This is a genomic window from Methylosinus sporium, from assembly GCF_003113265.1.
Lineage (GTDB): Bacteria > Pseudomonadota > Alphaproteobacteria > Rhizobiales > Beijerinckiaceae > Methylosinus > Methylosinus sporium.
In genome coordinates this window covers 1-87424 of sequence record NZ_PUIV01000013.1, presented here as the reverse complement: position 1 = coordinate 87424, position 87424 = coordinate 1, and the positions used below count along the sequence as shown (strand labels likewise).

Sequence of the window (87424 nt, the reverse complement as noted above, 5' to 3'; positions counted from 1 at the left end):
GGGAGGGCATGGGGAGGAGTTAGCACGCCGGGGGACATGGCGCGAGGGCGGCGCGCGCAAGTCGTGGGCTGGGCGGCGTCATGCGTCCCCGCCGAAATTTCCGCTACAAAGGAGACGATCCGTCACATTGTTCGCCACAATATGGACGATCATTCTACAGTTCGCGGTTTCGCGTTCGTTTACTTTGTCTCTCGAGGATTTTGTTTCATGCTCATGAAATTCGACAATCACCTGCCGCTCGCCGCCCTCGACGTCATCGGCGCCGGCCAGACTGGCGGCTGGGGGAAAATCGCCATTTCGGTCGAGGCGCGCAGCGTCAAATATACCGATTCCGTCGCCGCGCCGGCTTCGCCCAACGCCTGGTGCTATATTCGTCAGGGCTCGCCGCAGGAGCGCGCCGCCAGCCTCGAGAATTATCTCGGCCCCATCGTCAATGTCACGCGCGGGCGCCCGCTCGAGGTGGTCTGGATCAACCGAATCGGCTCCATGCCGGCGGAAAAGCCCGGCGACGCGCGCTCGCTGGCCATGCCGCCGATCGATCCGCCGCCCATGGATCTCGCCGAGGATATAGACCAGTATAAATCGATGAATTATCCGGTCGGCGTCGTCGCGCATCTGCACGGCGCCAAGGCGCGGCCGGATTCGGACGGCTGGCCGCTCAGCCCGGCGAGCTTCGAGGGCAATCCCTATGGAATGCCGGCCTATCGCTCCTATTGCTATCCCAACGACCAGCGCGCGGCCATGCTGTGGTTCCATGATCATGGCATGGACAATACGGCGGTGCAGGTGCACGCCGGCCTCGCGGGCCTTTATTTCGTGCGCGACAATTCGGACGCGGAGCTGTTCCATCTCATCGGCGACGAGACGCAGGAATTGCCGCTCGTCATTCAGGACCGCTGCCTGAACGCCGACGGCGCCGGGGTGAGCTATCTGAAGGGCGTTCCGCTGCAGAAGGACCCGGCGACCGGCAAGCGCTCCTTCATTCGGCCGGAATTTCTCGGCGACACGATTCTCGTCAATGGCCGGCCCTGGCCGCACGCCCATGTCAATCCCAAGATCTATCGCCTGCGCATCCTCAATGGCTCCAACGCGCGCAGCTATGCGCTGACGCTCGCCGATCCCGACGGCAAGATCGGCGGCAAGATCTGGTATGGCGATCTTCTCACCGCCATCGGCAATGACGGCGGCCTGTTCAGCCGCGGCGAGAAGCTCGAGGAGCTCGATTATCTCTTGCTGGCGCCGGGCGAGCGTCTCGACGTGCTGCTCGATCTCACGCAAATCGACAATGACGTCCTCGGCTCTCTTCATCTCGTCAATCTGTCGATCGCGGGCTATGACCCGACGCAGCCGGAGCAGGAGCCGATCTTTCAGAACGACGCCAATTCCGTCTTCGCGCCGGGAACGCCGGAGGCGCTGAAGGCGATCGCCTTCACGCAAAAGAGCGACGGACCGCATGCCGATCTGCCGCTCGCCAATGTGATGGAGTTCCGTATCGTCGACGCCCCGCATACGCATGGGGCCGGGGGCGCCGCTGCGCCGGCGGCGCATCACGCCGCGGCGCAGCCGCCGCTCGATCGCGTCACGCTCGATAAGATTCTGCTGCGCTACGCCGATGACGAGAGCTTCCGCTGGGACGCCAGCACGCCGGGGTTGATCCGCGCCAACACGGATGCGCCCGTGGTGCGCAATCGCTTCGTGCTGCTGATGAACGACACCGCTGGCAAGGCCGATGTCGAGCCGGTCAATCCGATCACCGGCGCGCCGTGGCGCGACACGCAAATGTGGGAGCTGCGGCCCTCCACCGCGCCCGCCGGCGACGCCAGCGCCTTCACATTGCCCTTCGACGCCAAGCTGGCGACGCCTTGGGAGGAGGGCCAGCCCGCGGCGGGAGTCGCCTATCAGGTCTCGCGCGCCTTTTTCTTCGAGCCCGCCGATCCCAATCCGCCCCATGCGGCGCGCCACGCCGATCCGCTGTGGCCGCTCGCCACCGACAATGTCGATCCCGCCGGCTATCCGCCCATCTATCGCTACGCGCATCTCTATCGGCACAATCCGGCGGCCGGCCGCGCCATTATCCGCCCGCGCGAGGGAAGCTATGAGCGCTGGTATGTCGCCAATATCGGCAATGATCAGGCGCATCTCGCCGATGGCGTGCCCGACATGCATCCGTTCCACATGCATCTCGTGAATTTCGTCGTGCTGCGGCGTTTTCGCCTGCGCAAGGACGCCGCCGAGAACTCTGTCTTCGCGCGCATAGAGCGGCGGCTCGATTTCGACGGCGTCGTCCGTCACGATACTGTGCGGATCCAATCCAACGAGCTGGTCGAGCTGCTCGTGCATTTCCCGCGCGGCTATACGGGCGTCTATCCATATCACTGCCATCTGGTGGAGCATGAGGACATGGGCATGATGCTGCATTTCGACGTGCAGCCTCAAGGCGCGCCCTGAGCCTCGATTCGGCGCGGCGTCGATTCGGCGCCGCGCTCTCGATTCGAGACGCCCGGCCGCCTCGCTCGCGCAAACGCGTCAAAAAAGCGCGGGTTTCGGCCGTAGCGGGGAAAAGGCGTTGCGGAGCGGGGCGGTTTCGCCCACCATCGCGCCATGCCGCTCGGACCCTATCCGCCCGAACTTTTGACCACAGCGCAAATGGCGCGCGCCGACCGCCTCACCATAGAGAGCGGCGTCGCCGGCATGGCGCTGATGGAGAAGGCGGCCGCCGCCATAGCCGCGGCCGCCACGGCCTTTCTGGTGAAGACGGCGGGGCGGCGCGTGCTGGTGCTGTGCGGGCCGGGCAATAATGGCGGCGACGGCTATGTCGCCGCGCGCATATTGCGCAGCCAGCGCTTCAAAGTGCGCGTCGCAGCGCTCACGCCGCCGGACACTCTGCACGGCGATGCGCGCTTGGCCGCGACGAGCTGGGACGGCCGCGTCGAGGACGCCGCAACTTGTGATTTCAAAGGCGTCGATCTCGTCATCGACGCTTTGTTCGGCACGGGTCTCGCGCGTGATCTGGACGGGCCGACGGCGGAGCTGATCCTGCGCCTCAACGCTTGGCGCGAGGAGACCAAGCAGAAGATCATCGCCATCGACATTCCGTCCGGCGTCGACGGCACCAGCGGCGCCATTCGCGGCGTCGCCGTGCAGGCCGATTCGACGGTCACTTTCTTCCGTCTGAAATGCGGGCATCTGCTGTTGCCGGGTCGGCTGCGCTGCGGGACGATCTCCTGCGCCCATATCGGCATAAGGTCGAATGTGCTGGAGAAGATCCAGCCGCAGACCTTCGTCAACGAGCCCGCCGCCTGGCGCGACGCTCTTCGCCTTCCGAGCGTCGAGGGCCACAAATATGCGCGCGGCCATGCAGTGGTGATCTCGGGCGGCGCCTCGCATACGGGCGCGGCGCGGCTCTCGGCGCTGGCGGCGCTGCGCGGCGGCGCCGGCCTCGTCACTCTGGCGACGCCGCAGGAGGCCTTCGCCGTCAACGCGCCGGCGCTGACCGCGGTGATGCTGCGCGTCGCCGACGGGCCTGCCGGGCTTTCCGCTCTGCTCGAGGACAAGCGCAAGAATGTCGTCGCTCTGGGGCCGGGCCTCGGCGTCGGCGAGGCGAGCTGCGCTCTGGTCGAGACCGCGCTCGCGCCCTCGCCGGAGCGCCGCGCCGTGGTGCTCGACGCCGATGCCCTGACCAGCTTCGCGCTCGCGCCGGATCGTCTGCGCGAGGCGATTCGCGCTGCGCCGGGTCCGGTCGTGCTGACGCCGCACGGCGGCGAGTTCGCGCGGCTCTTTCACGGCCAGCGCTGGGAGCGCACGATCAGCGGCGCGCCCATTTCCAAGCTCGAGCGCACGCGCGACGCCGCCCGCGATATCGGCGCCATCGTGATTTTCAAAGGGCCGGACACTGTGGTCGCCGCGCCGGACGGGCGCGCCTCAATATTGGCGGAGGCTTCGCCTTGGCTCGCCACCGCCGGCTCCGGCGACGTTCTCACCGGCATTGTCGCAGGCCTGCTGGCGCAAGGGATGGAGCCTTTCGCCGCCGCCTCCTGCGCCGTGTGGATGCACGCCGCCGCGGCGGATGATTTCGGCGCCGGCCTCATCGCCGACGACATCATCGATCGTCTGCCTGCGGCATGGCGACGCCTGGTTTCGATTCAGCCCTAGCTCCCTACATAGAGAGAAGCGGAAACGATGCGCGCATTCGCGCGTTTCGCCGATCGAGGCGGAGCGCGTCGAGGTCGCCTCGCATTCGCGCGGTCGTCGCAACGACACGTTCACGCGCTTCAATGAGAATGCGCGCCTTCCGACAAGAGGAGAGCTTTCATGTCCGATCTCGTCGTCATCGTCTATCCGACCGAGGCCAAGGCCGAGGAAATCCGGCAGAAACTGTTCGATCTGCAGAAAGAATATGTGATCGAGATCAGCGATGCGGTCATCGCGGTGAAGGAGCCGAGCGGCCATGTGAAGCTCAACCAGCTCATCAACACCACCGCGGCCGGCGCCGTCAGCGGCACCTTCTGGGGCGCGTTGATCGGGCTCATCTTCCTCAATCCGCTGCTCGGCGCGGCGATCGGCGCGGGCGCGGGCGCGCTCAGCGGCGCGCTCACCGATTACGGCATCAACGACGCCTTCATGAAGCAGCTCTCGGAGACGCTTCAGCCCGGCAACGCCGCGCTCTTCGTGCTGATCCGCAAGCTGACGACCGACAAGCTGCTCGATGCGGTGAAGGGCACCGGCGGCATAGTGCTCAAGACCTCGCTCGACCACAATAAGGAACAAGCGCTGCGCGACGCGCTCGCCGCGCATGTCTCGACCGCGATTCCCGCTCCGTCGACGCCTTGATTGCGCCGAAGCATCCGAGACGCCGTCAGCGTCTCGGATGCTGCACATCGGCCAGCGTGCGTAGCCGTCGTCCGGCGCCGGGGCCGGTGAAGACGTCGGCGCTTCTCACTGCGTCGGGGAAGCGCAGTCCCGTCTCCGTTTCGATTTTCGTCACCGGAACCTGAAAATTCTGGCCGGGCTCCGAGCTGTTCGGGCCCACCGGCAGCTGCTCGAAGGGAATGTTCAGAGCATAGTCCTGCTGGCTGACCATATAGGCGCTCGAGTAGAGCGCGCCCCTGCGGTCGGCGACGACGACGACTTTCCAGAAGAATTGCGGGATCAGCACGCCGCGATGCTCTTCGTCGTCGGATCGGAACAGGGGGCCGGTGAAGACGCTGGCGCGGACATCTTCCTCGTCGGTGTTGTAGAGAATGAAATTCTCGAGACCCTGCCAGAGGTCGGCGCCTTGATTGAAGCCCCAATATTGGGGCGAACAGTTGGTCCAGTGGAAGGTGTCGTCGTTCGCCTGCTTGGCTTCGCGGATCGCGCCCCATACCGGGTCCAGCCGGCGCACCAGATGGCCGCGGTCGAAGTAGTTCTTCCCCGGCACGGGCTCGTTGCCATAGAGCTCGTCGCCGTTCTGCAATTCCTCGGGCAGGCGCGGGTCATAGTACCAGGCGTCGGCGCCGCGATCGAGATTGACCCATTTGGCGCCGTCTATGTTGACGGCGGTGAAGAAGGCCAGCTTACGCTTGGGATCGCCGTTGAAGACCACCGAAAAGTGCAGATAGCGCAGCACGTCGTCCGACGCGCCGGCGATCTTGGCCGGACTGCCGAAGCGCAGCGCATTGGGGCCGAGCGTCGGCAAGGGCGCGGCCACGGGGAGGAAATTCGGATCATAGCCTTTTCGGCCGTCGAAATAATTGGCCGGATGCGTGCGCCGCTTCGGAGCGCGCGCCGCTTCCAGCGCGGCCGATTGCGCGACGAGGATCGCCGGGGCGCCGATGATCGGCGGGCCGACGATGCTCTGCAACGGCTGCGCGCCCGGAAAGGACACGGCGCCGGAAGCGTCGGCGAGCAGATCGCCGATCAGCGCGGAGCGCGGCGTCGCGGAGGATTTGACCTGCTGCTCGAGGTCGGCGAGCAGCTTGGACACGCGCACGCCCTCATTGGCGATCCATTTGATCTTCTCGCCCTCGAGCCGCCGCGCCGTCGTCGCCGGGGCGGTCGATCCGTCGGTGAGCGTCCAATGCTCGACGCCATTGACGATCAGGCGCTCCGGCACGCCGGCGTGATGGAGGCAGACGACCTGCCAGGCGTCCGTGCACACGGGCGCGCCGGAGGAGCCGGGCGCGGTGTCCGACGAATACCAGAGGAAATCGTCCTTCGAAGAGTCTCTCTCGTCGCCATATTTGACGATCTTGTTCTCTCGCAGCGAAATGCGCTTCGTGCGCGCGTCTGGATGCTGGATGATCGTGACGTAATTGCCCGTATCGATCTTGCCGGTGCGCGCGTCGAGACGCAGATAGCCGAAGTCGGCGAGCGCCGCGCCATCCTCGCTTCGCTCGGCGACGGCGACGATGGTATAGTCGAGACGATTTCTCGGACTGGTGACGAAGCCGTCCTGCGGCGACAGGGCGAAACGGGTGCTGCGGCGCAGCCGGCCCGAGCCGTCGAGCTCATAGCCGAATTCGATCGTCGCGCGCAGCGCGTCCTCGGGCGTAGGCAATACGTGATTATTGGTCAGCAGCAGGCGCGGGCCGATCAGAAAGCCCGTTCCCCATTCGCTCCCATTGCCGACGAGGGCCGGGGCGTTGATGCGGCAGACCGCGCGCGCCGCCATGAGGCCGCGTTCGAGATAATTGATCTCGACGAGATCATTCGCGCCGATCAGCGCTTCATAGGCGTCGAAATCGACGCCTGCGCCGGCGCGCACGCGATGCACGATCTGGTCGACCACACGGGCGGGATCCGGCGTCGGATGCGGGGCGGCCTGTCCAGATCGGATCTGGTCGCGCAATTCGGCGTCGTCGAACTTCGATTCGATAATCATTTCGAGCTCCAAATAAATTTAACGATCGATATTAGCGCGAGCTCGACGATAGATTTATGACGGAAGACGGCGTCGGACGGGGCCGCTCAGGGCGCAAAGCCTTCGAAGACGATCTGATCGGCGAAGGCGAGCGCCGTCTTCGCCTGTTCCGCGCTACGCACGGTCCATGTCGTCATCGGAATGCCGAGGTCCTCGCGGCAGCGGCGCGGAATCTCATGCGGCAGATCATGGACATTCCACGATAGAAAATCCGGCCGCGTGCGTTCGACATGGGAGAATTGCGTGAGCTCCTCCCGCTGCGCGGCGGAGAGAAAGCGCCAATCCTCGCCCTCATAGGACGCTTGCGCGACGACGCCGAGCGGCGCGCCCGCTATGCCCAGCGCGCCGAAATGCGCGCGCAGCTCCGCGATCGGCGCCGGATCGAAGCTCTCGATCGCCACGACGCCGCGATAATGCGCGACGATTTCCGCGACATTGCGGGCGAGTGCGAGATCGCCGTCGAAACGGCTCTTGATCTCGATGAACAGCGGAACGTTTCCGCCGATCGTCGCGAGAAAATCACGGAGCGTCGGAACGCCTTCTCGCGTTCCGCGCAGGGTGAGGCGGGCGATCTCGAAATGATTCAGCGCGTCGAGACGGCCCGTCGCGTCGGTGAGACGCTCCAGTGTCTCGTCGTGGAAGACGACGACCTCGCCGTCGGCGCTTGCCTGCACGTCGCATTCTATGGCGTAGCCGGCGCAGACGGCGGCGCGCGCCGCCGACAGCGAGTTCTCGACTATGCCTTTGGAGCGATCGTGCAGACCTCTATGCGCGATTTTATGCTCGGTGAGCCAGTGATAGGGAACGCCGCCGCCGCGCGTCATCGCCTACTCCACGATTTCGAAGGTTCCATCCACTTCCACCGCCGCGTCGAGCGGAAGCTGCGCGACGCCGACGGCGAAGCGCGCATGGCGTCCATTCTCGCCGAGCACGGCGGCGACGAGATCGGAGGCGCCGTTCAGCACTTGCGGGATCTGGCCGTAATCGCCGGCGCTGTTGATGAAGCCGCCGAGCCGCAAGACGCGCAGCTTGGCGAGATCGCCGCCTGCCGCGACGGAGGCCTGCGCCAGCAGATTGAGGGCGCAGATCCGCGCCGCCGCCTGGCCGGCTTCGAGCGCGACGGAGGCGCCGAGCTTGCCCTTATGCGCAGGATCGATCGCGCCGCCGGGCCCGACCGGCAATTGTCCGGAGACGAAGACGAGATTGCCGGAGCGCGTCCAGGGAACATAATTGGCGACGGGCGCCGCCGGGGTGGGGAGGGCGAGCCCTAGAGCCTCGAGCTTTTCGAGCGGCGTCTTCGCTGTGTCGGACATTACGCTTTCCTTTCGTCGATCTTCGAGCGATCTCGCGTTTTCGTCCCCGACCGTAATTTGGCCAAGGTCGGGAGGCAATGCGTCGAGCGAGACTTCGCCTCGACATCTCGTTCGTCCGAGATAGACTGGTCGAGCGAGCGCAGCGCGCAGCGACGACAGCCGGAGCGAAGCGAGGCGGCTCCCCCCTGTCGAAGGTCGACGCGAAGCGCCGGGAGACGCCGGACCCGTAACCAAACCGAGCTCGACAGAGGGAGAAAGACCCCACATGGCTCCAAAAACGATCATCGGCGCGACGCTCGCCTGCGCCTCCTTTCTCGCGCTCGCGGCTCATGCGGCGCAGACCGACACGACCGCGACGATCGCGGCCGTCGCCGCTCAGCCACAGCTCGCGCCGCATCGCGCCGTCTATGATCTGACGCTGGCGCAGGCGACGGGCAGCAAGGCTCCGACCTCGGCGCGAGGCCGCATCGCCTTCGATTTCACCGGCTCCTCCTGCGAAGGCTGGGTGCAGAATTTCCGCCAGATCACCGAATTGCAGCCCGCGGAAGGTCCGCCGCGCCTCTCCGACATGCGCTCCGCCACTTTCGAGGCGGGCGACGGCAAGGATTTCCGTTTCCGCATCGAGACCAAGCTGGACAATGTCCAGGCCGAGGACATAGACGGCAAGGCCAAGAAGAAGATCGGAACGCCGCTCTCGGTCGATCTCGCCCGGCCCAAGCAGTCGACGGTCTCGCTGGACGGCGGCGCTCTCTTCCCGACCGAGCATTTGCGCCATATCCTCGCCGCGGCGGTCGCGGAGGAGCGCATTCTCGAGGCCAAGGTTTTCGACGGCTCCGGCGACGGCGAGAAAGTCTTCGACACGATGAGCGTGATCGGCAAGCCGAGCAATGGCGCCGTCACCGAAAAGGCCGCGCAGATCAAGGAGCTGGAAGGGCTCAAGCGCTGGCCGGTGTCGATCTCCTATTTCGAGCCGGGCAAACGCGACGAGCAGCCGGTCTATGTTCTGTCCTTCGACCTCTACGAGAACGGCATCTCGCGCGCGCTGAAGCTCGACTATGGCGATTTCGCGCTCACCGGCGAGATGACCGAGCTCTCGCTGCTGCCGAGCGCAGCCAACTGCAAGATGTGACGCGGCCGCTCTCCCTCTTCCCGCCGGGGAGAGGGAGAGCGAGGCGTTTTCAGCGGATAGGGGGCTTTTGCGGAGCGGCCTTGCCGCGGCGCTCCATATGACGCCGGCCGACGCGCCCCGTCCAATAAGCGACGAAGACGATGAAGACATAGATCAGCAGCATCCAGGGCCAGCGCTCGCTGGCGCTTTCGGCCTTATCGGAGAATTTGATCCAGCCTTCGAAGAGATATTCGACGCCGAAACCGAAGATAAAGGTGAGGATCAGCACGCTTTTCCACCAGGAGAGGCGAAAAAAGCCGGCGGTGAGCGCGACCATCGCGGCGGCGATGCCGACGCCATTGACGAATTGCTGCAAGAGCCCTTCGGAAAACAATGTGATCAGGCGAACGACAAAGACCATCCGGCGCCCCTCTGCGATCTGCGAAATCGGCTCATACTACACATTCGGTAGGTGCTGCGCGAGCGCCTCCAGCACCGCCATGCGCACGGCGACGCCCATTTCCACCTGATCCCTTATGAGCGAGCGGGCGCCGTCGGCCACGCTCGAGTCGATCTCGACGCCGCGATTCATCGGGCCGGGATGCATAACCAGAGCGTCGGGCGCGGCATAGGCGAGCTTCTCCTCGTCGAGGCCGAAGAAATGGAAATATTCGCGGCTGCTCGGCACAAAGGCGCCGTTCATGCGCTCGCGCTGCAGCCGCAGCATCATCACTATGTCCGCGCCGGCGAGGCCGGAGCGCATATCATGGAAGACCTCGACGCCGAGGCGCGACAGAGAATCGGGCGCGAGCGTCGAGGGGCCGACCGCGCGCAGCCGCGCGCCCAGCGCGCTCAGGAGAATAATATTGGAGCGGGCGACGCGCGAATGCAGCACATCGCCGCAGATCGCGACCGTGAGCCCTTCGATGCGGCCCTTGTGGCGGCGGATCGTCAGCGCGTCCAGCAGCGCCTGCGTCGGATGCTCATGGGCGCCGTCGCCGGCGTTCACCACCGCGCAATCCACCTTGCGCGCCAGCAGATGAACCGCGCCGGCGCGGGCGTGGCGCACGACCAGAATATCCGGCCGCATGGCGTTGAGCGTCATCGCCGTGTCGAGCAGCGTCTCGCCCTTCTTCTCCGACGAATTGGCGACCGACATGTTCATGACGTCGGCGCCGAGCCTTTTGCCGGCGATCTCGAAAGAGGCCTGCGTGCGGGTCGAGGATTCGTAGAAGAGATTGACCTGGGTGCGGCCGCGCAGCGTGGCGCGCTTCTTCTCCACCTGGCGGGAGACCTCGATCGCCTCCTCGGCCATGTCGAGCAGAGTGACGATGTCGATGCGCGACAGCCCCTCTATGCCGAGAAGATGGCGATGCGGAAAGACGGGATGCGGTTTTTGCGGCATGGCCGTCGTCTATAGCAGTTTCTCGCGCGCTGGCCAGCCTCGCGCCCTCATGGTTGAGAAATCCTGGACAGGATCGCTCGAAAGCGACGGCGGAACCAAAGAGGATGAAAAAGAGTTCAAGAATTGCCCGAGATGGAGCGTTTCTTTCCCGCAATTCTTCGCGAAACAGGAGATCGTCAATGCAACTTCGGCTCGGCTCGCCGCTCCTCACGGCGGCTTTCTCGCTCTGCGCCGCCACGGCCATGGCGGCTCCCCGCGTCGCCACGGATTTCTCCAATATGCGCTCCGGCCCCGGCGCGCGCTGGCCGGTCATCGCGCAAATCCCGGCCGGCGCCAAAATCCGGCTCGACAATTGCGGGCCGGGCTGGAAACACGACTGGTGCCAGATCCGTTACAAGGGCAAGCGCGGCTTCGTCGCCGCCAACACGCTGGAGCCGACGATGAAGAATGTCATCGTCGCCCCGCTCGTCACCCGCGACGCGACCGCCGTTCGCTCGGGCCCCGGCGAGAGCTGGAAGGTGGTCGCCAAAATTCCTGCGGGCCGAAAGGTCGTCTCCTCAGGCTGCCAGAAGGGATGGATGACCAACTGGTGCAAGGTCGCCTATGAGGGCAAGTCCGGCTATGTCGACCGCAATTATCTGAAGCGAAAGGGCGCCGTCTTCGCCCGCTAGCGCGTTTCCAGCCGAAGTGGACGCCGGTTCGGCCTTCTGTGCTTCGATGAAACGCAGAAAGATTTTCGTCCGCTCCCGCCGAGAGCCCGAGACCGCGGCCCGTCACGCCGCTGGGCGCGCGGTCTCACATTCGAGCTTTCTCGATCTCGACGACGAGACAGGCTTGCCGCCGCAGCCCCTTGGCCAGAAGATGCAAGGGCCAGGAGAGGAGCGCGATCGCCTTCTCCTTCGCGCTGCGAAGCAGGCGCCCGGCAAGATCTGGCGCTTCCGACGGAGCGCCGCCATAGGCCGGCTCCGCCGCCGTGTCGGACCCGGAGCGCCGCAGCTCGCGCAGACAGTCGCGGACGGCGACCATGAACGTCGTCAACACCTCGCTCTCATACTCGGTCGTCCGCCATCTGCAATTGGCGTCGGACGGCGCAATGAAGCGAAGGGCCGAAGGCGTGATCATGCTCACATGATCGACCGGCTTGAACATCGGCCAGAAGCGGCCGCTGATTCGGCTCGCGAGACTCGCGGCGTTGGGGGTGATCATCAGCAGAACGCCGCCCGGCCGAAGAACGCGCAGGACGTCGGAGACAAACGCCCGCTGGTCGTAAATATGCTCGATCACATGGCTGAGCATCACCAGATCGAAACCCGCGTCCTGACAATCGGCCGAATTGAATGGCGCGACGCGAATGTCGAGACCGAGTGAGCGGCCGATGCGAGAGTGCGGCTCGCTGGGGTCGACGCCGATCGCCTCCCACCCCAATTCCTTCGCGGCCAGCAGATATCCGCCCGCTCCGCAACCGATGTCGAGCATACGAATTTTTTCACAATTCGGCGGCGCATGGCGCCTGAGGACCGCGATCTTTTCCTCCACGCCGAGAGTGCGCCGAGCCGATCGCAGATCGGCGGATTCGATCCATGAGCCGAGATCATAGGAAGGAGCCAGCGCGAGATATTGCTCGGCCGTCATATCCGCCGTGACCGAATGGCACTCGTCGCATTTCCAATAGCGTCTGCCCTGCCGATGAAACGCGAATCTCGCTTTGGCGGAACCGCAAACTCTGCAATGAGCCATGGATCGACGCGCGCCTCCCGCGAAAGGGCGATGCGCGCTCCCTGGTTGAATCGCTCGTCGCATCCGCCCGGTCGGCGCTTCTCGCGGAGCAATTGGTTGACGAATGACGAAACGATAGCGGTTCGTCGCCGCAGCGACCAGTCCCGTCGCTCACCTAGGCGCCGCGATGCGCGAGAGGGCAATGGGTCTTTTTCCGCATGGGAGATTCGCGCATTGCGGCCGATAGCGTGGCGAATTAACCATGGAAAGGAGCTTTCTCCGCCATGGAGAAGCTCGAGTGCTCCTTTCGCGAACGCCGCTTCTTAGGATTGGGGGATCCGATGGTCTATGCCGAGAAGCGCATCGACGCTCTCGCCGCGCCCGACGTCCAGCAGGGAAACAAGAAATGGTGGACGTCCAACACGATGAGCTACGACTGGAAGGACCAGGTGCGGCTGGAAAAATTCAGCCGGCAATGGTTCGACGAGATCGATCGGCGATTTCTCGCCGGAGCGAGACTTTTTTCGGCGCAAGAGAATCCATTCTATGAATTGATGGAAACGTCCTCGCTCGAGGGCAAGCGCGTCCTCGAGATCGGCTGCGGCATGGGCTTTCATGCGGAATTGCTTTCGAGGGCAGGGGCGGTTTTAACGACGGTGGACATTTCGCCCACTTCGGTCGAGGCGACGCGCGCGAGATTCGCCGTGAAAGGGCTCAACGCCGACATCTTCGAGATGGACGCGGAAGCGCTCGCTTTTCCCGACGATAGTTTCGATCTCGTATGGTCGTGGGGCGTCATCCATCACTCGTCCAGAACGGGGCGCATCGTTCGAGAAATCGAGCGCGTATTGAAGCCGGGCGGCAGCGTCAAGCTGATGGTCTATAATCTCGGCGGCATGTCGGCCTATCTGACGATGATGATGCGCTACAGCTTGAAATTCTGGTCTGGATCATCCGTCGACGAAGAGCTCTGGCGGTCGAGCGACGGATTCACCGCCCGCTTCTATTCCAAGGATTTGCTCGCCGATCTGCTCTATACCTTCTTCGAGCATGTCGACATCGAGACCTTCGGACAGGAGGCCGACGCCATTCCGCTGCCGAGACAGCTGCGGCCGATAGCGCGATTGTTCATCTCGAACGCGAAGCAGCGCGAGCTGGCGCGCCAGCGCGGCGCCTTGCTGTTCGCCGCAGCGCGGAAGCGGTCGTGAGAGGCCGCGCGCCGTCGATTCTCCTCTGTTCGCAATTTCTCGACGAAGGACGCGGCGGCATTTGCGAAGTCGCGCGATTGACGATGCAGGCGCTTTGCGGAAGGCATGACGTCTCCGCGCTGGCCTGCATGGAAAAGGCGGATTTTCGCATCGGCGCGACGCCTGTCCGCGGCTTTCGTGGAAGTCGCGCGCGTTTTGTTTTCGACCTCGCGATGCAGGCGCGGCGCGCGACGCACATATTCTATGATTTCGCGGGAACGGCGCGCGCTCGGCAATTCGTGAGATTGCCCGCCCGTCCATATGCGGTATGGGCGCATGGATGGGAGGTCTGGGGCGAGCCGAGGCGCGATTACGAAGAGGCTATAGCGCGGGCCGATATCGTGCTCGTGAACAGCGTCTACACGATGGAGCGGGCGTATCGGATGCTCGACCGCTCGAAAGCGGTGCGATTGTGCCGGCTCGCGACCACGAGCGACGAAAGGCCGGATTTCGTGGGGCCGTCCGAGGGGAGGCCGACCGTCCTTCTGCTCGGGCGCATGGATAATCTGCTGGCCAAAGGACATGACATTCTGATCTCGATTTGGCCGAAGGTCGCCGCAGCCGTTCCCGGCGCCCGGCTCGTTTTCGCCGGCGGAGGAGAAGCCGCGGAGCGCGTGCGCGCGCTGGCGCGAGCGTCTCGAGCGGCGCGATCGATCGAAATCATCGATTTTGTGCCGGCCGACAAGATCGACGAGCTATGGCGTTCCGCGACGATTTTCGCGATGCCCGGATTCGCCGAGGGCTTCGGGCTCGTCTACATCGAGGCGATGCGGCGCGGGCTTCCCGTCATCGCCTCGCGTGAGGACGCTGGGCAGGAAATCAACATAGACGGCGAGACAGGTTTCAATATTTCGCGAGATTCGCCGAGCGAGATCGCCGACGCTCTCATCGAGCTGCTGCGTGATCCCGACCTCGCGCAGCAGTTCGGCATGGCTGGCTACGCCAGATGGCGCGATCATTTCCGCTTCGCGCATTTCGAACGGCGCTTCGAAGAGGCGACAGCCGATTTCCTGGCCGCGTCTTAGACGAGAGCGTCGCCAACCGCGCGGCGGATTCGGGAGTCTCGACGCGGGGGCTCTTGTTTCTGGGCGCGCATTGGGCATATACTCATTACGAGCATATATCGGCGATGGGACGGATCGGCCAAGGGTTGCCGAAACGTCACATCGCTTCTAAGCTGAAAACCATTCTCTGTCGGGGAGCCCCCGGTGGAGTTTTTGATTGGTTCTCTTATGCTCCAATTGAGCATAAGTGAGTTCGGAGGAAGCCAATGGGCATCCCGTTCCAGACAGGCGACAAAGAGCGAGCGCGCGCTCATGCTTTGGGCGCGCTCGAGGGCGCGGCGCAGCGCTTTCCCGTGCTGCCCATGCCCAATCTCGCCTGGAACAGAGAGGTCGAGGCCGCGACCGCCCATCTCTATGAGCGCGTCGCCAAGGTCATGCCGGCGATCGAATGGGCCTATCATGCGCCCTATGTGAAGGCGATCAACGAGCTGAAGCGGGAACGCAACGCCGTCATCCTCGCCCACAACTACCAGACGCCGGAAATCTATCATTGCGTCGCCGATTTCGTCGGCGACAGCCTGCAGCTCGCCAAGCTCGCGGCCACCTCCGACGCCGAGATCATCGTGCAGGGCGGCGTGCATTTCATGGCCGAGACCTCGAAGATTCTGAGCCCCGAGAAAGTCGTGCTGACGCCCGATCTCGAGGCCGGCTGCTCGCTCGCCGCCTCCATCACCGCCGCCGACGTGCGCGCGCTGCGCGCCGAATATCCGGGCGTGCCGATCGTCGCCTATGTCAACACTTCCGCCGATGTGAAGGCGGAGGTCGATATTTGCTGCACTTCTTCCAACGCGCTGAAAGTTGTGGAGAGCCTCGGCTCCGATCGCGTCATCATGCTGCCGGATCGCTATCTCGCCGAGAATGTCGCCGCGCAGACCAAGGTGAAGATCATCGCCTGGCGCGGCGCCTGCGAGGTGCATGAACGCTTCACCGTCGAAGAGCTCGAGAGCTATCGCGCCGATCATCCGGGCGTGAAGATCATCGCCCATCCCGAATGTCCGCGCGAGGTGGTGGAGATATCCGATTTCGCCGGCTCGACGGCGGCGATGATCGATTATGTGCGCGCCAAAAAGCCGGCGCGCGTGCTGCTCGTGACCGAATGCTCCATGGCCGACAATGTCGCGGCGGAGACGACCGGAACCGAGTTCATCCGCCCCTGCAATTTCTGCCCGCATATGAAGCGCATCACTCTGCCGAAGATTCTCGACGCGCTGGTGCATATTCGCGAAGAGGTGACGGTCGATCCGCTGATCGCCGCGCGCGCGCGCGTCTCCGTGCAGCGGATGATCGATCTGGGTTGACGGACTCCCTTCTCCCGCGGGCGGGAGAAGGATTTTTCAGGGAGCGCGGCCATGACGGCGCGATACGAGGCTCTGATCGCAGCGATCGACGCCGCCAATGCCGACGATCCGCGCAGAGTGACGACCGACGGCGCCGAGCGCGCTTTCGAGATCGTCTATGCCGAGCGCATGACGGCGCGCCTTGCCGCGCTCTATCCCGAGGCTTCGGAGTTGCTGCAAATCGCGACCCGCGCGCAGCATCTGCGCCGCTGGGACATTCCGCGCGAGAATTTCCCGCTCGGCCGCCATGGCTACAACGACTGGCGCAAGGAGTGCCGCGCCCATCACGCCCGCCTCGCCGGCGAGCTCATGAGCGCGCAGGGCTATGCGGAAGACGAGATCGACCACGTCGGCGCGATCATCCGCAAGGAGAAGCTGAAGAAGGATCGCGACTCCCAGGCGCTGGAGAATGTCGCGGCGATCGTCTTCCTCGAGCATTATTTCGACGACTTTCACGAGAAATACAAAGATTACGACGATGAGAAGATCGTCGACATCCTCGGCAAGACGCTCTGTAAAATGTCGCCCAAGGGCCATGGCGCCGCTCTCGCCCTGCCTTTGCCGGAGCGCACGCGCGCGCTGGTCGCTGCGGCCATCGCCAAGGAGAGCGAGGCGCTCGCCAAGCTCGCAGCCGTAGCGATCGATTAACGCCATGCCTGCGCCCATCCTCATCGTCGGCGGCGGCCTCGCGGGCTTGTTCTGCGCATTGAAGCTGGCGCCGCGCCGCGTCGTCGTGCTGACGCCGGGCTCGATCGATGAAGGGGCCGCCTCCTTCTGGGCGCAGGGCGGCGTCGCCGCGGCCGTGCTCGACACGGATTCGCCGGAGCGTCACGCCGAGGACACGCTGAAGGCCGGCGCAGGAATCGTCGACGCCCGTGTGGCGCTGGGCATGGCGCGCGAAGCCCGCGCGCGTATCGAAGATCTTCTCTCCTATGGCGTGCCCTTCGATCGCGCCGGCGGCAAATTCACGCCCTCGCGCGAGGCCGCGCATTCGGAGCGCCGCGTCGTGCGCGTGAAGGGCGACACGGCCGGTCGCGCCATAATGGAGACGCTCGTCGCCGCCGTTCGCGCGACGCCCTCGATCGAATTGTTGGAAGGCTTTTCCGCGCAAGAATTGCTGACCCGTGACGGCGGCGTCATCGGCCTGCGCGCGCGCGGCCGCGATGGGCTGCTGCGCGATTTTCTCTCGCACGCGACAGTGCTGGCCACGGGTGGAATCGGACATCTCTATCGCGTCACCACCAATCCGAAAGAGGCGCGCGGCCTCGGCCTCGCAATGGCGGCGCGCGCCGGCGCGATCATCGCCGATGCGGAGTTCGTGCAGTTTCATCCGACCGCGATCGACATAGGCGTCGATCCGGCGCCGCTGGCGACGGAATCGCTGCGCGGCGAAGGCGCGATCATCGTCGATCGCTTTGGCCATCGCTTCATGGCCGATATCGATCCGGGCGCCGAACTCGCGCCGCGCGATATCGTCGCGCGCGGCGTCTTCGCCTCCGTCGCCGCAGGGCGGGGCGCTTTTCTCGACTCGCGCGCCGCCGTCGGCGCGGAGTTCCCGACGCGCTTTCCGACCGTCTATGCGAGCTGCATGGCTGGCGGCGTCGATCCCGTGACGGAACCGATTCCGATCGCGCCCGCCGCGCATTATCACATGGGCGGCGTCGCCACCGACGCGCAGGGGCGAACCGCGCTCGCCGGCCTATGGGCGGCGGGGGAAGTGGCTTCGACCGGCGTGCATGGCGCCAATCGCCTCGCCTCCAATTCCCTGCTCGAGGCGGTGGTGTTCGCGGCGCGCATCGCCGCTCATATTCCCGCGACGCAGGAAGAAGCCGCGGTTGCGGTTCCGCCCTCCGCGCGCGATGAAGCGGCCGCCCCGCGACAAGACCTCGTCGATGAGCTGCGCCATGTGATGGCGCGCGACGTCGGCGTCATTCGCGATCGCGCAGGGCTCACGCGCGCGGCAGCGGCGATCTTGCGCATAGAGGCGGCGACGACAAACGTCGAATTGCGCAATATGGCGCTGACCGCGCTGCTGGCGACGAGCGCGGCGCTGGCGCGGCGCGAGAGCCGCGGCGCGCATTTCCGGTCGGATTTTCCGCGCGCCGAGGACGCGCTCGCGGATCGTTCCTATATGACCGAGGCGCAAGCGCGCGCCATCGCCGCGGAGGCGCTGAAATGATCGGGTCTCAGCGCCGTCGATGCGAGCCTGAAGGCGCGCGCTCTGGACCGCGAGCCTTCAGGCTCGCTTCTATGGGGACGCCGCGATGACAGCTCCCTGGACCCTTCCCGCCCCTCATGTCGAAGATGTCGTGCGCGCCGCTCTCGCCGAGGATTTCGGCCGCGCCGGCGACATCACCACTCAGGCGACGATTCCAGAGACCGCCAACGCCCGCGCCGTCATCGCCGCGCGCGGAGCGGGCGTCGTCGCGGGCCTCGCCGTGGCCTCGACGGCCTTTCGCCTCGTCGATCCTTCCGTGATGTTCACGCCCGCGACGCAAGATGGCGCGCATATCGGCGAAAGCGGGATCATCGCGCGGATCGAAGGGCCGGCGCGCGCCATTCTCTCGGCCGAGCGCGTCGCCTTGAATTTCCTCGGCCGGCTCTGCGGAATCGCCACGCTCACGGCGCGCTACGCCGAGAAAATCGTGCATACGAAAGCGAAGGTCTGCGACACGCGCAAGACGACGCCGCTGCTGCGCGCATTCGAAAAATATGCGGTGCGCTGCGGCGGCGGCGCCAATCACCGCTTCGGCCTCGACGATGCGATTCTCATCAAGGACAATCACATCGCCGTCGCCGGCGGCGTCGGCCCCGCTCTGCGCGCGGCCAAGGCCTTCGCCGGCCATATTGTGAAGATCGAGATAGAGGTGGATACGCTCGCGCAATTGCGCGAAGTCCTCGCCGAAGGCGCCGACATCGTGCTGCTCGACAATATGCCGCCGGATGTTTTGCGCGCCGCGGTGGCGCTGATCGGCGACAAAATGCGTGTAGAAGCCTCCGGCGGCGTTACGCTGGAGACGATCGCGACAATAGCCGAGACGGGCGTCGATCTCATTTCCGTCGGCGCGCTCACCCATTCGGCGCGCACGCTCGACCTCGGCCTCGATATCGAGATCGGCTGATCTTTCGGCGATAGCTTTCCGGCCGACCGCTGCGCGCGATGCGCGCGCGAAGCGGCCGATCGTCATGCGTTTCGTCTCGTCAGGCGGCGGCGCGGCCGGCCTCGGTCGCCTTGGGGACGTCGATCAGCTTCCCGCTCTTCACATCATAGATGAAGCCGTAGATGGGAATATTCTTCGGCGTCAGCGGATGCTCGCGGACGCGCTTCACATCCTGGTAGACGCTCTCCTCCTGCGACTCGATGGTGAGCCATTTCACGAAATGGCCCGCCGTGCAGCCGCCGCCATGCTGCGGATTGGACCAGGCCGTTCCATCGAAGGCCGCCGTCGCCAAGCTGTCGTCGAGCAGATCGGCCATCACCTCGTCGCAGAACAGCTCCATGCCGCAATCGGAATGGTGGATCACGAACCATTCGAGCGTGCCGAGCAGCTTGTGCGAAATGATCAGCGAGCGGATCGCATCGTCGGAAGCGCGCCCGCCGGCGTTGCGGATCACATGCGCGTCGCCTTCCGAAAGGCCGGCGTATTTGGCCGGGTCGAGGCGCGCGTCCATGCAGGTCAGTATCGCGAAACGCCGCGCCGGCGGCAGAGCGAGTTGCGCCTTGTCTCCGAAATCGGCGGCATATTTGTCGTTCGCCGCCAAGACTTCCGCGAGAATCGTCATATGTTCCTCCCATTGGGCTCTTCGCCGTCGGGATTTCTAAGGCGCGGGCTAGAAGCGTCTGAAATGCAGAATTTTCATAAGCGCATGAACGCTATGCATGAGCGATGCGATCACGCCTCCCGATAGGCGAGCAGCATCAGCCCCGCAAAAGTGAAGGCGATCGGCCAGACGATTCCGGCGATGCGCGCGCCCGGGCCGTCGAGGCGAATCTCCAGCCAGCGGGCGGAGGAGGCGAGGAGGCCGACCAGCGCCAGCGGCGTATGTGTGACCTCGATCAGAAATTCCTCGCGGATATTCGAGAGACCGTGCGAATGGGCCAGCAGCAGCGCGCCGCCGACGCCGGTGATGAGCGGGAAGGCGAGGGGCGCCCATTGCGCCTTCACTCGCTGCGTCCGCACCCGCCATTCGAAGATTCCAAAGCCGATGATGAGCGCGAGGAAAATGCGATGCTGCGCGATCTCGGGGTCGCGCAGGCTCTCGATGAGGCCGAGCTGGCCGAGCGGCCAGACGGCTTCGTCCGCGCGCAAAAAGAGGAAGCCGGCGAGGCCGAGCATCAGCATGGGCCAGTGGCGCGCGACAGGCGACAGGCGCCGCCAATGCTCCAGCAGCGCCAGCAGCCCCATGGCCGCGACGAACAGGCCGGCGATGTGGTGATTATATTCCGACCAGGCGATGTCCTCGGCGTTGCGCTGCGCCGTTATGGAGGCCGTGACGGCGTCGCTCGCCTCCGCGGGCGCGACATCGTCGGCGCGCGCGGTCTGGATCGGCGGCAGCGAAACGGAAAGGGTGGAATGGTCCGGGCTGTCGAGCCGCGGCGGCCATTGCGGCGTCAGCCGCTCGACGATCTCGGCGAGGCTCACCCGGTCGCGCGCGAGATCGACGGCCGGCGGCAGCGAGGAGAGCGATGCGGCGGCGAAAACGATCGTCCAGCCGATTCCGATCTCCACTTCCGCGAAACGGCGCAGCCGCGCGAAGGCGCGCGGATCGGTCGGCTGGCGGCGGACGGCGAAGAAATTGAGCGCGCCGAGCGACAGCAGGCCGGTGAAGAGAATGGCCTTGGCGCCGACCATGACGCCATAGGCGGCGCCATAGAAATTTTCGACCGCGCCGATATAGACGGCCGACATTGCGACGCCGCCGGCGGCGATCATCGTCACGGCGACGATGGAGAGATGCGAGAAGCGCAGGCCGATGGCGCGCTGCGCCGCGCCCTCCGGAGCGCGGGCGAGCGCCATGAGAAAATAGGGAATGCCGCCGATCCACAGAGCGACGCCGGTCAGATGCGCGAGTTCCGCGGCGACGAGGCCGGGCGGATTGTCGAGCCGGCTTACCGCATGAGTGGCGCCGAGCCGCGCGCAAACGAGCGCGGCGGCAAAGATGGCGAGGGGCAGGGGCGCAATCGCCGGCCCGCGAATGGCGAAAGCGAGCGCGAGGGCGGGCGCGGCCGCGAGGGCGTCGGACTTCACCGCATCGGCGGTCAGCGCATCGGCGAATGAGAGTTCCAGCGCGCCGACCAGCATTGTGGCGAGCGTGGCGGCGTCGAGGGCGACGAGGAGAGCGAGCGCGATCGCGCTCCAGAAGACGATGGCGCGGGTGCGCGCGGCGATCGGCTCCGCCGCCGCGCCGAGCCGCGGAGCCAGCGGGCGGCCGACGAGCAGAAGAAATGCGACGCCGCCGACGGCGAGCGACAGCGCTCCTGAAATGGAGCCGCGCAATATGACGCTCAGAAAGCCGTAGATTTCGATGAATTGCTGCATGGCTCAACGGCCGACGCGAAAGGAGACGTCGCCGCGGGTGATGTGCCCGTCGACGCTCAGCACCTGCCAATGCAGCCGATAGGCTCCCGGGCGCAAGTCGCGGAGCGCGGCGCGCATTTCGTCCGCGGCCTCCGCCTCCAGCAGCGGAAGCACGGCCCCGTGCATGTCCGGCGTGATCAAGAGCAGCCGCGAGCGGCGCGCATCGATGCGGCAGTTGAAGCGCAGCGCCACCTCTAGATCGGGGCCGGAGATGGTCTGCGCCTCCCGCGGCGTCGATTCCGAGAGGACGGCGTGCGCCTGCGCAGGCCTCGCCCCTTCGATCCAAATTGCCGTCGCCGCCCCGCCGATCGCCAAGACGATGTCTCGCCCCCTCATTCCAGCCCCTGCACTCCTTCATGTTCGCCGGCGGCGGGACAATAGCGTGGGACGTCGGGGGGCGCGCGGCTTTTTTGCGGGCGCCTCGCCGCGTTGACCGGCGCGCGCGCGGCGACTAGCCTGCCGGCCGCAGCATGAGGATCGATGCAAATGACCGCGCCAGACCGACTTTCTCCCACCCGCTCGTTCCAGGGGCTCATTCTGACCCTGCAAAATTTCTGGGCGGCGCAGGGCTGCGTCATTTTGCAGCCCTACGATATGGAGATGGGCGCGGGCACGTTTCACCCCGCCACCACGCTGCGGGCGCTCGGCCCCAAGCCTTGGAAGGCCGCCTATGTGCAGCCGAGCCGGCGTCCCAAGGACGGGCGCTATGGCGAGAACCCCAATCGGCTCCAGCACTTCTATCAATATCAGGTGATTTTGAAGCCCTCGCCGCCGGATTTGCAATCGCTCTATCTCGCCTCGCTGGAGGCGATCGGCGTCGACACCAGGCTGCACGACATTCGCTTCGTCGAGGATGATTGGGAGAGCCCCACTCTCGGCGCCTGGGGGTTGGGCTGGGAATGCTGGTGCGATGGCATGGAAATCTCGCAATTCACCTATTTTCAGCAGGTGGCGGGCTTCGATTGCGCGCCCGTCGCCGGCGAGCTGACCTATGGGCTCGAGCGGCTCGCCTGCTATCTGCAGGGCGTCGATTCGATCATGGAGCTCAATTTCAACGGCGGCGAAGAGGACAAGGTCACTTATGCCGATGTGTTCCTGCAGGCCGAGCAGGAATATTCGCGGCATAATTTCGAGGCCGCCGACACGGAGAAGCTGTTCTCCGATTTCCGCGCCGCCGAGTCCGAATGCCGCAAGCTGCTCGCCTTCGGCGACAGAGGCGAGGGCGAGCGCCATCTGATGGCGCTGCCGGCCTATGACCAATGCATAAAGGCCAGCCACGCCTTCAATCTTCTGGATGCGCGCGGCGTGATCTCCGTCACCGAGCGGCAGAGCTATATTCTGCGCGTGCGCGAATTGGCGCGCGCCTGCGGCGCCGCCTGGCTGCGCACCGAGGGAGGCTCCGCAGCGGCGTAGATCGCGCGCGCTTGGAGAGTTTGACAAAAGTTCTTTTTATGTTCTAATTTTGTTCCAGTTCTTGATTAGGTGAGGTCGTCATGTTCGTCGTCGATTTCGTCGTCGATCGGGTCGAGCGCCGAGAGGCGAAGCCGGGGAGGGCGGAGGCGTCGCCCATTCGCGGGCGGGGATTGGCCGCGCTGCATTCGACGCCGCTGCGCGAGCGCTTCTATTCCTGGCGCGCCGGCCGCGACGAAAGCTATGTGTGCACGATATTTTCGGCCGAGGAGGAGGCGCTGGTGGCGGGATTCGCGCGCGCCGTCGTCATCGGGGTCGCGCGGGAGGGGGCGGAACGCCGGCCGGTCTGCGTGCTCGTCAGCGAGGATTTCGACACGAAGAGCGGTCGGCTCGCGCGCGTCGCCGCGGGCGCGCTCGGCGTGAACGAATGGCATGTGCGCTTTTGCGCGCTGCCGGGAGAGGTCGCGCGCCACCTCGCGCGCGCCTTGCTGAACTGAGGCGTCAGGCGGTCTCGGCGAGCGGCGCCTCGCGCGCGGCGAGCCGGCGCACGATTTCGGCGAGGGACGGATCGTGAATGTCGAGCTGCTGGAGATGCGCGTGCGTGTTGCGGACGTAGGAGGGATTGTCGCCCGAGGCGCCGACGCCGCCTTCGACGAGCCGGGTCATCTCGTCGATCGACAGGCGTCCGGCATATTGCTCATGGGCGCGGTCGACGATGAAAGCGAGCGCGCGGGCCGAGCCGCCCTCGGCGAAGCGTAGCCCCACATTGCGCTCGACATAGACCGAGGTCACCAATTCGCGGGCGCGAAGATAGGCGATCGTCTCCTCGCGCGCCGCGCCGCGGACGCGAAAGGCGACGCCGAGACAGGAGCCGCCATAGTCGAGGCCGAGCACGAGGCCGGGACGCTCTCGCGTTCCGCGATGGACATGGGAGAAGACGCAGAGCGAGCGGTGATAGCCATGCACCCAGGCGAGGCCGCTCTCGAGAAATTCGAAACCCGGCCGCCACATCAGCGAACCATAGCCGAAGACCCAGAAATCGCCGTCCATCGTCGCCATCGATCGCCGACCTCTCCTTTCGTGCGTCGAGAGCGTTTCCGGCCGCAGCGGACGCTGGTTCGGCGTCGAAAACGCGTCGAAGCGAGGGGCGAGATTCCTGCGAATCCGCCGCCGGGTAAAGCCTTTTGTGGCGCTGGCCGCCGCGGCGTCGCCGGGCCTTCCGCTCAGAGCCGGTGGTCCTCGATCGTCGCGAGAAGCAGGACGAAAATGCTCCACACGACGGCGAAGGCGAGAAAGATCAGCACCGGATAGGTCACCCGGTGCGGATAGCGCGCGATCTCCGGCTCCGCGGGCGGGACGAAGACGGTGAGATAGATGCTCTGCCGGTTGGCGCGCAACAGCGCGCGGTCGTGATCGGCCTTGGAGAGCGCGTAGAAGCGTTCGGCGAGCGCCTTGCGAACTTCGAGCTCCTCGAATTTCGCCAGAATCCCGGACATTGTAGAGCTCGACGGGCTCTTCCCGTCGCTGGAGGTCAGGCGCCCCTTCAGCTCCTTGATCTGCTTTTCGGCCGATTCGAGCTGCTCGCGCAGGACGCGCACCGTCGGCGCGTCCGCCGACAATTCATGGCCGGCGACGAACAGCTCGCCTTCGAGCTTGATCTTCTGCGCGACCAGCGGCGCCAGCAGCGCGACGATCTCGCCGCCTGTCAGGCTCGGATCGATCACGCCGAACTCGTCGCGGAACTTGTGCAGATCGGCCAGCGCCGCCTGAACCGATTCGAAAGCGCGGCGCACATCCTTTTCCGCCATTGCGGTGGCGTCCCGCCGCGCGCGTTCGGAGATGCGATTGACCAGCGATTCACTCGCCGCGACGATCGCCGAAGCGAGCGCGAGCGCGTCGCCCTTGCGGAAGGCGCGGACCTTGACGGTGACGAGGCTGGAATTGGCGTCGACCGTGGTCTCGACCATGGATTGCCAATAGTCGGTCAGCGCGTCGATCGTGGCGTCGCGGCGCAGGCGCGCCCAGAAATCGGCTTCCGGCCGGCGATAGATCGCGCGCAGATCGAGCTTGGACGACACATCCGTGACGATCGCCCTGCTGCGGATATAGCTCGTCACGATATAGGCGTTCTGGCCGGAGGGGGTGAAGGTGAAGGCGGCCGATTCCCCCTTGGGCGTCGCCATCGCCTCCATTTCTATGGCGCGCACCGCAAAACGGGTCTCGACCATGAATTGTTCGGCGGCGAAAAAGGCGAAGTAGACCGCCCCCGCGAAGGAAGGGACGATCACGAAGGCGATGAAGCTCAGCCAGAGCGGCGGAATGCGCGTGCGGCTCTCCAGCGCGCGATTGGCCTCGGTCGCGATCCGCTCGACACGGCCCGCGAGCTGACGCGCGGCCTCTGGCGCATTGGCGAGCGGCCGCAGCCATGCGGCCGGAACCAGCGAGCGCGAGGATCTCTCCTCGGCGCGCAGGCGAAGGCGGTCCTCCTCGAGCGGCGGCTTGGTTTCGATCATCGGCGCTGGCCGGGAATTCGCGGCGAAGGCGGTCCGCAGAGGCGCGCCGGAGTTGCCGCAGCCTGTCGATTTTTCGTCAAATGGCCTCCTCGATCGCCGTCTTGGCGGTGTGGTAGATTTCGAGGTCCTGCTCGAGCAGCAGCTCGACTTCCGGCAGACGGCGCAGCTCCCGCGCCAAGTCGCCGACGGCGGCGAAATGGGGAAGCGTCGGCAGCGTCGCCGGTTCTATGTCCAGCAGGGCTTCCACCTCCTCGAGAAAACGGTCCTGGCTGTCGCGCAGCCCCACAACCGAAAAGCTCGCGAGCGCGGCGAGCGCCTTGGCGACGCCGTTTTTGGGCGGCGGCTCTTCCAGCGAGTCGGAGGAGAGCTGCCGCGTCAGCGGATTGGCGAAGACGCCGATGACGTCGCGCGGCATCGCGTCGAAGGCGCGGCGCAGCCCGCTGCCGTCGGGCTCGATCTGCTGCGCGAATTCGATCGCCCGCTGATAGGAGATCATGTCTCTCGCCCCGAGCAATTCGTCGCCGAACCGCGAGACATGCTTCAAGGTCAGCAGACGCTCGGCGAGCTCGAGATAGGGGTCGTGCAGCAAGACGATGGTCTTGAACTTGTCGTGAATATGATTGGAATAGCCGGCGAAAGTCAGCCGGCCGCTCACATAGAGCGAGGAGACGTTCTCGAGCATGAAGACTTGCTGCGCGGTCTCGCGTCCGTGCCGCTCCACGCCTTTGTGGAAGAACTGAAACTTGTGCTCCACCTTCTCGTCCAGCCGCCACAGCGGGAAGAGATGCGTCTCCAGCCGAAAGACCCGCCGATGCGTGACCTCCGAGCCGTTGCGCCGCCGGTAGATCAAGATGCCGGATTCGGCCTCGCGAATCTCGAGGCTCTGATTCGACACGAGATCGGGGACGATCGAGCTGTCGACGGTGAAGCCGCAAAGACCCGTCGCGTGCCGGCCGGCCGCCACCAGAGACGGGCGCGCCTCGCGGCAGAGCAGTTCCGCGATCTCGGCGCCGCCCTGAATGATGCGAAGCGTCGGCGAGATAGAATAATCATCCGGAACGACATAGCCGACGATCTGGTCGCCACGGTCGGCTTCTATGTTGAACAACATGAGCCCAATTCCGTTTTCGGCCCGTCTCGCTCTCGCCAGCGTCCGTGCGGGCGCCGCACAGGCGTCGGCCCCGCTCGGCGAATCGGCCGCCATTCGCGTCGCCCTCGCGCGCTGTTTCGCACATGGGCGGGGCCGTCTCAAGCGAGGGGCTCGAAGCCGCGCCTCGCCTCTCTTACCTTATTGCCGCGCTGCGGGAAACGGCGCGCTGCGCCGCGGCGAAAAATCGCGAATTCGCCCGGTTTCTGTCGGATTTCCGTCGTCGTCGCCGGATCCGCGCGTCATCACCAGCCGCGGCCCCAATAATAGCCCCGCGGGCCGAAGCCATAGGGATAGTCGTAGCGGGCCGCGCGCCGGTCGGCCGAACGATCGAGATCAACCTGCAGCAGGCATTTCGAAAACGGGTCCGATCCGGGTCGGAAGCCATAGCTTCGGCAGCGGGCCTCGTCGGCGGCGCGCTGCTCGGCCAGATTCGTGGTGTTGCAGGCCCCGACGAGGAGCGCCGCGGCCGCCGCCAGCAGCAGCTTCGTGATCGGCATATCGTCCTCCTGTCGCGCTCGGGCTCGCGCCGGAGCGTTCGATCCCGGGGCGCTCGATCCCGGGCGTTCGGCGAATAATGTCGCCAATATAGCCGAGGCCGCGTCGCCGAGCGAGAGGCGGTTGCCTCAAAAACGGCTCTCGGCGCGCGCAAACCGCCTTTTCGCGACGAATTTATTGCGGGATGCGGGCGGTTGCGGCTATCGTTCGGGGGAGAGCTGCGGTCGCTCTGCGCGTCGCGGGACGAAAAGCGAGGATATTTTGCTACGCACGCCGAAATATGAGAAAGGAGCCGGCGCTCAGCTCGCCGGAACCGAGAAGATCGTGGCGGCGCGCCAGGACGACGGAGGCGGCGGGCGGAACATGGCCACCGAGAAAAAGCCGACGACGATCAAGAAATACGCCAATCGCCGTCTCTACGACACCGGCACGAGCACTTATGTCACGCTCGAGGATCTTGCCGCCATGGTCAAGCGCGGCGAGGATTTCGTCGTCTGCGACGCCAAGACGGGGGAGGACATCACCCGCCCCGTGCTGACGCAGATCATCTTCGAGCAGGAGAGCAAGGACGGGCAGAGCCTGCTGCCCATCGCCTTCCTGCGCCAGCTCATCCGCTTCTATGGCGATTCGATGCAAATGCTGGTGCCGAGCTATCTCGAGTTCAGCATCGACCGACTGACCCGCGATCAGCAGAAGTTTCGCGATCAGGTCTCGCAGGCGCTGGAAGGTGCGCCTTTCGGCGAGCCGACGCGCCAGGCTTTTCAGTCGCTCGAGGAGCAGGCGCGCAAGAATATGGCGGTGTTCCGCCATGCGCTGACCATGTTCAACCCCTTCGGCCTGCCGGCCGAGCCGCCCGCCGCCTCCGCCGAGGCGGCAGTTGCCCCCGCCGAGCCGCCGCGATCCGATCTCGACGAGATGAAGCGTCAGCTCGACGAGCTGAACAAGCGCATCGACCAATTGTCGAGCAAGAGCTGACAGGGCGTCCTCGCCGCCCTGCGCGAAGGCTTCGCGCCGAAGACAATTCGGCGTGGATGCGCGCTCAGGCGCGCCGGGCGAGATCGAGCGTCTCGCCCGGCGCCGAGGCCATCATGGCGGAGCCGAACAGCGAGCCCTGGAAAAAGTCGACGCCCCAGCCGCGCAGCAGCCGCGCGGTCGCTTCGTCCTCCACCCATTCCGCGACGATCTTCAGGCCGAGATGTTTGGCGAGATCGGTGAGCGTGCGCACGAAGAAGCGATCATCTTCCGATTTGATGATGTTCTGAATGAAGACGCCGTCGATCTTGACGAAGTCGAAGTCGAGCAGACGCAGATTGCGGAAGGATGTGTGCCCGGCGCCGAAATCGTCCATGGCGAATTTGATGCCGAGGCGCTTGCAATCGCAGATCAGTTGCCGCGTCTTGTCGAAATCGTCGATCAGCGTCGTCTCGGTGATTTCGATCGTGAGGCGATCGGCGACGCCGGCGTAGACATGCGTGGCGTTGGCGAGCCAGTCCGGCCATTCCGGGTCGTGCAGCGTGGCGACGGAAGCGTTCACCGAAATGCGTAGCGACGGATCGGCGCGCAGGCGCGCCAGCGCCAGCTCCAGAACGCGCTGGTCCAGCAGCCGGACGAGGCCGGATTTCTCGGCGATCGGCAGAATGTCGCCGGGGACGACGATGGCGCCGTCGGCGAGCCGCACGCGCAGCAGCGCTTCATAAAAGGCCGTGTCGCCTGTTTGCGCGTCGACGATGGGCTGAAAGGCGAGCTCGACGCGGCGCTCGTTGAGCGCGGAGACGACGCTGTCGGAAATTTGGAGCGCGTGCAGCCGTCCATTGTCGCGCGCGAGCGAAGTGGCGTAGCAGACGAGCCGCTGAGCATTGCGCTGGCGCGCGGCGTCGAGCGCTTCTTCCGCGTGCTGGAACAGAACGGCGGGCGATCTGCCGTCGCGCGGCGCGACGACGGCGCCGATGCGCGCCGAGACGGAGACCACGCCGATCTCGGTCGCGAAAGGCGAATGCGCGATGACCTCGATGAGCCGCTGGCCGCTCGCTTTGGCCTGCTCCACGTCGCAATTCTCGAGCAGCACGGCGAATTTATTGCCGGCGTAGCGCGCCACGAGATCATTGACGCGGACATTGGCGCGCAAGCGCGTGGCGAGGCCGACGATGATCTCGTCGCCGGCGTCATATCCGTAGGTGCGGTTGAGCGCGAAAAGGTTTTCGAGCGCGACCAGCAATATTGTGAAAGGCTTGCGCGTCTTCTCGGGCTGTCCGAGCAGGCGCAGCGAATGTTCGGCGAGCAGAGCTCGGCTCATCGCGCCGGTGAGCGCGTCGAATTGCGCGCTGCGGGTGAGCCGGCGCTCCATCTCATGGCGCTCGGTGATGACGCGAACGACGCCATGGGCGCGGCTCGGACGGCCGTCGCGGCCGGCGAACCATTTGCCGCAATCCTCGATCCACACGAGAGAGCCGCCGCCGGTCTCGCGCGGCGGCGCGAGGGCGTAGATCGCATTGTACAACACGCCGTGTCCGTCGTCGCGGCCGGCGCTGGTGACGATGGCGTCGAAGCGCGACGTCGCGCTCTGCGCGCCGAGCCGCTCGCCATAGGCGCGCCCGGTCGATAGATCGACGTCCGCGAAAGTCGCGAGCACCTCGCGGAGATTTTCGCCCCAGCTCAGCCGATCGGTCGCTATGTCCCACTCATAGGCGAGCATGCCGATCGAGGCCGTGACGCTGCGGAGATCGGGGCCCGCCGGCGGCTGCTGCTCCGGCGCGGCGAGCGCTGCGGAGAGGGAGGAGGCCGGCTCCTGCAATCCCGTGGAAACCGCCTTGTCGGCGAGATGGCGCAATTGCATCGGCTGGGCCTGATCGTAGGAATGCGGATGACGCCGAGTATTGGGGCCCAAAAGTAAACGGGTCGTTTAGCGGGGGCGCGCAGGTCGCGCGCTTTGCGCCGGTCCGGACCCGGCCCGCGCGGAAAAACGCCGATTTCGGATCGGCGCGAGCGGAATCGGCGGGATGCGCCTATTCTGCGCCGGGAGGGGAAAAATCCACCGGCGCGAGCTCGAAGCGGGAGAATTCGAAGCCCGGCGCGACGGTGCAGCCGACCAGCGTCCAGGCGCCGAGGCTGCGCGCGCTCTGCCAATGGCCGGCCGGCACGATGATCTGCGGACGTTCGCCCTGTGACAGTCGCGCGCCGAGGATCTGCCGCGCGCTCGTCTCGCCGTTCGCCGAAATCTCGAGGGCGAGCGGCGCTCCGGCGTAGAAGTGCCAGATTTCCGCCGCGTCGACCCGATGCCAGGCGGAGACCTCGCCGGCGCCGAGCAGATAATAGATCGCCGTCGAGGCGGCTCGGCCGTCCTTCGTCGCGCGCGCATCGCGAAAGGTTTCGCGATAGAAGCCGCCTTCGGGATGCGGCGCGAGGGAGAGCCGCCGCGCGATCTCCGCCGCCGAGGGCGGGGCGCTCGAGTCCGTGGTCATCGGAACACATTCTTCCTTTCGCGCATTTGCGTGAAGACATGGACGGGATCGTCCGTCTCCATGCCGAGCGCCTGCCGCAGCTGTGGGTCTTCCGCGCGCAAAAATGGATTGGTGGCGAGCTCGAGCGCGATCGTCGTCGGCAGAGTGGGCAGTCCCTCGGCGCGCAGCGCGTCGACCTCGCGGGCGCGCTCGGCGAGCAGAAGATTGCGCGGGTCGACGGTCAGCGCGAAACGCGCATTGGCCTGCGTATATTCATGGCCGCAATAGACGCGCGTCTCGGGCGGCAATTCGGCGATCTTCTCCAGCGAGGCGAGCATGACGTCCATCGGCGTCTCGAACACGCGGCCGCAGCCCAGAGAAAACAGCACGTCGCCGACGAAGAGAATCTCGTCTTCGGCGAAGTGATAGAGAATATGTCCGGTCGTATGGCCCGGCGCCTCCATGACCCGCGCCGTCGCCGAGCCGACAGCGACGAGGTCGCCCTCGCCGACCTCGAGATCGAGGTGGGGAAGGCGTCCGCGATCCTTGCGCGGGCCGACGACGCGCGCCTGCGGATAGAGTTTTTTCAGCCCCGCCACGCCTTGAATATGGTCGGCGTGATGATGGGTGATCAGAATATCGGTGAGCGGCCAGCCGCGCCGCGACAATTCGCCCGCGATGGCGCGCGCGTCCGGCGCGTCGATGGAGGCGACGGCGCCGGTCGCCTCGTCCCGCAGCAGCAGGCCGAAATTATCGGCCAGGCAAATGAATTGAACGACCTCCACGCTCATTGCGCCGCTCCTGTCGCAACCCGCGGCGCGCCGCTCTCCGGTCGCGGCCGCGGCCGTTTCGCACGCTTGCGTCGCGCCGAAGATATTGCGAAAAAGTAGATATGTCTCTCGACGTCGTCGACCTGCGGAATTTTTACGGTTCGCCGCTCGGCCAGGTGGCGCGGCGCCTCGTCGGACGCATGGCGCGGAGCCGCTGGGAGGATCATTCCGGCCTGCGCGTGCTCGGGATCGGCTACGCCACGCCCTATCTCGTCGATTTTCAGGAGCGGGCGCAGCGTGTGCTCGCCTTCATGCCGGCGGCTCAGGGCGTCGTCCATTGGCCGAACGGCGGCCGCTCCGCCTCCTCGCTGGTCGAGACCACGATGATGCCGCTGCCCGACGCCAGCATCGACCGCGTCCTGGTCGTCCATGCGCTCGAGGTCGGCGAATCGCCGCGCGACATTTTGGAGGAAATTTGGCGCATCCTCGCGCCGGGCGGGCGGGTGATCGTCGTCGTTCCCAGCCGTTCCGGCCTGTGGGCGCGGGTGGACACGACGCCTTTCGGCCATGGCCACCCCTATTCGCGCGGCCAGCTGCAGAGCCTGCTGCAGGAGACGCTGCTGCTTCCCGTCTTCTGGGGCGAGGCGCTCTATGTTCCGCCCTTCGCCCGCGCCTCGCTGCTGCGCTCGGCTCCGGCCTTCGAGCGGATCGCCGGCCGTTTCTCGCTGCCGGGCGGGGGCGTTCACATCGTCGAGGCGACCAAGCAGCTCTATCGGCCGGCGGGCTTGCGCCGCGCCGTGCGCCGCGCATTGCCGCCGCTCGACGAAGTGCTCGCGCCCGTGGGGGCGGGGGCCGGCCGCGACGGCGCCCCGGCGCTCTGAGCGCGGCTCAGCGGGCTCCGCGGCCGAATTCCACCGGAACGCCGAAGCTTCTCGCCAGAAACAGCCCGCCATGCAGCAGGCCGGCATTGTCTATGCCATGGTCGAGTCCGGCGGAGAGATGCCATTGCGTCGGCACATCGGCCTTGGCCAGCGCATTGGCGGAGAGCAGCAGCGCATCGGCCGGGATCATCGAATCCTCTTCCCCATGGACGAGCAGCACCGGCGGCGGCTTGGTCCCGAATTGCGGCGGTATCTCCGCCGGCTCGCTTCCCGCGACCAGAATGCCCGAATAGCCGAGAATGGCCGCCGGAGCCCGGCGCAGACGCAGGCCCACATGGAGCGCCAGCATCGTCCCCTGGCTGAAGCCGACCAGCGCCAATTTGCTCTCGTCGAGGTCGTTCCTGGCCAATTCCTCGGCGAGGAAGCTCTCGAGCAGCGGCCGCGTCGCCACCACGCCGCGCCAGCGCTCGCCGGGATCGCGCATGGTCAGCGGAAACCATTGCCGCCCGGCGGGGGAGAGCGCGCAGCGCTCCGGCGCGTGAGGAGAGACGAAAGCCGCATCCGGCAGGAAGGAGCGCCATTGCCGGCCGATCTCGATGAGATCATTGCCGTCCGCGCCATAGCCGTGGAGGAAGACGACGAGCTGCTTGGCCTTGCCGGCTTTCGGCTGAATTCGGGGGCCGTCGATCTGGGACGCCATGTCGGATCTCGCAATTCTCGAGGATGCGGCCAGAGCGGCCGCTATCCGCCGTTCAAAACGGCCGCGACGCCGGCGATCAGCATCGCCACGCCCAGCCACTCCCGCGCTCCGGTTCTCTGCGCGAACATGCGGCGCGAGACCATTTGCGCGAACAAGACTTCGATCAGCGCCAGCGTGCGCACGCGCGGCGCGGTCTCGAGGGCGAAGGCTAGGAACCAGAACAGCGTCGCCAAGGCGCCGAGCAGCCCCGCGGACAGGGATTCTCGCCATTGGGCGAGGATGGCGGCGAGGCCCCCACGGTCGAAGACGCCCAGATAGAGCAAGATCAGCGCCGTTTGCAAGACGAGGCCGAGAAGGAGCTCGGTCGCGGCCGCGACGACGAAAGAGGCGCCGCCGAGCCTGAGCACGCCCTCGCGGTATAAAATAGTGGAGCCGCCGAACATTGCGGCCGAGGCGAGGCCGTAGAAAATCGGCCGCCAGCTCGCGTCACGCAGCGCCGCGGCGGGATCGGGCAGCGATAGGGCCATGACGCCGAATGTCGCGCAGACGACGCCGAACGCGAGCGCCGGCGTCGCGCTCTCGCCGAGAAAGACGAGTCCGAAGACGACGATCTGCACCGCCTCTGTCTTGAGCAGCGCCGTGACGATGACGAAAGAGCGCTGCTTCATGGAGACGAGCATCAGCGCCGTCGCGGCGATCTGCAATGTCGCCGCCGTCGCTATGAGCAGCGATATGCCTGCGTCAGGAACGGGCGGTGCCACATTCGTGATCGCGCAGGCGGCTGCGAGAATGAGAAAGGCGAAAGGACAGCCGAAGAGAAAGCGCACGAAGGTCGCGCCTGCGGCGCCGAGCCGATCGGTGAGATCGCGCTGCAGCGCATTGCGCAGCGTCTGTCCGCCGGCGGCGGTCAGCGTGAAAACGGCCCAGGCCCAGGCGGGAGCAAAGATCATTTGCGGCGGAGCTTTCGTTGCGTCGCGTCATTTCTAGCGCGAACGGCTCCGAAATATCCATGCCGAAAGCGGCGCCGAAAGCGAAAAGCCCGGCCATCACGGCCGGGCTGTCGCGATCTGGCGGCGCGAAGAGAAGATCAATATCTGGCGACGACCGGAACCGGCGGCGCCGAAACGAAGTGATAGTTGATGCCGACGCGCGCGATATGGCCGTCGAATTTGACGCGCGTGATGCCTTGGTTGATCGAGGTGAGCAGCGGCGAGGTGAAGCCGAGCACCGTCACCTGCGGGCCGACCGCGGCGAGCGGGCCGTTCAGGAAACGAGCCGTGCCGAGATCATAGTAGAGATATTCCGCCTTGAAGCTCAGGTTCGGAGCGAACAGCCATTCGATGCCGGCGCCGACGGTCCAGCCGATGCGCGACTCGTTGTAGCGCGCGACGCCGCCGATCGATCCGTAGGGCACGCTGAGGCCCAACACCTGCGCGCCGAGGACGGTCGCGGAAAGGTTGTTGTTGACGAAGAGCGACTGATGCGTCGTCGCCTGCGCGCCGCCATAAGCGAGACCGCCGGTGGCGTAGAGCAGGAAGGACGGTCCCCAGATATAGCCCAAGCGGCCGCGAACCGTGCCGAGCCAATCGGTGCGCGACGTGACGGTCGTCGTGCTGGCGGCGGAGCGGTCGAGAGCGAGACCGAACGGCCCGACGGCGACATTGAAGGCGTTCCAATTGGCGGCGCCGGTGAAGCTGTTCTCGCTGCGAATGCCGGTGCCCTGCAAATCGGCTTCGAGACCGACGAGGAAGTGATTGCCGAATTGATAATTGTAGCCGACCTGGCCGCCGCCGATGAAGCCGTTGCGTTGCGCGTTCACGGTTCCGCTCGCGGCCAGAGCCGCAGAGCCGGCGCCGGGATCGATGACGAAGGGAAGCAGTCCGTTGTTCCCGAAAGTGTCATAGAGATTGACCGTGCCGACGTCGATATTGTTCGACGCGCCCCAGGAATAGCCGGCGTTCAGACCGACATAGAATCCGGTCCATATGGGCGGCGGAGGCGGCGGAGGAAGAATCGGAGCCTTGAGGGCGGGGAGATCCGCGGCGAGCGCCGCTCCAGCGGAGAGAGCCAGTGCAATCGCGGTGGCTGAGAATAACTTCTTCATCGAGGAATCCTTTTTCAACAAAGTGTGTCACCGCATGGCCCGCGCGCTGTCGCTGTCCGCTTCGGCGTGGTTGATGCGGCTATTGAAATGCTAAGTCTCACGCTGAGATTCGGTCAACGACGGTGAACCGCAACGGCGCAAAATGTCGTCGAATTTCTGTGACTGTGACGCACATGCGACCTTAGCGAAAAAAGCTACGTATTCATTTGTGTGGACGACTGCCGGAACCATGCGCGCGACGTGAAATCATATTCGCGATGGAAAGCATTTCATGCGCGCCGGGTCGATGAGAGGGACAGATCATGAGCAGCGAACGCTATCACAAGACACGCATCGGCGAGCATCGTCTCCATGCCGAGACATTGATGCTCGGCTATGGCTACGATCCCGCTCTCTCCGAAGGCTCGGTGAAGCCTCCGGTGTTTCTCACCTCGACATTCGCTTTTCGCACGGCGGAAGAAGGGCGCGATTATTTCGACTATATCGCCGGGCGCAGCGCGCCGGCGCGCAACGAGCCGCCGGGACTCGTCTATTCGCGCTTCAATCATCCCAATCTCGAGATTCTCGAAGATCGTCTCGCCGTGCATGAGAACGCCGAAGCGGGGCTGGTGTTCTCATCCGGCATGTCGGCGATCGTCACCACGATCCTCGCGCACGCGCGGCCCGGCGACGTGATATTGCACAGCCGTCCGCTCTATGGCGGAACGGAAGTGCTGATCGGCCGCACGCTCGCGCCTTTCGACATGAGAAGCGTCGGCTTCGTGGACGGATTGAACGAAGACGTCGTGCGCGACGCCGCCGAGCGCGCGATGGCCATGGGCAACGTCGCCGTCGTCTTCGTCGAGACGCCGTCCAATCCGATGAACAGTCTCGTCGACATCGCCATGGTGGCGCGGATCGCGCGTGAGATCGGCGCGCGCCAGGGGCGTTGCCCGATCCTGTGCTGCGACAACACATTGCTCGGCCCGGTGTTTCAATCGCCGCTCGAGCATGGCGCCGATCTCTCGCTCTACTCGCTCACCAAATATGTCGGCGGCCACAGCGATCTCATCGGCGGCGCGGTCATCGGAGCCCATGCGGCGCTCGCGCCCATCCGCGCCATGCGCAACGCCATCGGCACGCAGCTCGATCCGCATTCCTGCTGGATGCTGGCGCGCTCGCTGGAGACATTGTCGCTGCGGATGCGCCGCGCTGCGAGCAATGCGGCGATCGTCGCCGACTATCTCTGCGCGCATCCAAAAGTCGCGCGCGTGCATTATCCGCCGCTGCTGCCGCCGGACCATCCGGCGCGGGCGCTCATGCAGCGGCAGTCGAGCTCTGCGGGCTCCACCTTCTCTTTCGACGTCGAGGGCGGCGAGACGGAAGCCTTCGCCTTCTTGAACAGACTACAGATATTCAAGCTCGCGGTCAGTCTCGGCGGCACGGAATCGCTCGTCTGCCATCCCGCCACCACTGTGCATTCGGGACTCGCCGAGACGGCGCGACGCGAGATCGGTATCACGCCTGCGCTGGTGCGCATGTCGATCGGCATAGAGCATCCGGACGATCTCGTCGCCGATATCGCTCAGGCTTTCGCCTGAGCGATACCGCCTCGTCGCATCGGCGTCGCGCGCGCCGTTTCCAGCGCTTCGCGACGCATGACGCGCGCCGCGAAATCCTCGCAGCGTCGGCGCAGGCATTCGTCCGGACATTCGGTCGCATAAAATTCGCTCGCGGCGGCGAGACAGAAGTCCGCGAGAGCGCTCTCGTCGGCGCGCGCGCTCGCCGGCGCGGCGCGCGCCGCCCGCTCCAGCAGCGCGTCGATTTTCCGTTTTTCTCCTTCGATGTCGCACATGGCCGCTCCTTTTCTCCCGTTCTGTCCATGTCGATCATCGCGGCGTTTCGGGCGAGATCATGGAGCTTTGGCTGGAAAGCTTGCAGAGAGGAGGTTTTTGGAAGTCTTTCAGCGACGCGGGCGCCGGCGGGGCTTGATCGCGACGCGACGCCGCGCCACCATGGCGACCAATCCGGGCCGCCGCGCGGCCGACGAAAAGGGGCTCGACATGTTCATCGCGATGAATCGCTTCAAGGTGGTCAAAGGAGAAGAAAAGGCTTTCGAGCAGATATGGTCGTCGCGCCGCACGCGCCTCGAGGAGATGGAGGGCTTCGTCTCCTTCCATTTGCTGCGCGGGCCGGAGCGCGAGGATCACACGCTCTACGCCTCGCATACGATGTGGGAGACCAAGGCGAGCTTTCTCGCCTGGACGACGTCGCAGCAGTTTCGCGATTCGCACAAGGACGCCGGCAAGAACAAGCCGCTCTATGTCGGCCATCCCGAGTTCGAAGGATTCGATTCCGTGCTCGAGCAGATCAATGTGGCTCGCGACGCGGCGGCGGAGGCGGCGCCATGAGCGAGCGGCGGCCTCTCGTCTCATTGAGCGTGCTGAAATCCGCCATGGCGAGCGAGGGCTTCGAGCTCGCCCCCCTCGCGCGTCGCGACGCCGGCGCGCGCCGTCGCATATGGGAGATCGTCGGCGCGTCGCACTGCTCGATCGTCGGCACATGCCTGACGATCGTGGAATTGCGCAAGATCGCGCGGCGCACCGGCTTTCTCGGCGATGAAACGCGATTCAATGATTATCAGGTGCATGGCCTCTTCGTCGAGAAGATGCATGACGAGAATATCGTCTCGCGCGCGGTGCAGAAGCATCTCGATGCGCGATACGAGGGCGCGATCCGCAAGGCCAAGGCGCTCGACGGCGAGGAAGCGTTGCTCGCCTATTGGGAGAGCGCGATCGACAATGGCTTCGTTCCGGGCGCCTATTGGGCGCTGATCGGCCATCCGCGGCTCACGCCCGGCGTGGAGACGCGCATTTTCGGCGATATTCACATGATGTCGCATTTGAGCGGCGCCGCGCATCGCGGCGACGCCCGCGAGGTGGCCGAAGCGCGACGCGAGAAGGCCGAGATCGCGCGGCGTCTCGCCAGTGTCATCGCCGAGCGCAATGACGAGCTGACCGTGCTGCGCGACGAGATCGCCCGGCTCGGCGCGGAACTTCGCGAGGCGCGCGCGCTCGCCGCCGAATGCGAGAGCCTGCGACGGGAAATCGACGCATTGCGCGCGGAGGAGAGAAGCGACGAGATGCTGCGCGAGCTCGCCGCGCTCCGCCGCGCTCACGCCGATCTGCGCGAAGATCACGAACGTCTCGAGCGTCGCTACGAGCGGCTGAAGGTGAAAGAGACGCGTTCCATTGCGCCGCCGGCGCCGCGCTCTCCGGCGCCGCCGCTCGCTTCGGAGATCGCTGTGGCGGCGGCGCCGATCGCCGACGAGGAGCGCGAGGGCGAGACGGATCTGTGCGGCCGTTGCCTGCTCTATGTCGGCGGGCGGCCGCGCACGGTCTGTCGGCTGCAGCGATTCGTGGAGCAACGCAATGGCTCGCTCATTCATCATGACGGCGGCATGGAGGATAGTCGCGCCATGCTGAGCGAGCTGGTGCGGCGCGCCGACGCCGTGTTCTTCCCCGTCGATTGCGTCAGCCATCGCGCTGTCGGCGCGGTGAAGAGCCTGTGCGAGAGCCATGGCATTCCCTATTGTCCGTTGCGCAGCGCCAGCGCATCGGCTTTCGAGAAAGCGATCGAGACGCTCGCCGCGCCGGTCGCGGAGGCGCAGCGATAGGAAGGGCGCGTGACGCATTCAGGGGCGCATTCACGAGCTCATTTATGGGCTCCCGCGGTGAGCGAAGGGCGGATCGAGATCATGCGTCTCGATTTCGATCTCTCCGCGCCCTGGTCCGAGGCGGATTGGGATGCGCTGAGCGCGGAGGAGCGCGAACGGGCGTTGCGCTTCCTGCGGCATGAAGATCGGCTGCGCATGATCGCGACGCGCGCCTCTCTGCGGCGTCTCATCGGCGAGAGGCTCCGCGTAGCGCCTGCGGCGCTGCGCTTCGACGCCGGACATTATGGCAAGCTCGAGCTCGTTGGCGCGGGCGTCTTCTTCAATGTCTCGCATTCCGGCGAATTCGCGCTCATCGCGCTTTCGAAACATTGGGACGTCGGCGTCGATATCGAGCGCATCGACGTCACCGCGGATATCCCAGGGCTCGCGGCTGTCGCCTTGACGCGTGAAGAGGGCGAGGGAATCGACGCCGCCGGATTTTTCGAGCGATGGGTGGCCAAGGAGGCGACGTTGAAGGCGGTCGGCCTCGGCATCGCAGAAAAGCTCCAGGCATTCTCTGTGCAGCCGGGGCAGGGCGATTTCTACGAGCTCCATCATGCCGAAGCGGATTGGGGCGATCTTCGCGTCGCGCGTCTCGCGGCTCCGCCGGGCTATGCGGCGGCGCTCGCCTGGAAGACGCCTTCAGCGCCGGGCGCGTAGCGTTTTCTCCAGCTCCGCAGCTTCGACGATGGGCAGCGAGCAGGTCGCGCCGCGGCAGACATAGGCCGTGGCTCCGCCATTGATCTGCGTCTTGCCGGCGGCCGGATGCGCCGGCGGCGGCTCGGCTCCCGGCGCGACAATGGCGAGCGTGCGGCCCGGCAGGCTTGCACCATGAACGACGCGCAGCAGCGCGGCCGTGTCGCTCGCCTCGCGCGCGCCGATGACGACGATCTGCAATCCGTCGCGCAAGCTCTCGGCGCCGTTCAGCAGAGTGGAATAGCCGAGCATTCCGCGCCGCACGGCGCTGGCGAAAGCCGCGAGCGTGGCGTCGGCGCGGACGCGATAGCGATCGTCGCCGGTGAGATGATAGAGCTGCGCCAGAACATGAGCCATCGTCCCATTTCCGGAAGGCAATGGCGCATCCTCGGCGATTTTCGAGCGGCGGATCAGCGCTTCGGCGTCGTCGGCGGTGAAGAAATAGCCGCCGGCGCTGGCGTCGCGATAATGCGTCTCGACGATCTCGATCCAATCGCGTCCGCGCTCGAGAAAGCGCGCTTCGCCCGTCGCCTCATGGAGCGCGAGAGCGGCGCGCGTGAGATCGGCGTAATCGTCGAGCACCGCCATATGTTTCGCGCGGCCGGCGCCATAGGAGTGCAGCAGTCTTCCATCGGCGCTCGTCATTTTCGCGGCGATGAAATCGAAGGCCGCGGTCGCCGCTTCGAGCCAGTCGCGGCGCTCGAAGACCTGCGCGGCGCTGGCTATGGCGGCGATCATCAGCCCGTTCCAATCGGCGAGCGCCTTGTCGTCGCGGCCCGGCCGCACGCGCGCCGCGCGGGCCGCCAAAAGCTTTGCGCGATCCAGAGCGAGCGCGGCTTCTTCTTCCGTGGACAGCAGCTCCATCGAATGCAGGCGATTGGGAATGGATTTTCCTTCCCAATTGCCGCTATCCTCTATGTCGTAGACGGCGCGGAAGGCCGCGGCGCGCGCGCCGAGAACGGCGTCTGCTTCCGCCGCCGTCCAGACATAGAATTTGCCTTCCTCATGCTCGCTGTCGGCGTCGAGGCTGCTGGCGAAGACGCCTTCTGCGAGACGCATCTCGCGCAGCGCCCAGTCGATTGTCTCCTCTATGCGCGCGGCGTAGAGCGGCTTCTTCTCGTCTTGCCAGACGAGCGTCAGCAGATCGACGAGCTGGGCGTTGTCATAGAGCATTTTCTCGAAATGCGGGACGAGCCAGCGCTCGTCGGTCGAATAGCGCGCGAAGCCGCCGGCGAGGTGATCATAAATGCCGCCCTGGCAAATGTGATCCAGCGTCGTCAGCACGGCCTCGCGATAAGAGGCGCGGCCCGTGCGCTTCCATGCGCGCCAGAGAAATTCGAGGCTCGCCGCCTGCGGGAATTTCGGCGCGCCGCCGACGCCGCCATTGGCGCGATCGATGTAGCCGTCGAGCTTTTCGGCGATCGTCTCCACGAGATCGGGCGAGATCGGCTCCGCCGGCGCGGCCTCGGCGAGGCGGTTCAGGCCGTCGCCGATCGCCGTCACATTGCGCGTCACCACCTCGGGCTTCTCGCGCCAGAGCTCGGAGATCGCTTTCAGAATATCGGCGAAGCCGGGCATTCCATAGCGCGGCTCCGGCGGAAAATAGGTGCCGCCCCAAAAGGGCTCTCCGTCCGGCGTCAGGAACATTGTGAGCGGCCAGCCGCCGCGCCGTCCGGTGAGCTGCAGCGCCTGCTGATAGAGATGGTCTATGTCCGGCCGCTCCTCGCGATCGACCTTCACATTGACGAAATTCTCGTTCATCAGCGCGGCGATCGCCTCGCTCTCGAAGCTCTCGGCGGCCATCACATGGCACCAATGGCAGGCGGCGTAGCCGCTGGAGAGCAGGATCGGCTTGCCCTGCGCCTTGGCGAGCGCCAGCGTCTCGGCGGACCAGGCCCGCCAATGGACGGGATTGTCCTTGTGCTGGAGGAGATAGGGGCTCGTCTCCTCGCCGAGGCGGTTGCGGTCTTGCGTCACTGCGGTCTCTCCATCGGAGGCCATGCCGCTATTGCACGCGAGGCGCCAGCCCGGATAGGGCGCAAAAGCGACAAAAGCCGCGGCACGCCCTTTGCGTCGCTTTGCCGCAAAAGGCCAGACGGCTCAGGAGCTGAAATATGCTGGACGTTGTGATTGTCGGGGGCGGGGCCTGCGGCTTGGCGCTGGCGCGCGGCCTCGCCGGGGCAGGGGTGAGCTTTGCGCTCTATGAAGCGCGTCCGCGGCTCGGCGGTCGCGTCTTGTCGGTCGAGGACCAATCCTCGGGGATGCGTGTCGATTTGGGTCCGACCTGGTTCTGGCCGGACACGCAGCCGACCATTACCTCGTTGGTGAAGGAGCTCGGCCTCACGGATTTTCCGCAATATGATCCGGGCACGGCGCTGCTGCTCGCCTTCGGCGACAAAAAGCCCGAGACGCGCATGACGCCCAATCTCCATTCCGGCGCGCGTCGGCTGGAGGGCGGCATGGCCTCGCTGATCGAGGCGCTGACGGCGGCGGTTCCGGCGGAGGCGATCCATCTTTCTTCCGTGCTGCGCGCCATCGCCGATCGCGGCGATCATGTGGAGCTGACCTTCGAGACCGAGGGCGAGACCGAGACCGTGACCGCCGAGCGGGCCGTGCTCGCGCTTCCGCCGCGCCTGCTCGCCGAGCATCTCGCCTTTCAGCCGGAGCTCGACGCGCTGAGCCGCAACGCCATGCGCAGCGCGCCGACCTGGATGGCGGCGCAGGCCAAGGCGGTGGTAGGCTTTTCCGGCGCGCCCGCCTGGCGTGCGGAGGGCCATTCCGGCAACGCTTTCGCCACCCATGAGCAGGCTGTTCTCGGCGAGATTTTCGACGCCTGCGACGCCGCCGGCGAGCGTGCGGCGATCGGCGGCTTCTTCGCCTTCTCGCCGGAGCTGCGGGAAGCCTTCGGCGGCGGCATGGCGATGCTGATCGATAGCCAGTTCGTCCAATTGTTCGGCAAGCCGCTCGAGGCGGGCGGCGAGCAGCATATTCAGGATTGGGCGCGCGAGCCCTTCACCTGCGCGACGATCGATCTCACCCCGCCGTCCGAACATCCCGACTATGGCGATCCGCTGCTGCGGCAGGCCTTTTGGGACGGCAAGCTCTATCTCGGCGGCGCGGAGACCGCGCGCGAGGGCGGCGGCTATCTCGAAGGCGCGCTGGTCGCGGCCGAGCGCATAAGGCTGCGCCTTCTCGATCAGAAGGAGACGTCGACGATGATTTCCGGCGAAGGCGCCACGGGCGAGGCGCTCAACGAAGCCAGCATGGCGCGTTTCCGCGAATGGGTGAACGCCAAGCGCGCGCCGACTTTCGCCAGCTATCGCCAGCGGCTGAATTTCGGCCTCTCCAACGGCCAGAAAGAGCAGATCACCCAGCGCGCCATGCTCGGCGCCATGGAGGCGGTGCTGAAGGAGGCGCTCGCCGTGCTCGAGGGCCTGCCCTTCGATCACTCCGTCGTCTCCGTCGACAAGGGCCGCTCCGATCTGACGCCGCTGGCGCAAAAGGCCTTCGACGGCTTCATTCAGGAACTGCTCGACGGCGTCATCGACTATAACCGCACCTCTTGCGCGCTCTCCAATTTCCCGGAGGAGCACAAGCCGTCCAAGGATTATCTCCAGGTCACGCTGCTCGACATTGCGGCGGCGTGGAAGGAGTTTTCGCTGGACGCCAATCAGGTCCTGCTCGACAAGCGCGTCGCCGATCAGCAGGCGACGCGCAGTCTCTGATAGCCGAGAAAGGCGCCCCAATTGTCGTAGACGCCCGCATTCACCAGACAGCCGTTGCGGGCGTAGACATAAGGATAGGGCGCCGGATAGCGGTAATAGTACGAATAGGGCGCAGCGGTGAGGACGCCCGGCGTCAGCGCCGGAACCGCTCCCGGCACAGGCCCGGTGAGATCGGGAACGAAGAAGCCGTCGGCTTGCGCGAAAGCGGAGGCCGATGGCGCGATGAGAAGCGCGGCGACGAGGCCGCGCGCCGCGAAGCGTCGAAGAGTCACGAGAAAATCTCCATTCGAAAAAACGAGTCGAGAAAAAGCGCAGCGCGAATCGACGATCTGAAATTTCTAGCGCATAGCGGCGAAGCCTGTCGATCCTCGCGCGAGCCGAAGCGCGGAGCCTCAGCCGCGCGGGCGCGGTTGCTGCTCGTCCGTCCATTGCGACGGCTGCGGCTCGTCCCAATAGGGACGCGCATGATAATGCTCGTGCACGCGTTTCTCCCAATCGCGATCGCTCCAGCTGTCGTCGCTGAATTCCGGCGCGTCCTGAAGCTGCTGCTCGATGATGTCTGCGATATAGCCTTCGCGCTCATTGTCGTAGGAGAGCGAATTCCACGGCAGCGGATAATGGCTGTGGCCGAGGCCCAAGAAACCGCCGAAGCTCATCACGGCGTAACGAACGCGGCCCGAGACCTTGTCGATCATCAGATGATCGATTTCGCCCAGCTCATTGCCGAGCCGATCGAAAACGGTCGTGCCTTCGACGTCTTCGCTGGAGACGAGATTGAAGTCGGGGTTGGCGCTCGCCATTGTCTGTTCCTCCTGTTTCGTTTCGAAGCAACGCGGCGTCCGACGAATGGTTCCGCACTGCCGCGAGCGCTGCGGCTGCTCTCACACTTTCGCCGTGAGCGGATGCTCGCGCACATCCGGGTCGAAGACGAGCGACACTTGAACGTCGCCGATCGTGCGCAGCACATGCAGCGAAATGGCCGAGCGTGCGTCCTGCCGCAGCGCGACGTCGACACGCGCCTCGCCGAGCGAGAGATCGCGGATGACGATCTCGCCCGCCGAGAGCGGCACGGTCGGATTGACGAAACGGATCTGTCTCGCCTTGTGGTCGAATTCGAGGCCGAGCATCGTCTGAATGAAGAGAAAGGGCGCGCTCGCCGCCCAGGCCTGCGGCGAGCAGGCGGCGGGATAGAGCGTCGGGCCGCGGCCGCGTCGGCGCCGAAAGCCGCAATAGAGCTCTGGAATGCGCCGCGCCTCCATATAGCTCGCGGCGCGGATCAGCGAATCGAATATCGCCGCGACTCCCTCCTTGAAGCCATAGCGGCCGAAGCCATGCGCGATGAGCGCATTGTCATGCGGCCATATGGAGCCATTGTGATAGGACATGGGATTATAGCGGCTCTCGCCGCGCGCCACCGTGCGCACGCCCCATCCCGAGAAGAATGCGGAATCGAGCAGGCCGTCGGCGACGCTCTGCGCACGATCGGGCCGCGCTATGCCCGCATAGAGCGCATGTCCCGCATTGCTCGTGCGCACTTTGCATTGCCTTTTCTCGCCGTCCAGCGCCAGCGCATAAGTCCCGATCTCCTCGCACCAGAAGGCCTCCTCGAAACGCGCGCGCAGAGTCTCCGCGGCGCCCGCCAATTCGTCGGCGCGCGCGTCGAGGCCGAGCTCGCGCGCGCAATGGGCGGCGAGGCGCCGCGCGGCGTAGACATAGGCCTGCGCCTCGACCAGCGCGATCGGCCCTTCGGCGAGGCGTCCGTCGGCGTGGAAGACGGAATCATGTGAATCCTTCCAGCCCTGATTGCGCAGGCCTTGATCCGTATGGCGCGCATATTCGATGAAGCCGTCGCCGTCCGGATCGCCCGGCCCGTCGATCCAGGCGAGTGCGCGCTCGATCGCCGGCCATAATTCGCGGACGAGCGCATAGTCTCCGGTGCGGCGCGCATAATAGCCGGCGAGAACGACGAACAGCGGCGTCGAATCCACCGATCCGTAATAGAGGCCGAAAGGCACTTCGCCGAGCGCCGCCATTTCGCCGTCGCGCATCTCGTGCAAAATCTTGCCCGGCTCGGCGTCCGAGCGCGCGTCGAAACTCGTCGCCTGATGCGCGGCGAGCCGCCTCAGCACGCCGACCGCGATCGACGGATCGAACCACAGCATCTGCAGCGCCGTGATGACGCCGTCGCGTCCGAATGTGGTCGAATACCAGGGAATGCCGGCGTAAGGATAGCAGCCCTCCGGCGTCTTGGTGAGCAGCATTCGCACATCGGCTGTCGAGCGCCACAGAATCTGATTCAGCGTCGGATCGGCGGTCTCGACGCGCGCGCTCTGGCCGGTGGCGGTCTTCAGTTCGCGATGCAGTCCGGTCAAGCCGTTGAAGAAGGATTGCGTCGATTTCGGCAGGCGCCCGCGGCTTGCGGCGGTGAGGAAGATCGTCTGCGCCTGGCGCGGCGCGAGCCGCAGCGAATAGGTGGCGATGCTGTCGACGAGCAGCGAAGGATCGGGCTCGAAGGAGAGCGCCGTCTCGCGCAGCGCGCCGTCGAGGCCGCGGTAATAGAGCGCTACGGCGCCGGGCGCCAGAAGCTGCGCCCAGGCGCGCCCTCGCTGCGCGCGGCGGACGCCGCGCACCTCGAAAATATCGGCGAAATCATTGCCGAAGCCGATCGACAGATTGAGGCGAACCTCCTCGGCGCTCTGATTGGAGACCTCGAGCCGCTCGCGCAGCGAGCCGTCTTTGAGGTAAAGGGTGCGCGAGACATAGACGGAGTCTTTCAGCAGCGCGATCTTGTCGTCGCGGAAGATGTCGGGATTGGTGAGATCGACATAGAAGCTCAGATTGTCGTCGCGTATGGCGGAGTCGAGCAGCAAGGGCTGCGCCCCTTCGATCAAGAGCTCGAGATGCGAGAGATAGCGCGTGTCGTGATCGAACAGGCCGTCCGGCCCGCCCGCTGTCGCGCCGATGTCGCCATGGCTGTCGAAGACGGCGAATGTGTCGTCGTGCTTGAGCGTGCGGCGCGGCCGCGACGGCGGGCCGGTCGCCGGAATGTAGAATTGCAGCTCATGCGTCTGCGGCGCGTCGTCGCCCGCGTCGGGCGGCGCGCTCGGACTAGAGCGTGGGATAGGAGTTGTCCGGTTCGATCTGGTCCTCGACATGCCTCCTGAAATAGGTCGGCGGAAGCATAATGGGATGAGCGCGCAGCTCGGCCGGCGCCGGCGCGCGCAGCAGGCGGCGATAGATCGCCACATATTCCTTCGCCATGCGCGCGGCGGAAAAGCGCATCTCGAAGCATCGCCGAACCTTGCCGCGGTCGAGCGCGAGCACGTGGTCGAGACACGCGATCGCCTCCTCGACATTGTCGACGAGAGCACCGCTCACTCCCTCCTCGACGATCTCCGGCGCGGAGCCGCGACGAAAGGCGAGAACGGGCGTGCCGCAAGCCATGGCCTCGATCATGACGAGGCCGAAGGGCTCGGGCCATTCGATCGGAAACAGCAGCGCGCGCGCATCGCCGAGAAAATCGCTCTTGCGCCGATCGTCGATCTCGCCGACGAATTCGATGTTCGGAAGCGCGAGCAACGGCTCGATTGTCGCATGAAAATAAGATTCGTCCGGCGTATCGACCTTGGCTGCGATCTTGAGCGGCAGGCCGACCGCTCTGGCGATGGCGATCGCGTGATCGAGGCCTTTCTCCGGCGAGACGCGGCCGAGAAAGGCGAGATAATCGCCCTTGGGACGAAGCGTCGGCGCGAGAAGATCGAGCGGCAGGGCGTTCATCACCGTGCCGATGAAATTGGCGTGCGGGACCGGTTCGCGCTGCGAATCCGAGATGGAGACCAGCGGCATTTCGGGAAAGCCAGCGTAGAATCGCTCGATATCTGGAAGGTCCTGGCGCCCGTGCAGCGTCGTCAGCGTATGCGCCGCAATGTCGCGAAACAACGGGAAATGCAGCAGATCGACGTGAAAATGCAATATGTCGAATTGCGACGCCATGCGCCGCACGCGGTCGAGCATCAAGAGATAGCTCGGCGTCGGATCGCCCGCGCGCTTTTGGCGCAGCGGCAGATCGCTGCAGCAGACATGTCGCGCCGAAGTGACCGAGCCGCCGCTCGCAAAGAGCGTGACCTCATGCCCCTGCGCCACCAGCTCTTCGGTGAGAAAGGAGACGATGCGCTCCGTTCCGCCATAGAGGCGGGGGGGAACGCTTTCGATCAATGGCGCGATCTGCGCGATTTTGAGAGGCGGCGGACGCGTAGTTCGGAAGGGATCGCGCCAGCGAGGCGTCATTTTGTTCATTTTCGAGAGACCGTAACGCTCCCCGTCCGGTCAACGCTCGGGGCGTCTCATGGTTCCGCGCGAATGCGGTCAGCGCCAAAATGTCTCGAGCTGCTTCAATGACTTCTCGGTCTTTTTCCAGTCGACCGCGCCGCCTTCGCGCGCATGGGCGCACCAGCCCACGGCGAAGGCGCTCGCCGGCGCGAGATCGGCCTCGCTCTCGCCGAGGCCGCGCAACAGCTCGGCCGCGACGGCGAGATCATTATAGGCGCCGAGCCTGTCCTGCAGCGCCGACGTTTGTCGCAGATAGCGGCGCGCTTTCGTATGCGCGTCGAAGAGGGATTCGAAGAATTCGGCGGCATATCGCGCTTTCTTGAAGGCGATGCGCGCGTCGTGGCGCTGGTCGGGCGTCAGCGAAGCGAGGTCGCGGCTCGCTTTCAGCGCGCGGCGGTGCAGGCGATCGAGCGAGCGCATGGCGAAATCCTTCGCCGAGCCGGGCGCGCTCGGATCGAAGGCCGCGCGCCCATCGGCGCCGGGCGGCGCGCGCCAATTCCTCGCGGCGAGCGCGCCGCGAAGAGCGATGACGAATTGCGTCGTCTGCGGCGCCGCGACGAGCGCCGCGACAGCGGAATGCGCCTCTATGCGCTTTCGCTCCGCCGCATCGAGCAGCGCATAGAAGCTCGGCTCGCCATTGGCCTGGGCGAGCGGGCCGGTGACGAGCATGTCGAGCAGCACGTCGAGATTGCGCGCCTCTCCGAGCGTCGCCGATATGTCCTTGGCGCGCGTGGAGGCGGTCTCCAGCGCCTCGCTGGCGACGCCGCGCCGCAACATGGAGACGCCGGCGCGCAGGCGTCGCAGCGCCACGCGCATCTGATGGATGGCCTCCTCCGGCGCGCGATATTGCAGCGCCGGCCAATTGGCGACGAATTGATCGAGACAGGCCGATAGGAAGGCGACGATCGCCTCGTCGAGCGAGGCGTCGGGCGCGAGCTTCGGCCGGCGCGCCTTGACCGGGGCGGGGTCGGCGCCGGTCGCGCGGGCCAGCGCCAACTCGGCCTCGCTCATCGGCAGGACGCGCGCATTGGCGCGCGGCGCGAGCTCGGCGGCGACGTTCCAGAGCTCTTCTTCCGCCCCCTCGAGGAGTTGCAGCTCGATCTCGTGAAAATTCGAGCGGCGACCGCCGGCTTCGACAAAGCCGTCGTCGAAACAGACGGAGATGCGCGTTGCGGCCCGTTCGAGCAGGCGCTCGCGCCGCTCGGTTTCGGCGACGCTGCGCGCCTCCAGCGGCCGTTCGGCGATGGAGCGCCGCAGCGGCTCGGAGAGACCTAGCACTGTGCGGAGCGTCGGCACGCGCAATTCGATCGAGCCGCGCGCGCCGGAGGCGGCCGGCCGCGCCCAGCTCAGTTCGACGAAAGCGGCGCCATGCAGCTCATAGCCGCGCAGCATGATATTTTGCTTGTGAAGATCGCCGACGGCGGTGTCGAAGACGATGGAGCGAATGCGCCGCGTCGGCCGCGCGACGGCGCCGATGGTCACGCTCTCGCAGCGCGCGGCGGCGCTCATTCCGGCGCGATCGGTTCCCAGACGGATGCGCGGGCCCTCGCCGCGCGTGTTGCGCGTGGCGCGCCGCGCCGCCTCCCGGGCGGATGCGCTCGATACGAGAAGGCGATCCATGACCATGAAACCGTGAGGTTTTCGAGCTCGATGCGGCGAGTTTCGGCTCTCCGAGCGAGCCGGTCAAGGGGAGGCCGCTCCATTAGATATGGTGGAAACGGCCGTTCTCTATTCATCCTACCGCGGGAAAAGGCCCGTCGTCGCGGCGGGGGCCTTAACGGGCGGGCGGAAAATCAGTATATGCCTCGGGCGGAGAATTGAGGGCGCATGGCGAATATCGCGGAGTTGTTTCGGGACGGCGCGGCCAACGCCTGGCTGTTCGCGCCGACGGCGGTCGCGCTCGGCGCGCTGCACGGTCTCGAGCCCGGCCACTCCAAGACGATGATGGCGGCTTTCATCGTCGCCGTGCGCGGCACCGTCGGCCAGGCCGTTCTGCTCGGCCTCTCGGCGACGCTCTCCCACACGGCGATCGTCTGGGTGGTGGCGCTCGCCGGCCTCTATTTCGGCTCGCGTTGGAACGAAGAGGCCAATGAGCCTTATCTCGAGATCGCCTCCGGCGTGTTGATCCTCGCCGTCGCCTCGTGGATGACATGGCGCATCTGGCGCGACCATCGGCCGCGAGAGCCGCACGATCACGCCCATGGCTCCGCTCACGATCATCGTCATCCGCATGACCACGATCATGCGCATCCTCACGGGTATGACGCCGCCGACGCGCAGAGCGCGTCGCTCCTCCTCGACGAGGAGACGATGGATGCGCATGAGCGCGCCCATGCGGAGGATATAAAGCGGCGCTTTTCCTCCCGCCATGTGACGACGGGCCAGATCGTGCTGTTCGGCCTCACCGGCGGGCTCATCCCTTGCCCGGCGTCGATCACCGTGCTGCTGCTCTGCCTGCAGCTCGGCCAGCTGACGCTCGGCGCGGCGCTGGTGCTGTGTTTCAGCATCGGCCTCGCCATCACAATGGTCGCTGTCGGCGTCGCCGCCGCGCTCGGCGTGCGTCACGCCTCGAGCCGCTGGTCCGGCTTCGAGGAGATCGCCGCCAAGGCGCCCTATCTCTCGAGCGCGCTGATCTCCCTCGTCGGGCTCTACACGCTCTATTCGGGAATTTCGGCGCTCGCCTGAGCGGCCCCTCAGCCGAACGGGCTTTTCTGCACGCCTGCGGTGATCGGCGCGTCGAGGAAGAAATCCAATATGGCCGGCATGGTCGGATCGACCGCATAAAGCGAAAAATCCGTCACGCCTTCTTGCGTCAGCACATTCACGTCGATGAAGAAATTGCCGGTGCAGGCGCAGGCATCGCGCGTCAATATCGCATGGGCGGCGTCCGCCACGATCTGCGGCTTGCGCGCGCGCCGCAGCGCCGCCTCGCCGCCGAGGAGATTGGCGACCGCGGTGGTGGCGATCGCCGTCTCCGGCCACAGCGAATTCACCGCCACTTTCCCGGCGAGCTCGTGCGCGAGGCCGAGGGTCACGAGGCTCATGCCATATTTCGCCATTGTGTAAGCGAGATTGGGCGCGAACCAGCGCGGGTTCATGTCGAGCGGCGGCGACAGGGTGAGAATGTGCGGATTGGCGGATTTTTTTAAGTAGGGCAGAGCGAGCTTGGCGCAGAGAAAGGTTCCGCGCGCATTGACATGGTGCATCAGATCGAAGCGTTTCATCTCGATGGATTCGACGCTGCGCAGATCGATCGCGCTCGCATTGTTGACGAGAATGTCGACGCCGCCGAAAATGGCGGCGGTCTTGTCCAAGGCTTCCTCCACTTGCGCGTCGAAGCGAATGTCGCAAGGCAGCGCCAGCGCGCGACCGCCGGCCTTTTCGATGGCCGCCGCCGCTGTATAGATCGTCCCGGGAAGCTTGGGATGTTCGGCGACGCTTTTGGCGATTATCGCCACATTGGCGCCGTCGCGCGCCGCGCGCTCGGCTATGGCGAGGCCGATGCCGCGGCTCGCGCCGGTGATGAACAGAGTCTTGCCTGCGAGCGATCCCGCCATTGGGGCGCGCTCAGGCCGCGACCCGCGCCGGATAGCCGGCGTCGGTGATGATCTTGGCGAGGGCTTCCGGATCCTCGGGCGAGGGCGAGACCTCCACCTTGCCGGTGGCGAGATCGACCTTCACCTGCGCCTGCGGCTCGGCCTTCTGCACCGCCTCGGTCACATGCTTCACGCATTTGCCGCAGGACATTTCCTGAACGTCGAACGTCGTCGTCATCTCGTTTTCCTCCTCTCGGGATTCCTGTGAATGCGAGCCTTCGGGCTCGCTCTCAGAGCCGCTCGTCGTTTCCGCTCTCGTCGCGCTCGCCTCCACTGGCGGCCGGAAGCGCCGCAGCCGCAGCGCGTTCGTCAGCACGAAGACGCTGGAAAAGGCCATGGCGCCGGCGGCGAGCATGGGAGAGAGCAGCGTTCCATTGAACGGATAGAGCGCGCCCGCCGCGACGGGAATCAGAATCACATTATAGGCGAAAGCCCAGAAGAGATTCTGCGCGATATTGCGCATGGTCGCGCGCGAGAGCGCGAGCGCGGCCGGCACTTTGGACACATGGCCGGACATCAGCACGACATCGGCGGCCTCTATCGCAATGTCGGTTCCGGTGCCGATGGCGATTCCGACATCGGCGGCGGCGAGCGCCGGCGCGTCATTGACGCCATCGCCGACAAAGGCGATCTTGCGCCCCGCGCGCAGGCGCTGGAGCGCCGCCACCTTGCCGTCCGGCAGCACGCCGGCGATCACCTCGTCCATGCCGAGCTTCGCGGCAATGGCGCGCGCCGCGCGCTCGTCGTCGCCGGTGATCATCGCCGTGGCGACGCCCTGCGCGTGCAGAGCGGCGACCGCCGCGACGCTGGTCTCCTCGAGCGCGTCGGCGACGCAGAGAATGGCCGCCGGCTTTCCGTCGATCGCGACATAGAGCGGCGTCTTGCCCTCCGCCGAGAGCTGCGCCGCGGTCGTCTCGAATGCGCTGATATCGAGCCCGAGCGTCGCCATGAAGCGGGCCGCGCCGACGGCGATCTTCCGCCCGTCGGCGCTCGCCTCGACGCCCATGCCGGGCGTCGCCGCAAAGTCTCGCGCCTCGACGAGGGAAAGCCCGCGCGCCTTGGCGGCGGCGACCAGAGCGCCGGCGATCGGATGTTCCGAGCGCGCCTCGACGCTGGCGGCGAGCCGCAGCGCCTCATTCGGCTCGACGTCGGGCGCGGCCTCCAGATCGGTCAGCTCCGGCTTGCCGCGCGTCAGCGTGCCGGTCTTGTCGAAGGCGATCAGCGTCACATCGCGCAGGCTCTGCAAGGCCTCGCCCTTGCGGAACAAAATGCCGAGCTCGGCCGCGCGTCCCGTGCCCGTCATGATGGCGGCGGGCGTCGCCAGTCCCATGGCGCAAGGACAGGCGATGATGAGAACGGCGACGGCGGCCACCAGCGCGTAAGAGGAGTCGCGCTGTGGGCCGAAGGCGAGCCACGCCAAAAAGGTGAGATAGGCGATGGCGAGAACGGCGGGCACGAAGACGCCGGTCACGCGATCGACCAGCGCCTGAATCGGCAGCTTGGCGCCCTGCGCCTGCTCCACCATGCGAATGACGCCGGCGAGCACAGTATCCGCGCCGACGCGCGTCGCGCGAAAGGTGAAGGCGCCGGTGGCGTTCACCGTGGCGCCGGTCACTTCCGAGCCTTTGCGCTTGCCCACGGGCGCCGGCTCGCCGGTGATCATAGATTCGTCGACGTGAGAGGCCCCGTCCACGACCACGCCATCCGTCGCTATGCGCTCGCCCGGCCGCACGGCGACGAGATCGCCGACGACGATATCGTCGATCGGCAGCTCGATCTGCTCGGCGCCGCGCAGCACGCGTGCGGTCTTGGGCTGTAGGGCCACCAGGGCGCGGATCGCCTCCGACGTGCGGCCCTTGGCGCGCGCCTCCAGCGTGCGGCCGAAGAGGATCAGCGTGATAATGACGACGGCCGATTCATAATAGACATCGGCCGCGCCATGCGGCAGCAGGACAGGGGCGAAAGTGGCGACGACCGAATAGAGATAGGCGCTCATCGTGCCGATGGCGACGAGCGAGTTCATATCCGGATGGCCGCGCCAGAGCGAGGGCAGGCCCTTCTCGTAGAAGGGACGTCCCGGCCCGGCGAGAACCAGAGTCGCCAGCGCGAAGGAGATGTAGCGAATGGTCTGATGGCCGATAGCGGCCATCAACCAATCGCCGAGTCCTGGTATCGTATGCGCGCCCATCTCGAGGAAGACGACCGGCGCGCTCAGCGCCGCCGCGACGATGAGTCGCTTGCGCAGCGACACCGCCTCCTGCTCGCGCGCGTCCTTCTCGCGGTCGGCGGCCTTCGCGCCCGTCTCGAGCTCGCGCGGCTCGTATCCGGCTTCCGCCACGGCGCGGCGCAGCGCTTTACCGAGATCGCCGCCGCCGAGCGCGCGCACCCGCGCCCGATCCGTGGCGAGATTGACCTCGGCGCCGATCACGCCGGGGACGGCGCGCAACGCTTTTTCGACATGGGCGACGCAGGAGGCGCAGGTCATGCCGCCGACGCCGAACTCGATCGTCTCGACGGCGGGCTCATAGCCGGCCTCCTCCACCGCCCGGGCGAGCAGCGCGATGTCCGCGGCGGGCGTGAGCGCGACAGCGGCGCGCTCTGTCGCGAGATTGACCGAGGCCGAGAGCACGCCCGGCGCGCCGCGCAGCGCCTTTTCGACATGGGCGACGCAGGAGGCGCAGGTCATTCCGCGCACGCCGAACGAAAGATGCGCATCGGCGGACGAATTTGCGCTCGTCGCGGCGTCGGCCATGGGGTTCGCTCCTCTCCCGCGCCAGTCTACAGCCAGCGCCGGACTTTCGCGGCATAGGCGTCGAATTCCGCGCCGAACCGCTGCGACAAATGGCGCTCTTCCGGTTCTATGGCCAGTTGCCGGAGCAGAATGGCCATGGCGGGCGTGAGCAAGAGCATCCATACGGAGCCGAGCGCGAGGCCGAGCCCGACGACCAGCGCTACATTCGCCACGTAGATGGGGTTGCGCGACCATTGATAGGGGCCTGCGGTGACGAGGCTGGAGACGGGGCGGTCGGGCCGGAGCGTCGTGCCTTGCCGACGCATCAGCGAAGCGCACCACAGATCATTGGCGAGCGCCAGCGCGACGATGAGGCCGCCGACGACGCGCAGGCTCGGCGGCCAAGCGCCCTCGGAGAGAGGGAGAAGCGCGTCGAGCAGCGCCCCGCCGGCGATCGCCGTGAGGAGCAGCAGCGGCGGCCACGGGATGCGAGACGGCGGTTCCGCCTCGGTTCGGCTGTCGTCCTGTGACATGGAGGAACCCTCTTTCTGCTCAGATCGCGTTGGCGCCTATGAATTTCAAGCTGCGATTCTATTGAAAAGCGAGCCGGCGGGCTTTCTTGCCGTCCCGTCGCCGCCCGGCTATGTAACCGCCACTCCGGCGCGATGGAAGTCGCGCCTTTCGAGGCAAGCCCCGAACCGCTCGGGAAGCGTCGAGTGACGACAGATCAGCGCGAGGCCCGAATGCTCGACTTCTATGCCGCGGACCTCGCGAGCCTCGCCGCGCAGGATCGGCTGCGCGCGCTGTCGCCGCGTCGCGGACTCGACTTCAGCTCCAATGATTTTCTCGCGCTCGCCGAATCGCAGGAGCATAGCGAGGCCGCGGCGGCGGCGCTGGCGCGCGGCGTTCCAATCGGCGCCGGCGGCTCGCGGCTGCTGCGCGGCAATCATGAGGAGCACGAGGCGCTGGAGCGCGAGGCGGCGGCCTTCTTTCACGCCGAGAGCGCGCTCTTTTTCGGCGGAGGCTTCTCCGCCAATGAGGCGCTGCTCTCGACCTTGCCGCAAAAGGGCGATCTCATCGTCCATGACGCGCTGGTGCACGCCAGCGCGCATGAGGGGATGCGCCTCTCGCGCGCGCCGAGCGTCGCGGCTCTGCACAATGACGCCGACGCATTCGAGGACGAGATCGCGGCATGGCGGCGCGCCGGCGGCGCGGGCCGGCCCTGGATCGTCGTCGAGAGCCTCTACAGCATGGACGGCGATTTCGCGCCGCTCGACTCTCTCGCCGAGATCGCCGCGCGTCACGAGGCGTTTCTCGTCATCGACGAAGCCCATGCGACGGGCGTCTATGGGCCGGAGGGACGCGGCCTCGCCGCCGCGCTCGAGGGGCGTGAGAACGTCGTCACTCTACACACATGCGGCAAGGCGCTCGGCGCCTCCGGCGGCCTCGTTCTGCTGCCCGCCGCGCTGCGCGAATTTCTCATCAACCGCAGCAGACAGTTCATCTTCGCCACGGCGCCGTCGCCGCTCGTCGCCGCCTGCGTGCGCGCCGCTCTGCCGATCGTCGCGCGCGCGGAAGGACGCCGCGTCGCATTGCGTTCGCGCGTCGCCGTGGCCGCGCGTGAGTTGCAGGCGCTGGGATTGGCGCCCTCGCAATCGCAGATCACGCCGGTCATCGTCGGCGACAACGCCCGCGCGCTGGCGCTCGCCGCAGCGATGCAGGCGCAGGGCTATGACATTCGCGCCATCCGCCCGCCCACTGTGGCGGAAGGATCGGCGCGGCTGCGCATCTCGCTCACGCTGCATGTGAGCGAGGCGCAGATCGTCGCGATGGTCGAAGATCTCGCCCATGCGCTGGCGAGTCTTCCGGCATGACGCGCTTCGTCGTCGCCGGGACCGACACCAATGTCGGCAAGACCGTGTTCTCCGCCGCGCTCGCCGGCGCGCTCGGCGCCTATTATTGGAAGCCCGTGCAGTCGGGCCTCGAGGGCGAAACGGACACGATGATCGTGGCGCGGCTGTCGGGCCTCGCCGCAGAGCGGCTCTTGCCGGAGGCCTATCGTCTGACGACGCCCGCGTCGCCGCATCTCGCCGCGCGCCTCGACGGCGTCACGATCGACGTCGAGCGTCTCGCTCCGCCGGATCGCGCGCCGCTCGTCGTCGAGACGGCCGGCGGCCTGATGACGCCGCTGACGGAAAATTTCTCGACGATCGAGCTTCTCGCGCGCTGGCGGCTTCCGGTCGTGCTCTGCGCGCGCACCACGCTCGGGACGATCAATCACAGCCTATTGTCTCTGGAGGCTTTGCGCCGTCGCGAGATTCCCGTTCTCGGCGTCGTCTTCATCGGCGAGGCGAACGTCGACACGCAGGAAACGATCGCGAATATTTCCGGCGCGCGCATTCTCGGCCGCCTGCCTTTCGTCGCGCCTCTCGACGCGGAGAGGTTGAGCTGGTCTTTTCTCGCGCAGTTTCGCCTCGCCGATTTCGCTGCGACTTCACAGCTCTCCGGGAGCTCGAAATGACAGATTCGCCGATTTGGCGGCCTTTCACCCAGCACGCGCTGCAAGCCCGGGCGATCCACGTCGCGCGCGGTGAGGGGGCCTGGCTCGAATGCGCCGACGGACGCCGCATTCTCGACGCCATCTCCTCCTGGTGGGTCATCACCCATGGCCATCGCCATCCCAAAATCGTGCAGGCGATCAAGGATCAGGCGGACCGGCTCGATCAGGTCATCTTCGCCGGCTTCACGCACGAGCCCGCAGAAGCGCTGGCGCGCCGGCTGGTCGCGCTGACTGCGCCCGGTCTCGATCATGTGTTCTATTCCGACAGCGGCTCCACCTCTGTGGAGGTCGCGATCAAAATGGCGCTCGGCTATTTCCGCAATCGCGGCGTCGCGCGCAATCGCATCATCGCGCTAGAGCACGGCTATCACGGCGACACCATCGGCGCCATGTCGACCGGCGCGCGCTCCGTCTTCAACGCCGCCTATGAGCCGCTGCTCTTCGATGTGACGCGCATTCCCTTTCCGAGCGTCGGCCGCGAGCAGGCGACATTGGATGCGCTGGAGGCCGCCTGCCGCAGCGCGGACGCCGCGGCTTTGGTCGTCGAGCCGCTCGTGCTCGGCGCGGGCGGAATGCTCGTTTACGGCGCCGATACGCTGCGCGAGATGCGGCGCATTTGCGCGTCTCATGGCGTGCTCTTCGTCGCCGATGAGGTGATGACCGGCTTCGGCCGCACCGGAACGCTGTTCGCCTGCGAGCAGGCGGGAATCGTTCCCGATATCGCCTGCTATGCGAAGGGTATAACCGGCGGATCATTGCCGCTCGCCGTGACGATGTGCGCGGAGGAGATTTTTCAGGCGCATTATTCGACGGATCGCTCGCGCACCTTTTTTCATTCGAGCTCTTTCACCGCAAATCCGATCGCCTGCGCCGCGGCGCTCGCCAATCTCGAAATATGGGAGAGCGAGGATGTGCGCGGCCGCATCGCGCGACTGGCGGCGATGCAGGAGGAACGGCTGCTGCCTTTCGCCAATGATGCGCGCTTCACCAATGCGCGGCGCATCGGTACGATCGCGGCGCTCGATCTGCGCGTCCGCGACGCGGGCTATCTGGCGACGATCGGTCCAGAACTCTATGAGTTCTTCATCTCGCGCGGACTGCTGCTGCGCCCGCTCGGCAATACGATCTACATATTGCCGCCCTATTGCATAGAGCCGAGCGAGCTCGACGCGCTCTATGCGGCGATCGACGAGGCGGGAGATCGCTTCGGCTGAAAATTCGCGCGCTCCGCCCTATTTGCCGCGCGCCAGATACTCCTCCTTCAGCACGCGCCGCAAAACCTTGCCGACATTGGTCTTGGGCAAGCTGTCGCGGAATTCGAAATGGCGCGGCGCCTTGTAATGCGTCAGCGTCTCGCGGCAGAAATCATGCAGCTCCTTCCCGGTGACGTCGGCGTCGCGCGGCACGATGAAGGCGAGCGGCGCCTCGCCCGAATGCGGATCGGGAACGCCTATCACTGCGGCCTCCTTCACCTTGGGATGGCGCGTCAGCACATTCTCGACTTCATTGGGATAGACGTTGAAGCCGGAGACGAGGATCATCTCCTTGAGGCGATCGACGATCTTCAATTGTCCGTCGGGCGTCATCACCGCGACGTCGCCGGTGCGCAGGAAACCATCCTCCGTCGTCGCCGCGGCGGTCTCCTCCGGCCTGTTCCAATAGCCCGCCATGACTTGCGGGCCTTTGACGCAGAGTTCGCCGCGTTCGCCGAAAGGCGCCGGCTCGCCGGAGGGCAGGCGGATCGACACCTGCGTCGAAGGATAGGGATAGCCGATCGCGCCGGAGAATTCGACGAGATCGGGACGGTTGCAGGTAATGACCGGCGAGGTCTCCGAAAGGCCGTAGCCTTCGATGATCGGATGGCCGGTGATTTCCTTCCATTTGCGGGCGACGACGTCCTGCGTCGCCATGCCGCCGGAGATGCAGTAGATCAGATTGGAGAAATCGACGAGCGGGAAGTCCGGATGATTGGCGAGCGCCGCATAGAGCGTGTTGACGCCGGAGATCATGGTGAAGCGCGATTTGCGTAGCGTCTTCACGAAACCGCCGATGTCGCGCGGATTGGCGATGAGCAGGCAGGAGCCGCCGATCTTCACGATCAGCAGGCAGCAGGCGGTGAGGCCGAAGATGTGATAGAGCGGCAGCGCCGTCACCATCACCTGATCGAGCGGCGTCGGCAGATAGGGGCAGAGCCAGGCTGCCGATTGCGCCACATTGGCCGCGACATTGCGATGCCGCAGCATGGCGCCCTTGGCGACGCCGGTCGTCCCGCCCGTATATTGCAGAAAAGCGAGATCGTCGGGGCCGACGTTCACGTCCCGCAATGGCGCCGAGGCGCCGGCGCGCAGCACTCGAGAAAAGCGCAGGCTCTGCGGCAGGCGATAGCGCCGCACGGCGCGTTTCACATAGCGCGAGACGAAATTCACGATAGGACCGCGCAGGCCGAGCAGGTCGCCGGGAGCGATGACGACGGCTTTTTCGATCCGCATCGACGGCCAGGCCGCTTCGACTGTATGGGCGAAATTCTCGAGCACGAAGATCATGCGCGCGCCGGAGTCGTCGATCTGATGCGTGAGCTCATTGGGCGTGTAGAGCGGATTGACGTTGACGACGATCGCGCCGGCGAGCAGCACGCCGAAGATGATGGGCGGATAGGCCATCACATTGGGCGCCATGATCGCGATGCGATCGCCCTTGGCGACTCCCTGCGACTGTAGCCAGGCCGCGACGGCGCGCGCGGCAGCGCCGAATTCCGTATAGGTGAGCTTGCCGCCGAAGCTCTCGAGCGCCGTGCGTTCGGAAAAATCGACGACGCTCTGGCGGAACATGTCGACCAGCGTCGAATAGCTCGCCGGGTCGATCTCGCTGGGCACGAAAGGCGGATAGGAGGCGACCCAGGGCCGGGCGGCATAGGGATCGGTGAGGGTGGCGGCAGTCATCAAAGGCCTCCGGGCGTGGGCGCGACGGACTGCGGCCCTGCTGTCCGCCATATGAATAGCGACTATTTGCTGACGAAAATATAGCGCGGCGCAGGCGCGAGCGCAGCCCCGCGCGCGGAATGATCGTCGTCGCAGCGCAGCATTCGAGCGCGGCGCCGCGAGAATGGCGTCAGGCGCCGCCGACGCTCATGGAGACGCCGAGAAGTAGCGCGAGGCCGAATGCGAGCACGAGGAGGGCGGCGAGAAGCTCGGCGGAGCGCAGCAGCGTTTCGGCGCGCCGCGATTTCCGCGCGGCGAGGCGCGCGGCGAAATCCTTGGCGAAGACGGCCGTCGCGGCCAAGCCGCCGGTGGTGATCGCCGTGCCGGCCGACATCAGCAGCGTCGCGCCGGCGCCAGCCATGAACGCGCCCTGTGACAAAGTGAAGACGAGCACGAGAATGGCGCCGGAGCAGGGGCGCAGTCCCGCCGCGACGACCGTCGCCAGCGCGTCGCCCCAACGGAAACCCGTTCCGAGCCGAGAGGCGTCGATCGCGTGAACATGGCCGCAGTCGGGGCCGTGGATATGCGTCGGATCGTCGACCGCCTCGCAGGCGAAGGCGCCGCGCTGCGTCGCGGCGAGAATCGGCGCCGGCTCTCGCATTGCGGCGATGAGCGCGCGGCCTTTGACATAGGCGAGGCGCGCGCCGAGCGCGGCGATGGCGACATAGCTCGCCGTTTCGATCCAAGTCGCCGCCGCGGTCATGCGCTGAGCCGTGACGCCGAAGACGATCGCCGCCACGCCGACCAGCGCAATTGCGACGAGGCCTTGCAGCAGCGCCGCCAGAGCGGCGAGCGTCAGCCCGCGCTTCAGCGCTGTCTCATTGGCGATCATATAGGAGGCGAGCACGGCCTTGCCATGGCCGGGCCCGGCGGCGTGGAAGACGCCATAGGCGAAACTCGCGGCGGCCAGAGTCGCGAAGGCGAAGCGGTCCGTTTTCAAGGCTTTGGCGGCGCTCTGCAATTGCATGTGGAATTTGCTCTGCCAGGCCAGCAGCAGGCCGGCGAGTCCGTTCGCCGCGCCGACCGGGCCCTCGGCGGGGCCGACGGCGAAAGGATGGCGCGCGGCCTGCGCGAGCGCTGCGTCCTGCAGCAGCGCGAGCGCGGCGAGCGACGCCAGCAGCAGCGCGCAATCTCGCGGCGCAATCCTCACGGGCAGGCCACGACGACGCGCGCGGCGAGCTTCATGCCGAAATCGGCGCCGGGCGACATATTGGCGAAAAAGGCCTCGCTGAGCTTTTGCGTGTCGACGGCGAGCAGCGGCTTCGGCTCCACGACGCTGGTCGAGCAGCCGGCGGGAGCGCCGGCGAGAGTCGCCGCATTCTGCTTCTCGAAGTCGAAGGCGACGAAATAGGTCGGATCATAGGTCTGGAACGAAAATGGCTTGTTCGACGGCAGCGGCTTTTCCAGCGGCAGCGTGAAATGCATGGTGACGATACGCTTGTCGTTCGCCTCCAGCCAGACGTCCTCTGGCGGCCCGAAGGCGGTCTTGGCGTTCTGATATTTGGCGAAGGTGAAATAGTCGAATTCGGCGAGCGATTCGGCGTTGGTCTTGGCGAGCGGCGCGAGCTCCTCGCGGCTCGGCGGCTTGCCGTCCTTGCCGAGGCCTTGCAGCGCGAAAGCGGAATACATTTCGTCGAAGGTCCAGGCGTGGCGCACGCCCTTGATCTTGCCGTCCGGCGTGAACAGCACCTCGCTGCGCACGGCGACCCAGACATGAGGATGCGCCGCGGCGGGCGTGGCGGCGAGCGCGGCGGCGATCGTCAACGAAGCGAAGGCGAGTTTCATCGGCATAGGGCTCTCGCCTCGGTCGGGCCGCGGCGCCTGGGGTACGTCTTGCGAATCGCTCCCGTTTCGGGCCCCGTCCTCTAGGTGCCGAAGGAGGCGGAAACAGGGCCGGCCGGCCCGACAATTTTCGGCGCCTGCGAAGGCTCGCTTGCTGGCGTCGCGCGTCGTGACGTATAATGCCACGCCCGACGCCGCGAGGACAAGGCGGGGACGGGTCGCGCCGGGGCGGCGGCGGTTCCTCGCGGTCGGGATACGGATTTCCACGGATGCGGAGGACGGGAGTCTTTCCGCCGCCGCAAATCCGCAATATGACCTTCGGAAGCGACGCGCGCGAGAGCTTTCGAACGAGAATGCTTCATATGGAGAGCGGGTCCGCCCCTTTCCGAGACGTCAGACGTCGCGCGGCCTGCGCGAGCGGGCCCGCCCCGCGAGGGCCTTCGCGCCGAGCGAGGAGAAACTACGAATGGCGGAAAAAGTCGCCGGCGCCATGACAACCGGCTCCGCCTTCGGCGACGTCTCCCTTGCCGATCGTTTCGATCTTTCCAAGACTCACGTGCTGCTCAACGGCACGCAGGCGATCGTGCGCCTTCTGCTGATGCAGAAGGAGATGGATCGTCGCGCCGGCCTCAATACGGCGGGCTTCGTCTCCGGCTATCGCGGCTCGCCGCTCGGCGGCATGGACGCGCAGCTGCACAAAGCGAAGCCGCTCTTCGACAGACACGACATTCTCTTCATGCCGGGCCTCAACGAGGATCTCGCCGCCACCGCCATTTGGGGCGCGCAGCAGGCCGAGATGCGCGGCGAAGGCAAATATGACGGCGTCTTCTCCGTCTGGTACGGCAAGGGGCCGGGCGTCGATCGCTCCGGCGACGCGCTGCGCCATGTCAATCTCGCCGGCTCTTCGCGCAATGGCGGCGTGCTGGCGCTGATGGGCGACGACCACACCGCCGAATCTTCGACCACGGCGCATCAATCCGAATTCGTCTTCGTCGATATGATGATGCCGATCCTCTCGCCGGCAGGCGTGCAGGAGATTCTCGACTACGGCCTCATGGGCTTCGCGCTGTCGCGCTACGCCGGCGTCTGGACAGGCTTGAAGCTCATCAAGGATACGGTGGAATCCACCGCCTCCATCGACGGCTCGCTCGATCGTGTGCGTCCCGTCGCGCCGCTCGATTTTCTGATGCCGCCGGGCGGCCTCAACATACGTCCGCGCGATCCGGTGCTGACGCAGGAAGAGCGTATGCAGGAGAGCAAGCGCGACGCCATGCTCGCCTTCATCCGCGCCAATCGTCTCAATCGCATCGTCACTTCCGGCGGGCCCAACGCCAAAATCGGCGTCATCACTGTCGGCAAATCTTATCTCGACGTGCGTCAGGCGATGGACGATCTCGGCATAGACGAGGTGAGGGCCAATGATTACGGCCTGCGCCTCTATAAAATCGCCTGTCCCTGGCCGCTGGAGCCGCAAGGCCTGCGCGAGTTCGTGCGCGGGCTCGATCTCGTCATCGTCGTCGAGGAGAAGCGCTCGCTGATCGAGGTGCAATTGCGCGAGCAGCTCTATGGCTCGTCGCATCAACCCGCCTGCATCGGCAAGAAGGACGAGGTGGGCGAATGGCTGTTTCCGGTCAAAGGCTCGCTCGACGCCAATGACGTCGCCATCGCCATCGGCCGGCGGCTGCTGAATCACGTTCGCTCCGACGATCTCGAAGGGCGGGTGCGCCGTCTCGAGCACATGCAGGAGCGCCGCAAATCGCTGACCGACGTCGGCGTGCGCGTGCCGCATTTTTGCTCCGGCTGCCCGCATTCGACCTCCACCCATGTGCCCGAGGGAATGCGCGCCTATACGGGCATAGGCTGCCATTATATGGCGCAATGGATGGACCGCTCGACCGAGGGCTACACACATATGGGCGGCGAAGGCGCCAATTGGATCGGCGAGGCGCCCTTCTCGACGCGCAAGCATGTGTTCCAGAATCTCGGCGACGGCACTTACAATCACTCCGGCTCGCTCGCCATTCGCTTCGCCGTGGCGACGAAGACGAACATAACGTTCAAAATCCTCTTCAACGGCGTCGTCGCCATGACGGGCGGGCAGGCGCATGAGGGCGAGCTCACCGTGGAGGCCATAGCGCATCAAATGGCGGCGGAAGGCGTCGCCAAAATCGCGCTCGTCTCCGACGAGCCGCACAAATATTCGTCGGTCATCCAATGGCCGCCGGGCCTCGTCATCTATCACCGCAACGTCATCAACAGCGTGCAGAGCGAGCTCGCCGCGACGGAAGGCGTCACGGTGCTGATCTATGATCAGACCTGTGCGACGGAAAAGCGCCGCGGCCGCAAGCGCGGCGAATATCCCGACCCCGATGTGCGCGTCGTCATCAACGAGCTGGTCTGCGAGGGCTGCGGCGATTGCGGCCGCGCCTCCAATTGCGTATCGGTGCAGCCGCTGGAGACCGAATTCGGCCGCAAGCGCCGCATCGATCAGTCGAGCTGCAACAAGGACCTCTCTTGCCTCGAGGGCTTTTGCCCGAGCTTCGTCACCGTGCATGGCGCGCGCATGAAGAAAGCCGCGCCGACGAGCGAGACGCAATGTCCGCCGCCGCCGGAGCCCGCCGTTCCGCAGCTCGGCGCCACGCCTTACGGCGTGCTCGTCGCCGGCATTGGCGGGACGGGCGTCGTCACGGTGAGCGCCATTCTCGGCATGGCCGCGCATCTCGAGGGCAAGGGCGTCGGCGTCATCGACATGGCCGGCCTCGCGCAAAAGGGCGGCGCGGTCTATTGCCATGTGAAGATCGGCCGCACGCGTGGCGACGTTCATGCGATCCGCATCGCCGCCGGCGAGGCCGATCTCGTGCTCGGCTGCGATCTCGTCGTCGCCGGCGGCAAGCAGATTCTCGCCGCCATCGATCCGGCGCGCAGCCATGTCGTCGTCAACAGCGCCGAGGTGTTTCCCGGCGATATCGAGCGCGATCCCGATTTCGTGCTGCCGGCGCAGCGCATCGAACGCGCGATACGCGAGGCCGCGGGCGAGCGCGTCGATTTCCTGAATGTGACGGAGCTGGCGCTGGCGCTGCTCGGCGATTCCATCGCCGCCAATATGTTCATGCTCGGCTACGCCTGGCAGAAGGGACTGCTGCCGCTTTCCGAGGCTGCGCTGCTGCGCGCCATCGAGCTCAATGGCGAAGCTGTGCCGATGAATCATTCGGCCTTCGCCTGGGGCCGCCGCGCCGCGCATGATCTCGAGAGCGTCGCCGCCGTCGTCTCCTCCTTGCGCGAGCGCAATCCCGCGCGGGATGTGTCACATTCATTGGAAGAGGCGATCGATCGTCGCGTCGCCTTTCTCACCGATTATCAGAACGCCTCTTACGCCGCCCGCTATCGCTCGAGGGTGGACGCGGTCGCGCGCCTCGAGAAAGAGCGCGTTCCAGGCACAAAGGAGCTGACCGAGGCGGTGGCGCGCGGCCTGTTCAAGCTGATGTCGGCCAAGGATGAATTCGAGGTCGCGCGCCTCTACACCGACGGCTCGTTCCAGCGTCAGCTCGCCGAGATTTTCGAGGGCGATCTGCGCATGGAGCTGCATCTCGCGCCCAATCTCGTCGCTTTCCAGCGCAAGAACGACATAGGCGGCTCGCGCAAGATCACTTTCGGCTCGTGGATGTTCCATGTGCTGAAATGGCTGGCGCGCTTCAAGGGCCTGCGCGGCACGATCCTCGATCCCTTCCGCCCCGACAGCGACCGCATCGCCGAGCGCAAGATGCTCGCCGATTATCAATTGCTGCTCGACGATATTCTGCCGCGCCTGTCGCCGGCCAATCATGCGACCGCGGTGGCGCTGGCGCGCATACCGGAGAAAATCCGCGGCTTCGGCCACATACGCGCGCGCAGCACGCAGGAGGCGCGCGCCGAGATCGCGCGGCTCTATGGAGAATATCACGCGATCAGGCCGGATGTGAAAATGGCGGCGGAGTGAGGGGGGAGCGTCATTGAAAGAAGGGCGCATCTCCTTCTCCCGCGCGCGGGAGAAGGCGGCCCTCGCGTCAGCGAGGGTCGGATGAGGGCCCCTGCATAGACGCGCAGGCGAGACGTTTCGAGATCGTCGCTGTGGACGCGTCCTCATCCGACCCGACTTCGTCGAGCCACCACCTCCCACGAGTGGGAGAAGGAGACGCGCGTCGGGCGTCGAAGCTATTCAGAGCGGCGCTGGTTCACCGCACCCGCGTCCAATCCTCCTCACCACAGATATTCGTCCCATTCACGCAGCCTTCCAGCCGCAGCACCTTCTCGCTGCGCATGGCGAGGCTGGCGGCGTAATTCTGGCCGTCGCGCGCGTTATAGATCGTGCCGGCCCAGCTATTGGCGCCATTGGGCTTCACAGTGAGGATGGGCAGGCCGAGCAGCTTGCGGCCGCGTTGGCGCGGATCGGGATTGTTCTCGTCCACGCCGGGGTCGGAGGTCCAGGCGATCTTGCCGCAGATCGCCTGGCCGCAACGGCTGATCTGAATATGCGCGGTGCCGTCGGCGACGCGCCATTCGCCGATCGGGTCGGCGAATGCCGCGGTCGCGACGACAGAAAATATCGACGCGCACATCCAGGACCGCTTCATCTCGAGCCTCCGTTTGAATAATCACGGGCGGGAGTATAGGGCTAAGCCATGCCTCAGACCAATACGCCGGCCGCGGCGCCCCTCGCTGCGCCGCGGCAAAAGGCCGAGCCGATCCGGGCGCTCATTCTGGGCGGGACGAGCGAGGCGCGCGCGCTCGCCGCCCGTCTCGCCGGCGACGCGCGCCTTGACGCAGTGGTCTCGCTGGCGGGCCGCACCAGCGCGCCGCTCGCCTCGCTGCTGCCGGTCCGCATCGGCGGCTTCGGCGGCGTCGAGGGGCTGACGCGCTATCTCGTCGAGGAGCGCATCGAGCGCGTCATCGACGCGACCCATCCATTCGCGGCGCGAATTTCCGCCAATGCGCGCACGGCCTGCGCGGCGTTGGGCCTGCCGCTGCTGGTTTTCACGCGTGCGCCTTGGAGCCCGGTGGAGGGGGATCGCTGGATCGAGGTCGCGGACAATGCCGGGGCGGTCGCGGCGCTGGGCGAGGCGCCGCGCCGCGCGTTCCTCACCATCGGCCGTCTGGGGCTCGCGGATTTTCTGTGTGCGCCGCAGCATTATTATCTGATCCGCACGATCGATCAGCCGTCGAAAGAAGATCTACCGCCACGCTACGAATTGATCCTGGAGCGTGGTCCTTTCACTGTCGAGAGCGAATTGTCCCTGATGCGCGCCGCCGAGGTCGATATCGTCGTCTCCAAGAACAGCGGCGGCCGCGAGACCTATGCGAAGATCGAGGCCGCGCGGGCGCTCGGCCTGCCGGTCGCGATGGTCACGCCGCCGCGCGGCGGCGAGGCGCGCATCGTTCATCACATAGAGGCGGCGGTCGATTTTCTCTTTTACGAGACCTCGCAATGAGCGTCGCTCTGATGTTCCAAGGCACGGGCTCCGATGTCGGCAAATCGCTCGTCGTCGCAGGCCTCGCGCGCGCGCTCACGCGGCGCGGCTATCGCGTCGCGCCTTTCAAGCCGCAGAATATGTCCAACAACGCCGCGGTGACGGCGGACGGCGCCGAGATCGGCCGCGCCCAGGCGCTGCAGGCGCGCGCCGCGCGTCTCGCCCCGACCGCCGATATGAATCCCGTGCTGCTGAAGCCGCAGGGCGCCGCCGGCGCGCAAGTCGTGCTGCGCGGAAAAATCATCGGCTCGGCGCGCGCGCGCGACTATCAGCAATGGAAGGCGGGGCTCATGTCCGCCGTGCTCGAGAGCTATGAGCGCCTGCGCGCGAGCTGCGATATCGTGCTGGTCGAAGGCGCCGGCAGCGCGGCGGAGATCAATCTGCGCGCCAATGACATCGCCAATATGGGCTTCGCCCGCCGTGTCGACGTGCCGGTCGTGCTCGTCGGCGATATAGACCGCGGCGGCGTCATCGCGCAGCTCGTCGGCTGCAAGGCCGTGCTCGATCCAGACGATGCAGCGCTGATCCGCGGCTTCATCGTCAATAAATTCCGTGGCGATCCTTCGCTCTTCGACGAAGGAATGCGCTTCATCGCCGAGCGCACCGGCTGGCGGCCGCTCGGCCTCGCGCCCTTTTTCGCCGACGCCGCGCGCCTGCCGGCGGAGGACGCTTTCGGCCTGCGCGCCGGCGCCTCGAGCGGGGAGGGCGGACTGACGATCGCCGCGCCGCTGCTGCCCAATATCGCCAATTTCGACGATCTCGATCCGCTGCGGGCGGAGCCGGGCGTGCGCTTCATTCTGGTGCGGCCGGGCGATCCGCTGCCGGCGGAGGCGCGGCTCGTGATATTGCCGGGCTCCAAGGCGACGATCGCCGATCTTTCCGCCTTTCGCGCGGCCGGCTGGCACATAGATCTCGCCGCGCATATTCGTCGCGGCGGGCGCGTTTTCGGCATTTGCGGCGGCTATCAGATGATGGGCCGCCGCATCGCCGATCCGCAGGGGCTCGAGGGGCCGCCCGGCGCGGTGGAAGGGCTCGGCCTTCTCGATATGGAAACGGTCTTCGAGACCGAGAAAGTGCTGAAGCAGGTGAGAGGCGCGACCATCGCCGAAAATATCCCCTTCTATGGCTATGAGATGCACGCCGGCCGCAGCGAGGGGCCAGATTGCGCGCGTCCGCTGCTGCGCTTCGAGGATGGGCGGCGCGACGGTGCGATTTCTGCCGATGGCCGCTGCGCCGGCGTCTATGTGCATGGCTTTTTCGCCGATGATTCTCTGCGCGCCGCCTTTCTGCGCGATCATGGCGCGAGCGCCTCCGACCTCTCCTACGAGCAGTCGATCGAGGCGACGTTGGATGGTCTCGCCGAGCATTTCGAACGTCATTTGGACGTGGACGCGCTATTGGAGCTGGCGCGATGAGCGTTTCGCCGCCGATCTTGCCGCCGATCCTGCATGGCGGCCGGCTCGATCTCGCGCGGGCGCATTTTCCGCAGGCGCCGGAGCCCTGGATCGATCTCTCGACCGGCGTCAGCCCCTATCCCTATCCCTTGCCGCCGCTCGCGCCGGAGGTTTTTACCCGCTTGCCGGATGTCGCCGCGCTCGTTGCGCTGGAGCGTATCGCGGCCGTCGCCTATCACGCCGGTCCGAAGGCGCAGGTCGTCGCGGGGGCGGGGACGCAGGCTTTCATTCAATGCCTGCCGCGCTTGCGGCCGGCGACGCGGGTCGCCGTCCTCGGCCACACCTATGCGGAGCACGCGGCCGTCTGGCGCGCCGCCGGCGCCGAGGTCTCGCGGGTGGAAACATTGGAAGAGATCGCGGCGGCCGAGGTCGGCGTCATCGTCAATCCCAATAATCCCGACGGCCGCCTCGAGCCCGCCGCGCGCCTCGCCGACACGGCCCGCCGCATGGCGGCGAAGGGCGGGCTGCTCATCGTCGACGAGGCTTTCGCCGATTTCCTTCCCGCCGAGGCCAGCCTCGCGCTGTGCGCGGGGGAGGACGGCCTCGTTCTTCTGCGGTCTTTCGGCAAGGCCTATGGGCTGCCCGGCGTGCGGCTCGGCTTCGCGCTCTGCGGCGCTCAGATCGCCGAGCGGCTGCGGGCGACGCTCGGACCCTGGAGCGTCTCCGGCCCGGCGCTGGCGATCGGCGCGGCGGCGCTCGCCGATGCGCCCTGGCTCGCGGCCCGCGGCGTCGCGCTCGCGCAGGACGCCGCCCGGCTCGACGGGCTGCTCGCCGCCGCAGGCTTCGAAATCATTGGCGGAGCGTCGCTTTTTCGGCTCGTTCGCCATGCGGCGGCGGATCGATGGTTTGCCCATCTCGCCCGGCGCGGCATATTGACGCGTAGGTTCGGCGAGCGGCCGGATCGGCTCCGTTTCGGCCTGCCGGCTGCGCCCGCGGCCTGGGAACGGCTGGAGCGCGCATTGGAGAGCGGACGAAATGGTCTTTGATCCCGAGCCGTCGCTCGTCGCCAATGCGCCCTTCTCGGAGGAGGAGCGCGCCGCCGTCTATCGCGCCATCCACACCCGGCGTGACGTAAGGGACGAGTTTCTCCCAGACGATTTGTCGCAGGAGGAGGTGATGCGCCTTCTCGACGCCGCGCATCACGCGCCTTCGGTCGGCTTCATGCAGCCGTGGAACTTCCTGCTGATCCGCGATCGCGCCCTGCGAGAGGCGGTTCACGCCGCTTTCGAGCGCGCCTCCGAGGCCGAGGAGGCGCTGCTGCCGCCGGAACGGCGCGCCCATTACAGAAGCTTGAAGCTGCAAGGAATTTTGAAGGCGCCGCTGAATGTCTGCATCACTTGCGACCGCTCCCGGCAGGGCCCGACCGGGCTCGGACGCACCCAGCAGCCGGAGGCCGATCTCCTGTCCACGGCCTGTGCGGTGCAAAATCTCTGGCTGGCGGCGCGGGCGGAGGGAATCGGCGTCGGCTGGGTCAGCATATTGCGAGAGCAGGATTTACGTGAGATTCTCGACATTCCGCCGCAAATCGCGATCGTCGCCTATCTCTGCGTCGGCCGCGTCGCCAAAACCTATGCGCGACCGGAGCTCGAGATCCGGCAATGGGCGAAGCGCCTGCCGCTCGAGGAATTGATCTTCTCCGATCGATGGGGAAATCGAACAAATAATTCAATTGTTTGATGCTGTTACAAAATTGACGCGCTTTTGTGATTTTTTCGATGCTGAGAGCCGCGCTCGCCTTTTGACCTTTATCCGAAGGGTTCTATAGTGGGCGCTGGCGCAGGGCGGACGCGCCGCACAATGGAGCCAGCGGTTCCGCCTGCGGTATGTGTCTTGCTTGCCTTTAGGCCGGCAAAGGTGGGGGCGGCTTTATGAAACCAGCTGATTACGAGCTCATTTGCGACAAGTCCCGCCCGCTCTCGAATTCGACGACCCTCACTGTCGCGGAAGTGCCCGATCGGCTCGAAGATCTGCTGCATCTGCTCGGCGAGGCGATGATCGAGGGGCGCGGCAATCATGTGCGGCTGACCGAGATTCATCTGCCCATGTCGCGCTTTCCGCAGATGGATTCGAAATTCTGGCATATACCGGTCGAGGATTGCGGCGAGCATCCCGTGCTGCGGCTGTTCTTCGAGACGCAGGGCGATTTCACCCACTGATCTCGATCCTCGCGCGCCGAGCCTGTCGCCCCGCGAGTCTCCTTGGGTCAGCGACATCCGCGTTCAAGACGCGTTCGCCGCCTGCCGCTCTGTGATCGACGCCTCCCGACCCGGCGCCTCCGGGGCGCGCCGCGGCCGCCGGCTCTCCAGCTTGCTCATCAGCAGATAGATGACCGGCGTCGTATAGAGCGTCAGCAATTGGCTGAGCAGCAGCCCGCCGACGATGGCGACGCCGAGCGGACGGCGCATTTCCGCGCCGATCCCGCCGGCGAAGGCGAGCGGCAGAGCGCCGAGCATGGCGGCGATCGTCGTCATCAATATCGGCCGGAAACGCTCCACCGCCGCCTCCAGAGCCGCGTCGCGCACGGAATATCCCTTGTCGCGCTCGGCGTGCAGGGCGAAGTCGACGAGCATGATGCCGTTCTTCTTGACGATGCCGATGAGCAGCAGAATGCCGATGAAGGCGATCAGCGTGAACTCCATGCCGAAGGCTTCGAGCGCCAGCAGCGCGCCGAGACTCGCCGAGGGCAGGGTGGAGATGATCGTCACCGGATGGGCGAGACTCTCATAGAGCACGCCGAGGATGATGTAGACGGCCAACAGCGAGGCGACGAGCAGCCACGCCATGCCCGAGGAGAGCTTGCGGAGATCCTTGGCGTCGCCGGCGAATTCCGCCTGCACGCCATTGGGGAGCTGCATTTCGTCGGTCGCCGTGAGAACGGCCTTGGTTGCGGCGTCCAGCGTATGGCCCGGCGCTATGTTGAAAGCGATCGTCGTCGCCGGCGTCACGCCCTGATGATTGACGACGAGCGGCATGGTTCCGCGCTCGATGCGGGCGACCGCGGTGAGCGGAACCTGGCCGCCGTCATTCGCCGTGACATAGAGGCTGGCGAGATCGCGCGGATCGCGCTGGCGCGACAATGGGGCCTCGACGATGACGCGATATTGGTTGCGCTGCGTATAGATGATCGAGTCCTGGCGCTGGCCGAAGGAGCTGCTGAGCGCGGCGTCTATGGCCTGAATCGGCACGCCGAGGCGCGAGGCCGCGGTGCGGTCGATGATGACGCTGGCTTTCAGCGCGCCCTGCTGGCGATCGCTGGTGACGTCGGCGAGCTCCGGCAGCTTCTGCAGCCGCGCGAGCAGCTTCGGCGTCCATTCCTCCAGCAGATCGATCGTGGAGGCGGCGATGGTGAATTGATATTGCGCCTTGCTCTGGCGTCCGCCCGACCGCAGATCCTGTGACGGCGTCATGAAAACGCCGAGCCCGGCGATCTTGGCGAATTCCTTGCGCAGCCGCGCGACGACGTCGAAGCTCGACGCCTTGCGCTCATTGGCCGGCTTCAGCGCCAGGAACAGCCGCCCCTGATTTCCCGACATCGTCAAATTGGCGGCGCCGATGAAGGAGCCGACATTGACGACGTCGGGATCGGCGGCGGCGATGGCCGCGGCCTTCTTCTGCAGCACGACCATATCGGCGAAGGAAATATCGGGAGAGGCTTCGGTCGTGCCGTTGAGCAGGCCGATATCGTCTTGCGGCAGATTGCCCTTGGGGATGGAGCCGTAGAGATGAACGGTCCAGCCGATCGTTAGCGCGATCACGAGGAGCGTCGCCCAGGGATGGTCGATGACCGGCTTCAGGCTGCGCGCATAGAGGCCGACGAGCCGCGTCAGCGCGCCCTCGACGAGCCTGTCGAGACGCGACGGCGCATCGCGCCGGGGCGAGGGAAGCTGCGCGCAGATCATCGGCGTCACCGTCAGCGAGACGATGGTGGAGATGACGATGGCGAAGGTCAGCGTGAAGGCGAATTCGCGCAGCAGCCGGCCGGGAATTCCGTCCATCAGCAGCAGCGGGATGAAGACGGCGACGAGCGACAGGCTGATCGACACGACGGTGAAGCCGATCTGCTTCGCGCCGGCGAGCGCCGCCTCCATGCGCCCCATGCCGCGCTCGACATTGGTCTCTATGTTCTCGATCATGACGATGGCGTCGTCGATGACGAAGCCGACCGCAATGGTGAGCGCCATCAGCGAGAGATTGTCGATCGAGAAGCCGGCGAGCCACATGGCGGCGCAGGAGCCGACGAGCGACAATGGCACCGTCACCGCGGCGGCGAAAACCGGCGTCGCGCGGCGCAGAAAGACGTACACCACCGCCATCACGAGAGCGACGGACACGAGCAGAGTGTTTTGAATTTCCGAGACGCTGGCGCGGATCGACTGCGTGCGGTCCGAGAGAATCGAGATATCGACGCCGCTCGGCACCCATTTCTGCAGCTCGGGCAGCAGCGCCTTCACCTGATCGACCATGGCGATCACATTGGCGTCCGGCTGCCGCGTCACGATGATCAGCACCGCGGGCTTGCCGTTGAACCACCCGGCCGCGAGCCGGTTGCGCACGCTGCGGTCGACGGTGGCGATGTCGCCGAGCTTGACCACCGCGCCATTGGCGGCGGTGACGACGATGTCGCGAAACTCGCGCGGGGTCGAAAGCTGGTCGTTCGCGGCGATGGTGCGGCCGAGCTCGTCGCCGTTCAGCGCGCCGAGCGGAGACAGAACATTGGCGGAGTTGATGGCGCTCGCCACCCGATCCATGCCTATGCCCATCGTCGCCAGCCGCGCCGGGTCGATCTGCACGCGGATCGCCGGCTGCTCGGCGCCGGCGATGCGCACCTGGGCGACGCCCGGCACTTGCGAGATGCGCTGCGCGATGACCGTATCCGCGGCGTCGAAAATGGCGCTGGTGGGCAGAGTTTCGGAGGTCAGCGCCAGGACGATGGACGGCACCGTCGCCTGGCTCGCCTTGCGGAAGGTCGGCAGGATCGGCAGATCGGACGGCAGATCGGTCGCGGCCGCATTGATCGCCGCCTGCACGTCGCGCGCGGCCGAGTCGATGTTTCGATTGATGTCGAATTGCGCGACGATCTGCGTCTGCCCGAGCGAGCTCACCGAGGTGAGCTCGGTGACGCCCGAAATTCCGGCGAGGCGGCGCTCCAGCGGGGCGGCGACCGAGGCCGCCATCGTCGCCGGATCGGCGCCCGGCCGCGCAGCGACGACGCCGATCGCCGGAAAGTCGATCGCCGGCAGGCTCGCGACCGGCAGAAAGAAATAGGCGACGGCCCCGATCATGAACAGCGCCGCGGCGAGCAGGCTCGCGCCCACCGGCCGGCGGATGAAGGGCTCGGAGATGTTCATGGCGTGAGGGCTCGCGGTCCGAGGCGCGCTCTGGACCGCGAGCCTTCAGGCTCGTATCGCGGGCGATCGCTCGGACATTCCGTCATTCCGCCGCCTCCTTGCGCTCGGCGGAGGGAGCGGCGGGCGCGGCCGGCCGCGGCTGCGGCGCGGGGGCGCCATGCAGCCATTCGCGCAGCCGCGCGCGCAGCCGATCGACGGCGAGATAGATGACCGGCGTCGTATAGAGCGTCAGCATTTGCGACAGCACGAGGCCGCCGATGATCGACACGCCGAGCGGAATGCGCAACTCGCTGCCCGGCCCATGCGCCAGCGCCAGCGGCAGCGCGCCGAGCAGAGCGGCCAGCGTCGTCATCATGATCGGCCGAAAGCGTAAGCGGCAGGCGCGCACGATGGAGTCGATCGGCGCCAGTCCGTCGGTCTTCTCCGCCTCCAGCGCGAAGTCGATCATCATGATGGCGTTCTTCTTGACGATGCCCATCAGCAGCACGACGCCGATCAGCGCGACGAGCGACATGTCGAGCCCCATCGCCATCAGCGCCAGCAGCGCGCCGACGCCGGCCGAGGGCAGCGTCGTCAGCACGGTGAAGGGATGCGCATAGCTCTCGTAGAGCACGCCCAGCACCACATAGATGGCGATGGCCGCCGCCAGAATGAGCCAGGGCTGGCCGGCGAGCGATTTGCGGAATTCCGCCGCGTCGGCGCTGAACATGCCGATGATGGAGGAGGGCAGGCCGATCTCGCGTTCGGCTTTCGCGAGCGCCTCCACGGCGTCGCCGAGCGCGGCGCCGGGCGCGAGGTCGAAGCTGATCGTCGCCGCCGGAAACTGCTCCTGATGCGCGACGGCGAGCGGCGCTGTCGTCTGCTCCACCGACACGAAGGTCGAGATCGGCGTCTGCGGGCCGCCATTGGAGGGCGAGACATAGAGCTTTTCGAGCGCGGTCGGGTCGCGCTGAAATTGCGGCGCGGCCTCCAATATCACGCGATATTGGTTGGACTGGGCGTAGATGGTGGAAATCTGCCGCTGGCCGAAAGCGTCGTTCAGCGTGTCGTCGACATTTTGCGCGGTGACGCCCAGCCGGCCCATCATCTCGCGGTCGATGCGCAAAAAGGTGCGCAGGCCGCCGTTCTGCGTCTCGGCGGCGACGTTGCGGAAGGCGCCGTCGCGGCGGATCTCGTCGAGGAGCCGTTGCGACCATTCCTGCAATTCGGCCTGATCGGGCGCGGTCAGCGTATATTGATATTGCGAGCGGCTGGCGCGCGTCGTGATCTGAATGTCCTGCACCGGCTCGATATAGACGGCGGCGCCGGGGACGCGCTCGACTGCGCGCTTCAGCCGCTCGGCGATCTCGTCGGCGCTCGTGCTGCGAATGTCGCGCGGGCGCAGCGTGACCGACATATGGGCGACATTGGTGGTGGCGTTGAGCGGGCCGACGCCCAGCACCGAGGCCGTCCCCGTCGCCTCCGGCTCGGCCTCGAAGATTTTCGACACTTCGGCCTGCAGCCGCGTCATCGTCTCGAAGGAGGAATCGGGCGAGGCCTCCAGCACCACATTGAGCAGGCTCGTGTCCTGGCGCGGCAGGAAGCCTTTCGGGATGACGGCGTAGAGCGCGAAGGTGAGCGCCAGCGTGCCGAAGGTGAGCGCCAGCATCAGCCCCTGCCGGCCCAGCGCCATGGCGAGCGTCTTGGCGTAGAATTCGTCGAGCCAGGCGGAAAAGCCGCTCGCCGGCGCATGGGCGGCGTGTCCCGCGCCCGGCTTCAGCAGCTTGGCGCAGAGCATGGGCGTCAGCGTGAGCGAGATGATCGCCGAGACGACGACCTGCGCGGTGAGCGTCAGCGCGAATTCGCGGAACATGCGGCCGACGAGGCCGGTCATGAACAAGAGCGGGATGAACACGGCGATCAGCGAGACGGTGAGCGAGATCACGGTGAAAGCGATCTCGCGCGCGCCGTCCAGCGCTGCGCGATGCGGCGTCTTGCCGAGTTCTATGTTGCGGACGATGTTCTCGATCATCACAATGGCGTCGTCGACGACGAAGCCCGCGCCGATGGTGAGCGCCATCAGCGACAGATTGTCGAGCGAGAAGCCGGCCAGCGACATCAGCGCGAATGTCGCGATGATCGAGAGCGGCAGGCTGACGCCGGCGATGACCGTGGCGCGCCAGCTGCGCAGGAACAAGAGCACCACCAAGATCACCAGCGCCGTCGCCAGCGCCAGGGTGAATTCGACGTCCTCTATCGAGGCGCGGATGGTCTGCGTGCGGTCGTTGACCACTTCGAGCGACATGCCCTTGGGCAGGGCGCGCATGATGTCGGGCAGCTCCTTGTGGAGCTGATCCACCGTGCTGATGATATTCGCGCCCGGCTGCCGCTGCACGTCGAGGATGATCGCCGGCTCGCCGCGATACCAGCCGCCGACCCGCGAATTTTCGAGCCCGTCGACGACCGTCGCCACATCGCGCAGCATGATCGGCGCGCCATTGCGATAGGCGACGACGACGGTCTCGAACTGCCGCGCCGCCTGCAGCTGGTCATTGGCGTCGAGCGTGTAGGATTGATGCAGCCCGTCGAGCGAGCCCTTGGCGCCGGCGACATTGGCGGCGGCGATGGCGGCTCGCAAATCCTCCATGCTCATGCGATTGGCGGCGAGCCGGCCGAGATCGGCCTGAATGCGCACCGCCGGCCGCACGCCGCCCTCCACCGCCACATGGCCGACGCCGGGAACTTCCGAGAGGCGCGGCGCGATCAGCGTGTCGGCGACATCGCTCATCTGCCGCATATTGGCGGTCTTCGAGCGCAGGGTGAGCGTCACCACCGGCGTGTCGGCCGGATTGACCTTCGCATAGACGGGCGGATAGGGCAGGGTGCGCGGCAGCGTCGAGGCGGCGGCGTTGATCGCCGATTGCACATCCTGCGCGGCGCCGTCTATGTCGCGATCGAGATCGAATTGCAGCGTGATCTGCGACAGGCCGAACGAGCTTTGCGACGACATGGTCTGCAGCGACGGAATCTGCCCGAATTGCCGCTCGAGCGAGGCCGTCACCAGCGCCGCCATCGTGTCGGGATTGGCGCCCGGCAATTGCGTCGTGACCTGAATGGTCGGAAAATCGACCTGCGGCAGCGGCGAGATCGACAGGCGCGCATAGCCCAACAGGCCGAACAGCAGCACGGCGAAGCCGAGCAGCGAGGTCGCCACCGGCCGTTCGATGAAGGGCGTGGACACGCTCATTGCCGCATGTCACCTTCTCTGCGGCGGACCGCCGCCGGCCTCTCGATTGCGCTCCCGGCGGGGGCGCGGCGCGGCGCCCTCCGCCGCTTCGGCCCCGCGGTCGGCGGTCGGCTCCATCACCCGCACCTGCGAGCCGTCGACGAGCCGCGCGAAGCCGGTGGTCGCGACCTTCTCGCCCGGCTCGACGCCGGAGACGATGACGGCCTGCGCCTCGTCCTGCCGTCCGACGACGACCGGCCGCATCGAGACGGTCTCATCCGCGTTCAGCACATAGACGAAGGCGCCGTTGGGGCCGCGCTGAATGGCGGCGCTCGGCACGACGCGCGCGTCACGCAACAGGTCCACCGTCACGCGGACATTGACGAATTGCCCGGGCCAGAGCGAGAGCTCTTTGTTCTCGAATGTGGCTTTCACCTTCACCGTGCCCGTCGTCTGATCGATCTGATTGTCGATCACCGCCACGCGCCCCGTGTCGAGCACGCTGGAATTATCGGAGGCGAGCGCGGCCGCCTTGGCCGGAGCGCGCGATTGCGCCTTCTGCACCGCGGGCAGAGACTGTTGCGGCACGGTGAAGACCACATAGATCGGCTGGAGCTGGGTGATGACGACGATGCCGGTCTGATCCGAGCTGTGCAGGATATTGCCGACGTCGACGAGCCTTATTCCGGTGCGTCCGTCGATCGGCGAACGTATGGTGGCGTAGTCCAGCGTCGCCTTGGCGTTGTCGATCGCGCCCTGATCGGCGCGGATCTGCGCCTCGAGCTGGGTGACGAGCGACTCTTGCGTCGCATATTGCTGCTGCGAGCCGAAATTGCTCGCCGCGAGCTTCTTGTAGCGCGTCACATCGACGCGGGCGTTGGCGAGATTGGCCTCGTCTTGCGCCTTTTTGGCGACCGCCTGATCATAGGCGGCCTGATAGAGCGTCGGATCGATGAGCGCGACAATGTCGCCCTTTTTGACGTTCTGCCCCTCCTCGAAGGCGAGCTTGATCAGACGTCCGTCGACCTGCGTGCGCACCGTCACCGTGTTGAGCGCCTGCGCCGTGCCGACCGCGTCGATCGTCACCGGCACATCCGCGACGCGCGCCGGAGTCGCCGTTATGGCGATCGGTCCGTCGAAGCCACGGCGGCGCCCGTCACGCTTGCCGCCCGCCGCTGCGGCGGATTCTTTTGCGCCATCCTCGCCGGAGTGCCAGGGGCGCGCGACATAGACGCCACCCGCCGCCAGCGCGACGAGCGTCGCCAGCGCGACGAGGGACGCGGGCCGCTTCGGCGGCCAGGAGATGCGCGAGGCGAAATTCGGCTTCACGGCCACGGGCCCTTGTCCGATTCATAGGCGGCGTCTTCGGTGGCGATCTCGAGCGCGCGGGTCGTCCCCGACCAGCCGCCGCCGAGCGCCGAATAAAGGCTCGTCGCCGCCTGGAAATAGGCGAGCCTGACCTGCGCCAGCGTGTCCTCGGTCTGAAACAAGGTCGTCTCCGTCGTGGAGAGGGTGATGATGTCGATCGTGCCTTCGCGCAGCCGCGCTTCGGCGACCTCATAGGCGCGCCGCGCCGCGGCCGCCGCCTCTCCCTGCAGCTTCAACTGCCGAGACGTCTCTTGTATGGCGATGAGCGCATTTTCGACGTCGGCGAAAGCGGTCAAAATCTGTTTTTTGTAAGTCTGGGCCAGCTCGGCGAACTTGCCCTGCTGCAGTAGATATTGGCCTTGCAGATTATAGCCGTCGAAGAGCGGCTGCGTCATATTGCCGGCGATCTGCCAGGCGATCGCCTCCGGGCGGAACAGCGAGCGCAGCGCGACGCTCTGCACGCCGAAATAGCCGGTCATCTTGATCGATGGGAAGAAGGCGGCGCGCGCCTGCAGCACCGAGAATTCGGCCGATTCCAGCTTGGCCTCGGCCTCGGCTATGTCCGGACGGCGCAGCAGCAGCTCGGAGGGCAGGCCGGGCGCGACTTTCGGGAAGCCGAGCCGGGTCAGCGAGCCTCCCTTGATGACGGCGCTCTCCGGCGGGACGCCGAGCAGCACGGCGAGCGTGTTCTTCGTCTGCCGCAAGGTCTGTTCCAGCGGCGGCACGGAGGCGCGCTGCTGCGCGACGACCGAGTCCTGCTGCGAAAAGTCGAGCGCCGTCGCCGTGCCGACGTCGAGCCGGGCCTTGATGGCCTTCAGCACGGTTTCGGCGATCTTGATGTTGTTGTGGGCGATGCGCAGCCGGTCTTCCGCCGTCAGCACTTGAAAATAAGCGTTCACCACCGAGGCGATGGTGGAAATCTCGACGACGTCGCGGTCGAAGCGGCTCGCATGAGCGAGCAGCCGCGCGGCGTTGGAGGCGTCCTGATTCTTGCCCCAGAAGTCGATCTCATAGCTCGCGTCGAGCTGCATCTGCAAGAAGTTGGCGCGGCGGGTGCGCAGCGCCGTGGAGCTCGCCGCTCCGGTCGTCGTGGTGGCGCTGGTCGAGGCGCTAGTGCTCGTCGCGCTGGTGATGGTCGCGGGCGTCTGCGTGCGCCGCGCGATATTGTTCATCGTCAGCGATGGCCACAGCGGCGCGCTGTCGATTCGCGCGGTCGCGTCGGCCTGCTGGATGCGCGCCACCGCGGCGGCGATGTCGAGATTTTGCTCGAGCGCCTTTTCGACGAGGCGGGTGAGCTCGGGTGAGCGAAAGCCCAGCGACCATTCCCTGGCCGCGCGAATAGGCGCGGCCGAGCGCGCCGGACCCGCGGCCTTGAACGCGGGCGGCGTTTCGACCGTGGCGTCCGGTTTCTCCCAATCCAGCACGCAGCCGGAAAGCGCTGTGGCCGCGGCGAGCGCCGCAGCGCGACCGAAAAGCAGAGCCGGCCGTGGTCGTCGTCTGGAGAACAAAGGCAATTCCGTTCTATCCGCATCCGCGCCCGGATGGGCGCGCAGCCCTCACAACGGGCCTAGACCAATGAGCGTCGCCCTCAAAGTGGGCGCACGAATTTTCCACTTCCGATATGTCTCGGCGGAGCGAGGGAACGCCTCGTCGCCCTCCGATCTACGGCTGCGGCCCCGTTCGACCCTGCGAGCGTGGCGCTCGACGGTCAAGTTACGGATTGGTAATTCGCCGCCGCTGGGTCGGCGCCTTGTGCGAAGGCGCCGGCTCGCCGGATACTTTGGTCCAGCTTTCGCTCTGGCACAAGAAGGCGATCAGACAGCCGGTGAGAGTGAGACGAGTTGGGCTGTCCAAAGTAATAATGCCGATATAAATTTTCCCATTTTCGGGATTGAAGAGATCGCCCTTCCATCGATTGGGCTCGATCCGCGCGGCATGGCGCAGAATCAGCATGGGCTGCTGGCCGGGCGGCGGCGGCGGCAGCACGCCGCGCGCGCAGAGCTTGCCGTCGCAATCGAAGAATTCGAGTCTCTGCTGGTGGCCGTCGCGATTCCAGACGCCATAGATCGGCTCCGCCGCGCTGGCGGCGATGGGCTCCGGCGTCAACGGGGCCGCGGCGGCGGAGGACGCCGCGAGCGCGAGCAGCAGGGAGACGACGGCCGCCTTGGTCATGGCTCGGAGCCTAGCACGCCATGGGGCGGCTGCACAGGCGAGGCCGGCGCCGTATCCTCCGGGCCCCGCGCTCGCGCCTGCGCCTCCGCTTTCGCCTCTTCGAGCCGCGGCGGGCCGAGGAAGGCCGGAACGATGATGAAGGCCGCCAGCAAGGTGAAGAACAGCGAGATGGCGAGCAATGCGCCCATGCTCGCCGTGCCCGGATGGCTCGACAGCAGCAGGCTGCCGAAGGCGGTTCCGGTGGTGAGCGCGCTGAAGAAGATCGCGCGCGTCAGGCTCGAGGCGAGCATGTCGGAGACGCCCTTGCGCCAGGCGATGACGTAATAGATGTGGAAGGCGACGCCGACGCCGAACATCAGCGGCAAAGCGATGATATTGGCGAAATTGAGCGACATGCCGAGAAGATCGGCCGCCTCGAGGCTCATGATTCCGGCGAGCACCAGCGGTCCCAGAGTGAGCGCGACGTCGCTCGCCCGCCGCAGCGCGACGACGAGAACGAGAAAAATGGCGACGAAGGCGAGCGCGCCGGCCTGCAGAAAGGCGTCGACGACGGTCTTGCCGGCCTCGGCGACGATCACCGGCGGGCCGCCGGCGTCGGGCGCGAGCTTTTGCACCGCCTCGGCGAAACGCGTTATCACCTCGCGGTCATTGCTGTCGCCTTTGGGCGTCACCTCGACGCGCACGTCGCCATCGGCCGATATCCATTCCGAGCGCAGATCCGCGGGCAGCGTCTCCGGCGTGATCCGCTGGACGGCGAGCGCCTTGCGCAGCTCGCCGAAGAGGCGCTCGAGATCGGAGAGCGCGGCGATCTGCGCCTCCTTGCGGACTTCCGGCGTCGCCTTGACGAGCGCGTCGAGCGCATCGGCGAAGCGGACGAGGCCGGGCGGCGCTTTGGGCGCGGCTCCCGCCTTGCGGATCGTCTTGGCGGCGCGCGTCAGGGCCTTTTTCGTCTCCTCGTCGGTGGGCGCGGGCTTGAGCGTCGGATCGAGCACTTTGCGCAGCTGATTGGCGGCGTTTTCGAGGATCGGCAGCTTCTCGTTCTGATCGGCCGGGATGAGCTGATCGATCGTCGTCACATGATCGACCTCGGGCAGAGCAGCTATTTTTTCGGCGAGCGAGCGCGCGGCGGGTAGATTGGGCGCGAGGGCCTCGATCTTATTGGGAGCCGTTTGTGGATTTTTGGACAGATCGAGGAAGGTGGCGACCGATTCGACGCTCTGGTCGCGCAGGTTCATCGGATTGGAGTCGAATTTCAGATGCAGCAGAAAGGGCGAGCCGGCGAGCGTCACCGCCGCCGTCGCGACCAGCACCAGCGCACGATGCCGCGCGATCCAATGATCGACCACGGCGAGCGAGGCGGTCTGCACCGGCGCCGTCTCCGCTTTGGGGCCGAGGATGCGGATCAGCGCCGGCAGGAAGGTGAGCGTCGCCAGATAGGCGATGATCATGCCGAGGCCGGCGATGAGGCCGAGCTCGGCGACGCCGAGAAACTCGGTCGGCAGGAAGCAGAAGAAGCCGGCGAGCAGCGAGACGGCGGCGAGCGTCAGCGACCAGCCGATGCCGCGCGTCGCCGCCACCAGCGCTTGCGGCAGATCGTCGATGCTGTGCCGCTCCTCGCGATAGCGCGTGGCGAATTGAATGCCGAAATCGACGCCGAGGCCGATGAACAGCACGGCGAAGGCGACCGAGATGAGATTGAAGCGGCCGATCAGCGCTATGCCGAGGCCCGACGTCATGGCGAGGCCGGCGATGATCGTCAGCAGCACCGCGAAGATGAGCCGCTTGGAGCGCAGGGCCGCCCACAGAATGAGCGCGACGACGGCGAGCGTGGCGGAGACGTTCAGCCCCGTATTCTCGGCGACGGTCGCGAATTCTTCATCGGCCAGAGGCACTTGGCCGGTGAGTTTGACGGTCACGCCCGCGGCCGGAACGAGACCGAGCGCTTTGGCCGTGTCGCGGATGGTTTGAATGGCCTCACGGCCGGGCTCCAGCGCCGAGTAATCGATGATCGGCTTGATGAGCACGATACGGCGCGGCTCGGCGCTCGGGCCGACCGAAGGCGCCTCCGGCTCGCGGCCGCCGGCGAGCAGCTTCTCCCAGGAGACCTTGGCGGGCTCGCCGGCCAGCACGGCGTCGAAAGCGTCGGTGAAATTGTCGAGGCCTTTGGCGAAAGCGGCGAGGCCGCGCTCGCTCGTTCCCACCTGCTTCAAACCGAATAGCAGAGAGTCCGACAGGCCGCGCAGGCTCGGATCCTCGGCCAGCGGCTGCAGGAAGTCGCGCTGCGCGACGAGGGAGTTCATGTCGCGGCGGATCTCCTCGACGCCGAGGAACAAAATGCCGTTGTCGCGGAAATATTTATTGTCGTCCGGCCGCCAGACGCGGGACATGAGCGGCTTGCCGGTCAACGCGTCGCGCAGCGCATCGGCGCTTTTTTCCGCCTGCTCGCTGCTCTTGGCGTCGATGACCGCAACGATGATGTCGTCGATTTGCGGAAAGGCTCTGGCGAGGCGAGTCTCATTGGCGCGCCAAGGAACCTCGGGCGAGAAGAGATGCGCAGTGTCCGTGTCGATGGCGAAACGCGTGGCGGTCACATAGGCGCCGGCGACGGTGAGCGCGAGCGTCGCTATGACGACCGTCCAGGGCCTGCGCAAACACCAGGCCACGAGTTTTTCCAACATCAAAGGTCCTCGAATTGTTCGATGCGCCGTGGGCGGCGCCGGTCGCGCGCGCCGTTTCGAGCGGAGGCTCGGGCGCAGAGTTCAGAAGTCGCTGGCTATGCCTTTGCTCTCCCAGTCGCCATAGCGCGCCGGATCGAGCCCGCCGCGGCCGCCGAGCTCGCGCGCCGCCGGCGGCGTTTCGCGGGCCGCGCGCGCGCGGCGCTCCTCCGCCTCCGCGAGCGCGCGCAAAGCTTCCGGCGGCGAGGGCCGTGGGGTCGCGGAAGCGTCCCGAGATTTCTCCGCTTCGGTCATTCATCCTCCGTGGCGCCCGTTTCGCGGCGCTCGCCTCGGGTCAGCTCCGCATGTGATATAAACGACGATTCGATCCGCGTCGAAGGTGAGTATGCGCGACCATAAACCATTCTCCGCCAAGTCCAAGGCGCGCGCCGGCTTCCTTCCCGCAGACGCGGCCAGGGAGGCCGAGGCCGCGCAGGTTCCGGGACTGCAGGCGCGCATCGCCGCGGCCAATGTGATCGCCGACGTCGCGCAAGGCGGCCATCTGCTCGACGAACGTTTTTCTCCGCAGGCGGTTCCGTTCCGGCTCGCGGGAATGGAGTCGCGCGACGTCGCGCTGGCCCGCTCCATCGCCTATGTCGGCGTGCGCCGTCTCGGCGCCATCCGTCATGCGCTCGCGCTTCTGCTGGAGAAGGGTCTGCCCAAGCAGGCGGCGCGGCTGGAATGGCCGCTCGTCGCCGCCGCCGCGCAAATTCTCTTTCTCGAAGTTCCCGATCACGCCGCCGTCGATCTCGCCGTGCGCGCGGTCCGGCTCGAGCCGAAGACAGCGCCCTTCGCCGGCCTCGTGAACGGCGTGCTGCGCAATCTCATTCGCCGCCGCGAGGAGTTTCTCGCCGCCGATCCGCTCGATCTCGACACGCCCGCCTGGCTCGCGCAGCGCTGGACCAAATCCTACGGCGAGGCGCAGGCGCGCGCCATAGCGGCGATCCATATGCAGGAGCCGCCGATCGACCTCTCGGTGAAATCGGACGCCGAAGGCTGGGCGCGGCGTCTCGACGGAGTCGCGCTGCCGACGGGCTCGGTGCGGCTGCGCACGCGCACCCCGATCGTCGAGCTCGAGGGCTTCGCGCAGGGCGAATGGTGGGTGCAGGACGCCGCCGCCGCTCTGCCGGCGCGCCTTCTCGCCGTTCAGCCGGAGGAGCGCGTGCTCGACATGTGCGCGGCGCCCGGCGGCAAGACCGCGCAGCTCGCTCTCGCCCGCGCGCAAGTGACGGCGCTCGATCGTTCCGCCGAGCGGCTGAAGCTGCTCGCCGCCAATCTCCAGAGATTGGGGCTGCACGCCGATATCGCCGTCGGCGACGCCGCGACCTATTCCGCCGCGCGTCCTTTCGACGCCATTCTGCTCGACGCGCCCTGTTCCGCGACGGGGACGATCCGCCGTCATCCCGACGTGCCCTGGATCAAAAAGCCCGGCGATCTCGATTCCCTCGTCGCCCTGCAATCGCGCATATTGGAGCGCGTCGCCGGTCTGCTGCGGCCGGAGGGGCGCCTCGTCTATTGCACCTGCTCGCTGGAGCCGGAGGAGGGCGAGGTGCAGATCGCGGGCTTCCTGCGCCGCCATCCCGAGATGCGCCGCGCGCCGATCGACGCTTCCGCCGATGGCGTTCCGGCGGAATTCGTCACGCCGGAGGGCGATTTGCGCACGCTGCCCTCCTATTGGCCGAACGAGGACAAGCGCCTTGCCGGACTCGATGGTTTCTTCGCCGCGCGGCTCGTGCGGCGCGGCTGAGCGCGAGACGAGCGCGTACCGCGCTTTCCTCGCCCTGCGTTCTGTGTCATCCCAAGCGTGATTCGCTTTGCTCCGCGCCCCGGAGCGCGAGGAGGACGCTCTGCGCGAAACGGCTCCAGGCTCTGGAATGCGATTGGCGAAAGCCGCTGCGCGCGGCGTCGCCTCTTTCGCACGCGCGGTGCGCGGGCCTTATCTGGTCGTGCAGGCCATGGGCGTGCGCCCGCCGGAGCGCCTCTATGTCGCGCCGCAGGATATTCGCACCGCCGATCCGACCGTCGCCGATGAAATCTACGCCGGCTATTTCTCCTTCGACGGCAAAGTGGTCGAGGCCAATGGCCGCTCGCCCTTCTCCATCGCGCCCCCCTCCATGGCGTGGCGGCGCTCGCTCGTCGGTTTCTCCTGGCTACGCCATTTGCGCGCCGCCGATCGCGCCTTGGCGCGCGCCAACGCCCGCGCGCTGGTCGACGATTTTTTGCGCACGCGCGCCGATTTCATCGACGATCCCGCGCAAGAGCCCAGCGTCGTCGCGCGCCGCACCCTGTCATGGCTCGCGCAATCGCCGATTCTGCTCGACGGCGCCGATCCGGATTTCTACGAGCGTTTCATGCGCGCATTGGCGCGCAACATTCGTGTCCTCTTACGCGCCATGGGCTCGGAGCGGCGCGCATCGGATCGCCTGCTCTGCGCCACAGCGCTCGCGGCTTTCGGCGTCTGCGCCGACGCCGGCCGCAAATTCGAGCTGCGCGCCACCGCTCTGCTCGACGCCGAATTGCTGCGCCAAATTCTGCCGGACGGCGGCCACATCGGCCGCAACCCCGAGACGCCGGTCGAATTGCTGCTCGATCTCCTGCCTTTGCGCCAGGCCTATGCCGCGCGCGGGCGGCGCCCGCCGGAGCGGCTCACCGCTTCGATCGGCGCGATGATCGCCTTTTTGCGCGTGCTGAAACATGGCGACGGCGCGCTGGCGCTGTTCAACGGCATGGGCCGCGCGCCGCCGGATCGGCTGGCGACAATTCTCGCCCATGCCGACCTCGCCCATGCCGACGCCGGCGGCGCGCCCAGTCTCGACGCGCCCTATTCGGGCTATCGGCGGCTGCAAGCGGGTGCCACGGCGGTCATCGTCGACGCCGGTCCGCCGCCGCCGCCGCAATTCTCCCTCGCCGCTCATGCGGGCTGTCTTTCTTTCGAATATTCGATCGGGCCTGAGCGCATCATCGTCAATTGCGGCGCGCCGCCTTCCGGCTCGGAGGCGCTGCGCCGTCTCGCGCGCTCGACCGCCGCGCATTCCACGCTGATCGTCGAGGATCGCTCCAGCTGCCGTCTGGAGGCGCGGCCGGGGCGCGGCCGGCCGGAGGAGCGCATCGTCGCCGGCCCCGCGCGAGTGAAGGCGGCGCGCCGCTCCACCGATTCGAGCCATGATCTCGAGCTGTCCCATGACGGCTATGTTCGCGAGCTCGGCCTCTCGCACGAGCGCAAGCTGGCGCTGTCGCATGACGGCGCGCAGCTCTTCGGCGACGACAGGCTCGTCGCGCTGCGCCATGGCGCGCGGGCCGAGCATTTCGTTCTGCGCTTTCATCTGCATCCCGATGTGCAGGTGATGGGCGCGAATGCGCGCAAAGTTCTGCTCACGAGCGGCGGCGTCGATCTCGTCTTCGAGGCCAACGCCGATGTGAGCGTGGAAGAGAGCGTCTTCTTCGCCGCCCCGGCCGCGGCGCGAAAGAGCGCGCAGATCGTGGTGGATGGCCGCGGCGTCAGGGACGCGCATTTGCGGTGGTCGTTTTCGCGGGTGGAGGAGGGGTGAGGGGTGGTGAGGCGCGGGTTCCTCAACACTTAGAGGGCGGTTTTAACACTTAGTGGGCGGTTTTCCGGCTGCAGCCAGCTTGGCGTCTAACGCGGCCTTCTTAGCTCGCGCCATCGCGGGCCCTACATAAAAATGTTCGAAAAGTTCTTCGATTGTTTCTAGGCACCATTCTGCTTCGTGTGGCTCGACTTCGATCACTTGAAGTGTCGTTCTGTCGTCGATCGGGTGAGCGGAAAAATTTCCGAAATTCCGAATCCCATCAATCGTTGTACGCAACTTGTGAGGCAACGCCTTCTTTGGGTCTGTCTCATTCAGCAAAAGATCAATTTCTTTTGCAAGGTCTCTGTCTCTGTAATTGTGGGCGTGTAGCATGTTTTGAAGACATCGGCGTGCGAGCGCGGCGGATGCCTTGGCGCTGATCGGAAGGACATTGCATGACTCAATATAATCTTGCGCTATATCTGGCGGGACGGGTGGCGGGACGGGTCCGCGATTTGCGCCAATCGGGTGAATCTGTATCCATGAACCAACGATATCTCCATTTCCATTTTTCCTTGTAATTTGAATCGTGATTTCTTTGCACTCCGGGCATATTGCAGTGCGGTATTGGAAATAATTAAAATATTCATCTGTATAGCTGTCTTTTAGAATAATTCCTTGTCTAGCAAACGATTCTGTTCTCCAATTATCGTGGAAATATATATTACAATGAGGGCATTGCATTGACGTTCTCTCATCTAGTAGCAAATTTTTTGAGCCACTGCTGGGATGGAGCCTGAGCATATATAGTACAGACCGTGTGGAAACGCTTCGCCGTGAGCAGAAGCCGCCGTTCAGTGGCTGGCGACAGCGGGTTTTCGTGCCGCCGGTGGAAATCTCGCCCCTCGCGC

Annotated in this window: 73 protein-coding genes; 32 read left to right on the top strand and 41 right to left on the bottom strand. The window is 66.1% G+C overall.

Translation table 11 applies throughout. From position 1 onward, the window contains the following. Positions 1-207: 207 nt before the first annotated feature. The 3 genes from C5689_RS10455 to C5689_RS10445 all read left to right on the top strand — a co-directional run bounded on the left by C5689_RS10455 (position 208) and on the right by C5689_RS10445 (position 4830). Positions 208-2448, top strand: a complete 2241-nt coding sequence (locus C5689_RS10455; RefSeq protein WP_108917218.1) for a multicopper oxidase family protein — start codon at positions 208-210, stop codon at positions 2446-2448. A gap of 153 nt (positions 2449-2601) precedes the next feature. Further along, complete coding sequence (locus tag C5689_RS10450) at positions 2602-4152, top strand: NAD(P)H-hydrate dehydratase (protein WP_108917217.1); 1551 nt, start codon at positions 2602-2604, stop codon at positions 4150-4152. A gap of 159 nt (positions 4153-4311) precedes the next feature. Beyond that, positions 4312-4830, top strand: coding sequence for a DUF1269 domain-containing protein (locus C5689_RS10445; protein ID WP_108917216.1), 519 nt, complete (start codon positions 4312-4314; stop codon positions 4828-4830). A gap of 25 nt (positions 4831-4855) precedes the next feature. On the opposite strand, the gene C5689_RS10440 is transcribed toward C5689_RS10445, so the two are convergent. The 3 genes from C5689_RS10440 to C5689_RS10430 form a co-directional block, all read right to left on the bottom strand. After that, positions 4856-6862 carry a DNA/RNA non-specific endonuclease gene (locus tag C5689_RS10440; protein ID WP_108917228.1) on the bottom strand — a complete coding sequence of 669 codons (2007 nt, stop codon included), beginning with the start codon at positions 6860-6862 and terminating at the stop codon, positions 4856-4858. A gap of 86 nt (positions 6863-6948) precedes the next feature. After that, positions 6949-7725 (bottom strand): glycerophosphodiester phosphodiesterase family protein, encoded by a 777-nt coding sequence (locus tag C5689_RS10435; RefSeq protein WP_108917215.1) that lies wholly within the window; start codon positions 7723-7725, stop codon positions 6949-6951. 3 nt (positions 7726-7728) lie between these two features. After that, positions 7729-8214, bottom strand: a complete 486-nt coding sequence (locus C5689_RS10430) for a RidA family protein (RefSeq protein WP_108917214.1) — start codon at positions 8212-8214, stop codon at positions 7729-7731. Between the two features lie 265 nt (positions 8215-8479). On the opposite strand from C5689_RS10430, the gene C5689_RS10425 reads away from it, so the two are divergent. Then, a complete protein-coding gene (locus C5689_RS10425) occupies positions 8480-9343 on the top strand; it encodes a cell envelope integrity EipB family protein (protein WP_108917213.1) in 864 nt (287 codons plus the stop codon). 49 nt (positions 9344-9392) lie between these two features. Here the strand turns inward: C5689_RS10425 and C5689_RS10420 are convergent, their stop codons facing one another. Further along, entirely contained in the window at positions 9393-9743 is a 351-nt protein-coding gene (locus C5689_RS10420; protein ID WP_108917212.1) for a hypothetical protein, read from the bottom strand. Between the two features lie 36 nt (positions 9744-9779). Continuing rightward, positions 9780-10727 (bottom strand): aspartate carbamoyltransferase catalytic subunit, encoded by a 948-nt coding sequence (locus C5689_RS10415; RefSeq protein ID WP_108917211.1) that lies wholly within the window; start codon positions 10725-10727, stop codon positions 9780-9782. A gap of 179 nt (positions 10728-10906) precedes the next feature. Here C5689_RS10415 and C5689_RS10410 point away from each other — a divergent pair, with 179 nt between their 5' ends. Beyond that, entirely contained in the window at positions 10907-11398 is a 492-nt protein-coding gene (locus C5689_RS10410) for an SH3 domain-containing protein (RefSeq protein WP_108917210.1), read from the top strand. A gap of 124 nt (positions 11399-11522) precedes the next feature. On the opposite strand, the gene C5689_RS10405 is transcribed toward C5689_RS10410, so the two are convergent. Then, the gene (locus C5689_RS10405; protein ID WP_158271797.1) at positions 11523-12359 is read right to left on the bottom strand and encodes a class I SAM-dependent methyltransferase; all 837 of its coding nucleotides are present in this window, start codon (positions 12357-12359) and stop codon (positions 11523-11525) included. A 368-nt stretch (positions 12360-12727) separates the two neighbouring features. On the opposite strand from C5689_RS10405, the gene C5689_RS10400 reads away from it, so the two are divergent. The 6 genes from C5689_RS10400 to nadC all read left to right on the top strand — a co-directional run bounded on the left by C5689_RS10400 (position 12728) and on the right by nadC (position 19213). Further along, positions 12728-13651, top strand: a complete 924-nt coding sequence (locus tag C5689_RS10400) for a class I SAM-dependent methyltransferase (RefSeq protein WP_108917208.1) — start codon at positions 12728-12730, stop codon at positions 13649-13651. Further along, the gene (locus C5689_RS10395; RefSeq protein WP_108917207.1) at positions 13648-14715 is read left to right on the top strand and encodes a glycosyltransferase family 4 protein; all 1068 of its coding nucleotides are present in this window, start codon (positions 13648-13650) and stop codon (positions 14713-14715) included. The genes C5689_RS10400 and C5689_RS10395 overlap by 4 nt, the downstream gene beginning before the upstream one ends. 245 nt (positions 14716-14960) lie before the next feature. Further along, positions 14961-16052 (top strand): quinolinate synthase NadA, encoded by a 1092-nt coding sequence (gene nadA / locus C5689_RS10390; protein ID WP_108917206.1) that lies wholly within the window; start codon positions 14961-14963, stop codon positions 16050-16052. Between the two features lie 51 nt (positions 16053-16103). Continuing rightward, on the top strand, positions 16104-16739 hold the full coding sequence (locus C5689_RS10385; RefSeq protein WP_108917205.1) for a DUF4202 domain-containing protein: 636 nt from the start codon (positions 16104-16106) through the stop codon (positions 16737-16739). 4 nt (positions 16740-16743) lie between these two features. After that, positions 16744-18270: an L-aspartate oxidase gene (locus tag C5689_RS10380; protein WP_108917204.1), complete on the top strand. Its 1527-nt coding sequence runs from the start codon at positions 16744-16746 to the stop codon at positions 18268-18270. An 85-nt stretch (positions 18271-18355) separates the two neighbouring features. After that, positions 18356-19213 carry a carboxylating nicotinate-nucleotide diphosphorylase gene (gene nadC / locus C5689_RS10375; RefSeq protein WP_108917203.1) on the top strand — a complete coding sequence of 286 codons (858 nt, stop codon included), beginning with the start codon at positions 18356-18358 and terminating at the stop codon, positions 19211-19213. Between the two features lie 79 nt (positions 19214-19292). Here the strand turns inward: nadC and C5689_RS10370 are convergent, their stop codons facing one another. From C5689_RS10370 to C5689_RS10360, 3 genes are all read right to left on the bottom strand, one after another. Further along, entirely contained in the window at positions 19293-19874 is a 582-nt protein-coding gene (locus C5689_RS10370) for a beta-class carbonic anhydrase (protein WP_108917202.1), read from the bottom strand. Positions 19875-19984: 110 nt separating this feature from the next. Further along, entirely contained in the window at positions 19985-21631 is a 1647-nt protein-coding gene (locus tag C5689_RS10365; RefSeq protein WP_108917201.1) for a copper resistance D family protein, read from the bottom strand. Positions 21632-21634: 3 nt separating this feature from the next. Further along, positions 21635-22006, bottom strand: a complete 372-nt coding sequence (locus C5689_RS10360) for a copper resistance CopC family protein (protein ID WP_108917200.1) — start codon at positions 22004-22006, stop codon at positions 21635-21637. A 150-nt stretch (positions 22007-22156) separates the two neighbouring features. Between C5689_RS10360 and C5689_RS10355 the strand changes: the two genes are divergently transcribed. Beyond that, positions 22157-23083: a glycine--tRNA ligase subunit alpha gene (locus C5689_RS10355; RefSeq protein ID WP_108917199.1), complete on the top strand. Its 927-nt coding sequence runs from the start codon at positions 22157-22159 to the stop codon at positions 23081-23083. 80 nt (positions 23084-23163) lie between these two features. Then, positions 23164-23577 (top strand): hypothetical protein, encoded by a 414-nt coding sequence (locus tag C5689_RS10350; protein ID WP_108917198.1) that lies wholly within the window; start codon positions 23164-23166, stop codon positions 23575-23577. Positions 23578-23581: 4 nt separating this feature from the next. Here C5689_RS10350 and C5689_RS10345 read toward each other — a convergent pair whose 3' ends face one another. The 4 genes from C5689_RS10345 to C5689_RS10330 form a co-directional block, all read right to left on the bottom strand. After that, positions 23582-24139, bottom strand: coding sequence for a gamma-glutamylcyclotransferase (locus C5689_RS10345; protein WP_108917197.1), 558 nt, complete (start codon positions 24137-24139; stop codon positions 23582-23584). 164 nt (positions 24140-24303) lie between these two features. After that, complete coding sequence (locus tag C5689_RS10340; protein WP_108917196.1) at positions 24304-25593, bottom strand: KpsE/RkpR family capsule polysaccharide export protein; 1290 nt, start codon at positions 25591-25593, stop codon at positions 24304-24306. A gap of 76 nt (positions 25594-25669) precedes the next feature. After that, complete coding sequence (locus C5689_RS10335) at positions 25670-26704, bottom strand: hypothetical protein (protein WP_108917195.1); 1035 nt, start codon at positions 26702-26704, stop codon at positions 25670-25672. A 281-nt stretch (positions 26705-26985) separates the two neighbouring features. Continuing rightward, complete coding sequence (locus C5689_RS10330) at positions 26986-27240, bottom strand: hypothetical protein (protein WP_108917194.1); 255 nt, start codon at positions 27238-27240, stop codon at positions 26986-26988. A gap of 361 nt (positions 27241-27601) precedes the next feature. On the opposite strand from C5689_RS10330, the gene phaR reads away from it, so the two are divergent. Then, on the top strand, positions 27602-28213 hold the full coding sequence (gene phaR, locus C5689_RS10325; RefSeq protein WP_108917227.1) for a polyhydroxyalkanoate synthesis repressor PhaR: 612 nt from the start codon (positions 27602-27604) through the stop codon (positions 28211-28213). Between the two features lie 64 nt (positions 28214-28277). Here the strand turns inward: phaR and C5689_RS10320 are convergent, their stop codons facing one another. The 3 genes from C5689_RS10320 to gloB all read right to left on the bottom strand — a co-directional run bounded on the left by C5689_RS10320 (position 28278) and on the right by gloB (position 31466). After that, positions 28278-30122 (bottom strand): putative bifunctional diguanylate cyclase/phosphodiesterase, encoded by a 1845-nt coding sequence (locus tag C5689_RS10320; RefSeq protein ID WP_244594663.1) that lies wholly within the window; start codon positions 30120-30122, stop codon positions 28278-28280. Positions 30123-30240: 118 nt separating this feature from the next. Next, the gene (locus C5689_RS10315) at positions 30241-30696 is read right to left on the bottom strand and encodes a cupin domain-containing protein (RefSeq protein ID WP_108917192.1); all 456 of its coding nucleotides are present in this window, start codon (positions 30694-30696) and stop codon (positions 30241-30243) included. After that, positions 30693-31466, bottom strand: coding sequence for a hydroxyacylglutathione hydrolase (gene gloB, locus C5689_RS10310; RefSeq protein WP_108917191.1), 774 nt, complete (start codon positions 31464-31466; stop codon positions 30693-30695). Before gloB ends, C5689_RS10315 begins: the two co-directional genes overlap by 4 nt. A 101-nt stretch (positions 31467-31567) precedes the next feature. Here gloB and C5689_RS10305 point away from each other — a divergent pair, with 101 nt between their 5' ends. Continuing rightward, positions 31568-32326 carry a class I SAM-dependent methyltransferase gene (locus C5689_RS10305; protein WP_108917190.1) on the top strand — a complete coding sequence of 253 codons (759 nt, stop codon included), beginning with the start codon at positions 31568-31570 and terminating at the stop codon, positions 32324-32326. 7 nt (positions 32327-32333) lie between these two features. Here the strand turns inward: C5689_RS10305 and C5689_RS10300 are convergent, their stop codons facing one another. The 3 genes from C5689_RS10300 to C5689_RS10290 form a co-directional block, all read right to left on the bottom strand. Continuing rightward, a complete protein-coding gene (locus C5689_RS10300; RefSeq protein WP_108917189.1) occupies positions 32334-33026 on the bottom strand; it encodes an alpha/beta hydrolase in 693 nt (230 codons plus the stop codon). 41 nt (positions 33027-33067) lie between these two features. Beyond that, positions 33068-33976: a DMT family transporter gene (locus C5689_RS10295; protein ID WP_108917188.1), complete on the bottom strand. Its 909-nt coding sequence runs from the start codon at positions 33974-33976 to the stop codon at positions 33068-33070. 137 nt (positions 33977-34113) lie between these two features. Continuing rightward, the gene (locus C5689_RS10290) at positions 34114-35130 is read right to left on the bottom strand and encodes an outer membrane protein (RefSeq protein ID WP_108917226.1); all 1017 of its coding nucleotides are present in this window, start codon (positions 35128-35130) and stop codon (positions 34114-34116) included. Positions 35131-35432: 302 nt separating this feature from the next. Here C5689_RS10290 and C5689_RS10285 point away from each other — a divergent pair, with 302 nt between their 5' ends. Further along, positions 35433-36710 (top strand): cystathionine gamma-synthase family protein, encoded by a 1278-nt coding sequence (locus C5689_RS10285; protein WP_108917187.1) that lies wholly within the window; start codon positions 35433-35435, stop codon positions 36708-36710. On the opposite strand, the gene C5689_RS10280 is transcribed toward C5689_RS10285, so the two are convergent. After that, positions 36695-36964 (bottom strand): hypothetical protein, encoded by a 270-nt coding sequence (locus C5689_RS10280; RefSeq protein ID WP_108917186.1) that lies wholly within the window; start codon positions 36962-36964, stop codon positions 36695-36697. The genes C5689_RS10285 and C5689_RS10280 overlap by 16 nt on opposite strands. 208 nt (positions 36965-37172) lie before the next feature. Between C5689_RS10280 and hmuQ the strand changes: the two genes are divergently transcribed. The 3 genes from hmuQ to C5689_RS10265 all read left to right on the top strand — a co-directional run bounded on the left by hmuQ (position 37173) and on the right by C5689_RS10265 (position 39484). Beyond that, positions 37173-37520, top strand: coding sequence for a heme-degrading protein HmuQ (gene hmuQ, locus C5689_RS10275; protein WP_108917225.1), 348 nt, complete (start codon positions 37173-37175; stop codon positions 37518-37520). Further along, positions 37517-38785, top strand: coding sequence for a DUF2325 domain-containing protein (locus C5689_RS10270; RefSeq protein ID WP_108917185.1), 1269 nt, complete (start codon positions 37517-37519; stop codon positions 38783-38785). Before hmuQ ends, C5689_RS10270 begins: the two co-directional genes overlap by 4 nt. 81 nt (positions 38786-38866) lie before the next feature. After that, complete coding sequence (locus tag C5689_RS10265; RefSeq protein ID WP_108917224.1) at positions 38867-39484, top strand: 4'-phosphopantetheinyl transferase family protein; 618 nt, start codon at positions 38867-38869, stop codon at positions 39482-39484. Here the strand turns inward: C5689_RS10265 and C5689_RS10260 are convergent. Then, positions 39467-41497, bottom strand: coding sequence for a thioredoxin domain-containing protein (locus C5689_RS10260; protein WP_244594662.1), 2031 nt, complete (start codon positions 41495-41497; stop codon positions 39467-39469). The two genes, C5689_RS10265 and C5689_RS10260, sit on opposite strands and share 18 nt — an antisense overlap. Before the next feature lie 137 nt (positions 41498-41634). Between C5689_RS10260 and C5689_RS10255 the strand changes: the two genes are divergently transcribed. Beyond that, positions 41635-43245, top strand: coding sequence for a flavin monoamine oxidase family protein (locus C5689_RS10255; protein ID WP_108917183.1), 1611 nt, complete (start codon positions 41635-41637; stop codon positions 43243-43245). Here the strand turns inward: C5689_RS10255 and C5689_RS10250 are convergent. The 5 genes from C5689_RS10250 to C5689_RS10230 all read right to left on the bottom strand — a co-directional run bounded on the left by C5689_RS10250 (position 43221) and on the right by C5689_RS10230 (position 49194). Then, the gene (locus C5689_RS10250; RefSeq protein ID WP_108917182.1) at positions 43221-43517 is read right to left on the bottom strand and encodes a hypothetical protein; all 297 of its coding nucleotides are present in this window, start codon (positions 43515-43517) and stop codon (positions 43221-43223) included. The genes C5689_RS10255 and C5689_RS10250 overlap by 25 nt on opposite strands. Positions 43518-43637: 120 nt before the next feature. Next, positions 43638-44045, bottom strand: a complete 408-nt coding sequence (locus C5689_RS10245; protein ID WP_108917181.1) for a PRC-barrel domain-containing protein — start codon at positions 44043-44045, stop codon at positions 43638-43640. Between the two features lie 81 nt (positions 44046-44126). After that, a complete protein-coding gene (locus tag C5689_RS10240; protein WP_108917180.1) occupies positions 44127-46400 on the bottom strand; it encodes an amylo-alpha-1,6-glucosidase in 2274 nt (757 codons plus the stop codon). Then, positions 46354-47532 (bottom strand): glycosyltransferase family 4 protein, encoded by a 1179-nt coding sequence (locus C5689_RS10235; protein ID WP_167398710.1) that lies wholly within the window; start codon positions 47530-47532, stop codon positions 46354-46356. The genes C5689_RS10240 and C5689_RS10235 overlap by 47 nt, the downstream gene beginning before the upstream one ends. 78 nt (positions 47533-47610) lie before the next feature. Beyond that, complete coding sequence (locus C5689_RS10230) at positions 47611-49194, bottom strand: CYTH and CHAD domain-containing protein (RefSeq protein ID WP_108917223.1); 1584 nt, start codon at positions 49192-49194, stop codon at positions 47611-47613. Between the two features lie 207 nt (positions 49195-49401). Here C5689_RS10230 and C5689_RS10225 point away from each other — a divergent pair, with 207 nt between their 5' ends. After that, on the top strand, positions 49402-50259 hold the full coding sequence (locus C5689_RS10225; RefSeq protein WP_108917178.1) for a nickel/cobalt efflux transporter: 858 nt from the start codon (positions 49402-49404) through the stop codon (positions 50257-50259). An 8-nt stretch (positions 50260-50267) separates the two neighbouring features. On the opposite strand, the gene C5689_RS10220 is transcribed toward C5689_RS10225, so the two are convergent. The 3 genes from C5689_RS10220 to C5689_RS10210 are packed head-to-tail and all read right to left on the bottom strand — an operon-like array spanning position 50268 to position 54434. Next, entirely contained in the window at positions 50268-51131 is an 864-nt protein-coding gene (locus tag C5689_RS10220) for an SDR family oxidoreductase (protein WP_108917177.1), read from the bottom strand. Positions 51132-51141: 10 nt separating this feature from the next. Then, positions 51142-53922 carry a heavy metal translocating P-type ATPase gene (locus C5689_RS10215; RefSeq protein ID WP_108917176.1) on the bottom strand — a complete coding sequence of 927 codons (2781 nt, stop codon included), beginning with the start codon at positions 53920-53922 and terminating at the stop codon, positions 51142-51144. A gap of 26 nt (positions 53923-53948) precedes the next feature. Further along, positions 53949-54434, bottom strand: coding sequence for a methyltransferase family protein (locus C5689_RS10210; protein WP_108917175.1), 486 nt, complete (start codon positions 54432-54434; stop codon positions 53949-53951). Between the two features lie 210 nt (positions 54435-54644). Between C5689_RS10210 and C5689_RS10205 the strand changes: the two genes are divergently transcribed. Genes C5689_RS10205 through C5689_RS10195 form a run of 3 tightly spaced genes read left to right on the top strand, consistent with a single transcriptional unit; the run spans position 54645 to position 57675 of the window. Further along, positions 54645-55775: an 8-amino-7-oxononanoate synthase gene (locus C5689_RS10205; protein ID WP_108917222.1), complete on the top strand. Its 1131-nt coding sequence runs from the start codon at positions 54645-54647 to the stop codon at positions 55773-55775. After that, positions 55772-56422 (top strand): dethiobiotin synthase, encoded by a 651-nt coding sequence (gene bioD, locus C5689_RS10200; RefSeq protein ID WP_108917174.1) that lies wholly within the window; start codon positions 55772-55774, stop codon positions 56420-56422. Before C5689_RS10205 ends, bioD begins: the two co-directional genes overlap by 4 nt. Next, positions 56419-57675: an adenosylmethionine--8-amino-7-oxononanoate transaminase gene (locus C5689_RS10195; RefSeq protein WP_108917173.1), complete on the top strand. Its 1257-nt coding sequence runs from the start codon at positions 56419-56421 to the stop codon at positions 57673-57675. Before bioD ends, C5689_RS10195 begins: the two co-directional genes overlap by 4 nt. Before the next feature lie 18 nt (positions 57676-57693). On the opposite strand, the gene C5689_RS10190 is transcribed toward C5689_RS10195, so the two are convergent. The 3 genes from C5689_RS10190 to C5689_RS10180 all read right to left on the bottom strand — a co-directional run bounded on the left by C5689_RS10190 (position 57694) and on the right by C5689_RS10180 (position 61230). Beyond that, positions 57694-59400 (bottom strand): AMP-binding protein, encoded by a 1707-nt coding sequence (locus tag C5689_RS10190; RefSeq protein ID WP_108917172.1) that lies wholly within the window; start codon positions 59398-59400, stop codon positions 57694-57696. A gap of 169 nt (positions 59401-59569) precedes the next feature. Continuing rightward, the gene (locus C5689_RS10185) at positions 59570-60589 is read right to left on the bottom strand and encodes a nickel/cobalt transporter (protein WP_108917171.1); all 1020 of its coding nucleotides are present in this window, start codon (positions 60587-60589) and stop codon (positions 59570-59572) included. Next, the gene (locus C5689_RS10180; protein ID WP_108917170.1) at positions 60586-61230 is read right to left on the bottom strand and encodes a DUF1007 family protein; all 645 of its coding nucleotides are present in this window, start codon (positions 61228-61230) and stop codon (positions 60586-60588) included. Before C5689_RS10180 ends, C5689_RS10185 begins: the two co-directional genes overlap by 4 nt. Positions 61231-61687: 457 nt before the next feature. On the opposite strand from C5689_RS10180, the gene C5689_RS10175 reads away from it, so the two are divergent. Next, positions 61688-65197, top strand: coding sequence for an indolepyruvate ferredoxin oxidoreductase family protein (locus tag C5689_RS10175; protein ID WP_108917169.1), 3510 nt, complete (start codon positions 61688-61690; stop codon positions 65195-65197). 235 nt (positions 65198-65432) lie between these two features. Here C5689_RS10175 and C5689_RS10170 read toward each other — a convergent pair whose 3' ends face one another. Next, positions 65433-65831: a DUF2147 domain-containing protein gene (locus tag C5689_RS10170; protein WP_108917168.1), complete on the bottom strand. Its 399-nt coding sequence runs from the start codon at positions 65829-65831 to the stop codon at positions 65433-65435. A 48-nt stretch (positions 65832-65879) separates the two neighbouring features. Here C5689_RS10170 and C5689_RS10165 point away from each other — a divergent pair, with 48 nt between their 5' ends. The 5 genes from C5689_RS10165 (at position 65880) to C5689_RS10145 (ending at position 70335) form a co-directional block, all read left to right on the top strand. After that, positions 65880-66686 (top strand): cobalt-precorrin-6A reductase, encoded by an 807-nt coding sequence (locus tag C5689_RS10165; RefSeq protein WP_108917167.1) that lies wholly within the window; start codon positions 65880-65882, stop codon positions 66684-66686. Next, entirely contained in the window at positions 66683-68140 is a 1458-nt protein-coding gene (locus tag C5689_RS10160) for a cobyric acid synthase (RefSeq protein WP_174800255.1), read from the top strand. The genes C5689_RS10165 and C5689_RS10160 overlap by 4 nt, the downstream gene beginning before the upstream one ends. Then, complete coding sequence (cobD, locus tag C5689_RS10155) at positions 68137-69165, top strand: threonine-phosphate decarboxylase CobD (RefSeq protein WP_108917166.1); 1029 nt, start codon at positions 68137-68139, stop codon at positions 69163-69165. The genes C5689_RS10160 and cobD overlap by 4 nt, the downstream gene beginning before the upstream one ends. Next, positions 69155-69856 carry a 5,6-dimethylbenzimidazole synthase gene (bluB, locus tag C5689_RS10150; RefSeq protein ID WP_108917165.1) on the top strand — a complete coding sequence of 234 codons (702 nt, stop codon included), beginning with the start codon at positions 69155-69157 and terminating at the stop codon, positions 69854-69856. Before cobD ends, bluB begins: the two co-directional genes overlap by 11 nt. 191 nt (positions 69857-70047) lie before the next feature. Continuing rightward, on the top strand, positions 70048-70335 hold the full coding sequence (locus C5689_RS10145; RefSeq protein WP_108917164.1) for a hypothetical protein: 288 nt from the start codon (positions 70048-70050) through the stop codon (positions 70333-70335). 63 nt (positions 70336-70398) lie between these two features. On the opposite strand, the gene C5689_RS10140 is transcribed toward C5689_RS10145, so the two are convergent. From C5689_RS10140 to C5689_RS10110, 7 genes are all read right to left on the bottom strand, one after another. Then, complete coding sequence (locus C5689_RS10140) at positions 70399-73527, bottom strand: efflux RND transporter permease subunit (protein ID WP_108917163.1); 3129 nt, start codon at positions 73525-73527, stop codon at positions 70399-70401. A gap of 82 nt (positions 73528-73609) precedes the next feature. Beyond that, positions 73610-76753 (bottom strand): efflux RND transporter permease subunit, encoded by a 3144-nt coding sequence (locus C5689_RS10135; protein WP_108917162.1) that lies wholly within the window; start codon positions 76751-76753, stop codon positions 73610-73612. A 9-nt stretch (positions 76754-76762) separates the two neighbouring features. Continuing rightward, positions 76763-78067, bottom strand: coding sequence for an efflux RND transporter periplasmic adaptor subunit (locus tag C5689_RS10130; RefSeq protein ID WP_244594661.1), 1305 nt, complete (start codon positions 78065-78067; stop codon positions 76763-76765). Continuing rightward, positions 78058-79614 carry an efflux transporter outer membrane subunit gene (locus C5689_RS10125; RefSeq protein WP_108917161.1) on the bottom strand — a complete coding sequence of 519 codons (1557 nt, stop codon included), beginning with the start codon at positions 79612-79614 and terminating at the stop codon, positions 78058-78060. The genes C5689_RS10130 and C5689_RS10125 overlap by 10 nt, the downstream gene beginning before the upstream one ends. A 199-nt stretch (positions 79615-79813) precedes the next feature. Continuing rightward, a complete protein-coding gene (locus tag C5689_RS10120) occupies positions 79814-80272 on the bottom strand; it encodes a DUF2147 domain-containing protein (protein ID WP_108917160.1) in 459 nt (152 codons plus the stop codon). Then, positions 80269-82950, bottom strand: a complete 2682-nt coding sequence (locus C5689_RS10115; RefSeq protein ID WP_108917159.1) for an MMPL family transporter — start codon at positions 82948-82950, stop codon at positions 80269-80271. The genes C5689_RS10120 and C5689_RS10115 overlap by 4 nt, the downstream gene beginning before the upstream one ends. A gap of 81 nt (positions 82951-83031) precedes the next feature. Then, positions 83032-83241, bottom strand: a complete 210-nt coding sequence (locus C5689_RS10110) for a DUF1674 domain-containing protein (RefSeq protein WP_108917158.1) — start codon at positions 83239-83241, stop codon at positions 83032-83034. A 91-nt stretch (positions 83242-83332) separates the two neighbouring features. On the opposite strand from C5689_RS10110, the gene C5689_RS10105 reads away from it, so the two are divergent. Together C5689_RS10105 and C5689_RS10100 are read left to right on the top strand one after the other, a co-directional pair. Then, entirely contained in the window at positions 83333-84733 is a 1401-nt protein-coding gene (locus C5689_RS10105) for an RsmB/NOP family class I SAM-dependent RNA methyltransferase (protein WP_108917157.1), read from the top strand. A gap of 127 nt (positions 84734-84860) precedes the next feature. Then, positions 84861-86534: a heparinase II/III family protein gene (locus C5689_RS10100; RefSeq protein ID WP_108917219.1), complete on the top strand. Its 1674-nt coding sequence runs from the start codon at positions 84861-84863 to the stop codon at positions 86532-86534. A gap of 42 nt (positions 86535-86576) precedes the next feature. Here C5689_RS10100 and C5689_RS10095 read toward each other — a convergent pair. After that, on the bottom strand, positions 86577-87424 hold an 848-nt coding region (locus C5689_RS10095; protein WP_206605364.1), incomplete at its 5' end, for a DUF4145 domain-containing protein.

Coding starts and splice junctions, on each gene's coding strand:
- C5689_RS10455 (WP_108917218.1), top strand. CDS start 208: ATGCTCATGAAATTCGACAATCACCTGCCGCTCGCCGCCCTCGACGTC.
- C5689_RS10450 (WP_108917217.1), top strand. CDS start 2,602: ATGCCGCTCGGACCCTATCCGCCCGAACTTTTGACCACAGCGCAAATG.
- C5689_RS10445 (WP_108917216.1), top strand. CDS start 4,312: ATGTCCGATCTCGTCGTCATCGTCTATCCGACCGAGGCCAAGGCCGAG.
- C5689_RS10440 (WP_108917228.1), bottom strand. CDS start 6,862: ATGATTATCGAATCGAAGTTCGACGACGCCGAATTGCGCGACCAGATC.
- C5689_RS10435 (WP_108917215.1), bottom strand. CDS start 7,725: ATGACGCGCGGCGGCGGCGTTCCCTATCACTGGCTCACCGAGCATAAA.
- C5689_RS10430 (WP_108917214.1), bottom strand. CDS start 8,214: ATGTCCGACACAGCGAAGACGCCGCTCGAAAAGCTCGAGGCTCTAGGG.
- C5689_RS10425 (WP_108917213.1), top strand. CDS start 8,480: ATGGCTCCAAAAACGATCATCGGCGCGACGCTCGCCTGCGCCTCCTTT.
- C5689_RS10420 (WP_108917212.1), bottom strand. CDS start 9,743: ATGGTCTTTGTCGTTCGCCTGATCACATTGTTTTCCGAAGGGCTCTTG.
- C5689_RS10415 (WP_108917211.1), bottom strand. CDS start 10,727: ATGCCGCAAAAACCGCATCCCGTCTTTCCGCATCGCCATCTTCTCGGC.
- C5689_RS10410 (WP_108917210.1), top strand. CDS start 10,907: ATGCAACTTCGGCTCGGCTCGCCGCTCCTCACGGCGGCTTTCTCGCTC.
- C5689_RS10405 (WP_158271797.1), bottom strand. CDS start 12,359: ATGACGGCCGAGCAATATCTCGCGCTGGCTCCTTCCTATGATCTCGGC.
- C5689_RS10400 (WP_108917208.1), top strand. CDS start 12,728: ATGGAGAAGCTCGAGTGCTCCTTTCGCGAACGCCGCTTCTTAGGATTG.
- nadA (WP_108917206.1), top strand. CDS start 14,961: ATGGGCATCCCGTTCCAGACAGGCGACAAAGAGCGAGCGCGCGCTCAT.
- C5689_RS10385 (WP_108917205.1), top strand. CDS start 16,104: ATGACGGCGCGATACGAGGCTCTGATCGCAGCGATCGACGCCGCCAAT.
- C5689_RS10380 (WP_108917204.1), top strand. CDS start 16,744: ATGCCTGCGCCCATCCTCATCGTCGGCGGCGGCCTCGCGGGCTTGTTC.
- nadC (WP_108917203.1), top strand. CDS start 18,356: ATGACAGCTCCCTGGACCCTTCCCGCCCCTCATGTCGAAGATGTCGTG.
- C5689_RS10370 (WP_108917202.1), bottom strand. CDS start 19,874: ATGACGATTCTCGCGGAAGTCTTGGCGGCGAACGACAAATATGCCGCC.
- C5689_RS10365 (WP_108917201.1), bottom strand. CDS start 21,631: ATGCAGCAATTCATCGAAATCTACGGCTTTCTGAGCGTCATATTGCGC.
- C5689_RS10360 (WP_108917200.1), bottom strand. CDS start 22,006: ATGAGGGGGCGAGACATCGTCTTGGCGATCGGCGGGGCGGCGACGGCA.
- C5689_RS10355 (WP_108917199.1), top strand. CDS start 22,157: ATGACCGCGCCAGACCGACTTTCTCCCACCCGCTCGTTCCAGGGGCTC.
- C5689_RS10350 (WP_108917198.1), top strand. CDS start 23,164: ATGTTCGTCGTCGATTTCGTCGTCGATCGGGTCGAGCGCCGAGAGGCG.
- C5689_RS10345 (WP_108917197.1), bottom strand. CDS start 24,139: ATGGCGACGATGGACGGCGATTTCTGGGTCTTCGGCTATGGTTCGCTG.
- C5689_RS10340 (WP_108917196.1), bottom strand. CDS start 25,593: ATGATCGAAACCAAGCCGCCGCTCGAGGAGGACCGCCTTCGCCTGCGC.
- C5689_RS10335 (WP_108917195.1), bottom strand. CDS start 26,704: ATGTTGTTCAACATAGAAGCCGACCGTGGCGACCAGATCGTCGGCTAT.
- C5689_RS10330 (WP_108917194.1), bottom strand. CDS start 27,240: ATGCCGATCACGAAGCTGCTGCTGGCGGCGGCCGCGGCGCTCCTCGTC.
- phaR (WP_108917227.1), top strand. CDS start 27,602: ATGGCCACCGAGAAAAAGCCGACGACGATCAAGAAATACGCCAATCGC.
- C5689_RS10315 (WP_108917192.1), bottom strand. CDS start 30,696: ATGACCACGGACTCGAGCGCCCCGCCCTCGGCGGCGGAGATCGCGCGG.
- gloB (WP_108917191.1), bottom strand. CDS start 31,466: ATGAGCGTGGAGGTCGTTCAATTCATTTGCCTGGCCGATAATTTCGGC.
- C5689_RS10305 (WP_108917190.1), top strand. CDS start 31,568: ATGTCTCTCGACGTCGTCGACCTGCGGAATTTTTACGGTTCGCCGCTC.
- C5689_RS10300 (WP_108917189.1), bottom strand. CDS start 33,026: ATGGCGTCCCAGATCGACGGCCCCCGAATTCAGCCGAAAGCCGGCAAG.
- C5689_RS10295 (WP_108917188.1), bottom strand. CDS start 33,976: ATGATCTTTGCTCCCGCCTGGGCCTGGGCCGTTTTCACGCTGACCGCC.
- C5689_RS10290 (WP_108917226.1), bottom strand. CDS start 35,130: ATGAAGAAGTTATTCTCAGCCACCGCGATTGCACTGGCTCTCTCCGCT.
- C5689_RS10285 (WP_108917187.1), top strand. CDS start 35,433: ATGAGCAGCGAACGCTATCACAAGACACGCATCGGCGAGCATCGTCTC.
- C5689_RS10280 (WP_108917186.1), bottom strand. CDS start 36,964: ATGTGCGACATCGAAGGAGAAAAACGGAAAATCGACGCGCTGCTGGAG.
- hmuQ (WP_108917225.1), top strand. CDS start 37,173: ATGTTCATCGCGATGAATCGCTTCAAGGTGGTCAAAGGAGAAGAAAAG.
- C5689_RS10270 (WP_108917185.1), top strand. CDS start 37,517: ATGAGCGAGCGGCGGCCTCTCGTCTCATTGAGCGTGCTGAAATCCGCC.
- C5689_RS10265 (WP_108917224.1), top strand. CDS start 38,867: ATGCGTCTCGATTTCGATCTCTCCGCGCCCTGGTCCGAGGCGGATTGG.
- C5689_RS10255 (WP_108917183.1), top strand. CDS start 41,635: ATGCTGGACGTTGTGATTGTCGGGGGCGGGGCCTGCGGCTTGGCGCTG.
- C5689_RS10245 (WP_108917181.1), bottom strand. CDS start 44,045: ATGGCGAGCGCCAACCCCGACTTCAATCTCGTCTCCAGCGAAGACGTC.
- C5689_RS10240 (WP_108917180.1), bottom strand. CDS start 46,400: ATGTCGAGGACCAGATCGAACCGGACAACTCCTATCCCACGCTCTAGT.
- C5689_RS10235 (WP_167398710.1), bottom strand. CDS start 47,532: ATGACGCCTCGCTGGCGCGATCCCTTCCGAACTACGCGTCCGCCGCCT.
- C5689_RS10230 (WP_108917223.1), bottom strand. CDS start 49,194: ATGGATCGCCTTCTCGTATCGAGCGCATCCGCCCGGGAGGCGGCGCGG.
- C5689_RS10225 (WP_108917178.1), top strand. CDS start 49,402: ATGGCGAATATCGCGGAGTTGTTTCGGGACGGCGCGGCCAACGCCTGG.
- C5689_RS10220 (WP_108917177.1), bottom strand. CDS start 51,131: ATGGCGGGATCGCTCGCAGGCAAGACTCTGTTCATCACCGGCGCGAGC.
- C5689_RS10215 (WP_108917176.1), bottom strand. CDS start 53,922: ATGGCCGACGCCGCGACGAGCGCAAATTCGTCCGCCGATGCGCATCTT.
- C5689_RS10210 (WP_108917175.1), bottom strand. CDS start 54,434: ATGTCACAGGACGACAGCCGAACCGAGGCGGAACCGCCGTCTCGCATC.
- C5689_RS10205 (WP_108917222.1), top strand. CDS start 54,645: ATGCTCGACTTCTATGCCGCGGACCTCGCGAGCCTCGCCGCGCAGGAT.
- bioD (WP_108917174.1), top strand. CDS start 55,772: ATGACGCGCTTCGTCGTCGCCGGGACCGACACCAATGTCGGCAAGACC.
- C5689_RS10195 (WP_108917173.1), top strand. CDS start 56,419: ATGACAGATTCGCCGATTTGGCGGCCTTTCACCCAGCACGCGCTGCAA.
- C5689_RS10190 (WP_108917172.1), bottom strand. CDS start 59,400: ATGACTGCCGCCACCCTCACCGATCCCTATGCCGCCCGGCCCTGGGTC.
- C5689_RS10180 (WP_108917170.1), bottom strand. CDS start 61,230: ATGCCGATGAAACTCGCCTTCGCTTCGTTGACGATCGCCGCCGCGCTC.
- C5689_RS10175 (WP_108917169.1), top strand. CDS start 61,688: ATGGCGGAAAAAGTCGCCGGCGCCATGACAACCGGCTCCGCCTTCGGC.
- C5689_RS10170 (WP_108917168.1), bottom strand. CDS start 65,831: ATGAAGCGGTCCTGGATGTGCGCGTCGATATTTTCTGTCGTCGCGACC.
- C5689_RS10165 (WP_108917167.1), top strand. CDS start 65,880: ATGCCTCAGACCAATACGCCGGCCGCGGCGCCCCTCGCTGCGCCGCGG.
- C5689_RS10160 (WP_174800255.1), top strand. CDS start 66,683: ATGAGCGTCGCTCTGATGTTCCAAGGCACGGGCTCCGATGTCGGCAAA.
- cobD (WP_108917166.1), top strand. CDS start 68,137: ATGAGCGTTTCGCCGCCGATCTTGCCGCCGATCCTGCATGGCGGCCGG.
- bluB (WP_108917165.1), top strand. CDS start 69,155: ATGGTCTTTGATCCCGAGCCGTCGCTCGTCGCCAATGCGCCCTTCTCG.
- C5689_RS10145 (WP_108917164.1), top strand. CDS start 70,048: ATGAAACCAGCTGATTACGAGCTCATTTGCGACAAGTCCCGCCCGCTC.
- C5689_RS10140 (WP_108917163.1), bottom strand. CDS start 73,527: ATGAACATCTCCGAGCCCTTCATCCGCCGGCCGGTGGGCGCGAGCCTG.
- C5689_RS10135 (WP_108917162.1), bottom strand. CDS start 76,753: ATGAGCGTGTCCACGCCCTTCATCGAACGGCCGGTGGCGACCTCGCTG.
- C5689_RS10120 (WP_108917160.1), bottom strand. CDS start 80,272: ATGACCAAGGCGGCCGTCGTCTCCCTGCTGCTCGCGCTCGCGGCGTCC.
- C5689_RS10115 (WP_108917159.1), bottom strand. CDS start 82,950: ATGTTGGAAAAACTCGTGGCCTGGTGTTTGCGCAGGCCCTGGACGGTC.
- C5689_RS10110 (WP_108917158.1), bottom strand. CDS start 83,241: ATGACCGAAGCGGAGAAATCTCGGGACGCTTCCGCGACCCCACGGCCC.
- C5689_RS10105 (WP_108917157.1), top strand. CDS start 83,333: ATGCGCGACCATAAACCATTCTCCGCCAAGTCCAAGGCGCGCGCCGGC.
- C5689_RS10100 (WP_108917219.1), top strand. CDS start 84,861: ATGCGATTGGCGAAAGCCGCTGCGCGCGGCGTCGCCTCTTTCGCACGC.